General features: G+C 61.1%; 85 protein-coding genes, 3 tRNA genes and 1 rRNA gene. 64 read left to right on the top strand and 25 right to left on the bottom strand.

Annotated features, from left to right (window positions below; genetic code table 11):
* Position 1: 1 nt before the first annotated feature.
* Positions 2-117, top strand: a 5S ribosomal RNA gene (gene rrf / locus HOP53_RS21200).
* 100 nt (positions 118-217) lie between these two features.
* On the opposite strand, the gene hisC is transcribed toward rrf, so the two are convergent.
* Positions 218-1,273: a histidinol-phosphate transaminase gene (gene hisC / locus HOP53_RS21195; protein ID WP_234271847.1), complete on the bottom strand. Its 1,056-nt coding sequence runs from the start codon at positions 1,271-1,273 to the stop codon at positions 218-220.
* A 116-nt stretch (positions 1,274-1,389) separates the two neighbouring features.
* On the opposite strand from hisC, the gene HOP53_RS21190 reads away from it, so the two are divergent.
* The 5 genes from HOP53_RS21190 (at position 1,390) to mnmH (ending at position 6,533) form a co-directional block, all read left to right on the top strand.
* A complete protein-coding gene (locus HOP53_RS21190) occupies positions 1,390-2,286 on the top strand; it encodes an AEC family transporter (protein WP_234271846.1) in 897 nt (298 codons plus the stop codon).
* A gap of 114 nt (positions 2,287-2,400) precedes the next feature.
* On the top strand, positions 2,401-2,847 hold the full coding sequence (locus HOP53_RS21185) for a copper resistance protein NlpE N-terminal domain-containing protein (RefSeq protein ID WP_010627422.1): 447 nt from the start codon (positions 2,401-2,403) through the stop codon (positions 2,845-2,847).
* Between the two features lie 99 nt (positions 2,848-2,946).
* Complete coding sequence (radA, locus tag HOP53_RS21180) at positions 2,947-4,320, top strand: DNA repair protein RadA (protein WP_234271845.1); 1,374 nt, start codon at positions 2,947-2,949, stop codon at positions 4,318-4,320.
* Positions 4,321-4,374: 54 nt separating this feature from the next.
* A complete protein-coding gene (selD, locus tag HOP53_RS21175; protein ID WP_010627424.1) occupies positions 4,375-5,412 on the top strand; it encodes a selenide, water dikinase SelD in 1,038 nt (345 codons plus the stop codon).
* Entirely contained in the window at positions 5,409-6,533 is a 1,125-nt protein-coding gene (gene mnmH, locus HOP53_RS21170) for a tRNA 2-selenouridine(34) synthase MnmH (RefSeq protein WP_234271844.1), read from the top strand. The genes selD and mnmH overlap by 4 nt, the downstream gene beginning before the upstream one ends.
* 6 nt (positions 6,534-6,539) lie before the next feature.
* Here mnmH and HOP53_RS21165 read toward each other — a convergent pair whose 3' ends face one another.
* Positions 6,540-7,235, bottom strand: a complete 696-nt coding sequence (locus HOP53_RS21165; protein WP_234271843.1) for a type 1 glutamine amidotransferase — start codon at positions 7,233-7,235, stop codon at positions 6,540-6,542.
* A 48-nt stretch (positions 7,236-7,283) separates the two neighbouring features.
* Here HOP53_RS21165 and HOP53_RS21160 point away from each other — a divergent pair, with 48 nt between their 5' ends.
* Entirely contained in the window at positions 7,284-7,577 is a 294-nt protein-coding gene (locus HOP53_RS21160) for an MGMT family protein (protein ID WP_234271842.1), read from the top strand.
* A 51-nt stretch (positions 7,578-7,628) separates the two neighbouring features.
* Positions 7,629-8,219 (top strand): YjaG family protein, encoded by a 591-nt coding sequence (locus HOP53_RS21155; protein WP_234271841.1) that lies wholly within the window; start codon positions 7,629-7,631, stop codon positions 8,217-8,219.
* Between the two features lie 40 nt (positions 8,220-8,259).
* Here the strand turns inward: HOP53_RS21155 and HOP53_RS21150 are convergent, their stop codons facing one another.
* From HOP53_RS21150 to hisB, 5 genes are all read right to left on the bottom strand, one after another.
* Positions 8,260-8,796: a hypothetical protein gene (locus HOP53_RS21150; protein WP_234271840.1), complete on the bottom strand. Its 537-nt coding sequence runs from the start codon at positions 8,794-8,796 to the stop codon at positions 8,260-8,262.
* Between the two features lie 20 nt (positions 8,797-8,816).
* Positions 8,817-9,590, bottom strand: a complete 774-nt coding sequence (hisF, locus tag HOP53_RS21145; RefSeq protein WP_234271839.1) for an imidazole glycerol phosphate synthase subunit HisF — start codon at positions 9,588-9,590, stop codon at positions 8,817-8,819.
* Position 9,591: 1 nt separating this feature from the next.
* Entirely contained in the window at positions 9,592-10,344 is a 753-nt protein-coding gene (gene hisA, locus HOP53_RS21140) for a 1-(5-phosphoribosyl)-5-[(5-phosphoribosylamino)methylideneamino]imidazole-4-carboxamide isomerase (RefSeq protein WP_234271838.1), read from the bottom strand.
* Between the two features lie 146 nt (positions 10,345-10,490).
* Positions 10,491-11,132 carry an imidazole glycerol phosphate synthase subunit HisH gene (gene hisH / locus HOP53_RS21135; RefSeq protein ID WP_234271837.1) on the bottom strand — a complete coding sequence of 214 codons (642 nt, stop codon included), beginning with the start codon at positions 11,130-11,132 and terminating at the stop codon, positions 10,491-10,493.
* Positions 11,133-11,162: 30 nt separating this feature from the next.
* Positions 11,163-11,756 carry an imidazoleglycerol-phosphate dehydratase HisB gene (hisB, locus tag HOP53_RS21130; RefSeq protein WP_234271836.1) on the bottom strand — a complete coding sequence of 198 codons (594 nt, stop codon included), beginning with the start codon at positions 11,754-11,756 and terminating at the stop codon, positions 11,163-11,165.
* A 183-nt stretch (positions 11,757-11,939) separates the two neighbouring features.
* Between hisB and HOP53_RS21125 the strand changes: the two genes are divergently transcribed.
* The 39 genes from HOP53_RS21125 (at position 11,940) to HOP53_RS20930 (ending at position 46,823) form a co-directional block, all read left to right on the top strand.
* On the top strand, positions 11,940-12,377 hold the full coding sequence (locus HOP53_RS21125) for an acetyl-CoA sensor PanZ family protein (RefSeq protein WP_234271835.1): 438 nt from the start codon (positions 11,940-11,942) through the stop codon (positions 12,375-12,377).
* Between the two features lie 14 nt (positions 12,378-12,391).
* Positions 12,392-14,740, top strand: coding sequence for an AsmA family protein (locus HOP53_RS21120; RefSeq protein ID WP_234271834.1), 2,349 nt, complete (start codon positions 12,392-12,394; stop codon positions 14,738-14,740).
* 86 nt (positions 14,741-14,826) lie between these two features.
* Positions 14,827-15,918, top strand: coding sequence for an A/G-specific adenine glycosylase (gene mutY, locus HOP53_RS21115; RefSeq protein ID WP_234271833.1), 1,092 nt, complete (start codon positions 14,827-14,829; stop codon positions 15,916-15,918).
* Positions 15,919-15,950: 32 nt separating this feature from the next.
* The gene (locus HOP53_RS21110) at positions 15,951-16,223 is read left to right on the top strand and encodes an oxidative damage protection protein (RefSeq protein WP_234271832.1); all 273 of its coding nucleotides are present in this window, start codon (positions 15,951-15,953) and stop codon (positions 16,221-16,223) included.
* 91 nt (positions 16,224-16,314) lie between these two features.
* Positions 16,315-16,390, top strand: a tRNA-Phe gene (locus HOP53_RS21105).
* Between the two features lie 6 nt (positions 16,391-16,396).
* Positions 16,397-16,471: transfer RNA gene (locus HOP53_RS21100), tRNA-Gln, on the top strand.
* A 45-nt stretch (positions 16,472-16,516) separates the two neighbouring features.
* Positions 16,517-16,592, top strand: a tRNA-Thr gene (locus HOP53_RS21095).
* A 79-nt stretch (positions 16,593-16,671) separates the two neighbouring features.
* Positions 16,672-17,535 (top strand): ParA family protein, encoded by an 864-nt coding sequence (locus tag HOP53_RS21090; protein ID WP_234271831.1) that lies wholly within the window; start codon positions 16,672-16,674, stop codon positions 17,533-17,535.
* Positions 17,522-18,925, top strand: coding sequence for a replicative DNA helicase (gene dnaB / locus HOP53_RS21085; protein WP_234271830.1), 1,404 nt, complete (start codon positions 17,522-17,524; stop codon positions 18,923-18,925). Before HOP53_RS21090 ends, dnaB begins: the two co-directional genes overlap by 14 nt.
* Positions 18,922-19,107 (top strand): hypothetical protein, encoded by a 186-nt coding sequence (locus HOP53_RS21080; protein WP_234271829.1) that lies wholly within the window; start codon positions 18,922-18,924, stop codon positions 19,105-19,107. The genes dnaB and HOP53_RS21080 overlap by 4 nt, the downstream gene beginning before the upstream one ends.
* Entirely contained in the window at positions 19,104-19,913 is an 810-nt protein-coding gene (locus tag HOP53_RS21075) for a hypothetical protein (RefSeq protein ID WP_234271828.1), read from the top strand. Before HOP53_RS21080 ends, HOP53_RS21075 begins: the two co-directional genes overlap by 4 nt.
* Positions 19,910-20,248, top strand: a complete 339-nt coding sequence (locus tag HOP53_RS21070; RefSeq protein WP_234271827.1) for a hypothetical protein — start codon at positions 19,910-19,912, stop codon at positions 20,246-20,248. Before HOP53_RS21075 ends, HOP53_RS21070 begins: the two co-directional genes overlap by 4 nt.
* Positions 20,245-20,724 carry a hypothetical protein gene (locus HOP53_RS21065; RefSeq protein ID WP_234271826.1) on the top strand — a complete coding sequence of 160 codons (480 nt, stop codon included), beginning with the start codon at positions 20,245-20,247 and terminating at the stop codon, positions 20,722-20,724. The genes HOP53_RS21070 and HOP53_RS21065 overlap by 4 nt, the downstream gene beginning before the upstream one ends.
* Positions 20,725-20,949: 225 nt before the next feature.
* A complete protein-coding gene (locus HOP53_RS21055) occupies positions 20,950-21,630 on the top strand; it encodes a DUF2786 domain-containing protein (RefSeq protein ID WP_234271824.1) in 681 nt (226 codons plus the stop codon).
* A gap of 66 nt (positions 21,631-21,696) precedes the next feature.
* The gene (locus tag HOP53_RS21050; protein WP_234271823.1) at positions 21,697-23,646 is read left to right on the top strand and encodes a ParB family protein; all 1,950 of its coding nucleotides are present in this window, start codon (positions 21,697-21,699) and stop codon (positions 23,644-23,646) included.
* Positions 23,643-24,269, top strand: a complete 627-nt coding sequence (locus HOP53_RS21045; RefSeq protein ID WP_234271822.1) for a DUF2857 domain-containing protein — start codon at positions 23,643-23,645, stop codon at positions 24,267-24,269. Before HOP53_RS21050 ends, HOP53_RS21045 begins: the two co-directional genes overlap by 4 nt.
* Positions 24,254-25,606 carry an STY4528 family pathogenicity island replication protein gene (locus HOP53_RS21040; RefSeq protein WP_234271821.1) on the top strand — a complete coding sequence of 451 codons (1,353 nt, stop codon included), beginning with the start codon at positions 24,254-24,256 and terminating at the stop codon, positions 25,604-25,606. Before HOP53_RS21045 ends, HOP53_RS21040 begins: the two co-directional genes overlap by 16 nt.
* A 111-nt stretch (positions 25,607-25,717) precedes the next feature.
* A complete protein-coding gene (locus HOP53_RS21035; protein WP_234271820.1) occupies positions 25,718-26,488 on the top strand; it encodes a PFL_4669 family integrating conjugative element protein in 771 nt (256 codons plus the stop codon).
* Between the two features lie 403 nt (positions 26,489-26,891).
* Entirely contained in the window at positions 26,892-27,389 is a 498-nt protein-coding gene (locus tag HOP53_RS21030) for a DUF3158 family protein (RefSeq protein WP_234271819.1), read from the top strand.
* A gap of 101 nt (positions 27,390-27,490) precedes the next feature.
* Positions 27,491-27,946: a single-stranded DNA-binding protein gene (locus tag HOP53_RS21025; protein ID WP_267955453.1), complete on the top strand. Its 456-nt coding sequence runs from the start codon at positions 27,491-27,493 to the stop codon at positions 27,944-27,946.
* Positions 27,858-28,520: a hypothetical protein gene (locus HOP53_RS21020; RefSeq protein ID WP_234271852.1), complete on the top strand. Its 663-nt coding sequence runs from the start codon at positions 27,858-27,860 to the stop codon at positions 28,518-28,520. The genes HOP53_RS21025 and HOP53_RS21020 overlap by 89 nt, the downstream gene beginning before the upstream one ends.
* 621 nt (positions 28,521-29,141) lie before the next feature.
* Positions 29,142-31,154 (top strand): DNA topoisomerase III, encoded by a 2,013-nt coding sequence (locus HOP53_RS21015; RefSeq protein ID WP_234271818.1) that lies wholly within the window; start codon positions 29,142-29,144, stop codon positions 31,152-31,154.
* A 725-nt stretch (positions 31,155-31,879) separates the two neighbouring features.
* Entirely contained in the window at positions 31,880-32,539 is a 660-nt protein-coding gene (pilL2, locus tag HOP53_RS21010; protein WP_234271817.1) for a PFGI-1 class ICE element type IV pilus protein PilL2, read from the top strand.
* Positions 32,532-33,347, top strand: a complete 816-nt coding sequence (locus tag HOP53_RS21005) for a hypothetical protein (RefSeq protein ID WP_234271816.1) — start codon at positions 32,532-32,534, stop codon at positions 33,345-33,347. Before pilL2 ends, HOP53_RS21005 begins: the two co-directional genes overlap by 8 nt.
* A gap of 20 nt (positions 33,348-33,367) precedes the next feature.
* Positions 33,368-34,108 (top strand): TIGR03759 family integrating conjugative element protein, encoded by a 741-nt coding sequence (locus HOP53_RS21000; RefSeq protein ID WP_234271815.1) that lies wholly within the window; start codon positions 33,368-33,370, stop codon positions 34,106-34,108.
* A gap of 14 nt (positions 34,109-34,122) precedes the next feature.
* Positions 34,123-34,902, top strand: coding sequence for a lysozyme family protein (locus HOP53_RS20995; RefSeq protein ID WP_234271814.1), 780 nt, complete (start codon positions 34,123-34,125; stop codon positions 34,900-34,902).
* Between the two features lie 15 nt (positions 34,903-34,917).
* Positions 34,918-35,484 (top strand): integrating conjugative element protein, encoded by a 567-nt coding sequence (locus HOP53_RS20990; RefSeq protein ID WP_234271813.1) that lies wholly within the window; start codon positions 34,918-34,920, stop codon positions 35,482-35,484.
* A 9-nt stretch (positions 35,485-35,493) separates the two neighbouring features.
* Positions 35,494-36,042: a hypothetical protein gene (locus HOP53_RS20985; protein ID WP_234271812.1), complete on the top strand. Its 549-nt coding sequence runs from the start codon at positions 35,494-35,496 to the stop codon at positions 36,040-36,042.
* Positions 36,039-38,231 (top strand): type IV conjugative transfer system coupling protein TraD, encoded by a 2,193-nt coding sequence (traD, locus tag HOP53_RS20980; protein ID WP_234271811.1) that lies wholly within the window; start codon positions 36,039-36,041, stop codon positions 38,229-38,231. The genes HOP53_RS20985 and traD overlap by 4 nt, the downstream gene beginning before the upstream one ends.
* 51 nt (positions 38,232-38,282) lie before the next feature.
* The gene (locus HOP53_RS20975; RefSeq protein ID WP_234271810.1) at positions 38,283-38,981 is read left to right on the top strand and encodes a TIGR03747 family integrating conjugative element membrane protein; all 699 of its coding nucleotides are present in this window, start codon (positions 38,283-38,285) and stop codon (positions 38,979-38,981) included.
* A gap of 146 nt (positions 38,982-39,127) precedes the next feature.
* Positions 39,128-39,472 (top strand): integrative conjugative element protein, RAQPRD family, encoded by a 345-nt coding sequence (locus HOP53_RS20970; RefSeq protein ID WP_234271809.1) that lies wholly within the window; start codon positions 39,128-39,130, stop codon positions 39,470-39,472.
* Entirely contained in the window at positions 39,472-39,696 is a 225-nt protein-coding gene (locus tag HOP53_RS20965) for a TIGR03758 family integrating conjugative element protein (protein ID WP_234271808.1), read from the top strand. The genes HOP53_RS20970 and HOP53_RS20965 overlap by 1 nt, the downstream gene beginning before the upstream one ends.
* Before the next feature lie 45 nt (positions 39,697-39,741).
* Entirely contained in the window at positions 39,742-40,110 is a 369-nt protein-coding gene (locus HOP53_RS20960) for a TIGR03745 family integrating conjugative element membrane protein (RefSeq protein ID WP_234271807.1), read from the top strand.
* An 11-nt stretch (positions 40,111-40,121) separates the two neighbouring features.
* Entirely contained in the window at positions 40,122-40,499 is a 378-nt protein-coding gene (locus HOP53_RS20955) for a TIGR03750 family conjugal transfer protein (RefSeq protein ID WP_234271806.1), read from the top strand.
* On the top strand, positions 40,499-41,146 hold the full coding sequence (locus tag HOP53_RS20950; RefSeq protein WP_234271805.1) for a PFL_4703 family integrating conjugative element protein: 648 nt from the start codon (positions 40,499-40,501) through the stop codon (positions 41,144-41,146). Before HOP53_RS20955 ends, HOP53_RS20950 begins: the two co-directional genes overlap by 1 nt.
* Entirely contained in the window at positions 41,143-41,976 is an 834-nt protein-coding gene (locus HOP53_RS20945) for a TIGR03749 family integrating conjugative element protein (protein WP_234271804.1), read from the top strand. Before HOP53_RS20950 ends, HOP53_RS20945 begins: the two co-directional genes overlap by 4 nt.
* Positions 41,973-43,424 carry a TIGR03752 family integrating conjugative element protein gene (locus HOP53_RS20940; protein WP_234271803.1) on the top strand — a complete coding sequence of 484 codons (1,452 nt, stop codon included), beginning with the start codon at positions 41,973-41,975 and terminating at the stop codon, positions 43,422-43,424. Before HOP53_RS20945 ends, HOP53_RS20940 begins: the two co-directional genes overlap by 4 nt.
* Positions 43,387-43,911: a TIGR03751 family conjugal transfer lipoprotein gene (locus HOP53_RS20935; protein ID WP_479688674.1), complete on the top strand. Its 525-nt coding sequence runs from the start codon at positions 43,387-43,389 to the stop codon at positions 43,909-43,911. The genes HOP53_RS20940 and HOP53_RS20935 overlap by 38 nt, the downstream gene beginning before the upstream one ends.
* The gene (locus HOP53_RS20930) at positions 43,908-46,823 is read left to right on the top strand and encodes a conjugative transfer ATPase (RefSeq protein ID WP_234271802.1); all 2,916 of its coding nucleotides are present in this window, start codon (positions 43,908-43,910) and stop codon (positions 46,821-46,823) included. Before HOP53_RS20935 ends, HOP53_RS20930 begins: the two co-directional genes overlap by 4 nt.
* A 119-nt stretch (positions 46,824-46,942) precedes the next feature.
* Here the strand turns inward: HOP53_RS20930 and HOP53_RS20925 are convergent, their stop codons facing one another.
* A complete protein-coding gene (locus HOP53_RS20925; RefSeq protein ID WP_234271801.1) occupies positions 46,943-48,028 on the bottom strand; it encodes a helix-hairpin-helix domain-containing protein in 1,086 nt (361 codons plus the stop codon).
* A gap of 169 nt (positions 48,029-48,197) precedes the next feature.
* Here HOP53_RS20925 and HOP53_RS20920 point away from each other — a divergent pair, with 169 nt between their 5' ends.
* Genes HOP53_RS20920 through HOP53_RS20900 form a run of 5 tightly spaced genes read left to right on the top strand, consistent with a single transcriptional unit; the run spans position 48,198 to position 52,999 of the window.
* Positions 48,198-48,680 (top strand): TIGR03757 family integrating conjugative element protein, encoded by a 483-nt coding sequence (locus HOP53_RS20920; RefSeq protein WP_234271800.1) that lies wholly within the window; start codon positions 48,198-48,200, stop codon positions 48,678-48,680.
* On the top strand, positions 48,677-49,639 hold the full coding sequence (locus tag HOP53_RS20915; RefSeq protein ID WP_234271799.1) for a TIGR03756 family integrating conjugative element protein: 963 nt from the start codon (positions 48,677-48,679) through the stop codon (positions 49,637-49,639). Before HOP53_RS20920 ends, HOP53_RS20915 begins: the two co-directional genes overlap by 4 nt.
* 14 nt (positions 49,640-49,653) lie before the next feature.
* Positions 49,654-51,081: an integrating conjugative element protein gene (locus HOP53_RS20910; protein WP_234271798.1), complete on the top strand. Its 1,428-nt coding sequence runs from the start codon at positions 49,654-49,656 to the stop codon at positions 51,079-51,081.
* Positions 51,078-51,458 (top strand): hypothetical protein, encoded by a 381-nt coding sequence (locus HOP53_RS20905; RefSeq protein WP_234271797.1) that lies wholly within the window; start codon positions 51,078-51,080, stop codon positions 51,456-51,458. The genes HOP53_RS20910 and HOP53_RS20905 overlap by 4 nt, the downstream gene beginning before the upstream one ends.
* Positions 51,458-52,999 carry a conjugal transfer protein TraG N-terminal domain-containing protein gene (locus HOP53_RS20900; protein WP_234271796.1) on the top strand — a complete coding sequence of 514 codons (1,542 nt, stop codon included), beginning with the start codon at positions 51,458-51,460 and terminating at the stop codon, positions 52,997-52,999. The genes HOP53_RS20905 and HOP53_RS20900 overlap by 1 nt, the downstream gene beginning before the upstream one ends.
* Positions 53,000-53,036: 37 nt before the next feature.
* Here the strand turns inward: HOP53_RS20900 and HOP53_RS20895 are convergent, their stop codons facing one another.
* The 3 genes from HOP53_RS20895 to HOP53_RS20885 all read right to left on the bottom strand — a co-directional run bounded on the left by HOP53_RS20895 (position 53,037) and on the right by HOP53_RS20885 (position 54,571).
* Positions 53,037-53,342, bottom strand: a complete 306-nt coding sequence (locus tag HOP53_RS20895) for a hypothetical protein (protein ID WP_234271795.1) — start codon at positions 53,340-53,342, stop codon at positions 53,037-53,039.
* Between the two features lie 189 nt (positions 53,343-53,531).
* Positions 53,532-54,293 (bottom strand): hypothetical protein, encoded by a 762-nt coding sequence (locus HOP53_RS20890; protein ID WP_234271794.1) that lies wholly within the window; start codon positions 54,291-54,293, stop codon positions 53,532-53,534.
* A gap of 2 nt (positions 54,294-54,295) precedes the next feature.
* A complete protein-coding gene (locus tag HOP53_RS20885) occupies positions 54,296-54,571 on the bottom strand; it encodes an HU family DNA-binding protein (protein ID WP_234271793.1) in 276 nt (91 codons plus the stop codon).
* Positions 54,572-55,048: 477 nt separating this feature from the next.
* On the opposite strand from HOP53_RS20885, the gene HOP53_RS20880 reads away from it, so the two are divergent.
* From HOP53_RS20880 to HOP53_RS20870, 3 genes are all read left to right on the top strand, one after another.
* The gene (locus HOP53_RS20880) at positions 55,049-55,363 is read left to right on the top strand and encodes an XRE family transcriptional regulator (RefSeq protein WP_234271792.1); all 315 of its coding nucleotides are present in this window, start codon (positions 55,049-55,051) and stop codon (positions 55,361-55,363) included.
* Positions 55,356-56,522, top strand: a complete 1,167-nt coding sequence (locus HOP53_RS20875; protein ID WP_234271791.1) for a DNA cytosine methyltransferase — start codon at positions 55,356-55,358, stop codon at positions 56,520-56,522. The genes HOP53_RS20880 and HOP53_RS20875 overlap by 8 nt, the downstream gene beginning before the upstream one ends.
* A gap of 64 nt (positions 56,523-56,586) precedes the next feature.
* Positions 56,587-57,366: a GIY-YIG nuclease family protein gene (locus HOP53_RS20870; RefSeq protein ID WP_234271790.1), complete on the top strand. Its 780-nt coding sequence runs from the start codon at positions 56,587-56,589 to the stop codon at positions 57,364-57,366.
* Here the strand turns inward: HOP53_RS20870 and HOP53_RS20865 are convergent.
* The 8 genes from HOP53_RS20865 to HOP53_RS20835 all read right to left on the bottom strand — a co-directional run bounded on the left by HOP53_RS20865 (position 57,363) and on the right by HOP53_RS20835 (position 66,722).
* Positions 57,363-57,782 (bottom strand): very short patch repair endonuclease, encoded by a 420-nt coding sequence (locus HOP53_RS20865; RefSeq protein WP_234271789.1) that lies wholly within the window; start codon positions 57,780-57,782, stop codon positions 57,363-57,365. The genes HOP53_RS20870 and HOP53_RS20865 overlap by 4 nt on opposite strands.
* A 114-nt stretch (positions 57,783-57,896) precedes the next feature.
* Positions 57,897-58,178 carry a hypothetical protein gene (locus HOP53_RS20860; RefSeq protein ID WP_234271788.1) on the bottom strand — a complete coding sequence of 94 codons (282 nt, stop codon included), beginning with the start codon at positions 58,176-58,178 and terminating at the stop codon, positions 57,897-57,899.
* 685 nt (positions 58,179-58,863) lie between these two features.
* Positions 58,864-60,144, bottom strand: a complete 1,281-nt coding sequence (locus HOP53_RS20855) for a Y-family DNA polymerase (RefSeq protein WP_234271787.1) — start codon at positions 60,142-60,144, stop codon at positions 58,864-58,866.
* Entirely contained in the window at positions 60,141-60,587 is a 447-nt protein-coding gene (locus tag HOP53_RS20850; protein WP_234271786.1) for a LexA family protein, read from the bottom strand. The genes HOP53_RS20855 and HOP53_RS20850 overlap by 4 nt, the downstream gene beginning before the upstream one ends.
* Positions 60,584-60,775, bottom strand: coding sequence for a DUF1654 domain-containing protein (locus HOP53_RS21745; RefSeq protein ID WP_422677632.1), 192 nt, complete (start codon positions 60,773-60,775; stop codon positions 60,584-60,586). The genes HOP53_RS20850 and HOP53_RS21745 overlap by 4 nt, the downstream gene beginning before the upstream one ends.
* A gap of 365 nt (positions 60,776-61,140) precedes the next feature.
* Complete coding sequence (locus HOP53_RS20845; protein ID WP_234271785.1) at positions 61,141-61,305, bottom strand: hypothetical protein; 165 nt, start codon at positions 61,303-61,305, stop codon at positions 61,141-61,143.
* Between the two features lie 382 nt (positions 61,306-61,687).
* Positions 61,688-62,491 carry a hypothetical protein gene (locus HOP53_RS20840; RefSeq protein ID WP_234271784.1) on the bottom strand — a complete coding sequence of 268 codons (804 nt, stop codon included), beginning with the start codon at positions 62,489-62,491 and terminating at the stop codon, positions 61,688-61,690.
* 463 nt (positions 62,492-62,954) lie between these two features.
* Positions 62,955-66,722: a hypothetical protein gene (locus HOP53_RS20835; RefSeq protein WP_234271783.1), complete on the bottom strand. Its 3,768-nt coding sequence runs from the start codon at positions 66,720-66,722 to the stop codon at positions 62,955-62,957.
* Between the two features lie 635 nt (positions 66,723-67,357).
* Between HOP53_RS20835 and HOP53_RS20830 the strand changes: the two genes are divergently transcribed.
* From HOP53_RS20830 to HOP53_RS20800, 7 genes are all read left to right on the top strand, one after another.
* Complete coding sequence (locus HOP53_RS20830) at positions 67,358-67,882, top strand: STY4534 family ICE replication protein (protein ID WP_234271782.1); 525 nt, start codon at positions 67,358-67,360, stop codon at positions 67,880-67,882.
* A 96-nt stretch (positions 67,883-67,978) separates the two neighbouring features.
* On the top strand, positions 67,979-68,353 hold the full coding sequence (locus HOP53_RS20825) for a hypothetical protein (protein ID WP_234271781.1): 375 nt from the start codon (positions 67,979-67,981) through the stop codon (positions 68,351-68,353).
* 81 nt (positions 68,354-68,434) lie between these two features.
* A complete protein-coding gene (gene radC / locus HOP53_RS20820) occupies positions 68,435-68,977 on the top strand; it encodes a RadC family protein (protein ID WP_422677631.1) in 543 nt (180 codons plus the stop codon).
* A 297-nt stretch (positions 68,978-69,274) separates the two neighbouring features.
* Positions 69,275-71,122, top strand: a complete 1,848-nt coding sequence (gene mobH, locus HOP53_RS20815) for a MobH family relaxase (RefSeq protein ID WP_234271780.1) — start codon at positions 69,275-69,277, stop codon at positions 71,120-71,122.
* Position 71,123: 1 nt separating this feature from the next.
* Positions 71,124-72,158 carry a tyrosine-type recombinase/integrase gene (locus tag HOP53_RS20810; RefSeq protein ID WP_234271778.1) on the top strand — a complete coding sequence of 345 codons (1,035 nt, stop codon included), beginning with the start codon at positions 71,124-71,126 and terminating at the stop codon, positions 72,156-72,158.
* Between the two features lie 394 nt (positions 72,159-72,552).
* Positions 72,553-73,545 carry an ectoine hydroxylase gene (thpD, locus tag HOP53_RS20805; RefSeq protein WP_234271777.1) on the top strand — a complete coding sequence of 331 codons (993 nt, stop codon included), beginning with the start codon at positions 72,553-72,555 and terminating at the stop codon, positions 73,543-73,545.
* A 110-nt stretch (positions 73,546-73,655) separates the two neighbouring features.
* Entirely contained in the window at positions 73,656-74,321 is a 666-nt protein-coding gene (locus HOP53_RS20800; protein ID WP_234271776.1) for a fumarylacetoacetate hydrolase family protein, read from the top strand.
* Positions 74,322-74,425: 104 nt separating this feature from the next.
* Here HOP53_RS20800 and speA read toward each other — a convergent pair whose 3' ends face one another.
* The 3 genes from speA to HOP53_RS20785 form a co-directional block, all read right to left on the bottom strand.
* Positions 74,426-76,348 (bottom strand): biosynthetic arginine decarboxylase, encoded by a 1,923-nt coding sequence (gene speA, locus HOP53_RS20795; protein WP_234271775.1) that lies wholly within the window; start codon positions 76,346-76,348, stop codon positions 74,426-74,428.
* The gene (locus HOP53_RS20790) at positions 76,345-77,307 is read right to left on the bottom strand and encodes a homoserine kinase (RefSeq protein ID WP_234271774.1); all 963 of its coding nucleotides are present in this window, start codon (positions 77,305-77,307) and stop codon (positions 76,345-76,347) included. Before HOP53_RS20790 ends, speA begins: the two co-directional genes overlap by 4 nt.
* 109 nt (positions 77,308-77,416) lie before the next feature.
* Positions 77,417-77,707 (bottom strand): DUF2782 domain-containing protein, encoded by a 291-nt coding sequence (locus tag HOP53_RS20785; protein WP_234271773.1) that lies wholly within the window; start codon positions 77,705-77,707, stop codon positions 77,417-77,419.
* A gap of 186 nt (positions 77,708-77,893) precedes the next feature.
* Between HOP53_RS20785 and polA the strand changes: the two genes are divergently transcribed.
* The gene (polA, locus tag HOP53_RS20780; protein ID WP_234271772.1) at positions 77,894-80,677 is read left to right on the top strand and encodes a DNA polymerase I; all 2,784 of its coding nucleotides are present in this window, start codon (positions 77,894-77,896) and stop codon (positions 80,675-80,677) included.
* Positions 80,678-80,743: 66 nt separating this feature from the next.
* On the opposite strand, the gene HOP53_RS20775 is transcribed toward polA, so the two are convergent.
* On the bottom strand, positions 80,744-81,772 hold the full coding sequence (locus HOP53_RS20775; protein ID WP_234271771.1) for a Fe(3+) ABC transporter substrate-binding protein: 1,029 nt from the start codon (positions 81,770-81,772) through the stop codon (positions 80,744-80,746).
* 271 nt (positions 81,773-82,043) lie between these two features.
* On the opposite strand from HOP53_RS20775, the gene HOP53_RS20770 reads away from it, so the two are divergent.
* A complete protein-coding gene (locus HOP53_RS20770) occupies positions 82,044-83,141 on the top strand; it encodes an ABC transporter ATP-binding protein (protein WP_234271770.1) in 1,098 nt (365 codons plus the stop codon).
* On the opposite strand, the gene HOP53_RS20765 is transcribed toward HOP53_RS20770, so the two are convergent.
* Both HOP53_RS20765 and HOP53_RS20760 read right to left on the bottom strand, forming a co-directional pair.
* Positions 83,127-84,758: an ABC transporter permease gene (locus HOP53_RS20765; protein ID WP_234271848.1), complete on the bottom strand. Its 1,632-nt coding sequence runs from the start codon at positions 84,756-84,758 to the stop codon at positions 83,127-83,129. The two genes, HOP53_RS20770 and HOP53_RS20765, sit on opposite strands and share 15 nt — an antisense overlap.
* Before the next feature lie 202 nt (positions 84,759-84,960).
* A partial coding sequence (locus HOP53_RS20760) for a TRAP transporter large permease subunit (protein WP_234271769.1) occupies positions 84,961-85,247 on the bottom strand: 287 nt, incomplete at its 5' end.

Below are 85,247 nucleotides of genomic sequence, written 5' to 3'. Positions count from 1 at the left end.
GCCTGACGACCATAGCGAGTGGGAACCACCTGATCCCATGCCGAACTCAGCAGTGAAACCGCTCAGCGCCGATGGTAGTGTGGGGCCTCCCCATGCGAGAGTAGGTCATCGTCAGGCACTTAATTCCAAAAACCCCGAGTACGAAAGTGCTCGGGGTTTTTCTTTATTTGTCGATTCGCTACGCGAAGCGGGCGCCTGGCGGCGCCCGTGGGGTGGCTCAGCGGCAGAGCAGCTCGAAGGCTTCGATCAGGCTGTCCATTTCGTCATCGGTGCCGATCGAGATGCGCAGGAAGTCGCGCAGGGCTTCGGTGTTGAAGTGGCGCACCAGAATGCCCCGTTCACGCAGGCCGACGAAGAGCTGCGCGGCGTCGTGCTCGGGATGACGAGTGAGGACGAAGTTGGCCTGGGAGGGCAGGACCTCGAAGCCCAGGTCGCCGAGGCGCCTGGCGGTGCGCTCGCGGGTGGTGACGACGCGCTCACGGCAGGCATCGAAATGCTCCCGGTCCTCGAGCGAGGCGATGGCAAGCGCGCTTGCCAGGCTGTCGACGGGATAGGAGTTGAAAGAGTCCTTGACCCGTACCAGCCCTTCTATCAGCTCGCTTGAGCCGATGGCGTAGCCCAGGCGCAGGCCGGCCAGGCTGCGGGACTTGGAGAAGGTGCCGGTGACCAGCAGATTGGGGAAGTGCTCGATCAGAGGCACCACGCTTTCGCCACCGAAGTCGACATAGGCTTCGTCGACCAGCACGACCTGATCGGTCAGGCGCTGGAGCAGGCCGGCAATGGCATCGCGCGAATGCCCATGAGCCGTAGGGGCGTTGGGGTTGGCGAAGATGGCGCCGCCGCTGTCGGCAGTGAAGGCGTCGAGATCGACCCGCCACTGCTCGTCCAGGGGCAGGCTGCGCCGCTCGATACCGTACAGCTTGCAGTAGACCGGGTAGAAGCTGTAGGTGATGTCGGGCATCTCGAGCGGACGCTCGTGACAGAAGAAGGCCTGAAAGGCCAGGGCCAGCACTTCATCGGAGCCGTTGCCGACGAATACCTGCTCCACCGCGACGCCATGTTCGCGAGCAAGCGCCTGACGCAGGGCGAGAGACTGCGGGTCGGGGTAGAGGCGCAGATGATCGACGGGGTAATCGCGTAGCGCCGCCTCGACGCCGGGCGCCGGCGGGTAGGGGTTCTCGTTGGTGTTCAGCTTTATCAGCTTCTCGCGCGGCTGCTCGCCCGGTACGTAGGGCGTCAGCTCGCATACCGCCGGGCTCCAGAACTGGCTCATGATGTCTCGTTTCTCATAGGGACGGAACTTTAGGCCAATGTTGACCGCTGCGGCCTGACCGCGCAAGCCGACAGCATGCTAGCCTAGGCGCTTTCGTCTGGATCCTGGAACCCCTAATGACCGCCCAGATCATCGCCACTCTGCTGCCGGTTTTCCTGATTGCCGGTTGTGGCACGCTGTATGGCCGCTTCCGCACGCCTGACATTCGTAGCCTCAATACGCTCAACATGGAGATCTTCGTTCCCATGCTGGTGTTTGCCGTGCTGGCCGACGGCCAGGCGCCGCTGGAGGAGTACGCCGGCCTGGCGTTGGCGGCTGCGGTGGTGGTGTTGGGCTCGGGGGGGGTGCTGTGGCCGCTGGTCAAGCTGCTCAGGCTCGAGCCCAAGACCTTCTTGCCGCCGATGATGTTCAACAATTCCGGCAATATGGGGGTGCCGCTGCTGGTGCTGGCCTTCGGTGAGGCGGCGCTGCCCGCCGCGGTGGTGGTGTTCATCGTTGAGATGCTGCTGCACTTCTCGGTAGGCCTCTACATGCTCAGCCCACGCACGCCGCTGTGGCGGCTGCTGCGCATGCCCATCGTACTGGCCAGTCTGGCGGGGCTAGGGGTGAACCTGGGCGGGGTGCCGCTGCCGGGCTGGCTGCTCGAGGCGCTGCACATGCTGGGCGGCGTGTGTATTCCGCTGATGCTGTTCGCGCTCGGGGTACGCATGCTCGACATTGACTTTCGCGACTGGAAGACCGGCATGCTGGGGGCGGTGTTGTGTCCGCTCTCCGGCCTGATCCTGGCGCTGCCCATGATCCTGTGGCTGGAGTTGACGGGCCTGCAGGCGGCGGTACTGTGGGTGTTTGCGGCGCTGCCGCCGGCGGTGCTCAACTATCTGGTCGCCGAGCAGTATCGACAGGAACCGCAAAAGGTCGCCTCGCTGGTGCTGATCGGCAACCTGGGCAGTCTGGTGGTAATGCCTATCGTGCTGGCACTGGTGTTCATGCATGTCTATCCAGGAGCGGCGTGAGCCGTGGCTTCAGTCGAAAAGCCGAGACTGTCTGCGAGCGCTCTTAAGGGTTATGCTGTCACATATGATGACACACCCTACAAGGCGACAAACCCATAGGTTAGGAGTGAGCAAATGCAAGTAAGGACCCTGCTGGCTGGCTCGGCCATGCTGGCCTTCCTGGCCGGTTGTGCAGCCCCTGCGGTTGACGATCGTGCCGACGTGGCAATGGACGATGCCGTGGCATATCAAGGAACGCTGCCCTGCCGCAACTGCGCGGGCATCGACCTGACGGTGAACCTGCGTGGCAGCGAACAGGCGTCACTGGAGGAAAGAACCTTCGACCTGCGCGCCAGCTATCGCGAACACCCCCAGGATCCGCCCGATGAAGAGTATGCCGGCAACTGGGAAGTGCTCAGTGGCACCGCGGTCGACCCCGATGCCACCGTCTATGAGCTGACACCGGATGGCGAAGGCCAGATCTATTACTTCCTGCGTGTCGATGACCAGACCCTGGAACTGATCGACCCTCAGCGTCGTCGCTTCCAGAACAACGAAGCCCTGCAACTGCAGCGCATGTAAGTTCGCGTTGCGGGCATCAGCGAAGGCGGCCTGCGGGCCGCCTTCGCGCGTCTGATACGTCCAGCGGCCCAGGGGGTCGAAGAGCGGGGAGAGGCCCACATGGCCAAAGCGAAGAGCGCCTTCGTCTGTACCGAGTGCGGTGCGGAGTACCGTAAGTGGCAGGGTCAGTGTTCCAGCTGCCTGGAGTGGAACACCCTCAGCGAGGTACGCCTGGCAGCCGCCCGCCCGGGAGCCGCCACCGGTGGTGCTGGGCGCACGGGCTACGCCGGCGGTCTGTCGAAGGAGGTGGTCGATCTCGGCAGCGTCGATCTCACCGAGGTGCCGCGGCTCTCCTCTACCTTCGGCGAGTTCGATCGGGTGCTGGGCGGCGGTCTGGTGCCGGGCTCGGCCGTGCTGCTGGGTGGGCACCCCGGCGCCGGCAAGTCGACCCTGCTGCTGCAGACCGCCTGCAAGCTGGCTCAGCAGCGCAGGGTGCTCTACGTCACCGGCGAAGAGTCGCTCTCCCAGGTGGCGATGCGCGCCCACCGTCTGCAGTTGCCTACCCAAGGGCTGAAGATGCTGGCCGAGACCAGTGTCGAGACGGTGCTGGCGGTGGCCGAGCGCGAGCGCCCCGAGATCCTGGTAATCGACTCGATCCAGACCATGCACCTGGAGGATATCGCCTCGGCGCCCGGCGGCGTGGCCCAGGTGCGCGAGTCCGCCGCGGTGCTCACCCGCTTCGCCAAACAGTCCAACACCGTACTGCTGCTGGTGGGGCACGTGACCAAGGACGGTACCCTGGCCGGGCCCAAGGTGCTGGAGCACATGATCGACGCCTCGCTGCTGCTGGAGGGCGGTGCCGATTCGCGCTTCCGCACCCTGCGCGGGCAGAAGAACCGCTTCGGCGCGGTCAACGAGCTGGGGGTGTTCGCCATGCTCGAACACGGCCTCAAGGAGGTGAAGAATCCCAGCGCCATCTTCCTCTCCCGCAGCGAGGAGCAGGCCGCCGGCAGCCTGGTGATGGTGGTGTGGGAGGGCACGCGGCCGCTGCTGGTGGAGGTGCAGGCGCTGCTCGACGAGTCGGCGCTGGGCAACCCGCGGCGAGTCGCGGTGGGGCTCGACCAGAATCGCCTGGCCATGCTGCTGGCGGTGCTGCATCGTCATGGCGGGCTGTTCACCGGCGACCAGGACGTCTTCCTCAACGTGGTCGGCGGGGTCAAGGTGCTGGAAACCAGCGCCGACCTGGCGGTGCTGCTCGCCGTGGTGTCGAGCCTGCAGAATCGCTCCCTGCCGCGCGAGCTGGTGGCCTTCGGCGAGGTGGGGCTTTCCGGCGAGATTCGCCCCGTGCCCAGCGGCCAGGAGCGCATCGTGGAGGCGGCCAAGCACGGCTTCACCCGCGCCATCGTGCCGCGGGCCAATGCGCCCAAGCGCGCCCCGGAGGGGATGGAGGTAGTGGCCGTGGACAAGCTGGCCGATGCCCTCGAGGCGCTGTGAGGCAAGCATGCTCCGCTGCGGTAGAATGGGAAATGAACTGCCAAGGAGAACGAGATGAGCGCGATTCGACTGACTCAGTACAGCCACGGCGCCGGCTGTGGTTGCAAGATTGCCCCCGACGTACTCGACGGCATCCTGGCCAAGGCCGGACCGGGGGCAACCCATTCGCGTCTGATCGTAGGCAATCAGGGCCGCGAGGATGCGGCCGTCTATGACCTCGGCGATGGCCGCGGCATGATCGCCACCACCGACTTCTTCATGCCCATCGTCGACGACCCCTTCGACTTCGGCCGTATCGCTGCCACCAACGCCATCAGCGACGTCTATGCGATGGGCGGCAAGCCGGTCATGGCGCTGGGTATCCTCGGCTGGCCGCTGGACAAGCTGGGGCCGGAGATCGCCGGTGACGTGGTGGCCGGCGCCCAGGGCGTCTGCCGCGAGCTCGGGCTGGCACTGGCCGGCGGACACTCCATCGACTCGCCGGAGCCGATCTTCGGCCTGGCGGTCAACGGTCTGGTCGATCTCGAACACCTGAAGCTCAACAAGGGTGCCCAGGTGGGCGACCTGTTATACCTGACCAAGCCGCTGGGCGTGGGGTTTCTCACCACCGCCGAGAAGCAGGGGCTGTTGGAATCGGGCCATCAGAACCTGGCTCGGGAGACCATGCTGCAGCCCAACCATATCGGCATGGCGCTGGCCCGGGTGAAGGGGGTGAACGCCATGACCGACGTCACCGGGTTCGGCCTGGCCGGTCATCTCACCGAGGTGTGCCAGGCCAGCGGCGTGGCGGCGCGCATCGACTTCCGACGTTTGCCTCGGCTGGCCGAGGCCGAGGCCTATCGTCGCCGTGGCGCGGTGCCTGGCGGCACCCTGCGCAATCGTAAGGCGCTGGGTGCGGCGCTCAAGGAGATGGACGAGCCGCACTGGCAGTGGCTGTGCGACCCGCAGACCTCCGGCGGCCTGCTGATTTCCGTGCACCCCTCCTGGCAGGACGATGTCGAGCGCATCGGGCGTGAGCACGGTATCGAGCTGGTGCCCTTCGGCGAGGTGGCCAAGGCCGAAGGAGAGGCCTTGATCGAGGTGCTGGGGTGAGGGAGCTACCGCTGATCGAAGCCGATCTCTCTCTGTTGTGCCAGGGCGTGCCGCTGATCGACGTGCGGGCACCGGTAGAGTTCGCTCAGGGCGGGTTGCCCGGGGCGATCAACCTGCCGCTGATGGACGACGAGGAGCGGCGCCTGGTCGGCATCGAGTACAAGCAGAGTGGCCAGCAGGCCGCCATCGAGCTGGGCCAGCGGTTGGTCAGCGGGGGTATACGTCAGGCACGCATCGCGGCCTGGCAGCGCACGGTCGAGGCCCATCCCGAGGCGATCATCTATTGCTATCGCGGTGGGCTGCGTTCGCAGATCGCGCAGCAGTGGCTGGCCGAGGCCGGTGTAGAGCGGCCACGTATCCGTGGTGGCTGGAAGGCGATGCGTCAGGCGCTGTGTGTGCGTATCGATGCCGCGGCGGCCCAGCCGCTACTGGTGGTGGGCGGGCTCACCGGCTGCGCCAAGACGGCGCTGGTGCAGCAGCTGGATAACGGGCTCGACCTCGAGGGCTGCGCCCGCCACAAGGGCTCGGCCTTTGGCCGTCATCCCTTGCCGGCGCCCAGTCAGATCGACTTCGAGCATGCCATGGGGCTACGCCTGCTGGCGCTTCCCGGGCCGCTGGTGGTGGAGGACGAATCTCGCCATATCGGCACGGCCAACGTGCCGCTCACCTTCTGGCGGGCGATGGAGAGTGCTCCCAGGGTGCGGGTGGAGATGCCCCTGGATTGGCGCCTGGCGCAGATTCACAAGGATTACATCGACGATCTGTGGGCGATCTACCGTCAGCAGTTCGGCGAGTGGCTGGGCTGGGCGCTGATGCGCAAGCAGCTCTCCAGCGCGCTGGCCCGGCTGCAAAAGCGCCTGGGCCATGCCCGACTGGCGCGCCTGCAGCGGCTGCAGCAGCTTGCCTTCCGCGAGCACGAGCGCGGCAACCGCCAGGCGCACGAGGCCTGGCTGGCGCCGCTGCTCACCGAATACTACGACCCCATGTACCGCTACCAGTTGGAGAAGCGCAATGCCGAGCGCTTCTTGCATGTCGGCGACTGGGACAGCTGCCTGGCGGCGGCGCAAGCCTGGTCGCAGGAGCGCTCGCGGCAGCTCGATTCGCAGCCGCAGCCGGCGTGAGATGCCTTACGCCGGGGCGCTGCGCATCCACTGGCTGAGCAGGCGGTCTAGCAGCGGCGCCAGGCGGTCGAAGCGCCGGTCGTCGGCGAGAATGGCCTCGTCGGGCTGGGCATGAGGGCTGGCTTCGCTGCCTTCCGGTCTTTCCCCTTCGGCAAGCAGGGCGTCGACCCCGGCGCGCGTGACCTCCAGGTGGCAGAGCAGGCCCAGCGCTCGTCCGGCGTCCCAGGCGAAGCCCTGCACCGGGCTGCCGGAACTGCCGCCTAGCGGCAGCGCCTCGTCGGGCAGGGCGAAGACGTCGCGATGCCACATGAAGGCGGTAAAGCGCTCCGGCAGGTCGAAGGGGCTCTCGGGGGCCAGGGTTACCTCGTGCCAGCCCACCTCGGCGAAGGTGCCGCGGCCCACCGTGGCGCCGAGTTCGGTAGCCATCATTCGGGCGCCCAGGCCGATGCCGAGCAGCGGCTTGTTGCCATCCAGCGCGCGGGCGATCAGCTTGCGCTCGCGCTTGAGCCAGGGGTGCTGGGCATCGTCGAGAACATGCATCGGGCCGTCGAGCAGTATCAGCGCATCGCCATCGGCGAGGCTGGGCGGGGTCTCGCCGTCGTAGAGATGGAAAACGGTGTGGCTGTGCCCCATGCTGGACAGCCAGTCGGCGATGCGGCCCGGACCATGGTACGGGCTGTGTTGAAGCAGGTGCAGGTGCATGGAATCCTCGCCGTTGAAGGGTGACACGAAGCAGGGAGCGAAGCGTACATGAAACCAGCGCTGCGGGAACAGATTCTGACCGTCATGGCCGCCATACCGCCAGGGCGGGTGACCACCTACGGTCGCATCGCCGCCATGACCGAGGGCGGTACGCCACGACTCGTCGCCCGGGCGCTGCGTGAGCTTCCCGACGACCACGGACTGCCGTGGTTCCGTGTGATCACCGCATCGCGCCGGGTGGCCGAGCATCCCGGCGCCATCGAACAGCGCCAGCGACTGGTCGCCGAGGGCGTGCTCTTCGATAGCCGGGGACGTGTGCCGCCCGAGGTCATGTGGCCGTGAGCCGTGCGCATCCCATCCTTTCTTCTGACCTTCGAATCACGAGGAGAATCCATGAGCCAGCCAAAAGGGGGCTTTCATGAGCGACTGCAGGCACTCTCGCCGCGTCAGCAACAGGCCTTCATGGCGGCGCTGTGCGAGCGGATGCTGCCCAACTATTCGCTCTATGCCCAGATGACGGGGGGCGGCAATCCGGCCGGCCTGCGTGTGATGCTCGATCTGGTGTGGGAGCAACTTGCTGTACGCGAGGCGCGAATCGATTTCGAGCGCCAGGCTGAGAAACTGGTCGAGCTCGAGCCGCCGGAGGGCGACGACAGCTTTGGTGCCCGGCGCGCGGTGGAGGTGGTCGTGGCGATCTCCTCGCTGTTCGATACGCTGCGAGGCGACTCCCCCGAAGCCGTGCTCGAGGTCAGTCGCATCTCCAAGGGCGGCGTGCGCGCCTTCGTCGAGCTGACCGAAGGAGAGGAGGACGCCAGCAAACTGGCCAAGCTGGTACGTGAGCACCCACTCATGGCCGACGAGAACGACTTTCAAGACGCGGTGCTGGAGGCGGCGGAAGGCCCGCTCGAGCGTGACTCGCTCAAGGCGTTACGCCAGCTGGGGCGCAACGACGGCGTGAGCAATCTCGGGCTGGCGCTGGAGTGATGGGAGGGCGAAGCGGGCGTCGGCGCCCGTTTCGTCCGGCCTAGAAGCGAATGCCGCCTATGATCATCGCCCCGGCGGTGCCGAACACAATCAGGTCGGTCTCGAAGCGTCCCCACTGCACGCCCAGGCTGGGCAGGGCGGCCGGGGCGGTGCCGTAGCGGTTGAACGGAATGTTGTCCTGGTATTCGCCGCGGTAGCCGTGCAGTAGCCCGGCGGTGAGCTTGGCGCGCACCGTGACGTTGTCACTAGGCTGCCAGAAGGGGAACTCGCGGCCGGCATAGAGGTAGATGGCTTCCTGGTCGAAGGAGTTGAGGAAGCGGGCGCCACCCACCAGCCAGCGCTGCGAATTGTGCAGCTCGAGGCTGATCAGTTCCTGGGTATTGTTGTGGTCGGGCTGGGGGTTGAAGTGGCGCGTGTAGAGACTGGTCTGGACCAGCACGTGGTCCACTTCGAGCAGCGGTGGCCAGATCGGCTGATGCTCCGCGGCCAGAGCGGCCGGCGCCGTCAGCAGCGCCAAGAGCGGAGCCAGGGCAAGCCTCCTGATGGCCTGACAGCAACTCTTCCATGAATACCGCACGCTCGCGCTCCTTGTTCGCCTCACAAACGCATCTCGATACCGCGCTCGGCCATGTAGCGCTTGGCCTCCGGAATGGTGTACTCGCCAAAGTGGAAGATGCTGGCGGCCAGTACTGCATCGGCGCCGCCCTCTATCACGCCGTCCACCAGATGGTCGAGGTTGCCGACGCCGCCGGAGGCGATCACCGGCACCGTCACGGCGTCGCTGATGGCCCGGGTCACGCCCAGGTCGAAGCCGGCCTTTGTGCCGTCGCGGTCCATGCTGGTCAGCAGCAGTTCGCCAGCGCCGTATTCCACCATCTTTTTCGCCCACTCCACGGCGTCCAGCCCGGTGGGGCGGCGCCCGCCATGAGTGAAGATTTCCCAGCGCGGCGTTTCGCCCTCAGCCGAGACCCGCTTGGCGTCGATGGCTACCACGATGCACTGGCTGCCGAAGCGCTCGGCGGCCTCGCGCACGAAGTCGGGGTTGGTCACCGCCGCGGTATTGATCGAGACCTTGTCGGCACCGGCATTGAGCATGGTGCGGATGTCGTCGCAGGTGCGGATGCCGCCGCCCACGGTCAGCGGGATGAACACCTCGCCGGCGATGCGTTCGACCATTTCCACCGTGGTATCGCGGTCCTCGTGGCTGGCCGTGATGTCGAGGAAGGTGATCTCGTCGGCACCCTGCAGGTTGTAGCGCTGGGCGATTTCCACCGGGTCGCCGGCGTCGCGGATACCGATGAAGTTGACGCCCTTGACCACGCGGCCGGCGTCGACGTCGAGACAGGGAATGATACGCTTGGCCAGGCCCATGTCAGCCTCCCGCTCGGTTGCCGGTGAGTTCGTCGCACAGTTGTTGACCTGCGGCGACGTCCAGAGTGCCTTCGTAGATGGCGCGGCCGGTGATGGCGCCGAGAATGCCCGGCTCGCCCGCAGCGACCAGCGCGCGCAGGTCGTCGAGGTTGGTCACCCCGCCGGAGGCGATTACCGGCAGGCCGCCCTCTCGGGCAAGCGCCACGGTGGCCACGACGTTGACGCCGTTCATCATGCCGTCACGGGCGATGTCGGTGTAGACGATGCTGGACACGCCGTCGTCGGCGAAGCGCTTGGCCAGGTCCACTGCCTTGACCTGGGAGACCTCGGCCCAGCCGTCGGTGGCGACGAAGCCGTCACGGGCATCCAGGCCGACGATCACGTGACCGGGGAAGGCGCGGCACATCTCGCCGACGAAATCCGGCTCCTTGACCGCCTTGGTGCCGATGATGACGTAGGAGACCCCGGCGGCCAGGTAGTGCTCGATGGTCTCGGCGCTGCGGATGCCGCCACCGATCTGAATGGGCAGCGAGGGCCAGCGCCGGGCGATGGCGGTCACCGCCTCGCCGTTGACCGGTTTGCCCTCGAAGGCGCCGTTGAGATCGACCAGGTGCAGGCGGCGGGCGCCGGCCTCGACCCAGCGCGCCGCCATGGCCACCGGGTCGTCGCCGTAGGTGGTGGCGTCGTCCATCCGGCCCTGCTTGAGGCGGACGCACTTGCCGTCCTTGAGATCGATGGCGGGAATTACCAGCATGTCATGTCCTCTCGGGTGCGCGTGCGCACCGGGTTGTCATCGCGGCTCGGCCTGGGCGCGGCTCACGGTGCCTAGCTGACCAGGCGCGGTTCAGGGCGCCCAGTTGACCAGGCGCGGTTTAGGGCGCCCAGTTGACCAGGCGCGGTTTAGGGCGCCCAGTTGACAAAGTTTTCCAGCAGCTTGAGCCCGGCCCGGGAACTCTTCTCCGGGTGGAACTGCACGGCAAAAGTGGCATCTCGACCGATGGCCACGTGTGCCTCGATGCGGCCGTAGCGGGTGGTGCCGAGCACGCAGGCGTCGTCCTCTGCCGCCACGTAGTAGCTGTGCACGAAGTAGAAATGCTCGTCCTGGTCGATGCCTTGCCACAGCGGATGCTCGTGATGCTGATGCACCAGGTTCCAGCCCATGTGGGGCACCTTGAGGCGTTGGCCGCGCTCGTCGACCATGTCGACGGGAAACCGCTTCACCTCACCCGAGAGAAAGCCCAGGCAGGGGATGCCGCCGCTCTCCTCGCTGTGATCGAGCAGCATCTGCTGACCGACGCAGATCCCCAGCAGCGGCTTGCTCTGATTGGCCAGCAGCTCCTGTACCAGGCCGCGCAGCTCAGTGCGCTCGAGCTCGCCCATGCAGTCACGGATCGCCCCCTGACCGGGCAGCACCAGGCGGGTGGCGCCCTGGATGCGCCGTGGGTCGCGGGTGATGACCACGTGCTCGTGGGTCACATGTTCGAGCGCCTTGGCAACCGAATGTAGATTGCCCATTCCGTAATCGATGACGGCAATGGTCATGAAGGCTCCTCTCAGGTTCGGTCGTCAGCGTTACAGGCAGCCCTTGGTGGACGGCATCTGGCCGGCCATGCGCGGGTCCGGCTCCACGGCCATGCGCAGGGCGCGGCCGAAGGCCTTGAAGATGGTCTCCGCCTGATGGTGGGCATTGAAGCCCTTCAGGTTGTCGATATGCAGAGTGACCCGGGCATGATTGACGAAGCCCTGGAAGAACTCCCAGAACAGCTGGGTATCTAGGCGGCCGATGCTGGCGCGGGTGAACTCGACGTCCATGAACAGCCCGGGGCGACCGGAGAAGTCTACCACGACTCGCGACAGTGCCTCGTCCAGCGGCACGTAGGCGTGGCCATAGCGATGGATGCCGCGCTTGTCGCCAATGGCCTGGTCGAAGGCTTGGCCGAGGGTGATGCCGAGATCCTCGACGGTGTGATGATCGTCGATGTGCAGATCGCCCACCGCCTTGATGTCGAGGTCGATCAGACCGTGGCGAGCCACCTGATCGAGCATGTGATCGAGGAAGGGGACGCCGGTCTCGCAGTTCAGCCGGCCCTCGCCATCGAGGTTCACGGTCACCGTGATCTGGGTTTCCTTGGTGTCACGGGTTACCGTGGCGATTCGCTCGGACATGTCGGGTCTCTCTCGCGCTCTGGCGCGTCGCATGGTGTGGGCCCGGCGTGCCTTTGTGCGGCTTCCGGGCGGCAAGCGGCTGGGCTTGCCGTCATGGGCCGTCCATTATAGAGAATCGCCCCCCCCATCCGCTACAATGCGCCCATCACAGCGGCGGCCCGAGCCGCGGCCAGGGAGACCGCCATGCCGGTAACGCTTCACCTCGTCGACAGCAGCGTCTGGGGCTCGGACCGCCAGGTGCAGCTCGATCTACAGCGAATCTATACCGACGCGCCGGCCGAACGGCTCAGCGTGCCGGTGGATACCTTCATTCGCGAACATCTCGAGGCCGGCCATTTCTTCGGCTGCGCCCGCTTCAATGACCGGCTGTTGGGCGCCGTGGCGGTGATCACCGACGAGCAGGCGTGGTGGCTGTCGGAGCTGTGCGTGCGCAAGGCCACCCGGCGGCGCGGGGTCGGTTCGCGACTCCTCGCCCTGGTCAGCGATGCGGCGCGTGGCGAGGGTCGCGAGCTGCGTGCGCCATCATCGCGACTGCCCGTCGCCGACCAACTGTTGCTCAACCGTCTGGGGTATCGCTTGCATGCCACCGGCGACTATTACGAATTGGCCCCACCGCTGTAAGGAGGCGGTAACACATGAAGCGATTGTTACAGACGCTGCTGGCCGCCATCGGCGTTCTCGGGGTAGTGGTGGTGGCTGCCGTGGTCTACGTCACGACCTTTCTCGACCCGGAAGACTTCAAGCCGCGGCTGATCGAGGTGGTGCGTGAGCAGAGCGGCCTCGAGCTGACGCTGGATGGACCGCTCACCTGGTCGTTCTATCCGCGCCTCGGCGTGAGCGTGGAGCAGGCGGAAGGCCGACTTCCGGAGCAGAGCCACGACGAACCGCCGTTCGTGGCATTCGCTCATGGTGAGGTCAGTCTCGCCTTCGCTCCGCTGCTGCGCGGCGAGATCGCCATCGAAGGCTTGACGCTGGAAGGCATGCAGCTGCGCCTGGTGCGCGACGAAGAGGGGCGCGGCAACTGGGAAACCCTGCTGCAGCGGCTCGATGAGCGCCGTGAAGGTGCCGAATCGGCACTGGCGCCGGCCACTGCCGGACCTAGTTTCGAGGGCAGCAATCTGGCCGTGGCGCTCAATATCGCCAGCGTCCAGGTGCGCAACGGCGCGGCGATCTATCGCGACCTGGCCGCCGGCTCGGAGTGGCTGGTCGACGAGATCAACGTCTCCGGCACCAACGTCAATCCCCAGCGCGCCTTCCCGCTCAAGTCCTCCTTCCAGGTCAGGTCGTATCCTGCATTGGATTGGCGGGAGCTGGAGCGTAGCCCAGCGCTGGCGAGCGAGGTCTCGCTGGAAGGGCGGATGCGCCTCGCTCTCGCCGAGCGCCGTTACGTGCTCGAAGGCATGCGGCTGACCACCCTGAGCCGGCTGGCGGGCGCCGAGCACCGGCAGCAGCTCGATCTGAGCGGTCAGCAGCTCGTGCTCGACCTGTCTCAGCAGCGCCTGCAGCTCCAGGAGGGCCGTCTCGACGCCGGGCTGCGGCACCCCACGCTGGGCGAGCGCGCGCTGCCCTTGTCGCTGACCATGGCGCTGGATGCCGACCTGGCGGAGAACACCGCTCAGTTGCGCGATCTGCAGCTCACCGGCCCCGACGATCTGCGCCTTAGCGGGCACCTCAACCTGGCGGGCCTCGACCAGTCGCCCAGCTACAGCGGCCAGGTCAGCCTGGCACCCTTCTCGCTGCGGCCGTGGCTCGAGCGCATGAACCAGCTGCCGGCCATGGCCAATCCTCAGGCGCTCTCCGACGTGGCATTGACCAGCCCCGTGCGTGGCAATCTCGAGCGCCTCGAGCTGCCGGGGCTGACCCTGGTGCTGGATGGCAGCACCTTCACCGGACGTTTGGCCGCGGGACTCACGGGGCAACTGCTGGACTTCGAGCTGCAGGGTGATCGCCTCAACCTGGATGGCTACCTGCCGCCTGCCGAACCCACGGGGCAGAGTGCCTCCCGTTCCGGCCTGCTGGGGATCCGCAAGGCCCACGCCGACGACACCGCCACGCTGATTCCCGCCGAGTGGCTGGCCCAGTTGACCCTGAACGGGGCGCTCGATCTGGCGCAGTTGCGTCTCTCCGGGCTCGACTTCACCGAAGTGTCGCTGGCCCTGGCGGGTGCCGATGGCCAGCAGCGTCTCGAGCGCTTCAGCTCAGTGTTCTACGACGGCGAGCTGAGCGCCAGCGGCGGGCTCGACCTCAGGCGTGAGCCGATCCTGTGGCAGCTGCGTCCGTCGCTGTCGCGGGTGCGTCTGGCGCCGCTGCTCGAGGCGCTGTCCGACGACGACTCCCCGGCACCGTTGCGCGGCCGGCTGACCCTCGGCGGCGAACTCGAGACCCGCGCCAACACCTGGCCGGCGCTCAAGCGCAATCTCAACGGGCGTCTGGAGGGTCGCATCGATGAAGGGGCCGTGCTCGACGTCAACGTGTCTCAGGAGCTGTGCTCGCTGGCCGCCATGGTCGAAGGCCGCGAGACCACCCGGGACTGGAGTGCCGATACGCGCTTCGACCGCGCCGAAGCCCGCCTGCGCATCTCGGATGGAGTCGTGCAGAGCGACGATATCCTGATGACGATTCCAGGCATCGACATGCGCGGGACGGGCGAGCTGGATCTGACCAGCGAGCGCTTCGACCTGCGCGCCGCCGCGCGCTTCGTCGACGGTGCCGATGCCGCCTGTCCGGTCAACCCGCGCCTGGAGCGCGTGCCGCTGCCGGTGCGCTGCAGCGGCGAGCTTTCCGGCGACAGCGGTGATTGGTGCAGCTTCGACCGTGAGGCCTTCCAGGTCACCCTGGCCGAGCTGCTGCGCGACGAAGTGTCCGGTCGCGCCAGAGAAGAGCTGGAGCGTCGCCTGGAGCGGCCGCTGGAGCGTCTCGAAGAACGTCTCGGCGAAGAGGGCGGTCGGGAACTTCGTGACGCCTTGCGTGGTCTGTTGAACTGACGACCCAAAGCCAGTCCCTGCGCCGACTCCCAGTCGGCGCTTTTTTTCGCATGCATTTTTTCGACAGGCATCTTTGAGGTTGGTCCATGAGCGAAATGCCTACACCGGTGCTTGAGCCTGCAGTCTTCCAACAGCGTCTGCTGGCGTGGTACGACCGCGCCGGCCGCCATGACCTGCCCTGGCAGCGCCAGCGCACGCCCTACCGCGTGTGGGTCTCCGAGATCATGCTGCAGCAGACCCAGGTCACCACGGTGATCCCTTACTTCGAGCGCTTCATGGCGCGCTTCCCCACTCTCGAGGCACTGGCCGAGGCCACCCAGGACGAAGTACTGCACCTGTGGACCGGGCTTGGCTACTATGCCCGCGGTCGCAACCTGCACAAGGCGGCCCGCCAGGTCGTGGCCGAGCACGGCGGCGAGCTGCCGGTAGCGAGCCTCGAGGCCATGGCGGAGCTGCCCGGCATCGGCCGCTCCACCGCGGGCGCGATCATCGCCCAGAGCACCGGTCAGCGCGCCGTGATCCTCGACGGCAACGTCAAGCGCAGCCTGGCCCGGCTGCACGCGGTGGCGGGCTGGCCGGGGCGGCCGGCGGTGGAACGCGAGCTGTGGGCACTGGCCGAGCACTACGCGCCGGAGCGGCGCGTGGCCGACTACACCCAGGCGGTGATGGACCTCGGCGCCACCCTGTGCCGGCGCGGCACCCCCGAATGCTCGCGCTGCCCGTTCGCCGACGTTTGCGTGGCCCATGCCCGCGGCGAGGAGCGCCGTTTCCCCGAGTCGAAGCCGAAAAAGGCGCTGCCGACCCGTACCACGCTGATGCTGGTGCTGCGCGACCCCGAAGGACGGGTGCTGCTCGAACAGCGCCCTGCCAGCGGGCTGTGGGGTGGGCTATGGGGGCTGCCTCAGTTCGACGACCTGGCCGCGTTGCGGGGCTGGCTCGACATGCACGCCCCGGGGGCTGCCATCGACCCGGCCTGGCCGGCCTTCAGCCACACCTTCAGTCACTTCCGCCTCGACATCACCCCGCAGCCGGCGCGGATCGGCAGGCTGGATGCGGTGGGCGAGGCACGATGCTGGTACGATCCAGGCAACCCCGAGCGCATCGGCCTGGCGGCGCCGGTCAAGGCGCTGCTGGCCTCGCTGGCACCGTTCGCTCTGGCCGCCCCCGCGGGGCCCTGAACACTGCCACTACCAACAGCAAGGAGACCGCCATGAGCCGCACCGTGTTCTGTCGCAAGTATCAACAGGAGCTCGAGGCACTGCCCTTTCCGCCGCTGCCGGGCAAGAAGGGCCAGGAGATTCAGGCCAGCGTGTCGAAGCAGGCCTGGGAGGAGTGGCAGGCGCTGCAGACCCGGCTGATCAACGAGAAACACCTCAACATGCTCGACCCCGAGGCGCGGGCCTATCTCAACGAGCAGATGGCGCGCTTTCTCGACAACCGCGAAACCGACCAGGCGGAAGGCTACGTGCCGCCCGAGCGCTAGGCGTATGGCTTTGAAACGACGGCAGCATCTGCATGAAACGAAAGGCTTGACGCTGCCGATCTGATCTTGTTTAATACGCACCGTTGGCAGCGGCCAGATAGCTCAGTCGGTAGAGCAGGGGATTGAAAATCCCCGTGTCGGCGGTTCGATTCCGTCTCTGGCCACCAAACTGCTGGGGTATCGCCAAGTGGTAAGGCACCGGTTTTTGGTATCGGCATTCCCAGGTTCGAATCCTGGTACCCCAGCCACGCCAACCCTTTTCCGACTCTGCAGTTCGCACGCGTCGGTCCCGAGCCGGCATAGCTCAGTTGGTAGAGCAACTGACTTGTAATCAGTAGGTCCCGGGTTCGACTCCTGGTGCCGGCACCACGATCGGGATGTCATCAAGCGAATTGCCAAGCCTTAGGCGTGTGTGTTCACCGTTCATTCTACGGAACGGGGATTTCACATGCGTATCCTCTCGGTGCTCTCTACCAAAGGTGGCGTCGGTAAGACGACCACTACCGCCAACCTTGGCGGCCTTTTGGCTGATGCGGGATTCAGAGTCCTGCTCATCGATGCTGACAGCCAGCCATCCCTCTCCAGCTACTTCCAACTCCAGCATAAAGCCCCTGGCGGATTCTATGAGCTGATCGCGCTCAGCGAGACCCAGCCAGATCGCGTCATCTCTCGAACCGTGATTGATGGGCTCGATATTGTCGTCTCAAACGATTACCAGAGCCAGCTGCCACAGTTGCTTCTCAATGCCCCGGATGGGCGCTTCCGGCTCTCTCACTTGCTCCGTCACGGCCCTCTGGCCGATTACGACGTCATCCTGATCGATACACAGGGGGCGCGCTCGATCACGCTCGAAGCTGCGGTACTGGCTTCTGATCATGCCCTCTCGCCGATCACAGCAGATCTGCTGTCCGCCCGGGAGTTCGTACGCGGTACCATTGGGATGTACGACGATCTCGAAACCCTTTCGCAGTACAGCTCCCTAGCTGTTCCGCCACTCTCCCTACTGCTCAATCGACTAGACGAGACCCGCAACTCGCAGGATCTCGCCATTAGCCTGCGCAGCATGTACGCCAGGGATGGCCGCGTCAGAGTCATGGATAGTGCCTTTCGCCTGCTGGCGGCCTTCAAAATGGCTGGCGCCGCCGGTGAGCCGATCCATCGCTACGAGCCGGTTAAGCCGTACAAGCGAGTGACACCCGCTGGCGCTGACTTGATCAAGGCCATGGCCAAAGAGCTCAACCCGGCTTGGATCGATGCGATCGATGCGATGCCAGAATACAGCCGGGGAGGGCATGGTCATGAGCACCATTGACCCTCAACTGGCCCCAAACTATGAAGCACTCGCCATCGGTCTGTTGCCACCACATAGCATAGAAGCCGAGCAGTCCTTGCTGGGTGCTCTGATGCTAGACAATTCCAAGTGGGACGATGTGGCTGACCGTATGACGAGTGCCATGTTCTATCGCCCCACCCATGGCATGGTCTACCAGGCCATGCAGCGCCTGTCAGCCCAGGGCGTCCCGCTGGATGTGGTCACTATCTCGGAAGCCCTCGAGGAGCAACACCAACTGGAGCGCGTGGGTGGTCTCGCGTATCTCGCCGAGATTGCCCGCCATACGGCCTCAACTGCCAATGTTGAAGCCTATGCCAACATCATTCGCGACCGTTACCAGCTTCGGAGGCTCTCAAACACCTGCACCGAGTTAAACCGGCAGGCGCTCAACCCCGAGGGACGTGCTGCGGAGACCATCATTGAGGAAGCCGAACGTGAACTGTTCCGCATTGTCGAGGATCGGCCCCACGAGCTGAGCAGCGTCAATGACATGCTTAGCAAGGCGATCGATGTCATCGATGCGGCATGCCAAGCCAAGGGCGGCATTACTGGCGTTCCTTCTGGGTACGCAGATCTCGATGACATGACGGCCGGTTGGCAACCCGGCGACCTGATTGTGATCGCTGGAAGGCCCGCCATGGGCAAGACCACCATGGGCCTCTGTCTGGTCGAGAACGCCTTGTTTTCGGCCGCTACCGCAGCCCAGGGCCCGGTGTTTGTCTTCTCGTTGGAGATGCCCCAGGAGCAGTTGATGCTGCGACTGTTAGCCAGCGCGGGGAGAGTCTCCATGCAGAAGATGCGCAAAGGCGAACTCGAGGAGGAGGACTGGCCGAAACTCTCCGCCGCTGCTGCCCGAATCAAAGGACTGGATGGACGGCTGTTTATTGATGACGAGTCGGGCATCTCTGCATCTGCGCTCAAGGCTCGGGCACGTCGCATGGCACGGCGCTACGGCCAGCCATCGCTGATTCTGATCGACTACCTTCAGTTGCTCCACGAGTCTGGCAGCGAGAACCGCAACCTCGAGATCGCAGAGATCAGCCGGATCCTGAAGGAGCTGGCCAAGGAGTTGCGCGTTCCAGTCATCGTGCTTTCGCAGCTGAATCGGTCCCTCGAGACCCGTACCAACAAGCGCCCCATCATGGCCGACCTGCGTGACAGCGGTGCCGTCGAGCAGGATGCGGATGTGGTGGGGTTTGTCTATCGCGATGAGGTGTACCACCCGGACAACCCAGAAAACCACGGACTTGCCGAATTGATCATTGGCAAGCAGCGACAGGGGCCGATTGGCACAGTTCATCTGACATTCCTAGGCGAGTGCACTCGGTTCGAATCACTGGAGTGGAAACATCAGGAGGTGACGGTATGAGCTCCCAGCGTCTGCCCGATATCAGCCAACTCACCTTTTTGCTTGCTCTGGCACAGACCATGCCGCCTCGCTCGCAAGACAAGATGCATCCGGCCCAGTTACCACCGCTGTTGGTGGAGCGCGCCCGGCAAGAGGCACGGAACCTGCTGGGCATCGATGTCACTACGGAGGGCCGGGAATGAAAACTGTAACCCTCAACGCCCCCAGCACTGTGTATTTCCATTGGGCCGAGTCGGACGATCGTTTGCGGCATGACTTTTTACTGATCGTCGATGGCTGGGAGGTCGCACTCAGCTACGCCGTGGTTTGGCTGGATGATGAGGCACTTGGAAAGGCCATAGAGCTGGAACAGCTTGCGCCTGGCGACAGCACCGGATGGTATGTGCTGGATGATTGTGGCGATGTTTGCCAAGAGCTGGAGCCGCTTGAAGAGTGTGGCCCCTTGGGCCGGCTAGTTTGCCAGGAAATCAGCGATAAATTGCATGCCTTGAGCGAGATCGGCGAACCACCCTCGAAGCCACTCCAGGAGATCTATCTGGAAGGCGAACTCTTTCAGGGTCTACGCCGGTTTCGTGCTGAAGACTCCTGTCATGGCGTGCTGATCAACCCTGTACTACCCGATGCCTTCGACGATACCCCGAATGACGACCGTCTGCAGGGCGACATCGAGAATTGGTGGGGGCGACCCTTCATCATCACCCACACCCTGGATATGCGCCTCGAAAGCTATGAGAGCTATTTGTCCAGAGCCCGGCGAGGCGGTTGGACACCGGACATGAGCGCCGAAGAGTGGGCCGACAATCAGGCACGGGTGCGTCAGCGGTGGTTTGAGCGCTTTCCCAGTGGCACTGCCTATACCGTACGTTGCCTAGATGGTGGTGCCTGGGATCGCTCCACATGGTGGGGCGATGCCGACAACCTAGATGCGGCACTGGAGATTGCCAAGACCGGTCCGCGTTGGAAACACCAGGGAGGGCTTCTCAAATGACCTTGATCGAAACCGTTCTGGGAGCCGAACCGATCGTCTACATGGACTGGTCGCGTCCCCTATTGCTGCGGTCCCTAGGGCTTGATGCCCAAGTTCGCACCGCCAGCCCTTTTGATTCCCCTGTGGCGGATCGCTATGAGGCGGGGGATCTCGACGGTACGGAATCTCCCGAGCTGTATGGCATGGCATCCCCCAAGGGATATCGCCTGCTGGCCAGTGGCCCATCCGAGGATGGCGAGTGGATCTGGGCTATATACGTGCGTCCCATTACTCGTCTCGGCAAGCGGTTCCTGGAAGAAATCAGCGAGGCGGATTACCGGGAGGTGGCCGCATGAAGCCTCAGAATTTTGCACTGGATCGTGAGCAGCACGAGCACGCGTCGAGTGCCAACCTTCGCCAATTGGAAGCGCAGGCAGCCAGACAGAGGTCCGCAGAGCGTGCGTTGCATACGATCACTCGACAGCTCGGTATCACCTTGGAGCCAGATGACAAGGGGCATTACGACGCGGCAACCCTTCAGGCCCAGGTGGTGGATGTCTTGGAGCGTCGCCAGGTAGATCCGGTTCTCGATGCCACACCGCGCCCCTCGATCTTGATAGAGGCCGGGCTGCCGTTTCCGCTTAACGAGCTTGCACAGCTGGAAGATGTTCTGGCCGAACGCCGAGCTCAGTACCACCAGTTGGAGCGGGAATGCCAAGCATTGCTAGCCAGGAAGCAGCAGTTGGTCTTGTCGCTCCAAGGGCAGTTGGATCTCTTCCGCGACCAGGTACACCGGGGAGAGCAACTGCTCAAGGAGGTGCGCCATGGTTAGGTCATTGCGCGGAGCCAAGCGTGGCATTGAGCGCGTCGTGAGCTATGCCGTGGCACACGACTGGACCGTCGAGCGTACTCGGGGTGGCCACGTAAAGCTCAGCAAGCCTGGATGCTCCCCGGTATTCACTAGCTTCACGCCCAGCGATGGTAAGCGCTCTGCGTTGAATGCCATGGCCCAGCTTCGCCGGGCTCAGCGCCGGTTGGATGCACAAGGAGGTGCTCAGTGATTCCCGATCGCGTTATGCGCAAGATCCAGCGTTGCCTCGCACTCTCCCAGAGTGGCAACGCCAATGAGGCCGGGATCGCTCTGCGACAGGCCCAAGCGCTGATGGCCGCCCACGGAGTCAGCCACAAGGAGTTAGCGATTGCCGATTTCGATGTGGCCTTCGTGGATACCCGCTCTGGCAAGACTCCGCCGCGCTACCTCGAGGCTCTGGCACAGTTGGTTAACTCTGCTTTCGGTACTACCACCGTCTACAGCTGGCGGGGGTGGAGGGGGGCCTTTGAGTTCCTGGGGCCTCGGGATGCGGTTCAGGTCGCCACCTATGCCTTCGAGGTCCTCCAGCGTCAGCTGATTCGCGATCGCCGCAGCTTCCTTGCCACCCAGAGCAAGAGACTCAAGCGGACAACCAAGATCCGCCGCGGGGATGCGTTCGCGGAAGCCTGGGTGCTCGGTGCTAAGAATCTTGTGTCCCCTATGTCCATGACCGACGAGGTGCGAGCACTGCACCGGGAGTATGCGCAGCGCCGCTATGGAGAACTCAAGAAGCTGACGACACGGGAGCGACAACCGCTCCGGCATCATGACGAGACGGCCCTGGATGCCGGATACGCCGCAGGCCAGGCCGCACGGCTCTCCCCAGGGGTGGCGACAACGCATCGGAAGGAGTTGACCCATGGCTAAGCTGATGCGCCTCCATGATCGGCCGTTTCCGGGTACTGATGTTGCCTCTCAAGGAGGAGACCGCTCATGAGTAAGAAACACCCTTCACAAGACGAATTGTTGGTGAAACTGCAGATGCCGGGCCCCACCCTCAACACTCAGCCGGTGAATTCGCTGGGGGCGCCCATGGTCGAGCTGGGCATCCAGGTGACGCTCGACAAGCTGCGTGCCTACGACCGCAATCCGAGGAAGCTCCGCAACCCGAAGTACGACGAGATCAAGGAGTCGATCCGTGCCGTCGGTCTGAAGAACCCGCCGGTGATCACCCAGCGCCCCGGTGACGACAAGTACATGATCTCCGATGGTGGCAACACTAGGTTGCAGATCCTTCAGGAGCTCTACGAAGAGACCGGTGACAAGCGGTTCTATGAGTTCTACTGCATCTATCGCCCCTGGATCTCCGAAGCAGCGGCACTGGCCGGCCATCTTTCCGAGAACGAAACCCGCGGAGACCTGACCTGGATCGAGAAGTCGCTCGGGGTGCAGGCTCTGAAGGAACAACTGGAAGCGGAGGCGGGTGAGACACTCCCCCAGCGGGAGCTGGCACGCCGTGCAAAAGTATTGGGCTTTGCCCTGGACCAGAGCCATATCAGCCGCATGCTCCACACCGTTGAGCATATCTGGCCGACGCTGCCGATGACCCTGGAAAGCGGCATGGGACAGCCTCAGATCAAGCAACTGATCGCCTATCGTGAGGCCAGCTTGCTGATCTGGCAGCGCTGCGATGCCAAGCCGGAGGACGACTTTGGCCCTGCCTGGCATGAGACCCTGGCGTACTTCGATCATGAGGGGCAGACGGTGTTGCCCTGGTCACTGGTCGAGGATCGCCTCTTGGGCATGCTTTCCGACGAGACCGGCGCCCACCTGAGCCCGATCGAGCATGCGCTGCAAACCATTCTGGAGTACCGCAAGCGTCGCTGGTCACTTGAAGAGCATGCCGAACAGGTTTGGGGGCCGCTGGATGCCGAGATGGAACGGCTACGCAATCCCGATGCACCGCCCCTTGACTACCAACCTGCGTCACTGACCAAGAATAGCCAGGGAGGCAAGGCCTCATCCTTATCCAATGGTGCGGGCGACCCGCTATCTCTGGTCCAGGGCAAGACTGGCGAGCCAGCATATGCCAAGGAGGCGCCCGGTCTTTTACCTACTTCCAGGGAATCCATGGAGACCAATGCTGGATCCAACAGGCAGGACTCCAAGCAAGAAGCTTTGCGGCGTGAGCAGGCGGTGTTGTGGCGCGAACTTGAACGCTTGCAGGAAGAGAGTGCGTTGCTTCAGCGTGCCCCCATCGCATCTACTTCCCATACGGAATCGGATAGTGATCTTGATCTCGATGGCCTGATGCCGCCTGCATCGGATGAAAATCTTGAAGAGCAGTGGACTGAGGAAGCGCGTCAACAGCGCCTCGATGCTCTCACGGTGACGCCGCATCGCGAGGCGGACAGCCATCGTCGCATGCGCGAGATGATGGCTCGCGAGCATGGTGGTGAGCCCATTGACTTCGAGAATAATGCACTGCGCTCGATACCCCTCATGGCTGGTGGCCCGATGCACCCTGTCACCGACATTTGGGCGATCGAAGCTCACTTCCAGGGCACTCGGGAGCTGCGCTTGGAGATCAGCCTCTTCGCCCAGTACCTCGGACGCTGGGCAGGCATCAACATGCCCGGAGACCAGTATAAGCCCATCATTCCCACTCACGAGGCTGGCGAAGGCCTGGGTTACACCTTGGAGCCGCTCAATGAAGAGCAAGCCCAGAACCGGCGTGCACAGTGGGTATGGCAGTTTCTGGCCGGACTGATTGGTGAGCCGCTGCATCCCATGTATCCCACCGATGTGGGTTTGATTGGTGAGCTGCTCGGCACTGTCTCCGATGACGAGGGTATGCCCGACGAGATCCTGGTTCGTGTCTTCCGCATGGTGCGGCTGATGCGAGTCCTCAAGGAACAGTTGAGGGAGGGGAGTGCATCATGAGCTCGAGAACATTGAATCACGCATTGCTGAACCAGGCCCTGGGGTATGTGCGGGAGGGGAATATGCGGCGAGCGAGGTCACTCGGTTTCAACGACGATGAGCTTCGCGAGCTGCGCAGGATGTCTGCGACAGAATTGGATGCGCTGGCAAGCGAAGGGGCGGTCATCTGTCGGCTTGCAGTAGACCATTCGATGCTGATGGCCAGGATTTACCGACTGACTCAGGACCAGGATCGCGAGATGCAAATCGATCGTTGTCTGGAGTTGGGGGCAAGCGTCCAGATGATGGCCGACTTTTTCGGGCTCACCGGTAACGACTGCTCGACGCGACGAGCTCTACTGGGGCTCGAGTCACGGCAAGGCCGCCTGGCACAGCCTCCAGAAGAGGCAGAGCATGCTGCTTGGCATCGTTGGCAGGCGATCTGTCCTCACCCTAGTGATCCGCAGCGTGCATCGTTAGATCTTCAGGGCATGATGACGTTGGCGGAAGAAACACGACTTCCCCTGGCGGTCATCTGGCACTTGGTTAAGAACTGGGCAGCGCCGGATCAGCCCAGAAGCGAGATACCACAAGATGAGCAGGAGGAGGATGCGGCAGGAGGGCCAACATGGGTCGCAATGTAGCTGATGTTGAGGTCCTGGTCGGCCGTGCTGCATCCGCCATCACGCAACGCCGAGGCAATACTGCCTCGGCGTTGGCGGATCAAGCTGAGGATCAAGGAGCCGATGGTCTTCTCTTCTTGGGCAACCCTCATGAGACGGTGCCAAGGGCGCTTTTGATCGATAAACGCCTAGGGGCGGTGGATGTACTGGGTTGGCAGGTCATTCACATGCTAGCCAATTCGGATAGAACCACGGCGTTTCCCACCTACGATCAGCTACAGCCGCTATTGAGGAGCGGCGTCGGAAGCCAGGCGTCCCGTGGCACGGTCGCCCGGGTGATGGCGGTGCTTCGATTGACCCGCTGGATGAGCCTCTGTCATCGCTCACGTAACGAGTCCAATGGCCGGGTCATCGGTAACGTTTATGCGCTGCACGATGAGCCCGTATCTCCCACCGAAGCCAGCATGCTCGACAGAGAGTATTTCGCCTTCGTTGAACAGAGTTGTCGTCACAAGAATCGGGCAGTGCGTGATGTGGCATTGCTGATTCGATCCGAGCTCGAGGATGAGGGCGCGCTGATACCTGATTCGCCCGGGAAAGCACGAAAGCCCGTTCCATCGCCGATAGCACGCCTGAATCAGCGGGCGCGGAGGTTCGAGGAGATGCAGCCCAGTTCTCAGAGCGAACTAAGGCGGTTCAGTAGTGACAATCCCCAGTTCTCGGTGCGAACCAAGTCTGAAATCAATGGATTAGCTGCTAGTTCTCAGAGCGAACTCAGAGAAAGGCACGAGAGAACCGTTCCGAGTTCTCAGAGCGAACTAAGCCTAAAATCAAAAAGTTATCGCTTAGTTCCCCTGGCGAACTCTGCCCTTACTACAGTACGTAGTAGTAATCATTACTTACGTACTGGTAAGGAGGGCCGTTCACAGGACATGGCGTACTCACGTCAGCTGTTCTGGTCGGACCTCCTGGAGCTTCAACCCGGAGATCGGGACACCATCATCGACGCGATGTCGGTCCTGCCTGTTGAACTTCAGCAGGCCGTGCTGGACGAGACGGCAGGGAAGGTGGCATCGGGTAAAAGCGACAACCCGCGCGGCCTGCTCTATGGACTGATCAAGCGGGCGACCGCAGGTGAATTTCGTGTCACGCAGCATGCCCAGCAGCAGGCGGAGCGTCGTGGCGAGCGCTATGTTCAGGACACCTTCAGACATCCCACCGGGCCAGGGCCGCTATCACTTGGGCCTTTCGCATCGCACACACCTGATGAGCCTGCGAGTGAGGCGGCCAAAGGCCAGAAGGTTGATGGACAGGCTGCGCGCCAGGAGTTACTGGCCAGCCTGGGAATTCGGAGATGATCACGGGCAGCCAGGGCAAAGAAATGCCTTTGGTGAATTTATGAATTCTGCTGGCCCATCACAGCACGATCGGGTGAGAGTTTTGGCACCCCTACGGACAGTGAGGCCAGTATGGCAGCAGATACCAGCTCGATGGGCGCCCTGCGCTCCAAGATCAATCTCAGCCTTCACACCTATCATGCCACCAAAGCGTGGTGGGGCCGTAATGCCGAAAGCGGGAAGCCACCTATCATCGGGATGCGACAGTTTCTGTTTCTGGCCGGCGCCGTGCAGCGTAACGTGACCCGTGATGACCCATATGCTGATTACTGGATGCTGCTCATCGATGAGAAACTGGCGGATGTTAGGGCCAAGCTGGATGCGGCCATGGCCGATGCTGAAGCTCTGCTCGAGCAGATCCCGAGCGAATTGGCTATTGAAGAGAACGTTAACCAGCAGCCGTTCACTACCCCGGTCTATACCGGGGGGCAGCAAGGCTGGTTGGCCCTGCGCCTGCTGATCGATTTCGACCGTCTGGCCCGCAATATTCTCTTGGCCACACATGTGGCGCTGATGACTCGGAAGGATTCCATCCGGTTTCTTGATGCAGTGAACCATGAGATCCGCAGTCTATGCGCCTTCCCGCAGCGCTACCCAGGTTATAGCGGTGTTACTCGCGATGACTTTGCCGCCAACAATGCCAAGGCGCGTGAGGCACGAGAGAAGTTCGGGGAGCTTCCCGACGATGTTCTCAAGGGAACCCGTCGCAGCCCGTATGCCCCTGAAATCCAGAAGCCGCACCAAACCGCTGCCACGCCAGGACCTGCGACTGAGTCGGAGGACAAATCTCTGGACGTGGCCGAACCTACCGAGGGCGAAGAACCTGCCAATGGGGGATGGTAGTGCCATCAAGCCAACTTAGGATTGGCTGGTTTGGGGGGCGATGGTAGCGCCAACGCCCAGGAAAGCCTCGGGGGTGATGGTAGTACCATCAAGCCAACTTAGGATTGGTTGGCTTGGGGAGTGTTGGTGGTGCCAGCGCCCAGGAAAGCCTCGGGGGTGATGGTAGTACCATCAAGCCAACTTAGGATTGGCTGGTTTGGGGGGTGATGGTAGCGCCAACGCCCAGGAAAGCCTCGGGGGTGATGGTAGTACCATCAAGCCAACTTAGGATTGGCTGGTTTGGGGAGTGTTGGTGGTGCCAGCGCCTGGACGATGAGGTACTGGGGGAATAATTGACAACATGGGAGCCCGTTCAGGGAAGCCGGGCCAGATTCGACGACTGAACGACACAGGAATCACAGACATGGCACTTGACCCTGCCGCACCACATCGCCTTCAGAACCCCGCACCAGATGGCTACGGTGGCTTTTCACCAAATCCCTACGCAAAGGGGTTTTTAAAACCCTTTTATAAGGGTAAGGGAGGGGTGCTCCGTTTACGGGATGAGCTGGAGCAGGAGGCTGATGCGTTGGCTCAGGAGGGGACGAACCTTGAGCAGGAATACAACTCAGGATTGCTGTTCAAGCTTGGAATCTCGATTCGCCTGCATGGCGATCGTGGGAAGCGAGCTCCCTACCTGCGTTGGCGGGACCGGAGGGCGTCAAAAATGGGGAGTGCCTTCTGGGAAGGTGCCATGGCTCGGAAGGACATCACGGAGGCGATGCGACAGAAGCTCTATGACCTGGAGGTAAAGCGCATTCTATTCAATGCCAGGGCTGGAGCAATCAATGCAGAGCTGAAGCAGTTGCGCTCTGTGATAGCGAACTTCGAGCGTGCTGAGCAGGTGATGAACGGCCAATAGTGCCCAGCTGAAATACAGTCGGGTGCGCTTAACATTTTCTCTGGGCCAGGGGGGCACCAGAAGCGACAGTGGCTTCTCAAGTCCTCTACAGAGAGTTTGTGATGAGTACGCGATTTATCGGTGAGGGGAATGTTGGCTCGGATCCCACCCTTAAAATGTTCCCCGGTAATGGTAACCAGCCCCCACGAGGTGTTCTTCGACTCAACGTCCGATTCGATAACCCGGTACCCACTGATGAAGGTTTGGTGGACCGTGGTGGGTTCTGGGCCAACGTGGAAATCTGGGGGCGTGACGTGGATCAGTGGGCCTCGCTTTATCAGCGGGGCCAGCGGATTCTGGTCATGGGCCAGATGGTACAGGACACCTGGAAGGATGAAAGCGGCCAAGATCGGTCAGCTTTCAAAGTGACGGGGGCTCGGGTCGGCATCTTGCCCTACCGCGTTGCGCGGGTAGAGATGGAGCCTGGGTATGGCCAGGACCAACACCAGCCACATCAGCAGAGCCGCTACGAACAACCTGCGGACATGGACACCGGAGGGCATGATGACACTGCATAAGCTACGTGCTCTGGTGGGGGCTGGTGTGGTAGCGGTTGCTATCTCTGGATGCACCACATCTGACCACCTCTACTCGCAGGGGCGGTGCCTGACCTGCGTCAACAATCCCATTACTGGTGAGCCGATCAACTACGAACCGCAGCGGGAGCCTAGCGCACAGGTGGCTGTGGCAGAGAATCAAGGTGGGACGAGGGCTACTGCAAGGGATGGTAGTCGTGGGCGCTTCGGCATCGAGACAGATTTGGACGTTGATCTGGTCTACGCCAGGCTGCGGCAGGAATTTGGCTTCCGTTCTCATGACGATTTCAACCCGGGGTATCGGCAACATCGACTCGCTATGATGGATAGCGCCTGGCACTTCAATGCCACTCCTGGGACTTTCTATGAGCTGAGCGATTACACCGATCAGTCCCTGGGTGGAGTGCAACACAGCATCGTGCTCAAAGCGAAGATTCAGCGCAGTGGCGGTGGCTCGCATGTCATCTTCGAGTTTGCTCCCTCGGGGAATGACCGCTTCTCTAGCGATCTCATGGCGGCGGCCCTGCGGCAGAGGGCTGAGGCTGTGCTGCGGTGACGATCTATTGCCTTGTTCCACAGCGTGCGAGTGAAGGGCATGTCCTCAACGAGCGCCGTCCCGGGTACCCGGCCAAGGAGGTCGGGTACCTGCGTTTGGCATGTCTGCCTGTGTATGAAGGTGAGGGCTGGATTGTGCGGGATATCGTTCACGGACATGTTTTCCAGGGCGTTACACCCGAGCAAGCCCTGGAAGCTTTCGATAAGGGGAGGGTGCGGATAGGCTATTGTGTTCGTGAAGGAACACAGGGAGGAGGGTGATTGATACGGGAAGAGGAGATCATGGCAAAAGATCTGAGTAGTGAGCGTGTTGGCATTCAGTCCGCAGCTAGGTTGCTTGGGGTGAGGGTATCCGAGCTCAAGGGCGCGCTGCGGCAGGGCACGGACTTGAAGGGACATCCACCACCTCAGCCTATTATCAGAGGGGCTGGCTCAACTGGCACCCAAATGCTATTCCGTCTCAGCGATGTCATGGCAGCTGCCGAGAAGATCGGTAAGGGATGATACGTCCTCAGAGGCGATGCCACCGCAGGAGAAACCATTAAATTCAGCGTTATGGTTTGCCCTTCTTCATGATCTGAGATAACCGAATGCTTCTCCCATGATGTGATGGGAGAAGATGATGCGAGTATTCCTTTGCGAGAAGCCGTCCCAGGCTCGAGACATTGCCAAGGTGCTGGGAGCCGGTCAGAAGAGTGACGGCTGCCTGCAAGGCAACGGCACAGTGGTGACTTGGGGCTTCGGGCATCTGCTCGAGCAGGCTCCACCAGAGTCATACGATCCAGCGCTGAAGCGCTGGGCTCTGGAGACACTGCCGATCCTGCCGCAGTCCTGGAAGTTGGAGATCAAGAAGGACGGTCGCAAGCAGTTCGGCGTGATTCGTAAGCTGCTGCGCGAGGCCACCGAGGTGGTGGTTGCTACCGATGCCGATCGCGAGGGTGAGACCATCGCCCGCGAGATCCTGGACTACTGCGGCTACCGGGGGCAGGTGACCCGGCTGTGGCTATCGGCGTTGGACGATGCTTCGATCCGCAAGGCGCTGGCCGACATTCGGCCGGGTGACTCGACCTATCCCCTCTATCTGGCCGGGCTCGGTCGCAGCCGTGCCGACTGGCTGGTGGGAATGAATTTGACCCGCGCCTATACCGTGATTGCTCGTCAACAGGGCCATGACGGCGTGTTGTCGGTGGGGCGGGTGCAGACGCCGACCCTGAGACTGGTGGTCGACCGGGATCGTGAGATCGCCAACTTCGTGCCCAAGCCCTTCTGGGAGGTTGTGGGGCTGTTTCAGGCCCAGGGCGGTGTCTTCAAAGCGAAGTGGAAACCGCGTGACGAGTCGCTGCTCGATGAGGCGGGCCGCTGTATCAGCGAGACTGCCGCCCGGGCACTGGTGCAGCGTGCTTCGGGCGGCCAAGGCCGGATCACCCAAATTGAGACAGCGCGCAAGAAGGAAGCACCGCCGCTGGCAATGGACCTGGCGACACTACAGCAGGAGGGGTCACGGCGCTTCGGTTATGGGGCGCAGCAGGTATTGGACATCGCTCAGACGCTCTATGAGACCCATAAGGCCACCACTTACCCCAGGACTGACTGCCGCTACCTGCCGGTCTCGATGCTGGATGAAGCTGAGGTGGTGGTGACGGCGCTTCTGCAATCGGATCCGGAGCTTGCTTCTCTTCGTGATCGCCTGGATCTGACGCGCAAGAGCCGCATCTGGAACGACAGCAAGATCACTGCTCACCATGGGATCATTCCCACGACCTCACGTTGCGATCTCTCGAGGATGAGCGAGCCCGACCGCAACCTCTACGATCTAATTCGTCGCCACTACCTTGCCCAGTTCCTGCCGCCCCACGAGTACGACCAGACCGATGTGGTGGTGAAGTTGGAGGGACAGGATTTCGTGGCCAACGGGCGCCAGGTTCGGGTCGATGGGTGGCGGGAGCTGTTCTCGAATGGGAAGGACTGCGATGAGGGTGATGCAGGTGGCAACAAGGAGGACGACGGTGCCCAGGCCTTGCCGGTGCTGGCCCAGGGGGAGGTGTGCGGGGTGTCGTCCTTGGATGTGCTGACCAAGCAGACCACGCCGCCCAAGCCATTCACCGAGGGAACGCTTATCGCGGCGATGAAGAACGTCGCCCGGTTCGAGCAGGATGAGAAGCTCAAGGCGCTACTCAGGGAGACAGCCGGGATCGGCACCGAGGCGACCCGGGCGGGCATCATCGACACGCTGCTCAAGCGGGGCTTCCTGCAGCGCAAGGGACGTGCTCTAGTGTCGACCCCAACGGGGCAACAGCTGATCGGCGCACTGCCGACGCTTTTGACCGCCCCGGGGATGACGGCATTGTGGGAGCAGTCTCTGGACGAGATCGCTGAACGCCGCTTGAGCCTAGAGGAGTTCATGGATCGCCAGGCCATCCTAATCGGCAAACTGGTTCAGCACGCGGCAGGAGTGCCAATGACACTGCCACAGCAACCCACCCAGAAGTGTCCGGAATGCGGGTCGCCCATGCGGAAGCGTAAGGGTGAGAAGGGGCCCTTCTGGGGCTGCACACGCTACCCAGACTGCAAGGGGATCGTGAATATCGTCCAGCGCCGTGGGAGGCAAAAAGGAAGTGGGACGCGAGGCAAATAGGGGTGATAGAGGAGAGGCCGGTTGGCCCTCTGGTCGCCATATCTTGTTGAAAGTCCGTGGTACTGACGTTGTCGCTGTGTTGACCGCCACGATGAGGATGCCATAATGACGGCGTACCCCGTTGGTCACTGTCGGTCATCAGTGACGCCCTTTGAGTCCGAGAGGCTCACGTCCCGAAGTTTCCCAAGCCTCACGAGAGGAAACGCCCTCACCCTCACTCAAGACCTAGGTGAGAACCAGTTGGCGCTGGAGGGTTTGAGGCATTGTCCACTTCGGCCGACCTGGTGTGTTGGCCACCCCATACCTTTCGCCAGTCCGGCCAGCGAATCTCCTCTCGTGGGTGATTCGCTGGCCGGATTGTCGTTGGCTTCACCTAGGCGGTGCCCGCCGCTTAACCAATGGGATCCCTTTGTGCGGGAGAGGCCGTGCATAGTCGCAGTTAGCGATTGCCGATCGTATGCCACCATCGGATCGGGTGTGAGTTGGATCAGTTCATGGCTTGGAGGGACATGACTGACACGCACATTGTGGCCTGCTATTTCGATCTACCCTTTCCGGCAGGTAGACGTTTCTTCGCTTCATTCACCATATTCCAGGCCGGGTGCTCCAATGGAGCACTCCGGTTTGTGAAATGTCCTTTGTTCCAACTTAACATTCCCTGTCGACCCACCCATCCCCTAACGGCACCGTGAACCTCATTCCGATCAGAGCTTCGCGAGGCCGACATGATTGTTTCCTTTCCCCGTCTTTTGACCTCTGGTCTGGTCTTGGCACTGTTGGCTGGATGTGCGCAGCATCCTGACCGGGCCGGTACCGAGACCCGGGCAGTGGATGCAGCCTCACCCCTCGAGATATCACCTCTCAAAGAGCCCCAGACAGTGACACGAGAGCGTCGCGTAGTGACCGGGCCTAACCCGCCTCAGCGTGGAATCGTTATCCCTGATGTCTATGAGGACGATCTGATTCCGGTCGAAGTGTTGCGCACTGGGCGTTACCAGTTGGTAACCACGCGAGCGCCATTGGGGCAACGTCATTTGCTCGAGCAAGTCGTGAATGTTCAGGTTCCGCCGAGTGTCTCGACCACCGTGGGTGATGGGATCCGCTATACCCTGCAACACACTGGCTTCACCCTGTGCGAGCCGATCCATGTCCACCAGCGGTGGCTGTTCAGCCGTCCGCTTCCCGCCACTCATTACCGTCTGGGGCCGATGCCGCTGCGCGAGGCTCTGCAGGTGCTAGCCGGCGATGCCTGGGAACTGGAAGCGGATCCGGTCAGGCGTCAGGTCTGCTACGAGCAGCGCGATATCCGCACTGTGGAGACCGCCGAGACGATTGCGCCCGTCGCCGCTACTGGAACGGTATCCGTGGAGGTGCGCGATGAGTGATCTCACCTCGAAGCCATGTGAGGAGCCGATGACATCTTCAGAGACGCCGTCGTTGTTCGCGGAGCCGGAGGATCATGAGAATCCGTCGCCTCGCAAGCCCCTGCTCAAGCGTCTTCTGCTCGTGGTGAGTGCCTCAGTCGTGCTGTTGATGGTGTTTGCCGGTGCTTTGGCTGTCTTCGGTGGTGGAGAGCGTGGCGGCGAGGATCCTCTCCAGGAGCTGAGACTGGACCTGGCCGGCACACAGGCGGATGTGCTGCTCATCGAGGAACGTCTGCAGGTACTCGCCTCAATGGAGGAACGCATCGGCGCCTTGGCTGAGATAACGCAGCTCCTCGAGGACAGCGATACCGAACTTCGTCAGCGGGTTCAGCAGTTGGTTGGGGGAGATAGCCCTGACGCACGCATAGATGCCCTAGAGGAGGGTGTTGGACGATTCATGTCTCAGATCGAAGTCAGAATCGAGGCCCTCTCGGAGCGACTGGATACAGAACTTGAGAAGACTGAGGCCGCTGTAGAGGCGGCCAAGCAAGAAGCAGAGGAGGCTCGGAAAGCTCAGGCAGCCCGTCAATCATCCCCCGTCCAATCTGCAGCACCACCGCGACCGCCGTTCCGTATCTCTGGAGTCGAGCATCGCGGTGGACGGCCCTACCTGAGCATCGCGACTGGCAGTGGTCCGGTGAACTCACTGGGACAAGTGCGGCTGCTGGGAGAGCGTGAAGCCCAGGGGGATTGGCAACTTGTATCGATCGGAGGAGTGACTGCGGAATTCAATTACCGCGGTCGGTCCGTGACGGTGCCGCTGCCTTAGGGAGAGGGGGAGAAGCAAGCATGAAGCAGGAATCAACTCTGAGACTGTGGTGGACGAGAGGCCTAACCCTTGGCTTGGGCCTCACGGCAGCGGCTGGCACTGCCTTGGCCCAGCAGGCGGTGACTGAGGCATCGCTTGAGGTGGAAGCGTCGAGTGTTCGCGAAACTCTGCGTGCCGAAGCTCGCGAATGGGGCCTGACCGATCAGGAGTGGGAGCGCTACGAGACATTGATGGAAGGCTCCCGTGGTATCTGGTCGCCGGATCTCGATCCGCTGACGGCACTTGGTGTCGAGGCTCGCAGCGACCAGGAGCGACGGCGCTATGCTGAGTTGTTGGTGGAGGTGGAGAAGGCCCGAGTCGAGAGCGAGCTAGCCTTCCAGCGAGCCTATGACGAGGCCTGGCAACGGCTCTATCCCAACGAATTGCCGGTCGATTCCTTCCTGACGTCGGCACAGGGCCAGGTCGGCGTCTTCCCGGCCACGGCCAACCAGTCACAAGCTTCCCGCCTGAGTCTCCATGTAGCAGCACGGGATTGCGCCGAGTGTGACGCCACAGTGGCTCAGTTGCTCGATAGCGGCGTACCCATGGATGTGTTCGTCATCGATTCCGAGGGTGATGATGGCGTCATCAGACAATGGGCACGGGAGCGTTCGATCCCCGTCTCTCGGGTCCAGGCCCGTGAGATCACTCTCAACCATGGGCAGATCGATGCCTCACTGGGGGTGACCCAGGAGAGCGTGCCCCAGATCTTCAGCAGGTAGGCCGGGAGTTGCCCATGTGTACGCGACGCTCCCTCACCCTGTTCGTGTCTTGGGCGGTTTCGCTTTGGCTCTGGTTGATGAGTGCCAGTTCAGTGGCTGGTACAGATGTGCCCAGGGCTTATGTGTTGGCTGCGCAGAGTCATGGGGTGCCGCCTGAGGTCCTCTATGCTGTGGCAACCACCGAATCTGCTGTCACGCTCGAGCATGGGCGGCGGCCGTGGCCCTGGACGCTGAATGTGGCCGGGAGAGGTTACTACTTTGCCACGCGAGACGAGGCCTGTGAGGCTCTGACCCGTTCACTCTTCGAGACCACTGTCATCGATGTGGGGATCGCACAGCTCAACTATCGCTGGCAACCCCAGCTCTTCGGGGCTGGGACCCGCTTTGTCGATCCGTGTGACGCCCTGGATCCCTACGCCAATCTTGATGAGGCCGCGAGGCTGTTGCGTTCGCACTTCGATGCCAGCGGAGACTGGCTAGTAGCTGCGGGAAGGTATCACCGCCCTGCCGGCGGAGCGCCTGCGGCCCGCTACCGCCGTGAGGTAGCGGCCAATCTGGCTCGACTGGAGTACCAGCCCGATCAGGTGCTGACGACGGCAACTACCCAATTCTCCACGGTGGAGGAACTACAAGTCCCTTCCGTGACAGCGCCCCAAAGCAATCCAACTCGCGTTCATGTGCCCGCCGAAGTGCCGATTACCATCGATCGTTCCCTGGTCTGGGTGGTCCCCATGGAGCCGGTGTCATGGATCGATCCGGAGGTTCGATGGGATCGTCTCGTGGCGGCACACTAGCATAAGGAATCTCGTATGAATCGAGTCCTAATCTCTGTTGTCGGACTGGCCGCAGTCGCCCTGCAGCCGGTGCTGGCTCAATCGTTACCTGAGCAATCGGGAGATCTTGCGGCCGATCTTCTCCCCCCACTAACGGTGGTGGCTGACCATGGTGGTGAGCCCGCTCGCCCCTACTACGTGGCCATCGGCATGGCTGGGGTGTCAGAGGAGCAGGGTTATGTGCCCGATGCGGGGGCTCCGGTGCCTATCAGCGAGCGGGACATGTTGCCGGTGGTGAGCGAGCGGATGTCGCCGGGGCTAGTCCAGGCCCGCTCGCTGGATTTGCCTGCCGGTACGACGCCTTTCTTTCTGGTTGGTGATGATGACCTGTCCGAGGCCTGGCTGGCGGAGCGCGGGGAGTTCCTACGTGAGCTTAACGCTGTGGGGTTGGTGGTCCAGGTGCAAGACCTGGAGGGGCTGGAACAGCTGAGGGTCTTGGCACAGGGGCTCGAGATGCGGCCGGTCTCAGGGGATGACCTGGCTGGGCGTCTGGGACTTTCCCATTATCCGGCTCTGATTACTGCCACCGGCATCGAGCAGTGAGGGACATAGATGCTTCCTGACACTGCTTTCGACGATCTGAATGTACCTAAGCTCAGCCCTGTGCCTGCCGATGCAGATTCGCATCAACTTCGACTCTTCGCTTCTCGTCTGCTCAGGATCAGTGCTCTCACCTCACTTCGACTTGGTAGGCCTCTGGAAGCTGAACGGGTTGTCTCCCAGGTCGGGTGCCTTGAGGCGTTGGACAACCTGTTCCTGGAATTGGCCAATGAGGAGCTCCCGCCCGAGGCATGGGAACAGATAGCGACAATCCAGGCCGGCTTCGGTGAGCATGCTCTTCCCCGTGTGTACCAGGGGCGGGATCCGCGCCTGTGTGCCCTGGTGGTCTTTCTTCAGTCATCCCATTGCCAGGATGCTGAGTTGATGCGCTTGCTCAACGGCTTTACCAAGGCAAGTCGATGCGATGACCACCTCTACCGCACCACTTTGGCCAGCCTGGGGGGCGATGGAGCGCTCACCGATCTGGCTATCCATGTACTCGAACATCTTGAATCGAACAGACCCGTTGAAGTCACCCATAGCGAAGAGAGTGAGCCATGAAGCAAGTGCATCCTCTTGAGTCACTCCTTCGGCCGGCGGTGGAGCTCAACACGGCTGTGGTGTGTATCGCTTGCGCGGTGCTGTGCCTGTTCGCTCCCTGGGCTCTGGCATTAACGCCCAGCGTGGGGATCGGCATGGCGGCCGGGTTCGGGGCTTTCGGGCTGTGGCGGGCTCGGCAGGGGTGGATCGTGTTGCGTTACCGCCGAAATATGCGTCGCCTGCCGCGCTTCGCCCTTCGCAGTGATCAAATCCCCGTCAGCAAACGCAACCTGTGGCTGGGTAAGGGCTTCAAGTGGGAGGCCAGGCATACTCAGCGCTTGCACGAGAGCCAACAGCCGGATACCGAGCAATATGTCAGGCCATCGCGAATCTACCGCTTGGCTCGAACGTTGGAGAATCGCCTGGAGCGTGTTCGGTCGCTGTACATCGTGATTCGACTGCTGAGCGCAGATAGCGCGCTCAACCCTGTCCGTCCACTTCCGCCGGTGGGAGGGATTCCCGCTCTGCATGCCGTGGAATGGCGGGAGATTGATGTCTACCTGCCCTTGGGGGAGCGAGTCGGTCATACCTTGGTGGAGGGAACCACCCGGGTCGGCAAGACACGTCTGGCCGAGGTGATGATTACCCAGGACATCCATCGAGAGACGCATGATGTGGTGATCTGCTTCGATCCCAAGGGGGATGCGGACTTGATGATCCGTATGTACATCGAAGCGCTGCGGGCTGGGCGGGGTGATGAGTTCTATGTCTTCCACCTTGGCTATACGGGTATCAGCGCCCGCTACAACGCAGTGGGTAGGTTCGGCCGCATCTCCGAGGTGGCCACTCGTATTGCCGGCCAGCTTTCCGGCGAGGGTAACAGCGCGGCATTCCGCGAGTTTGCCTGGCGGTTCGTCAACATAGTGTCCCGAGCCCGGCATGCCTTGGGCCAGCGGCCTTCCTATGAGCAAATCCTCGCCGACGTGGTGAACATTGATGCCCTGCTCATCGAGTACGCCCAGCAAACGCTGACCAAGCATCACCCCAACGCTTGGGAGACGATCAGCGAGATCGAGGGCAAGCTCAACGACAAGAACATCCCTATGGCGATGAAAGGCCGCGACAAGCGAGTGGTGGCCATTGAGCAGTACCTGCAGCAGGTCAAGGTACGCGACTCCGTCCTTGAGGGTCTGAGGTCGGCTGTGCGCTACGACAAGACCTACTTCGACAAGATTGTGGCCTCGCTTCTGCCTCTGCTGGAGAAGCTGACTACCGGGCGTATCGCCGAGCTTCTGTCGCCCGACTATCAGGACTTGGAGGACCCGCGACCGATCTTCGATTGGCAGCAGATCATTCGTAAGCGCGGCATCGTCTATGTCGGGCTCGATGCCCTCTCCGACTTCGAGGTTGCCCAGGCGGTGGGCAACAGCATGTTTGCCGACCTGGTGTCGGTGGCGGGCCATATTTACAAGCATGGTGTCGACGATGGGCTGCCCAAAGTCTCTGGTCACAAGTCCGGCAAGGTGTCGATCAACCTTCACTGCGACGAATTCAATGAGCTGATGGGTGATGAGTTCATCCCGCTGATCAACAAGGGTGGCGGCGCTGGTATTCAGGTGACGGCCTACACCCAAACCATGAGTGACATCGAGGCGCGCATTGGGAGCGCTGCCAAGGCTGGTCAGGTCATCGGTAACTTCAACAACCTGGTCATGCTTCGTGTGCGGGAGGAGCGCACCGCCCGGTTGCTGACCGATCAGCTGCGCCGTGTCAACGTGGCGACCCGCATGCAGGTGTCCATGGCGGGGGACAACTCGGACGTGGACAGCGCCGTCGATTTCACTAGTTCTGGCGGTGACCGGATTAGCGCCGTTCCGGTGCCCATGCTCGAGCCGGCGGATGTGGTGAGCTTGCCGAAGGGGCAGGCCTTTGCCCTGCTCGAGGGCGGGCAGCTATGGAAGATCCGCATGCCGCTGCCATTACCCGACAAGGGAAAGAACATACCCAAAGGCATTCAGGACATTGCTGAAGGCATGCGCTCGCGGTACAGCACTGGCGAAAGATGGTGGGAAGAGGTCATGCCGGCGCCAATCAGGTTTGAACCCCCGGCCGAGTTTCGGGAAGGAACTCGCCAGGCAATCTATCAAGCCCCAAGTGCCGTGGTCATGGCGGGGGAGCAAGATGAGGGGGCTTCGTCGTGGAGCAATTGACGATTATCAGCTGGTCGATGAATCAGAAGCCGGTGAAAGCGGGAGCGTCTCATGGCGACCAGGACAGCTGAGCAGACTCAGCAGCGCCGTGCAGGGCTCTTTTCGCGATCGCTGGGAATCCCCATGCGGCTTCTGGGCATTCTGCTGGTGTCATTGATGTGCTCGATCATCATCGAGTGGGCGGGCATCTACTGGCATTGGTGGGAGCAACCGGGAGCAGAGCATGCGAGGTCGACGATGATGCGCGAGATGAGCTGGCTAGACACTGAGTTTTCTCGCTCACTGGTACTGTCTCGCCCGGTAGAGTCGGCGACTTGGTTCATCGGCCAGGCATACCACTGGCTATTCGTGTGGACGGGAATTTCTACCTTCCTTGAGGCGAATGCTGACGTAGGGGGCTGGGTCGGTACCCTACATGAATATCTGCAGGCAGCTATCTACGTCACGCTGATGACGCTGACCCGGGTGGTTATCCTGGTCCTGACGTCGCCACTGTTCGCCCTGGCGGGGCTCGTTGGCTTCGTCGATGGCCTGGTTCGTCGCGACTTGCGCCGCTTCGGCGCGGGACGCGAATCTGCATTTATCTACCATCATGCGAAGCGGGCTGTCGGTCCGATTTTCGTGGTGGGCTGGATCATCTATCTAAGTGTTCCCTTTGCGATCCACCCCAACGTATTTCTCTTACCCTGTGCGGCACTGTTCGGGTTGATGATCAGTATCGCCAGCGGCAGCTTCAAAAAGTATCTCTAGGTTGCTTTCTCCCTGAGACCCTTGACGCTCTGCGGGGCGTCTTTTTTATGGCCGGAATACCTCACTTCATTGCTTAACATTTATGGCTGAACTGGTTGCCAGTTCCCCTGACGATGCTCATATCTATTCATCGCAGGGCCGAGCCAATGTTATCCCGTTCTCGCCTATGTCTTGCCACAACTTCCAGCGTGCTTGCTTTAGCACTTACAGCGCCTTTATCCGCCATGGGCGAGGTGCACGACGAGATCTTGCGACGTGACTTAGCCGTAGTGCAGGAACAACTGCAGCAGATCGGGATTGTGGTTGAGCGCTTGGAAGCCCGGCAGGCCAATGCCGACCCAGCAACTCACCGCAACTATCTCGACACCCGGCAACTCCGTGCTGACCTCGAAAGCATCATTGACGGCATCGACGAATACCTGGCCCCACCTCGCTTACCGCCACGACAGCCATTGCCTCTCTCCGGTGATTACCTCGGGGAGGCTCGCTGATGGATAGCGCCGAGGCCTTCGAAGCAGCTGCGGGGTTCGACACCAACACGATCTTCCTTGTCCTGGCTGCGGCGGGTTGCGTGGCGGCCATCCTGTGGGCGGCATGGGCACTCATCTCGACGTACCGCGGCTGGGCAAAAGGCAACGTCGATGGGGACGTGATGAGCTTTGCTGCCGTGCGCCTGCTACTGCTCATCCTGATTTTCATCTGGCTGTTCGTGTGAACGGCTGGCAACGCAGCAACGACGTGTAACCAAAGGAGTCACTAGATGAAAGACGCAATTCTCTCTCGCTCGGCACGTATGGCCAAGAGCTTCACTACGGCCATAGCAGCGCTAGTTCTGCCTGCCACTGCCCTGGCTCAGCAAGGGTTGCCGGAGCTTGAAGCGCCCTCTCAAGGGGGTGGGGGCTTCATGTCGATGGCGCAGGGCTATCTCTACGATGGCGCCATCCTCTTGGGCTTAGTGCTGGCTGTGGTGGCAATCATGGTTGTGGGATCTGCCTCTGTGGCCTCCTTTAAGGAAGCGCGAGAGCGGGAGACCTGGAGTAAGTTCGCCGTCACCGTTCTGGTGGGTGTCGTGCTGATCCTCGCCATCATCTGGCTGGCGACAGAAGCCGCGCCGATCCTGTCTCAGTAAGAGTAGGCATCATGACGAACATTGCCTTCATCCCGAAGCGATTGAACGAGCCGCCGGTGGTGTTTCGCGGCATGACGGGGCGTGAAGTTGTCCTGATGGCTGCCTTCGGATTCGCCACGGGGCTGCCGGTAGGCATCGTGGTTGCCTGGCTGTTGGGGATTGTCGCCATGGTGCCTACTGTGGCATTCGCCACTGCTGGGGGAGCGATCTGGTTCGGTGGGACGATTATGCGCCGGCTTCGCCGGGGTCGCTCCACCACCTGGCTCTATCGCAATCTTCATTGGCAGTTGGCGAGTGCCGGCTTTCCTCTTGGGGAGGGCGCGGCACTCATCACAAGCTCGACCGTTTATCGGATCCGGCGTGATAGGCCTCTGAAGGGAGGCCGCTGATGAGCCGATATCGCCATGCATTGTCTGCCCGTGACGCTCATATTCTGACCTTGCGCGGGATTCTTGTGGTCCTGGTGATCGCCTGTGGTGCCTTGTGGTGGGGCTGGAAAACCGCTCCCCAGGACCTGACTATCCACAATCCCCCTGACCTGCGAAGCGGCAGCACCCGAGCCTGGTGGGAGGTCCCACCCTCAAGCGTTTATGCCTTCAGCTGGTATGTCTGGCAGCAGCTTAACCGTTGGCCAAAAAACGGCGAGACGGATTATCGGCGAAACCTGTATGCCTACCAGCACTTCCTAACGCCGTCATGCCAGATTGAGCTCAATCGTCAATACGAGCGACGGCGTGAACGCAACGAGCTCACTAATCGTGTACGGGGTATCTACGAGATCCCCGGTCGGGGCTACCGTCCCGAGTCCGTTGAGATCCTGAGCCGTGACTCGTGGGTGGTGACCCTCGATCTGGCAATCGATGAGCGGTACGCCGGTACGCCTGTTCGAGACGTGTACATCCGCTACCCCTTGCGAGTCGTTCGTGCCGATGTCGATCCCGCCAACAATCCTTGGGGCCTGAAGATCGATTGCTTCGATGGTGTGCCGCAGCGCCTGGAGGTACCTACCCCCAGCCGGGAAGGAGATGACGCATGAGCCTGATTCGTCGTGGGACGCTGCTTGTGGCCGGGGTGCTGATGGCTCTGCCTGCCTGGGGGGTGGAGATTATGGAGTGGAATCGTCGACCGCTGTCCATCCCGTTGCCCACGGGCAGTGAGAGGATCGTGGTGCTGGATCGCAACGTCCGGGTCGGGCTGCCGGCGGCGATTGCCGATCCCGACATCCTGCGGGTACAGAGCACCGGTGGGGTGCTCTACCTGCTGGCTCACGAGGATTTCGATACCCAGCGGGTGCAGCTTCAGGACGTCGAGAGCGGCGAGATCCTGCTGGTTGACCTGTCGGCCCGGCAAGGAGCGAGCGATGAAGATATCCGCATCGTTGAGGCGCGGCCACCGACCGAGGCGAAAGACGATGAGCGCTCGACGGGCAGCCGTGAAGCCAATCCCGGGCCCCGTTCACCGACGCCAGTTGCGCTGACTCGTCACGCGGCTCAGTCCCTCTATTCGCCGCTGCGTACCATAGAGCCTCTGCCCGGCGTACGGCGGGTGCCGATGCGTCTGCCAGAGTCGTTACCGACCTTGCTGCCATCTTTGCCGGTGATCGCAACCCCTCTCGCAGCATGGGCTCTAGACGGTTATACGGTGACAGCCGTACGCCTTACCAACCAGGATCGCCGTCGTGCTTTCGAGCTTGATCCACGTTGGCTCCAGGGAGACCTGTACAGCGCCACGTTCATGCATCCGAGTATCGGTCCCAAGGGTAGCGCGGAGGACACCACTGCGGTGTTCATCGTGACCCGTGGCGGAAGTCTCGCCCAGGCAATCCTTCTGCGCCCCGATACCGGTGAGGAGGGGGATGACGCATGAAGAGTAATGGATTGCTGAAGATCCTGGTGCCTATGCTGGTTGTCGTGGTGATCATGGTGATGATGAGAGCTTGCAGCGGGGGAGGGGGCAGCCGAGAAGCGAGCGATGCTAAGGCCGATCCCACCCTTGAACTGACCCAGGATGAGCTGCTGGCACTAGGTGTCGAGGGGGATACCCCCCAGGACACCGTAGCCACCCTGGTGGGCCAGGTTCAGTCGATGCGTGACGACCTGGAACGCTCACGGGCCGAGAGCGAAGCGCTACGCCAACAAAATGAACGTCTCGGCGAGCAGGCGCGAAACGTCGATCAACAGATCGAGTCGGCTCTGCGAGCCGAGCGGCAGCGACAGGAGACCGCAGCGCGTCAGAGAGGGCGAGAGGACCAGAGTATGCTGAGTACTCTGCAACAGCAGCTCAATCAGCTGCAACGTCGCGTCGAGAGCCGAGGCGAACAGAACGACCTTCCCATCGGTCTTGGCCTTGAGGGTGGGGGATCTCCCTCAAGGGATTCTGAAGGTGGCGGCGCAGCTGCATCAGGTTTGGCCTGGATCGAGCCGATGGATGCCCTGGAGGGTTCCCGCCGTGGCAGCTCTGAGGAGGCGCTGAATTTCCCCACGTCTTTCGGCGAGGCCGCGGGTACCGCCAAGAGTGTCGGGCAGCGCACGGCCAGCGCGGTGGAGAGTCGTGTGACGGGTCAGCCCGATGCTTCCACCGTTGAGCCCGTCTATACCGTGCCGGAGAACGCCACGCTGATGGGCTCGCTGGCCATGACCGCGCTCATCGGGCGTGTGCCCGTGGATGGCACGGTTACAGATCCATATCCATTCAAAATCGTCGTCGGCAAAGACAACTTGACCGCCAATGGCATCGAGTTGCCCGAGGTCCAGTCGGCGATCATGAGTGGCACCGCGACTGGAGACTGGACACTGTCGTGTGTCCGCGGCGACGTGCATTCGGTGACCTTCGTATTCGAGGACGGTACCGTCCGCACCTTGCCGACGCCCGAGGATGTGAACAGTGGATCGGGTGATTCCCGGACCAAGATTGGCTGGATCTCGGATGGGTTTGGTATCCCCTGCGTCAGTGGTGAACGCAGCAGTAATGCCAAGCAATACCTGGGCACCCAGTCCCTACTCACCGCTGCTGGTGCCGGCGTGGCTTCGCTACTCAGTGATGACGGTGACATTGTCTCGACGATGAACACGGATGGCTCCGTCTCTACCGCCATGAGTGGCAATCAGGCCGTCAATCAGATCATGGCATCCGGGGTCAACGATATGTCGCGCTGGGTCAACCGGCTGTATGGGGAAGCATTCGCCGCAGTCTTCGTACCACCCGGTAAAGAGGTGGCCATTCATATCGACCGCGAATTGCATATCGACTACGAAACCCAGGGCAGGAGGGTGCACTATGGGCGTGACCAATCGCTCCGCTATGAAATGCCGTAAGCGGCTATCGAAGGCAATGGTGCTTGCCGTCGGGGTCGTGGGGTTGGGCCTGCTGTCCGGCTGTGCGACGTCCAAGGACGAGATGTGGCAGCACGATGGGGTGTCGATGCAAGAACTGTGGCGCCAGGGTGGTGCCGGCGGCGGGGGCGACAGCCTCAGCCAACGCGGGCTGCTCGATGCCCGTGGCGAGTTGCGCCGGGCCCTCAGCGATGGAGAGTTGTTGGATCAGCGGCTTGCCTACACCCGAGACGCCACCAACGAGATCTACAGCCAGTTCACGCGGCTGCCCAACCCCGACCTGGTCATGTATGTCTTCCCGCATCTGGCCGGTGCTGAGGTCCCAATCCCGGGTTATTCCACGGTGTTCTCCCTCTATACGCGACCGCAATACGCCATGCCAGGGGAGACGTCTCGTCCTCGGGCTCCCGAGCCCGAGCGCCGGCCTGGCCTGGTAACGCTCGAGCGTTCGGGGGATGGCGGACAATGAGCGTTTTTGATCGCATGATGAGTCGACTCTTCCCACCCACGGGTGCGGGGGGAGAACAAGGGGCTCTCTCAGAAGCTTCCGATCAGGCGGAGGGAGTTCCTGCACAAGTTCAGGTGCTGGTGACCGATGAGCGAGGTCGACCTCTCTCGTTGCCGCGAGGCAAGCCGATTACCGAGGAATCCTTGCGTTTGGCTTACCGCCGGGCGCCGAGCTTTGCATCGCGCCTGCCTTGGGTCGAGTACCTGCCAACGTCTGGGTGTTTCCTACTCGAGGACGGGGTGTCGGTGGGGGTGGTGGCCGAGGTCATCCCGGTCCCAACGGAGGGGCGCTCCTCCGAGGCCTTGGAGGAGGTGCGCGATACGATAACCGCCGCGCTCCAGGACAGTCTTCCGGAGAATGATCACCACCCCTGGGTAGTTCAGTTTTATGGCCGGGACGATACCGATCCTCGTCAGGATCTCGAACGGCTACGCGCTTATGCCCGTCCCGGCCTGCTGGATACCGAGTATACCCAAGCGTGGTTAGCCAGCATGGAGGCACATCTCCGTGCGATCGCCAAGCCTGGCGGGCTTTTCGAGGACGACCAGGTAACCCAGACGCAGTGGCGAGGACAGACTCGCCGCACACGCCTGGTGCTGTATCGCCGGATAGGCAACAGCAGGGCCCGGCTTGGCGAACGTCAGTCAGCTCGCGATCTCCACCCGGAGGATGCCGTCAACCACACCTATGATCGTCTAGAGTCTGCACTCAGGTCCGCTGGGCTGGAGTTGCGCCGATATGACGGCCGCGACTTCCATCGCTGGATGATGCAGCGCTTCAATCCACGGCCGCGCTACTCGCCTGATGATCCACAGCGCTTCTACGATGTCTTCGACTACCCGGAGGATGGAGAGCGGCTACCCCAGTACGACCTGGCCGAGGGGATGCTGGCGAGCTCCCCGTTCGGCGATGTCGAGAAGGGTGTGTGGTTCTTCGATGACATGCCCCATGCCGTGGTACCCGTGGAAGAGCTGCGTCACGCGCCCAAGGTCGGACATATCACTGGCGAGGTGACCAGGGGCAATGGCCGTGGTGGGAGTTCGGTCTCCAATGCTCTGATGGATCTGCTGCCGGAGGGGACTGAATACTGCCTGACTATGGTGGCCATGCCCCAGGAGCCTCTTGAGGATCACATCAATCGGCTGCGAGAGAAGGCGGTTGGTGACAGCGTGGTGGCTGAGAGGGTCCGGCGCGATTGCGATCAAGTGAGAGGCTTCCTGGGTGAGGATCACAAGCTGTACCAGTCGTCGCTGGTGTTTTACGTGCACGGCGAGGATGACCGGCAGCTGCAGCATCGCCTGATGCAGCTGACGACTCAATTGATCAACGCCAACCTCAAGCCGGTGGACCCCGAGGACGAGGTGGCGTCACTGAATAGCTACCTGCGCTGGCTACCTATGGCCTTTGATCCGGAGCTGGATCGCAGCCGCTGGTACACCCAGATCAACTTCGTGCAGCACATCGCTAACCTGGCACCTTTGTATGGCCGGGCCAGGGGTACCGGCAACCCAGGAATCAGCTTCTTCAATCGTGGTGGTGGTACCTTCAGCTTCGATCCCTTGAATCGCGCCGACCGTGCGGCCAATGCCCATATGTTCTTCTTTGGCCCGACCGGAGCGGGTAAATCCGCCACGCTGAATTCGGTCACCAGCCAGGTCATGGCGCTGCACCGGCCACGGCTGTTTATCATTGAGGTCGGCAATTCCTTCGGCTTGCTCGCGGATTATTTCCAGCGCAAGGGCTTGAAGGTCAACAAGGTTCGCTTAGCCCCGGGATGTGGGGCCAGGCTCCCGCCCTTCACTGAAGCCCACCGCCTGCTGGACGCTGAGATGGAGGCGGCACGCCGCCTGCGCGATGCTGAGGATCACAACCCCTACGAGTCGGCTTCAGTGGAGTCTCTTGTTGAGGCGGTTGATGAGCAGGATGATGATGAGCGGGACCTGATTGGCGAAATGGAGATTGCGGCTCGCCTGATGATCACCGGAGGTGAGCCCAAGGAGGAGGCGCAGTTCCGACGCTCAGACCGGCGTATGGTGCGTGATGCGATCTATCGTGCGGCCCGCGCTTCCCATGCCGAGGGAAGGCAGTGCCGTACCGAGGACGTGCGCCGTGCTTTCCGCGACATCTCGGAGGACCAAGGGATCCCTGAACAGTCGCGGGAGCGTGCTTACGACATGGGGGAAGCGTTGGGCCTATTCACCGACGGCTTTGATGGCGAGGTGTTCAACTCGGTAGGAGACCCTTGGCCAGAGTGCGATGTGACAATCATCGACCTGGCCCACTATGCGCGCGAAGGATATGAGGCCCAATTGGCCCTGGCGGTGATCTCAATCACCAACATGATCGCGAACATGGCCGAGCGAGACCAATATTCGGGTCGGCCTATCGTCCAAGTGATCGATGAGAGCCACATTCTCACCGTAAACCCGTTACTGTCGCCCTTTCTGGTGAAAGTCGGGAAAATGGGGCGGAAGCTGTCGCACTGGCTTTGGTTTGCGACCCAGAATCTGGATGATTTCCCCGATGCGGCGGCGAAGCTGCTGAATATGGTCGAGTGGTGGGTCTGTCTGACCATGCCCAAGGATGAGATCGACAAGGTTTCTCGCTTCAAGGAGCTTACGCCGGCGCAACGTCAACTGATGCAGTCGGCCACCAAAGCCAACCATAAGTACACCGAGGGGGTGGTGCTGGGCGGGCGTCTTGAGGCGCTGTTTAGGGTAGTGCCGCCGAGTCTATACCTCGCCTTGGCGGGTACTGAGGGTGACGAGAAGGCCGAGCGGGACCGGGTGATGCGAGAGCTTAACTGCTCCGAGCTTGACGCGGCAATTGAGATCGCCAGGAGGCTGGATGAGGCCAGGGGGATTGGCTCATGACCCAACGGCACCTTTAGAAGGTTCAAGTGGCATAGTCGCGGTACCAAGCTCCTCGGCTTTAACGCAGGATTACGGCAATTGTCAGCTCTGGTCGTGAGGCCGCTGGGGCCTTGTTACCATCAATGCCCGGGCGCGATGCCTTCACACAACATTTTGCTCGTCAATATCTCTTCCAGCCTGTTATCACCGATTCCAGAAATCCTCACCAGCTGCTCAGGGTGCTCCCAGGGTCGTCCTTCGATGATGGCGTCAGCCCTTGTCGGGCCGATATGGGGGATCTCCAGCAGTGCCTCACTCGTCGCGGAGTTAAGATCGATGCAATAGGGGGAATCGTTGGCCGCTGAGAGTGCATCCAGGTTCTGGGAAGAAAATGGACGCAGTACGAGCTCTGCGCTGCCGAGCGCTACGTAGACCGGAGCATGGTCGGAGATGACGTCCCGGGCCCTGACATGATCAATGCCGAACACCTGTGGGAATGTCAGGATGCCACGCTGGCCGATCTCGAGCTTACCCTCAATCTTCCAGATGTTGTCGTAGAGGTTGGCAAACCTGCCATCCACTGGGCTCAGCGTCGTGGCGCCCTGGGTGATGGCAGGTATTGCCCCCATCGCCCTCAGCGGCTCCCAGCCAGCGTGGTGTGGAGCCAGGTTGAAGTCCCCCATGAGCAGACGGGGGGTGCCCTCGTAAACCTCACCAAGCCATTCCCAGTAGTTTGCCAGGGCCTGGATCTCGGGAAGCCTGTCGCCAACGCTATTGCCGTAGAGAATATGGACGTTGCCCACGGCGAACTCTTGTCCGGTGCGAAGGCTCCGGAACCGCGCCGAGTACGGCTCCCGGGCAAAGGCATCCCGGTCATCGATGTAGACGACTGCCCCGTCCAGATACTCCACGGCGCTGTCGCGCCACAGGAAGGCGTAGTGCTCACGATAGCTACCTCGACCCAGGGCATGACTGGCCATTGATGACCAGGATTCGCCCGAGGCGGTTTCAACCTCTCGTTCGAGCTGTTCCAGCGCTTGCTCGTTCATCAGCTCCTGGATGGCCAGGAAGTCGAAGTGGCCAGCAATATGGGCCACCTTGTCAAACCGCTTGTCATTGTTCCAGCCAAGGTTCTGGATGTTCCAGCTACCCAGCAGGACGTCGGCTACGGCTAAACCTGGCAGGAGCAGCAGCACCATAGCAAGAAGGTGTGTGAGGCGGTGCATGACGGTCTTGTCTCGTTGTTTGGATAGTGGCCATAGGGAAGAGCGAACTGTGCATTACGTCAAGGGGACAGTGGGCAAACCCTAGATACGGAATTAATGTTTTCTACTGAGCCAGCTCCAGTACACAGGTATTCCTGTGACAGTCCATCGATTGTCTGGAGTGGCATCCATGCAGAGACATCTCCACATTTACCGCCGCTGGCTGGCCCTCCTAGCAGTCAGTGCGTCCGTCCTGGCCCCTATTACCGGGCTGGGACAGGGCATCTCCCTTGCCCTGGAACCTGCCCCGCAATTCAGCGACACCGTTGAGGTGTTCACCATCGCCGGCATCCCAGTGACCAATGTGCCACCTGGCACAGCAGTCATTGAGCTCGATGCGCCGGCTCGTCTCGATGCCGAGCTGTCGGAAGGGCTGCCGGCCGATCTGTCCGCGGCAGAGGCGGTCATGCGCGATCGGATGCAGTCCCCGGAATGGAATGACGCCATACGACGCTATGGCGAGCTGCATGTCGGTGTGGCTCGGGCCTGGATGCTGAGGGTGGAGAAGGTGCCCGCAGTGGTCGTGGATGGTGAATTCGTAGTCTATGGCCAACCTGACGTCTCCGCAGCAGTCGCCGAGATTCTCGATACTCGAGGGGAGGTGACACGATGACAATCCGAGTCTCTCGCTTGAGGTGGGCCTTGCTGGTCGGGCTATTGAGCCTGGGAGGAGTGCTCGTTTCACAGCCGACCAAGGCGATTACCACCCCGATGATAGTGCAATCCGCGCTGTCAACGGAGTGCCTGGACTATCGCGTTGTTGGCATATGCGTATGGCTGCGTTGCACCGCATTCGGGTGCAGTATCCGCACGTCGCTCAAGGTCCGTCACTACATCCCTGAGCTGGTGGTCTCCAGCTATGAGAACACCGGGGAAAACCCCTGGACCGAAATCGCGATGGTCTCGCCGCCGCTGGGTAATGCCATGGGCGGCGGTCAGAGTACTTCGGATGCTGAGCCGAATTTCCACGAGCATCTGCGTTTCAAGAATGTCGACGCCATTGGCCATCCCGGCACAGAACTCTTCAACCATTTCGCCAGTGCCTTGGGTTTCACCTGCTCTGGAGCGGCACAGCCGTTCCAGCCGTACTTTGTCTCCACACTCGATGCTTTTGCATGGCGTTCGGGCATTCCTGAATCGGCCTATCCCGAGGCACTGATCCCTGGACGTCGAGAGCTGGGCCAGATGGGAGCGGACCTATGGGGGAATATCTACCCCCGTAGCGGGTTCATCACTCAGGTGCACGATTACAAGGCAGCGGCGCTCATGGCGCAGCGATCGGCCGACATCGTGACCCGGACGGGGCAGCCTCACGTCTACCAGCCGCTGGTTAGCCGGGCCAGGGACGGCCATTGGCCGCCAGGGCCTGTCGTGGAGGGGAATTCAAACCACAAGTGGCAGCACCTGTCACCGAAGCTAAGCCAATCGTGCGTCGTTTGGCCTGACCGCGGTGCCGGTGATACCTACGCCGACCGGTTGGATAGTGGGGGCGATTATGTCTTCGCGTTGTGGCAGCGCTACCGCTGCTGCCAACGCCGCGGACAGACCCTGCTATCTCATACCGGCTCATAGGGAGGGAGACCCACATGAAGCGGCTCTTCTTGCGTTCCATACTGCCTATGGCGGCGGTGATGGTCGTGGCGGTTGGTGATGATGCTGTTGCTCAGTCCGCCGACAACCTCTACTACCAGATTGGTGGTGCGTCACCATTCTCGATCTCGGCTGGCAGGGGCTACAACCCCTATGCCAGAGGGATTGGAGTGCGCTGGAACATGAATGCCACATGCGGGAACTTCGATATCGGAGCTACCGTCAGCAACCAACTCAATGGTGTGACCGATGGCTTTCAGAACCTCATGGGCCAGGTTGTTCAAAATGCCCAGGGTGCTGTGGCATCTCTTCCAGCCATGATTATCCAGCGCGCTAACCCCGGGCTTTACGACCTGCTGAGTAACGGCGTGCTCCAAGGACGCGCCGACTTCAATTCCGCGAAACTCTCATGCGAGAACATGTCCGAGCGCTTGGCTGACATGGCGATGGGACAGGGACTCTTTGATAGGGCTCAGGCCGAGAGTTGGAAGGATTCCGCTCAATCCACCAACGATGTAGTCGCCGCACAACGGCAAGTTGAGCAGACCGGGGGCGACAACGGCTTTACCTGGGTGGGTGGTGAGAAGCGCGGTGGGCGCAACCAGCCACCCATGAGGGTCATCGAGGATACTGCTCGAGCGGGTTACAACCTACTGCATGGGCGCAGCAATACCACGAGCAACGAGCCTGTCGCCGGCGGCGGCGGGGGATGGGGCTCGGTTACCACCAATGATGGTAATTGGATCGGTGGTGGAGGGAACGGCGGGAGTGGCGGCGGAGAGTGTTTCGGTGGCATGTGTACTGTCTGGGGCAGTCCTGCCGAGGCAGCCGAGTGGACCCGTACCGTTGTTGGCGAGGACGAGCTCCAGACGTGTGATGGCTGTGAGGTGCATCAGGCCCAAGCTGGTACAGGCTTGATGCGTGAGCTCGAGAGTGAGCAACAGGAAGTGTACGAAAGGTTGGTTGCTCTGGTGGCCGGCAACGAACCACCTTCTCCCGAGAACCTGCGGGCCGTATCCGCAGGTGAAGGCTTGGTCGTCTCTCGTGGGGTGATCGAGTCTCTGCGGACCGATCCCGAGGCGCAGCTTCTTACGCACCGCTTGGCGAGTGAGATGGCGCTGGCGCGCACGTTGACCAAGGCTCTATGGGCTAGGCGTGCGCTGCTCGCTGGCGCTAGTGATCCAGGTATCGCTGGCAATGACGAGGGAATGTCAGCGCTGGATCGGCGACTTGCGTCCTTGGATCGTGATATCGACACCCTTCAATCAGAAATGGAGGTCCGTCGCGCCTTGGCAGCCAGTGCTGCCGGCACCGCTCTGGAGCGGGCATCTAACCGTGCGGCGTCCTCCAGTCGGAGTGAGACGACACGGCCTGGCGGGATCCTGGATAGCCGCGGCCGCCCGACGAATGGAGAGGGCGAATGAGCCGCTCACGTCACGCATGGTACGACCCCAGGAGATGGCCACCACTGGTCGTGTTCGTGTTCGTCTTGCTGGTCGTGTACATGCTCAGCGGGTTGATTGCGTCAATTGGGCTGCGCATGGCCGGCAGTTTGCGGGCGTGGCAGTCAGTCATGGATAGTGCCGCCCCCTTACTACTGGGGTGGCGAGTAGTGCTCTATGGGGCGATCACCTGGCTTTGGCTCCACCGTTGGAAACCCCGTGTCATGACCCGCATCGCAAACGACAAGGATGGCGGGTTGATGGCCCGCCACAAACTCAAGCGCCTTGAGTTCGCGTCTGCTGGTTTCATTTTGGTGCTCGAGCTAATCAGCGTCACCAAGTGGCTGGGAGGAATCTGATGGAAGGCATGCTTACTGCGCCATTGGTGGCCTTTGATTATTTCTCCAACGCGATGCTCATGCTCGGCTGGTTGGTGAACAATGCAATCTGGAGCGTCATGAATGGTACTGGGCTTGCTGCGGTGCCGTTCATCGCTCTGATCGCTTCGGAATGGTACAGGGCAAGGCAGGAAGGTGATGAGGCAGGGTCTAAGGGGGTCCTTACCATCAATCGTATTGAGACGCGGCTCTACGCCATGGCCCTTATCTTCCTGTTCACCTGTCAGCCGCTCCTGCAACTGCAGCTAACTACGTCCGACTTGGATGCGCGACGCAGCCAGGAATGTGGAACTCGGCAGTTTGCGAGCGGGCAATGGGGTGAATCGACGCTCAACACGATCGATGGCCAAATCCCACGAATTCCTGTCTGGTGGGCCTTTGTCCATGCGGTGTCCCACGGCATGACCGGGGCCGCCATCGCCGCTATTCCATGCAGCACAGACTATCATTCGATCCGCACCGAGCTTGACCTAAACAGTATTGAGGATTCGGTCCTGCAGCGGGAAGTTGGAGAGTTCCAACTGGCTTGCTTTGGCCCCGCACGCAATCGGCTCTACCAGCAGACTGGGAGCGTCGATAGCAGCCGTGCCCAGGATGTCGATTGGATTGGTAGTCGCTATTTCCAAGACACACCTGGCTACTACGACAGTTTCTACGCCAACCGGCCGGTGTCTGGCTTCCCTTACGATGCCAACCGCGACATGTCACGACCGAATACGGGGCCTGGTCAACCAGGCTATCCAACGTGCCGGGAGTGGTGGTCAACCGCTGATGTCGGCCTTCGTGCGAGATTGTACGACCAGGTCGATCCAAGGTTCTGGGACAGCTTCCGCAGTGTGTTCACTAGCAACGAAGCTCAGGACTATGTGATCCGTCGGTTGGTAAGCCCCAGATCCGGAGCGGCGAATGGAAACCTGGATCAGACCGTTGTGGGCTATCGTGATCTTGGCGGGGATGGAAACTGGGATTGGATCTTTCAGACCCTCACCACTGCCGGTGGCGCTGTAGGGGGCGCTACCGCCATGCTGCCGATGGCAGCGGGGATGGACATGGTTAAGCAGTCCCTGCCGATGGTGCAGGCGATCCTAATCATGGCCATGGTGATCTGCCTACCGTTCATCCTGGTGATCTCTGGCTACTCCTACAAGGCAGCGGGCATGGCAACCTTTGGTCTGTTCGCCACCTGGTTCCTGACATTCTGGTGGGAACTGGCTCGATGGATCGATTCCAGAGCTATCGACCTACTCTATAGCAGCGATGCGGCCAAGATCAGCTGGCTGGCAGCAGTCAACAATGCTTATGACTGGCTTGTGCTGCAGTTCGTTCAGGCGATGATGTTCTTGGTGCTGCCGGCGATTTGGATGGGTGTGCTGGGCTGGGCAGGAATACGCGCTGGACAGGCCGTAGGCAGCAGCCTTGATACCGGCAGTAAGAAGTCTCAAGCGGCTGGTGAGCAAGGGGGGAGACAAACGCAGTCAAAGGCGACTGGTGGAAAAGTATAACGAGGCGATGGAGAGATAGGGCCAGAGTTTTCTGGCCTTATTCATCGTCATCTACTCGGAAGGGCCCATGGTAGTAACCGGGGCCATCAATACCGTTTCGGCAACTCCACCCTTCCCACTCTTCATCCACTTCCTCTTTTGAGGCAGCATCTGGCGGGGGGGATGCCAGCGTCTTCGATGCCCCTGCAACTGCCGCCCCGGCGGCGGCACCAAGCGTCCACAGCAGCCCCTTGGACCCAGTGTCGCGATTCCCAAACAATAGAGCAGAGGTGAAGGCAGCAGAACCTTTGAGTAACCGCTTGGTGGACTGAAGGGTGTCGTTCTGATTGTTCCCGTTGGCCATGGCATCCTCCCATGGTGTTCTCAATGGCGTCCCCAGTGAGCGTAAGAGTGCAAAGGGGTTTGCAAAGAGCGTAGCACGGTTCACGCGGGGGGACGAGGTGGCTGACACTATATGTGGTGATTAGTCAACTCAGATCTACTACCAGATCTTGTGTTATCCCCCGGCGTGACCTGCACCTGGCGGGTTCAACTACGTTATTCGTTCGATCCAACGCTTCAGTGTCCATCTCACTGGCCTCGAGACGGCAAACTCCCAGTCCCTGCGAATCTCCTGCAGGTTCTTTTCGCGCGCCTTGAGCTCCCAGCGTTGGTCCCGGATCTGTCCCAATGCCTTGGCCAGGAACCGCTCCAGGGGGATCTCCTGGATGTTTTGCTGCCAGCGGTCGACGGTATTAAGCTCCCGCACCTTCATGGGTTGCGAGACGCCCGCCTCGTGTTCGCTCGTCTCGTAGTCGAACCGTATACCGAACTGCTCGTAGAAGCGATTCCGTCGCTTTCGGTTGTCAGCCGAGGCCTGTCCTGCAAGCAACTTGATCTGACAGACTTCAGCCTCGGGCCACTGCTGTGCCCAGGCGATGATCTCATTCTGCAGGTAGGTTCCCAGCTTGTGGCCCGCTAGCCAACTTGGATCGACAACGACATAGCCGCCCTCATGGACGGAGGTGCTGGACAGCCTAACCAACTCTTCATTGCTTCCCCAGTCACGGTGGTAACAGGCGCTGAACTCGCCACCCTCTACGTGATGCAAAGTCGGGTCTTCATGGATGACCTGGTACGTCAGCGAAATCGAGGCCTCGCAAACCTTCCCCTCGTACCTTTCAGCCTTCTCGGTTCGCTCAACCAGAAGAAAGACGGGACCCTGATCTTTCCGGCCGACCTCGAGCACTTGAATGGAGGGTTTGGCTGGCCGGCGAGCACCCCATTCGATATCTAGGGACGGAATCAGGCTCATGTTCAGGCATTCACGGCTTTCTTGAGGGTCTGCCCAGCTTTGAATGCTGGGGAGGTCGTCGCTGGAATCTCGATATCAGCCCCTGTTTGCGGGTTACGCCCGGTCCACCCGGCACGCTGACGGGCTTCGAACGTCTGGAATCCTGGCAGGGTCACCTTATCCCCTTGCGACAGGGTGTCCGTAACGGTAGCGATGAACGCGTTGAGACAGCGGTTGGCTTGAGCATGCGACAGGTCCGCGAAGGCCGCAACCTGCTTTACAAGATCCTTCTTGTTCATGAAACACGACTCACCATAGATGACCTGGGCTCCCGGACGGTATCAGCGGTACCTGTAGGTTACAGAGTCAGTCACTCTTGTGGCAATCGCGAGGGCACCCCTGGAAGGCGCTGATGAAGGAATGGGAAACCCAGAGGGAAAGGGGAAAAGGCCCAAAGGGGGTAATGGAATGGGTAGGACAAGGGGAAGGGGCTTACCCGAGAAAGACGGGGTTGTGCGGGGTACCACAAAGGCTGAAAGGACAAAGGGCTGCTCCCGTCCATATCCCTCGTGCTGCTGCTGCCCGAAATTGGTGCATCCATGAACCACATTCTTAACGAACGTGACTCGATTCAGTCGCCATCGCTCTCATGAACCCTTCCTTGAGGATCCCTTCGTCACCCATCGGTTACCTAGCTTCATGAGTGATGTACATAAATTTATGTGTAAAACACATTTTTTTGTGTGCATACTTCCGGTTTCTGTTATGGTATTTTCATGACCTATCAAGAGTTCCTGCGGCAACTCGGCAAGGCGGGACTCACGGTGAAGGAGTTCAGCGAGCTGGTTGGAATGAACCGCAATTCAGTCTCCAACTACGCTGGGCGGACCTCGGTTCCGACCCATCTGGCGGTCATTTCAAAGCTGATGGGCGAGATGGCGGAGCAGGGCATCGACTTCAGAAAGACACTCGCGGGGCTGGAAGCAGTCCCGAAGAAGCCAAGAGGCGCAAGCAGGAACCGCCGTTTGGCCGAAATGCAAGACAGAGGTGATGGAACAGTGAGCAGGACGAAAGGTGATCAGGATGAGTAGCATCGAGCTTTTCGCCGGGGCTGGTGGCCTCGCGATGGGCATGGCCCGCGCAGGGTTCCAACACTCAGCAGTGGTTGAGTGGGACGACGATGCCTGTCAGACCATCCGAGAGAACCGGACCCACTACGATTCTCATGGAGAGGATTTCGTTCTCTTCGAGGGTGACGCAAGGCAATTCGACCTGACACCGTACGCCGGAAGGGTGGAAGTTATCTCAGGCGGCCCGCCGTGTCAGCCGTTCTCCTTGGGCGGCAAGCACAGAGGCAACCTAGATGAGCGGGACATGTTCCCCACAGCGGTGCAAGCCGTCCACAAGACGATGCCTCGCGCCTTCATCTTCGAGAACGTCAAAGGGTTGCTCCGTCAGAGCTTCGCCAGCTACTTCGAGTACACGTATCTCCAGCTCAGCCATCCCGAGGTAGTGAAGCGTCAGGGCGAGTCCTGGGAAGAACACCTTGCCCGCCTCGAAGGCCTCCACACGTCTGGCAAGCAGCCGACCTACAATGTCGTCTTCCGGCTCTTGAACGCTGCCGACTACGGCGTTCCCCAGAAGCGTGAACGGGTGTTCCTCGTCGGCTTCCGCTCAGACCTGGGCATTGAGTGGTCATTTCCAGAGCCCACTCACTCCGATGTGGAGCTGCTCCGCGCAAAGTGGGTCACCGGGGAGTATTGGGAGCGTCATCGAATCGCCAAAAAGAACCGCCCAGCGATTCCGGAGAGGATGAGGAACCGCATCAAGCGCCTCGCCACAGAGGAACGAGAGGTTACCAACCGTTTGCCTTGGATGACCGTGAGGGATGCTATCAGCGACCTTCCCGACCCCGAGAAGCCATCTCTCTTCACGATTCCAAACCATGTGTTTACCCCTGGGGCCAGGATCTACAAGGGCCACACCGGGAGCCCATACGACGAGCCCTCGAAGACTCTCAAGGCTGGTGCGCATGGCGTGCCAGGCGGAGAGAACATGCTAGTCCGCGATGATGGCTCCGTGCGGTACTTCACCGTCCGTGAGGCCGCAAGGCTCCAGACCTTCCCAGACGAGTACATCTTCCACGGCGCCTGGGGCGAGACCATGCGCCAGCTTGGTAATGCCGTCCCAGTGAAGCTCGCTGAGGTTGTGGCCAACTCAGTCGCCAAGGTGCTGCATGAGGTGAACTGACCCAAGCCGGTTTCAAAAACGTAAAGGGAGTGGCATAGTTACCTTTTTTCTAGAGAGGTTGTCTATGCCATCGCGCGGTTATATCGAAGAGTTAGAGTTCGATCTCCCTACCAAACTCCTAGAAGAATTGGTGAAGCTTTTTGATGAAATGACAGAGGGTCCCCTCGACACCTCCACCATATCGTCTAGCGTAAAAGAAGAGCAGGGTGTTTACCAATTGTTCAAGGATGGTGAGCTTGTCTATATCGGCAAAACTGACTCTGATGCTGGCCTAAAAAGGCGCTTGCTACGTCACTCTAAGAAAATCCAGTCTCGCAATAATCTAGATGTCGAACAAGTTGGCTTCAAAGCAATACGCGTCTACGTTTTCACAGCCATGGACTTGGAAGGCTTGCTTATCAAGCACTACAGAGAAAAAGGCATTCGCCCAGGTTGGCAACATAGCGGATTCGGCTCAAATGATCCAGGCAGAGAACGTGACTCTACAGAAGTTAAGGACGATAGCTTCGACGCCCTATACCCAATTAACTTAGATGAAGTGGTAATCCTGGAGTCTGATAGTAATACAATGAAAGTGGCAGACCTTTTGACACAGATGAAGAATCAGCTTCATTACAACATTCGATTCCAGACCGAGCCGCCCAGGAGCAGAAATCCACACCCAGAACTGAAAGAAAAGGAAGTAACTGTCGACTCGCTTGAAGGAACCACTTTCCAGTACCTCCAAAGAGCAAAGCGGGCACTTGGAGATAGCTGGAGAATTATGACCCTGCCTGGCTATGTTATCATATATAAAAATGATAGAAGGAAGATTCCATCTGGTACAATAGTGGAAGCGGACTAGCCCTTCACTTCATCCAAAAACTCCGAAATTTTTAACAGCAAGCTATTGGGGCTCTTCAATTCACATTCCCAAATGACGAGCACGGCCCAGCCCATCTCTTGTAGGCGCTCCTCGTTCCTCTTGTCCCTCTCTCGGTTGGCTTCAAGCTTGGGCAGCCAGAAATCCAACCGGGACTTCGGTAGTCTAGCCAGAGGGCACCCCTCATGGCGATGCCAAAAGCAGCCATGCACGAAGATGACCTTCCTGCGCCCCTTGAACACCAAGTCAGGTTTCCCTGGCAGCTTCTTTCCGTGTAAGCGATACCGATAGCCCGCCCCATGGACGAGTCGCCTTACCGTCATCTCAGGGCCGGTGTCCTTGTTCCGCACCTTGCCCATAATTTTGCTGCGAGTCTCTCGATCAACTGAGTCGACCATAGAAGCTCCAGCTGTCGGCGACAGAAGCGGCCGGCGCCTCAAGCGCCAGCCACAGGGTAGCTTCTGCTGATACTTTGAAGCTAAGCACGCCTGTCCGGCAGCCCTTCCGACAGCTCAATAATCCTCGTGATCGTAGCTCATTATGGCGTCGTTGGCCTCAAGATCGCCTTCGACCACCTCCAGTCGGATATCATCAAGCCAAAAGTCGCCAAAAACCGCGTTTCCATCCTCAACACTGAGAGTCACCTCGATATCGTTTTCGAGATCCTTGAAGAGGAAGCTGGCATCTGTTTCTCCACCATCCTCCCATGAAAAGGCCTCACCCTCGAGGTTAAATGTATGTTCCGGCTGCCCCGGCACCTGCAAGGTAATTGTGCCCTTTAGCCCTGGATTCATGCTCTGCCTCCTTACCCTGGGGCATGACGCGCCCCGTTGAAGGTTAGCGCACGCACTGCCGCGCCCCTGCTCGCCGGCTCTCGCTTGTAGGCTCTTTGAGCACCGGCCCTTACGCTAAGGTTGCCATGTCACGATCTTTTCGACACCTCTCTACCGTGCATAGGCACAGACACCCACTTGCTCAATTTAGCAGACCACCCGGGAAAGGAAGCCACTGTCTTATCCCCTGGCGCTCAACCACGCCGGCATCGGCTAGTCGACCTTCGCAGCCGACAAGCCCTGGCCACTGCTTGAGATCAAGCGCCATTTCATGGCGGGACGCAAGACGACCGGCAGTGAGCCCAGCCGGAGCAGACGGTGGAGCTAGGGGATGACCGAGGTTGTGGATGGTGGCTACAGGTGAGACGGACACCATGCAATGCCCCCCCCTTATCAGCACCAGTCAACGCGAGCACGGTGCTGGCAGCCAGTGATGGAGCGAAGAGAAACAACGGGTGGGGATAAGCTGTGGACAATCTATGTTCAGCAACAAGAAATTGAAAAACAGGGTCCTTCAAGTGGACAAAAAGCTTTTGGAGCCAAAGCTCGTGACCCTGCCCTAGCATCAGTTTGTTCTCGAGCACGGTTTGTGTACTGGTAGCGAGTTTGCTAGTGCTCGGCCCGGCCGCACGGCCGGGCTCGCTTGTTAAAGCGCCCTTGCCGCAGGCAGCTCATCCCAGCGCGTCGAGTAGCGCTGAGTGAGGTTAGCACAGCGCAGATGCCACGCCGCTCCTGGGCTGGGGGTGCCCAATTTAATCGTTCCACGGCCCATCCTGCTGTTCAGTTCATCCATCACGCTCATTAGTTTGGCGCTGCGCTGCCGTTCGGCGTCGGTTTGGGGCGTATCCAGCAGCGAGAGCTGCTGCCGATCAGCGTCGATCAGGTCCAGCAGCATCACGCCACCTTTCTGATACAAATAGCCTTTGCGGTAGATCCGCTTCAAGGCCTGGCCGGCAGTGTGCAAGATTTCGCGGCTGTCGGCCGTGGGGCAGGGCAGTTCGAGCACCAGGCTCGGTGAGTACTGTTGCAAATCCTCGCGGAACGGATTGGTCTTCAGAAACACCAGCACTGCCTTGGCCAATCCATTCTGCCGGCGCAGTTTCTCGGCGCCACGCTGGCCGTGCTGTCGGATCGCCTCGCGTATCTCGTTGATGTCGTCGGTGAGTTTGCCGAAGCTGCGGCTGGTCATGATGCGCTGGCGGGCTTCGTCGAAGTCGTTCATTTCGATGCAGGACACGCCGCGCAGCTCCAGGGCGGTGCGCTCCAAGGTGACCGAGAAGCGGCGGCGGATCTCCTTCGGGTTCGCCTGGGCAAGGTCCCAGGCGCTTTTGATGCCCATCACGGCCAGGCGCTCGACGAGCCGGCGGCCGACGCCCCAGACGTCGCCCAGCTCGATCTTCTTCAGCAATACCTGGGTTTCCCTGCTGTTGGGCTGCAGCACACATACGCCCTGGTAGGTGGCGATCTTCTTGGCCGCACGGTTCGCCAGTTTTGCGAGTGTTCGCGTGGGCGCGACACCGACGCAGACCGGAATGCCAGTGAACTGACGCACCTTGTGGTGCAGCTGCCGGGCGTGCTCGAGTAGCTGCGCCGACTCGAAACCGTCGAACCTGACGAACATCTCGTCAATGCTGTAGGGCTCGACGCCTGCGGAGAACTCCTGGAGCACCTCTTGCACACGGGCAGACATGTCACCGTACAACTCATAGTTCGAGGACAGTAGGTGGATCTGCCTGCGGCGTACCAGGTGCTGAAGCTCAAATGCGGGCGTGCCCATTTTGACACCGAGGGCTTTGAGTTCCGTAGAAAGTGCGATGACGCAGCCATCATTGTTAGACATCACGCCCACAGGCAGCCCGCGTAGCCGCGGCTGAAAGACACGCTCGCAGCTGACGTAGAACGAATTGCAGTCCACTAGGCCGATCATACGGCGTACTCGTGAATCACAGAGCGGACAACGCCCCAGACCTGACAGTCGAGGTTCTCGAGGGGGATCGGGGCATAGCGAGGGTTGCCCGAGCACAGACAAGGCTGGCCACTGCGTATCTCGTAGCGCTTGACCGTGATCTCGCCGTCCACGAGCGCAACCAGGATATGGCCCGGCCGAGGATCGATGGAGCGATCGACCACCAACAAGTCGCCACCTTGGATACCCAGCTTGATCATTGAATCTCCGATCACCGCCAGGAAGAAGGTGGCGGCCGGGCGCTTTACGAATCGCTCGTTGAGGTCAAGCGTTCGTCCCTCATAGTCCTGTGCCGGTGATGGGAAGCCCGAGAGACCGGCACGGCCAAGGACCAGCGGGTACGGCAAGGCAAGTGCCGGTGCAGCATCAACGGCACGACCTAGGATTTGCAATTGGACGGTCATAGCGTCGTCCTTGCCCGCCACTCCACAAGGGCGCTTCCGTCGGACTGACGTGTCACCGTGGCTGCGCCACCCTGCGTAATCGACGTCAGGGTTTTCTCCCATTCCACAGCGCTCTCGCCGGGCTGCCGTTCAAGTATGAGATGCTTCGATCTAGCTGGAGGTGTCACCGCCTTGGGTTTCTTGGCCATGATGGGTCTCCTGTTTTCCCGATACTGATATTTATACAGCATTGCCGGGAAGATTCGCCAGCGGTGTAAGTCATATCGTACAAAACTGATGGAAAAACGCTTACAGAAATCCACCTGACGGGAGTGAGCCCAGATGCCACGCTGAGTGATGTGTCAGGGATCGATGCGCAACGGGATGGGCCCGGCCGAGGAGCGGCCGGGCCTTTTGCGTGTCTGGGCGGCTGCTGGCGCGGGATACTCAACGGCTGGGGCTGGGATCCGTTAGACAATCGCCGATTTGTCAGACAGTGAGGGGCGTAGTGCGCTGATGCGGAAGGGAAACGGCGATGGTGCAGCTCTACCATTGAGCTACACCCTCGAGTGCGTCAAGGCTTGGGATTTTGCAGACGCTCTATGATGCGGTCCTTGGCTCTGATCTCGTTTTGCAGATCAACAATTTCCTGCTTAAGCCTCTTGTTGTTTTCGCTCCATGCGTACCAGATCGGTGGCATGATGAAGAGAAGTAGAATAGCCCAGGCAAGCAAATCCATGCGCAAGATCCCCTATGGTTCCGAGTTCATCCGCGAGGCTTGGCCGATGTGGCCACACCTAGAGCAACGGTATGCAACATTGGTAGATCCATCCAGGCCACGGCCGCGCTCGAACTCGGAGAGATGGCTTTCATCGCGCACGGTTTCGGAAGCGCCACATGGACACGTAATGGTGATCTCATCGGGGCTTTCGACGATATTGAACATGGCAGTCCCTCCCGACTGGCAGATCCCAATCATGCCGCAAAATCTCGCCGGAGCGCCAGTAGCCACATTAGCTTAGAACTGTATACGCTTCCAGTTGTAAGGGTGGGTGTCGCTTGTGCGGCAAAGGTTAGGCGAGCGCAGGCATCCAGTTTTGTTGATAGACTTCGAGCAGCTTCTACTTGCTGACACGAAGCCTCTGCCTCAGGCGCTTTACGTATGGGCCGTCCACCATGTCTTCAGGACTAAGATCCAATGCACAATTTGCTATAGTGGCAAGTGTATTGTCAGTCAGCCGAAAGGCTGTAGGAAGAAGCCCATGGATGCTTTCTTGATGCTCCTCAATACCTGCAAACAAAGCTTTGAAAAAGTCAGCTAATGATGATCTTGCTCCTGTAGTGGCAGCAGCAGTGAGGGGGTCAGTGGCTTCGATGGTAGCCTGTTCAGCATCATCAGCTAAAGCTTCTAGAAAACCTGGCAAGGTCGGCCAATATTTAAGATCGTATTGATAGCGAAGCCGATCAAGTGATTCTGAAACATAGCTTTCAAAGAGATAATTCTCTTCACCCGCATTGGCTACTGGGTCCAGAATGTGGACGAATGTGCCGCTTGTGAAGCCGGAAGAGTTATGAAGTTCGGATCGGATCTCAAGGAGCGATGCCAGCTCGTAAGCCATATCTGCAACCTTTTTATTGAGAGTCACTAGCTCGGCGCGAGCCCGCCGTGCCGCAGCGATCTGCTCCGGATTCCAGAACGCAGCCGTGCTCAAAATAATCCCTAAGAATAGCTTAATAGAGCGGGAATTTTGGTGCAATTTAATGTAAATCTCATCATAGGCTTCTCTCAGCTCAACACTGCGGGCGAGCAGCCGTTCCGCGACTGCAGTTTCACTTGGATAGATGCCCTCTTCGGTATTGTATCGCTTTTCCTCAATCAAGATGAGCTCGCAAATATCACTTGGACTAGGCTGACGTTGCTTCATATGACATTTCTCGGGTGACTGTACCTGATCGAAATATATGGCAAAAGAGTAGCTGCGTCGGCACCTGAAGGAACGTTTTTGGGAAGCTTACAGGTACCTGATAGCCTTTTGGCAACTGGGCACATGACGCCTGGCTGCTAAAAAATCGAGCGGCGGCCTGTAGCCGATAGGTGTGTTTGTGATCGATTACCAAGCCCACCTGGCGCAACAGCGAATGCAGCAGTAAGCATCTTTAGCCGGGATAGCAGGTTTCCAAGCCATGCAGTTGAGCCCAAAAACGGCTCCTCGTCACGCGCTCAACCTCACTGATCTCACCAGACCCAGTGCCGGTTGGCTTCTCACTGGCCGGTCACCAGGAGCTTAATAGACGCAGCTTCTAACAAAGCTGTGAAAAAACTTTCTTTCAACGCTATCTGCATCGCCCTATCATTCCATGGGAATTAAGGGCATGTGAGTCCGACGCCTACCTTTTTAGCGATTCCGTATCTTCCCATACTGCCTCCGTGCGGTATCCCTCAGCCAATCGACCAAGCAGAGCCGAGGTGTGTGGATGGGTTACCGCAAGCGTGCGCTGCCATGCCTCGTATTGTGCCGCTAGCTCTCTTTCTTGTTCGCCGCCATCACTTGGTGACCGCAACGTAACACCTCGCAGATTCCGCTTCCCAACCACGAATCCATCCGCTAGCGCCTCGGAGCTATAGAATTCAAGAGCATCACGCACGGACTCGTGGGGCCAGACACCATCCGTGCCGAGTGGCGAACTTGCTAGAGCTTTTCCGAGGAGGTCGTCAACGATGTCGGTGTAACGTTTTTCCGCAGCCAGCTTACGCACCCGTTCGATGATACTCGCAAGCTCTTTGGCCGACGGAATCTCGTGTGACGAAGTGCCTGCGAATGGTTTCCACTCGTTCAGAATACGCGATGCCTGTGTCGCCGCTGCACGTTCGCCCTCTGAGGGCTCTGGCCGTCCCTCACGGGATTCGCCTTCTGGAATGTAGATGAGCGCAATGAGTTCCAGTAGCAGTTTGGGGTCGGAAATCAGTCGCTCGTAGATGACGAGTTCATGCTGTGCCTGACGTTCCAAGACCCCAAAATAGATCCACTCCAGATGCATCAGCTCGCTGACTTCAAGGCGTCTAGAATCTGCGAGCGCCTTGATGAGACGGGCAATGTCGTACGCGATACGCTGGCCGTGAGCAGGGTTAGCATTCGCCTCCGCGACTCCAGCATTGAGCACTTCGACGATGAGCCGCACGTCACCGGTGCCTGCTAGCCAGTCGTTTTTGACATTCGCTGCTAGGAGATCAATTGCCGCTAAGGCCCGACCTACCGATAGGAGATTCCTTGCCACCTGCTCAGCTTCGCTCGGTTGGTCGAAAAGGTGAATGTGGACTTCCTTCCAGTACAACTCGCGGCAGATCGGGCCAGCAGCCTCGACTGCATCCCAGACCACCGGACATGCTGGAAGCCCTTGAAGCATTGTTGCCACAGCTTGTTCGGTTATGAAGTCCTGGCTTTCCTTCGAACTCCATCGGGCCATGAATCTTACGGGTTCGGTTTCGTAACGTGCATTGGAAAAACCGCGTGCGAGTTCCCGCTCTCTCTCGTCCGCGCTCGTGGCACAGCTCCGGAGTAAGGCATTCTCGATTGCTTCAGCACGAGAACTGTGCCCGAGGCAGTAGCCGAGCAAGCGATGGTTTTCAAAACGAGGCATCGCAGCAATCAGAACATTCAAGTCTAAGCTCGCGAGTATTTCTGAGGCTGAAGCCTGTGCCTCCTTGCTCTTCTCCCGCTCTTCACGCCAATCCAGCGCAACATCAGTCGGCCGCTCGACGTGGAAGTCGAAAAGCCAAGCCAGCTGACTGATCGGGTCATCGGGGGTGAGTCTCGCGTACAATGACTCCAGACGATCGAGGAGTTCTCTCGAATACACCCATTCGACGGCTTCCTTCGCGCTGAACTGGTTGTGGTGATGCAAGAGCTTGCGGAGCATCGTCCAGAACAAGAACCGATCATCACCCTGGATCTCAGGGAGGAGTTCTTCGGCTCCACGCAACACGTGCTCTTTGAGAGGCGGCATAAAAGAATTCAGGGAGGATACTAAGAAGTACCATCGCTCAGGGTTTTTGTCGGCGAGCTCAACCAGCCGCTCCGAGATGTCCTTGATCTCAGCCCAGTAATCCGCGATGAGTACCGGCCTGCGTTCTTTTTCTGGTGACCACGAACGCAGCTTGGGCCGAGCGGTCGGAGTGCTTATACTCGTCTGGTCGGGCATCAGCGATTTTCCGAGTTCCCATCCGACTTCCGGAAAACGCTGTGTGATCAGCATGAAGAGGCGCTTGCGATCAGGAGCCGTGGTGCTGCATTGGGGCTGCCAAGGCAGAAGAATTTCTGTTAGAGAATGAAGGGGGCGGTTGCTCCAGCGACCACCTGGATCATGTTCGGCAAGCGACGCGAGGGCGAGTACTGCACGACCGACATGTTCCGGCGCCCAGGCAAGAAGTTCCAAGGCACGCAGGAGATCTGCATGAAGGCAGGCGCCGTGCTCGCCTTCTTCCTCGAATAAATCTAATACCTGAGGTTGCTCCTGCGCCAAATCAGCTTCTAGTGCGGTTAAAAACTGAACAGGAGCCGCTTCGGCGAGCTCTCGCAGCTCACCATGAATCCGACGCCAGAAGCCGGGTTCACTGCGCTTCTCAAATAGCCGACGGCAGGCGGCATCAACCCAGCTCTGAGCTCGTCGCCCAGCGTAACAAGCTGCATCGTCTCGTCCGAGCGAAGCGGCATGCAGTAATCCGCGCGAAAGACCACTGCGCAGGTGGCTCGAGTGCGCACGGCGTTTGCCGTGCATATTGGCCATCCAACGCTCCTCGGGTGCAAGGTCGAAACGCGGATCAGGCTCTAGTAGAACGTCTTGTGCAGACTGCAGGAATACCTCAAGTTGACGCGTAGTCAGTGCTGGCTCCAGCAGCTTCCATGCAGTCGGCCGCGCATAAGCCTTCCACACCGACCCGGCACGACTGATCAACGGCGACGGACCAGACTGGAAAGGTATTATCGCGCGAACGAACTGTTCGTATGGGATACCGGTAACTGCCGAAACTATCTCGTTGTCAGTCTCGTGCGACTCATCCCATTCTCCAATGAGAATCGCTGCAGCTACTGTTACTCCTACCGCAGGGACTGCCCACTCCGGCATAGCTGGAGCGACGGCAAGCAACCTGTGTCGCACGCGCTCAAAGTACCCGCCTGCTTCCCGGCACAACTCATAAGCGTCATTGTGAGTTAGTCCCTGCTTGGCGAAATACTCGATAAGCGCAGAAATGGGCTGTGCGCCCAGCTCTATAGCATTCTCTCCCCCCGTGCTGAAGCTTGCGCATACTTTCACGAAATGATGTTGGGTGACGGTACTTGGAAGTTCGCCGGATGCAACAACGAGCAATGGGTGATCCGAAACTGCGATGGAGCGAAGACCGGCGCTCGAATCGACCCAGATCGCGCGCGACCAGAGAGCGTCACGCTCGTGCTCGGGTAATGACCCGATGCATGCGCCGACAAAAGCGGCGGCCTCGACGGCAGTCGTCGCCGACATCTCAATTACGAGCGGTGGGCCTTGCAAGAGAGCGAGCAACTTTGTCCGCTCAGCATCACGCCCGATGAGAAGCCCTGGCAGGTCGAGCGCGGGCTTGGTGGCGGCCCTGAAAGCGTCACATACCGCTTCCAGTGCATGTGCATCAGCTGGCAGAGCTCCCACCACTGGCGCAAGCCACGCTGCGACTGCTGGCGACATTTCTAGCCACTGCACGAGACTTTCCGCGTCGAAAGCTAAGACATCCTTCCAGTTACCTTCCGCACGTTTCTCTTCCACCCAGGCGTCCCTGCCAGGCCAGCGACGTGGCGTTGCAAAGACGAAGGTCGCCTGACGTGGATCGACGTCGAGCGGATTTTGGGTGCGCTTGTTGTAATCGTCGTTAGCTTTAGCACGCGGATCGTGTCCCGTGCCGAGTTCCCAGACCGAAAAGCCGGATACGACAAAAGGAGAGGCATCTTCCGCAAGAACCTGCCCATCCCACCCGCCCAGTCGCACTGCTTCCTCAGCCGGAAAGTCGACCCGCTTGAGCCCTCGCGCTGTCGCGTGCACCAGAAGCCGAACGAGCCGCGGAAACTCAGGTGCTGCCGTAATGCGCGACGCCCAGCGGTCAAGGTCATCTGCTCGAATTAGCCCGATCATGTTATTTGTTCTCATCTGCTTCGTGAGCGGCTCTAATTAACGCTCATTCTGTTCAACAGCACTTAGATTCCACGCCTCATCATTGAGGCAACGTGCTGGCAGCAGGAGCCGTGTCGGCCGCAAGGGGCTATCGACTGCTACCGCCCGGCGGGTCCCGTGAGGGGCGCGTCCTTGATGGGCGAGCAGCTTGGGTCGCAGATGACTTCCATAGCAAGTCCGCCGTGTCACATACAATAACACTCAGGCTACTAAAATTTGCTCAGTCCTGCCCAATCCAATTTGAGTCTTTTTTCATGTGGTACCGACGATTGTGCACCACTCACAATCTGTACCGTGATGGGAGATTTCCCTGTGGCTATCAATACAGCTACGCTTGGCCACCCTTGACACTCCGCCCGGCTTCGCTAGCATAGAGACTGCATATGCTGTCGATGGCAGCCCGGTGGTCTCGACCGGCTCCAACCGAGACACCTACCCAAGTCCGCTACGCATCCTGTAAGCGGTCGCCGCAGCATGCGGTCGGATGCTCCTACACCCCCGGCCTCTTGGCCATATACCCACCATGGGAATTGCCTTCCCATGTGGGATTGGTGTTTCCCGTGGATTCGTTCGTCTGAACCCCAAGGAGAAACACCATGACTACTCAAAAAGTTGCCAACAGCTTCTTCGATCTTCATATCACTGGCCTGGGCTACCTCAATCGAATCAGGGAGGTGACCCCGAAGCGCGGTGACGCCTTCTGGGCTTGTGACATCGCGGCCCTAAATGGCCCAACAGATGATGTCAGTTACACGCGCTTCGACTGCCGCGTCAGCGGTCGAGAAGCAGAGAAGCTCGTAAAACGCTGCCAGCAGGCAGTGGATATGAAGCGCAAGGTTCTGATTGGCTTCAAGCTCGGCGACCTCTGGACGGATACCTTTATATACTCAAGGGGAGAGAAAGCCGGCCAGACAGGTGTCAGCTTGAAGGCGCGCCTGCTCTTCATAAGTTGGATCAAGATCGACGCCGAGATGGTTTATCAGGCACCTCGGCACGATGAGCAAGGCGTCGATAACGATAGCCCTGCTGGCACAGCTGAGCAGCCTGAAGCAAGCAATGGCTATGCCGCTACTCACCCAGGAGAAGCGGCCGGTTCGTTCGACTCGCCTGCCATGCACTGATCTGAGCTATTTAAGCTCTGATAACCCAACCCAGCCGGGGAGAACCTCTCCCCCCGGGGTGGGGTTCTCCTTGTCACTTGATCAAGGAGAAACACCATGCGCACCTTTGATATGACGATGCTTGCAGAGGACTCTGGCTTCACAGGCCAGGTCCGTCTGAGTAATAACCTGATCTGCGACAGCATGTTCGCTAGCGAAGAATGTGTCGATCGTTTCGGTGTGCGGGCGGTAGGGCGCCTTGAGTTGATGCTCAAGGATGCAGCTCGCCAACTAAGCCAGTATCCCAAGGGAACCCAGGCGGCGCGGTTGACCCATTACCGCATCCCACCAGGCGGAAGCGAGTGTGAGCCTCTTGCCCTGGAAATCGAAGCCATCGTCGTCCAGGGCGACAGTGAGCATGGTGAATACCTTCTGCTCGCCCAGCTCGACGAGCTAAACCACGCCAAGGTGCTGCTGAGCGCTGTCGCGTAACTCCTCTTTACCACCCACCCTGACCGGGACCTCACTCCCGTCAGGGGGTGGGGTCTTGGTCATGCTCAAGAGAACAGGGACATGATGCATTCCAATCTTGCAATCTCTCTTCAGGAAAGCTCGGCATACACCTCTCAGCAGGAGCCCCTGCTATTTGTACGTGATAGTGATGGCAGATATCTGGCGGCTCCGGATGATCACATCATTGAGGTGGCCCGACTGGCGGTGGAGCGCTCCGTCTCCAGAGGCGCGAAGCTCACCACGCCCAATCGGGTGCGGGAATTTCTGTGGCTCAAGCTGGCAGGCTACGACCATGAGGTCTTCGGCGCCATCTTCCTTGACACTCAGCACCGTGTGATCGAATTCAGCGAACTGTTCCACGGTACGCTTGACTCCGCCTCGGTTTATCCAAGGGAGGTGGTGAAAGCGGCGCTGCGCCACAACGCAGGTGCGGTGATATTCACCCACAACCATCCCAGCGGGGAGCCCGATCCCAGCGATGCAGACCGACGTATCACTCAGCGTCTACAAGAGGCGCTTGGTCTGATTGAGGTGCGAGTTCTTGACCACATCGTTGTTGGAGGGGCGGAATCGGTGTCCTTCGCTGAGCGGGGCTATCTCTGATTCTTCTGGCGCTCCTTCTCGATACTTTCGGATGTTCTCTCAGCCCTCCTTTCTTGCGAAAGGAGGGCTTTTTATCTTGAACTAGCATCAAGGAGTTTGGGGCTTATTGGCTTAGTTCACGCATTTCTCTGGCTCTGTCAATAGTGTGGCATTTCCACACAGGAGCAAGACTTCCGGACCCAGCGGCAGCTGGCAGCAATAGGAGAATGATCGGACTTCGGCATTAGCATTCTCCCTTCCGCAGAGCAGTAGGACATCGTCAGATAGGGGTGAACGACCGGCTGACGAGAGCCACTGATGCTTAATCGACTGTTTTCACGAAAGAAAAATGACCTACAGGACCAGCAAGGGGATGGCTGGTTGATGCCCCGCTCAGGGGGTGAACTCCTCAGAACACCCTACCGGCAGGAGGTGATCAAGTCGCTGTGGGACCTGACGTCGTTAACGCGCCCGGTCTTCGTCGAATACCTGCAGCGCCCGCTGGAACGCTATGCCGAGCTCGTCCAGCAGCTGCCGGCCTCTGAGAACCATCACCATGCCTATGCCGGCGGCATGCTCGATCACGGCCTCGAGGTGATGAACTACGCACTGCGGATCCGCCAGCAGCACCTGCTGCCTCCCGGTGCAGCTCCAGAAGACCAGCTGGCTTCTGGTGAACGCTGGACGATCGCCGTGGCCTACGGGGCGCTGCTGCACGACGCTGCTAAGGTGTTGGTTGATTTAGATATTTGTTTAGAAGGTGGGAGAATCTGGCGACTATGGCAGGGTAGGATTCCAGGGCCTTATCGCGTGCAATATCGGAAGGGGCGCGATTACCAACTGCACCAGGTCACCAACGGCCTGTTGTGTGAGCCGATTCTCGGTAGCCAGGTGCTGGGTTGGCTGTACGAGGACCCAGTAGTGTTCAGCCAGCTCATGTATACCATCACGGGGTACGGAGCAGAGTCGGGCATCATCGGTGAGATCGTTGCTCAGGCGGATCGTGCAAGTGTCGCAAGTGCCCTTGGCGGTGATCCTGCTAAGGCACTTAAGGCACCTGTCGAGTCGCTGCAGCGCAAGCTGGTGGATGCACTCAGGTATCTGGTGAAAGAGCAACTGGTACTGAACACCCCCCGAGCTCCGGCGTACTTGACCGAAGACGCCTTGTGGGTTGTGGCGCCCAGCGTGCCTAATCAGCTCAAGGCGTGCTTATTGCAGCATGGAGTGCCAGGGGTGCCTTCAAAGACCACTCGCATGTATGACGAAATGCAAGCTCATGGCCTCATTCTTGAAGCCAACGACGGAAAGTCGGTGTGGAGAGGAGAAGTAAGCATTGGAGAGTGGAAAGCCACTCTCAGTTTTCTTAGGGTCCCGCCAGAGGTGATATGGGGGCCGGGGGAGACTCGTCCTTCCACACTAGCTGGTTCATTGGTGGTGATAGGTACAGAGGCTAAGTCGGAAGCGAGGTCATCCATCACGGAAGTTCATGTAAAAGAACAGGCAGCAGAAACTATTGATGATGCCATTCCACCGGTTTCCAGCTCTAAGGGTGACGCTGACTCGTCGCTGCCTTGCGGAGAAGAACAGGGCGCTACCGCATATCTAGTAGGGGAGCCCACAGCTAAGTGTAAGCCAAATCCTTCATCGACTGTCGTGGATGTCGACGAAATGATATCGCTGATTTCTGGCAAGGAGAAGGGTGAAAATCTGACAGATAGGAATGAAGAAGTTGGGTATCATGTTGAGATTTTGCATGATGAGAAATCGACAGGAACAACTGAGGCGGTTGGCACAGAGGACTATGGGGAGCGGTTCCTACAGTGGTTGAAAGAAGGGATTGAATCGCACCAAATTGTTATCAATCATACAAAGGCGCTAGTGCATGTTGTTGATGATGCTTATTTTTTAGTGAGCCCAGGAATCTTTAAGCGATTTTGCACTCTTGCTTATGGCTCAGAAAAACCTTGGAATAAGGTGCAGCAACGATTTCAGAACCTCGGTCTTCACCAGAAGCCATCCGGCGATCGAAACATTGTTGAAGTAGAGGTTAGAGGTCCTAACAGAAAAGGGAATGTTCTGAAGGGCTACATGCTGAAACCGGATTGCGGTCTCACGCCCCACTTACAGAACAATGTATTTCTTTCGTTGAAAGGTGAGGCGGAGTAGCATGCGCGACTTGACGTTTCCGGAAGTGATGCAAGAGATGTTCACTGAGCGGTGGTTGTCTCCCAAGACTCAAACCTCATATGCTGGGCCAATAGCTCTCTTTCGGCGTCATATCGGCATGGAAGTCCTACCATCCGAGGTAAGCCGTAAGGATGTGCTGATGTGGCGTTCGGCTATCGTAACGTCTCCTCGCAACCCGTCAGGAATTGAAGAGAGCTCATGGAACAACTATGCCCGCCATTTGAAGGCATTTTATAGATTTGGGATATCGCATGAGCTCATTCCTATCGTCAGTTCTCCGTTCGAGAATGTCTTCCTCAGGGAGAAAAAACGTGGCCACAAGACGTTGCGTGAAACCGACATCGTCTATGCTCGTGAGGCACTCGAGATTTGCCGTCGCTACGAAGTGGTCAGGTGCGAGCCAGCACCGCTTCACCCAGCATGGTTCTGGCAGGTCGTTGTAGAAACATTTTATCACACTGGAATTCGCCTGAATCAGCTACTGAATATGACGCCTAACGATATCCACTTAAAGAGGCGTCGGTTGATCGCCTCAGCCGAGGGCGCGAAGAACAAGAGTGAAGCCGTCCTGCCGATTACTGAGGACTTGTATCCTTATCTCGCCAAGCTGATGACTGCAGCACATGCAGCAGGCTTCAAGCGTCATGATCAACTTTTCAATGTCAATCGATTCAGCCTGCGTCACCGGCGGGAGACCATGAACGTGTGGCAGGTAGAGGGATTCTTCAACCGGCTGTCACGGTACTGCGGCAACCGTGTTACCCCCCATAGGTTTCGGCACTCACTCGCTACAGACCTGATGCGAAGCCCTGGTCGGGATATCTTCCTTACCCAGCAGGTATGCGGGCATACGGACATTCGCTCAACGATAGGCTATGTCGCCCCGGACCTTGCCACCCTGCGCAGATACCTAGAGCAGCGGCATGCTGCAAGCCACCTTGATGATGCCAACGGGATGCCAGATAGGGGTTCACCCCGTCAGGGGTTACCAGCCCCTGTAGGCAGGTCAAATTAGCCTGCCGAGCTTGACATGATGCTGTTGCTGGTATTGACTGTTATACGCCAACTGGTGAACAGAACCACCCTAAGGTCTTGATTCCCAGTCTTGATGATCGTCTGGTTTGTCAGTTGTTACCGGCCAGCATCAGAGCAACTGACTTGTAATCAGTAGGTCCCGGGTTCGACTCCTGGTGCCGGCACCATCCGAAACGGATGAAGAATCGGGACAAGCAGCGACTGGCAGACACCAGAAACCGCCCATCGAGGCGGTTTTTTCGTTGCGCTTGAAAGCCCGCTCCATCGCCACCACATCACTGCTGCAAGGTCCTGCCGGGACCTCCCGCCACGGCTGCACGCCGTTGCACGAGCTGGGACTGAAAACTGATCACGGATACACAGGAGGTGATTGGATGACAGTGCACACTTCGTCCAACCGTAAGCTGAAGCAGACCACCGACTACGCCGTCACCGATACCATGACGGCACCGCTTCGCAGCGCCGCGAAGCGGGTGCAGGATGCCTATCCCACCCGGCTGAACAAGCCGCTCGACACCCTCTGGGTGGAGCGCCGCGAGGGCGTGGTGCGCGGCAGCGCCGACGAGGGGCCGCTGAGTCGGGCGCAGCTCGACGAGTTCGAACGCAAGGGCTTTCTTTTCGAGCCCAATTTCATCAGCGGGGAGGAGCTCGATGAGCTGCGTCGGGAGCTGGATGCCCTGCTCAGCCGCGACGACTTCCGCGGCCGCGACTTCAGTATCACCGAACCCGACAGTCAGGAGATCCGCTCGCTGTTCGCGGTGCATTTCCTGTCGCAGCGCTTCGCCAGACTGGCCCACGACGAGCGCCTCGTCGGGCGGGTGCGTCAGATCCTCGGCGGCGAGGCCTACGTGCACCAGTCGCGTATCAACTACAAGCCGGGCTTCGAGGGCAAGGGCTTCAGCTGGCACTCCGACTTCGAGACCTGGCACGCCGAGGACGGCATGCCGGCGATGCACGCGGTGAGCGCTTCCATCGTGCTGACCGACAACCATGAGTTCAACGGCCCGCTGATGCTGATCCCGGGCTCGCACAAGGTGTTCGTGCCGTGCCTGGGCGAGACCCCGGACGATCATCACCGTCAGTCGTTGAAGCGCCAGGAGTTCGGTGTGCCGGGCCGCGAGGCGCTGCGCGAGCTGGTCGCCCGCCACGGCATCGAGGCGCCCAAGGGCGCGGCCGGGGGCCTGCTGCTGTTCGACTGCAACACCCTGCACGGCTCCAACGCCAACATGTCGCCGGACCCGCGCAGTAACGTATTCTTCGTCTACAACCGGCGCGACAACGCCTGCGTCGAGCCTTTTGCCGCCCGTCGTCGTCGGCCGAGCTTCCTGGCACATGGGCTGGACGAGCTGTGGACGCCCCAGGACTGACGCCTATCGTTTCGATAGCGTCATCAGGGTGGAACGGAGCGCATGGTGCGGTAGACTGTGAGGCTTGTCGTTGAGAAGCGGCACGCATAACGAGAAGGAGAAGACCCGCCATGCGCTTTGTTCCCCGTTTTACCGATGGCCAGGAGTTTCCCCATTCGCTGGGCAAGATCGTATGCATTGGCCGCAACTATGCCGATCACGCCAAGGAGCTGGACAACCCGATACCCACCGAGCCGCTGTTGTTCATCAAGCCGGCCACCAGTGCGGTGAGCCTCGACGAGCCCCTCGATCCGCCTTTCTCTCGTGGCGAAGTGCACTACGAGGCGGAGCTGGCACTGCTGATCGGCGAGACGCTGTCCCATGCCACCGCCGATGAGGCCGAGCGTGCCATCGTCGGCATCGGCCTGGCGCTGGATCTGACCCTGCGCGACGTGCAGACCCGCCTGAAGGAGAAGGGCCACCCCTGGGAGATCGCCAAGTCGTTCGACGGTGCCTGTCCGCTGTCGGCCTTCCTGCCGCTCAGCCGTGCGCCGAACTGGAATGCGCTGACCTTCGAGCTGGAGATCGACGGCGAGCTGCGTCAGCACGGCGAGGGTTCCGACATGCTGTTCCCAGTGCCTACGCTGGTGGCCGAGATGAGCCGTCACTTCACCCTTGAGCCGGGCGACGTGGTCATCACCGGCACCCCCGAAGGCGTCGGCGAGCTGCCGCGCGGCGCCAAGCTGCGTATGACCCTCACCGGCGGCCTCGAGGTCACGGCTCAGGTCGTCGAGTAAGGCCCGCCCCGACCGGTACTCAGGTTCCAAACGACGACGCCCGGCGGTCTGGCCGCGGGGCGTCGGTCGTTTGCGCTCGAGTGGCGCCGGCAGGGTTGAACAACCTACTCGAGATAGGTATAGCCCTGCAGGCCGGCGGAGAGGTCGTCGAGGAAGTGCTCCTGCTCCTCTGCCGGCAGCCCGCTGTCGGCCAACTGGCCGGCCAGGCGGTCGCGCAGCACCTTGGCATCGAAGTTGACGTAGGCCAGCACGTCGGAGACGCGGTCGCCCTGCTGGGCGTGGCTCAGCACCCACTCGCCGTTCTCGTCCAAGGCGGCGTCGACGGAGTCGGTGTCGCCGAACAGATTGTGCAGGTCGCCGAGGATCTCCTGGTAGGCACCGACCAGGAAGAAGCCTAGCAGGCGCTCCTCGTCGTCACGCCACTCGGGCAGCGGCAGTGTCGTCTCCACCCCCTGGCCGTCGACGTAGCCATCGATGCGGCCGTCGCTGTCGCAGGTGATGTCCTGGATCACGCCGCGGCGACTGGGCTCGCGGTTGAGCCCGGTCAGCGGCAGCACCGGGAAGATCTGATCGATGCCCCACACGTCGGGCACCGACTGGAACAGCGAGAAGTTGACGAACAGCTTGTCGGCAAGCTTCTCGGCCAGTTCGTCGATGATCTCGCGGTGGGCGCGGTTGCGGCTGTCGAGTCGTTCGCGCAGGCGCGCGCAGGCGGCGAAATAGACCCCTTCGGCCTCGGCGCGCACGGTGATGTCGGCCAGCCCCATGAGGAAGCGGTCGTGCATTTCGCTCATCGCCTGCAGCAGGTCGTGCCATGCCTCGACTAGCTCGCGCGGCTCCACCGAGCCGTTGAGCAGATCGTGCACGCGCCACAGCTCGTCGAGCTGAGGGTCATCCTCGGCCAGTCGTTCGGGCGCCTCGTCATTGACCCGCTCCTCGCCGATCACATTGGTGATCAGCACCGCGTGGTGGGCGGTGAGGGCGCGGCCCGATTCGCTGATCAGGTGAGGATGGGGGATCTCCGCCTCGTTGCAGGCCTGGGCGAAGGCGCTGACTACGTTGCGTGCATACTCGCGCATGGAGTAGTTGATCGAGCAGAAGCTGCGCGAACGGGTGCCTTCGTAGTCGATGCCCAGGCCGCCGCCGACATCGACGGTGTCGATCGGTGCGCCCAGCGCCAGCAGGCTCTGGTAGAAGCGCGCGCACTCGCGCAGACCGACCTGGATGTCGCGGATATTGGCGATCTGCGAGCCCAGGTGGAAGTGCACCAGCTGCAGGCTGCCGAGCGAGTCGGCTTCGCGCAGGCGCTCCACCACCGCCAGCATCTGGGCGGCGGTGAGGCCGAACTTGGATTTCTCGCCGCCGGTGTCCTGCCACTTGCCCATGCCCACCGAGGCCAGGCGCGCGCGCAGGCCGATGCGCGGGGTGACGCCGAGGCGTTCGGCCTCCTCCAGGATCAGCGGCAGCTCGGAGAACTTCTCCACCACCAGGTAGACCCGATGGCCGAGCTTCTCGCCCATCAATGCCAGGCGGATGTACTCGCGATCCTTGTAGCCGTTGCACACGATCAGCGAGGGGCCGTCGGCGGAGAGCGCCAGCACGGCGAGCAGTTCCGGCTTGCTGCCGGCCTCGAGGCCGACCCGGCCGTGGCCGCGCTCGCGGGTGGCCAGTATCTCCTCGACCACGCGCCGCTGCTGGTTGACCTTGATCGGATAGACGGCAGTGTAGCCGCCTTGATACTCCTCCTCGCGCATGGCCAGGTCGAAGGCTTCGCACAGCTGCTCGACACGGTCGTGCAGGATGTCGCTGAAGCGGACCAGCACCGGCAGGCGCAGGTCGGCCTCGCGCAGTTGGTCCACCAGCGGTGCCAGCGGCAGGGCGGGGCCTTCGGCCTCGCTGCCGAGAGGGCGCACCAGGGCATGACCGTTGTCGTCGACGTCGAAGTATCCGCTGCCCCACTGGTCGATGTTCCAGGTGCGGCGCGCGCGCTGGGCGGGACCGGAGGCTGCTCCCATGGATAGGCTCATGTATCGCTCGCTTCAGGCAGGGGCAGAGCGCCGTGGTTCAGGCGTGCCGTGAGAATGGTATGGAACTGCGCCGGGTCGTGGGGCGTCAGGTCGTGGGCCGGCGGATCGACGTAGACCACCAGCAGACGTGACAGCCAGTAGCGCAGCGCGGTCATGCGCAGCATCGTCGGCCACACCTCGCGCTCGGCGGCGGTGAGGGGACGGCGAGTCTGATAGGCGCTGATGATGGCGTCGTGGCGGGCGCGGTCCAGGCGGCCATCGGGGCCTGAGGCCCAGTCGTTGATGACGATGGCCAGGTCGAACAGCAGATCGCCCGTGCAGCCGTTGTAGAAATCGATGATGCCGCCGAGGCTGTCGCCCTCGAACAGGGTGTTGTCGCGGAACAGATCGCCGTGCAGCGCCCCATGGGGCAGTTCGGGGGCATCGCCGAACACGCCCTGGTAGATCTCCACCTCGTCCTTCATCAGGGTCTGATCCTCGGGCGAGAGGTAGACCAGCACCTTGTGGTGCATGGCCGTCAGCCAGTTGAGGTCGCGTGGGTTGGGTCGATGGCCGGGAAAGTGCTGGGATACCGTGTGCATACGCCCCAGCGCGTCGCCCAGGGCGCGGCACTGGGTCAAATTGGGCGACATCGGGTGACGGCCGGGCAGGCGCGGAAACAGCAGCGAAGGCTTGCCGGCCAGGCTGTGCAGGGCAACCCCTTCGCGGTCGTGGACTGGGCCCGGCACCGGCAGGCGATGCTCGTCCAGATAGTCGAGCAGCTCGACGAAGAACGGCAGCTCCTCATGCTCGCCCTGCTCGAACAGGGTCAGCACCAGCTCGTGGCGGTCGGTGGTGACGAAGAAGGTACTGTTCTCGGTACCGCCGGCGACACCCGCCAGGGACACCAACTCGCCGACATCGAAACGCCTGAGAAACTCTGCGACCTGTGCGTCGCTCAACGGGGTGAATACGGCCATGTGTCTCTCGCCCAGGTTGCCAAGCCGCCTATTGTAGCGTCTTGGCACTGTGATGCACGTCTGCTGGACAGGTTCCGACATTCACCCGGTGAAAGGATTGGTTCGGCTGCTAGAAGCGACGCAGCACCCACTGCGGTACGGCGATGCGGTCGCCCTCCTGGCGCTCGAAGTTGCCGTCGCCGTCGTGGTCGACCAGGAAGTAGCTGGGGCCCCGGCTGGGGCGGATCTCGATGGCGTAGAGCTGGCCGTTCACCCGGTATTCGCGAATGGTCTGATCCGCTTCCTGGCGAATGGTGATGTCGGGTTCGAGGTTGGCGGACTGGGCCAGGCTCGGCGTAGCCGCTGCCAGACCGAGGCCGAGGGAAAGCAGTGCAACCGCCAGGAAACGAAGAGCGTTCATGTTGGCCTCCGAAAGACCGCTTGCGACAGTCGTTGCCATCGAGGTGACTAACCTATCGAATGGCTAACCCTAGTGTATGACGTTGGACAGCACGATCCCAACGATGGCGGCAAAAGCGACGCGCAATGCGTATCATGGCTGATCAGGATCACATTTTCTTGCACAGACTCAACGGATGCCCGATACATGGCCGACACGCCCATCGTTCTCGTCGACGGTTCGTCCTATCTCTACCGCGCTTTCCACGCCCTGCCGCCGCTGACCACCTCCACGGGCCAGCCCACCGGTGCCGTCAAGGGCGTGCTCAACATGCTCAAGCGGCTGATCAAGGATTACCCGGACAGCCCCATGGCGGTGGTCTTCGACGCCAAGGGCAAGACCTTTCGCGATGAGCTGTTCGAGCAGTACAAGGCCCAGCGCCCGCCGATGCCCGACGACCTGCGCAGTCAGGTGGAGCCGCTCTACGAGTGCGTTCGCGCCCTCGGCCTGCCGCTGCTGTGCATCGAAGGCGTCGAGGCCGACGACGTCATCGGCACCCTGGCCCGACTCGCTACCGAGGCCGGCCGCGATGCGGTGATATCTACCGGCGACAAGGACATGGCGCAGCTGGTGAACTCGCACATCACCCTGGTCAACACCATGAAGGACGAGACCCTCGACGAGGCCGGGGTCGAGGCCAAGTTCGGCCTGCCGCCGGCGCTGATCATCGACTTCCTGGCACTGATGGGCGACAAGGTCGACAACATCCCCGGGGTGCCGGGGGTGGGCGAGAAGACCGCTTTGGGATTGCTGCAGGGCATGGGCGGTGGCCTCGATGCCATCTATGCCGACCTGGATCGGGTCAAGACTCTCGATTTTCGCGGGGCCAAGACGTTGCCCAAGAAGCTCGAAGAGCATCGCGAAATGGCCTATCTCTCCTACCAACTGGCCACCATCAAGACCGACTGCGAGCTGCCGGTGGGCCTCGACGATCTCGACATCGCCCACCCCGACCGTGAAGCGCTAAAGCGGCTCTATACCGAACTCGAGTTCAAGGCCTGGCTCTCCGAACTGCTTTCCGGCAAGGACGAAGGGGTGGACGACGTCCAGCGTGGCGCCGGGGTCGCCGGCACCGCCGCGGCGGACAACCTCGACCCGGAAGCGCCGCCGGCCAGCGTGACGGCGTGCAAGAATCACCTGATCCTGACCCAGGCCGAGCTCGACGAGTGGCTGGCGCGGCTGGGCCAATGCGAGGCCTTCTGCTTCGATCTCGAGACCAACAGCCTCAACTACATGGACGCCGAGATCGTCGGTGTGGGGCTGGCGCTGGAGCCCGGCGAGGCGGCCTACGTGCCGCTGGCACACGATTACCTCGACGTGCCCGAGCAGCTCGACCGCGCCGCGGTGCTCGCCGCGCTCAAGCCGCTGCTGGAGGACCCCTGCCGCGGCAAGATCGGCCAGAACCTCAAGTACGACATCTCGGTGCTGGCCAACTACGACATCCAGGTGCGCGGACCGCTCACCGACACCATGCTCGAGTCCTACGTGCTCAACTCCACCGCCACCCGACACGACATGGATTCGCTGGCGCTGAAGTACCTAGGCCAGAAGACGGTGAGCTTCGAGGAGATCGCCGGCAAAGGTGCCAAGCAGCTCACCTTCAACCAGATCGACTTCGAGCAGGCCGTGCCCTACGCCTGCGAGGACGTCGACGTGACCCTGCGCCTGCACTGCGAACTGAGGCCGCGCATCGAGGCCGAGGGGCGCCTGGCCGAGGTGCTGGACACCATCGAGCGGCCGCTGATCCCGGTGCTGTCACGCATCGAGCGCACCGGGGTGGCGATCGACGCCGCGCGCCTGCATGCCCAGAGCCAGGAACTCGAAGCGCGCATTGCCGAGCTCGAAACCCGCGCCTTCGAGCTGGCCGGGCGCGAGTTCAACCTCGGTTCGCCCAAGCAGCTCGGCGAGATCCTGTTCGAGGAGCAGAAGATCCCGGTGCTCAAGAAGACGCCCAAGGGCGCGCCCTCCACCGCCGAGGCCGTGCTCGAGGAGCTGGCGCTGGACTACCCGCTGCCCAAGGTGATCATGGAGCATCGCGGCCTGGCCAAGCTCAAGTCGACCTATACCGACAAGCTGCCGCGGCTGGTCAACAAGCGCACCGGGCGGCTGCACACCAGCTACCATCAGGCGGTCGCCGCTACCGGCCGGCTCTCCTCGAGCGACCCCAATCTACAGAACATCCCCATCCGCACCGAGGAAGGGCGCAAGATCCGCCAGGCCTTCATCGCCCGGCCCGGCTACCGCATCGTCGCCGCCGATTACTCGCAGATCGAGCTGCGCATCATGGCGCATCTCTCCGAGGATCAGGGGCTGCTCACCGCCTTCGCCGAGGGGCGCGACATCCACACCGCCACCGCCGCCGAGGTATTCGGCGTGGCGCTGGGGAAGGTCTCGGGCGAGCAGCGCCGCAGCGCCAAGGCGATCAACTTCGGGCTGATCTACGGCATGAGCGCTTGGGGGCTTTCCAAGCAGCTGCGCATCGAGCGCAGCCAGGCGCAGACTTACATCGATCGCTACTTCGACCGCTACCCTGGCGTGGCCCGCTACATGGAGCGCATCCGTGCCCAGGCCGCAGAGGATGGCTTCGTCGAGACCGTGTTCGGACGGCGGCTCTATCTGCCCGAGATCCGCGCCCAGAACCACGCCCGACGCCAGGCCGCCGAGCGCACCGCGATCAACGCGCCGATGCAGGGCACCGCGGCGGACATCATCAAGCGCGCCATGATCGAGGTCGACGCCTGGCTGCAGGAGAGCGCCTTCGACGCCTGCATGGTCATGCAGGTCCACGACGAGCTGGTGTTCGAGGTCGGCGAAGGGCAGGTCGACGAGTTCATCGGCGAGGTGAAGGCGCGTATGCAGGCCGCCGCCGAGCTCAGCGTGCCGCTGATCGTCGAGGCGGAGAGTGGGGTGAATTGGGACGAAGCCCACTGAGGCCAGCTTCTCACAGCAACCGAAAGGCCCGTGGCATCCGCCACGGGCCTTTCGGTTCAGCCCTTCTTACCGCCAGCCGACGCGATCGAAGATCCTAATCGCTTCCGGGTTGTTCTCACCCAGCACGCTGATGTTCAGGTCGTCCTTGTGCAGCTCGCCCCAGGACTTCAGCGTCTCGTCCATGTTCACACCGTCGACGACCGGGTACTCGAAGTTGCCGGCGGCGAAGATCTCCTGGGCGGTATCGGAGGAGAGGAACTCGAGGAAGCGAATGGCGTTCTCGCGGTTCGGCGAGGTGGCCACGACGCCGGCGCCGCCGACGTTGACGTGAATGCCGCGGTCGTCCTGGTTGGGGAACAGGATGCCGACGCTCTCGGCAACGTTACGGTCGGCTTCGCTGTCGGAGTTGAGCAGGCGCACGTAGTAGTAGTGGTTGGCCACGGCCAGGTCGCACTCGCCGGCGGCGACGGCGCGGATCTGGTCGGTGTCGCCACCCTCGGGCTGGCGCGCCAGGTTGTTGACGATGCCCTGGGCCCAGGCCTCGGCTTCTTCAGCGCCGTGATGGTCGATCATCGCCGCCAGCAGCGACTGGTTGTAGATGTTGTTGGACGAGCGAATGCACACCTCGCCCTCCCAGCGCGGATCGGTCAGATCCTCGTAGGAAGTGATCTCGCTGGGGTCGACGTTCGCCGGGTTGTAGAAGATCGCCCGTACGCGTTGACTGAAGCCGAACCACTTGCCTTCGGGGTGGCGCATGGAATCCGGCAGGCGCTCGGCAAGCACGTCGGACTCGATGGCCTGGAAGATGCCCTCCTGCTCGGCGCGCCACAGACGGCCGGCATCCACGGTGATCATCACGTCGGCGGGGCTGGCGATGCCCTCACGCTTGATGCGGTCGATGAGCTGGTCGGAGTCGCCCTCCAGCAGGTTGACCTTGATACCGGTCTCGTCGGTGAAGGCCTGATAGAGCTGCTCGTCGACGTCGTAATGACGCGCCGAGTAGAGGTTGACCTCATCTGCTGCTACCGTGGTGGCAAAGGCCGAGCCGGCCAGCATGGCGGCAAGCGGAGCGACGAGACGTTTGGCTTGGGACATGATTCACCTCGAGGGACGAACGATCAGGTTGCTTGAGTACTAATGATAATACGTTGCATTACGTTGATCGCTATTGAAGCGTTTTCCGTTGATGCCGTCAAGCGACCCTTGAGCCACGAGACGAAGGAGAGCTGACCGGGAGCAAGGAACGATGGAAAAATTGACAAATGCGAGTAGATTTCAAACGTATCTACTAGACATTTCGGGTACGATGAGCCCTATACCTTCACTTGACCAAGTCGCCTGACCTATGACTAGCCAATCGAAGCCAATGGAAGTCGGCCACGCCCCCTACCGACAGCCTACTGCGCTGACCATGGAGGCGGTGCAACACACTTTCGACGGTCTGGCCGCCGTGCGCGGCGTCGATCTCGTCGTGGAGCCCGGTGAAGTCGTCTGTCTGCTGGGGCCCTCGGGATGCGGCAAGACCACGCTGCTGCGCATCGCCGCCGGCCTCGAGGTTCTGCAGCAGGGGCGCGTGACGCTCAACGACGGCGAGATAGCGGTGCCCAAGGGCAAGCACGTGCCGCCGGAGAAACGCAACGTCGGCCTGGCCTTCCAGGACTCGGCGCTGTTTCCCCATCTCACGGTGCTGGAGAACGTGACCTTCGGGCTCAAGGGCGAGCCACCGCGCCAGCGTCGCGAGCGTGCGCTTGGCCTGCTCGAACAGCTGGGCATGGCCGCTTACGCCGAATCCTATCCGCACATGCTCTCCGGCGGTCAGCAGCAGCGTGTGGCGCTGGCGCGTGCTCTGGCGCCTTCACCGCAGCTGATGCTGCTCGACGAGCCTTTCTCCAGTCTCGACGCGCGCCTGCGTGACCGCATCCGCGACGATACCCTGCACGTGCTCAAGAAGGTCGGCGCGGCCACCCTGTTGGTGACCCACGACCCCGAGGAGGCCATGTTCATGGCCGATCGTATTGCGCTGATGCGCGACGGTCGCATCGTCCAGGTGGGAACGCCGCGGGAGCTCTACTGTGCGCCCTGCGATCCTTTCGTGGTGGCGTTCTTCGGTGAGGTGAACGAGCTGCAGGGCGAAGTGCGCGGCGGCCGCGTGATGACTCCGGTAGGGCCGGTGGAAGCCGGCTGGCTGCCCGAAGGGAGCCAGGCCCAGGTGATGATTCGCCCCGAGGCGCTGCGCATCACCGAGCACTTCGAGCCGGCCCCGGAACACCGCTACAGCCATGTAATCATGGCCAAGCTGCTGGGTCGCAGCAGCCTGCTGCATATCTGCGCCCACGGCGAGGACGGCAGCGAAGCCCACCTGCACGCCCGGGTTCCCGGCGTCTTCCTGCCCGCCGAAGGGCAGCGGGTGGACATCCATCTCGACCTGTCGCAGGTCTTCGTCTTTCCCTCAACGCTTGCCTGAGCCGGGGCGCGAGCGGCGCATGGCCATGCTCAACAGCACTACCGGAATGATGCCGACGGCCACAATCGCCAGAGAGGCGGTCGAGGCCTCGGCCAGCCTCTCGTCCGAGGCCAGGCTGTAGGCCCGCACCGCCAGGGTGTCGAAGTTGAAAGGGCGCAGGATGATGGTGGCCGGCAGCTCCTTCATGATGTCCACGAACACCAGAATGCCCGCCGCGAACAGACTGCCGCGCATGATCGGGGTGTGAACCCGCTTGAGTGTGCCGGCCGGCGTCTGGCCGAGGGTGCGTGAGGCGGCATCCATGCTCGGTGTCACCTTGCCCAGGCTCGCCTCCACGGTGTTGAACGAGACCGCCAGGAAGCGCACCACGTAGGCGTAGATCAGGATGAACGCCGTGCCGCTGAAGATCAGGCCGACGATCATGCCGTAGTGGGCGTGCAGCCAGGTGTTGACGCTCTTGTCGAGCCAGGCGAAGGGAATCAGGATGCCCACCGCGATCACCGAGCCGGGGATGGCATAGCCCATCGAAGCGATGCGCGTGGCGATGCGCGTCAGTGGGCTGTCGTGCAGGCGCACGCCGTAGCTGAGTATCACCGCCAGCCCCACCGCGATCAACGAGGCGATCACCGCCAGCTTCAAGCTGTTCCAGGCAAAGCCGAGGAAGCGCGTGCCCCACAGGGCGTCGCCCGTGGTGATGGCCATCTGCGCCAGCAGGCCGCTGGGAATGAGAAAGCCAATCAGCACCGGCAGCGCGCAGGCGGCGAAGGCCGCCGCGGCACGCCAGCCGTGCAGGCGGTACTCGGGCAGCTGCTGGTAGCGATTGGTGGTGTGGAAATACTGGCGTTTGCCCCGCGACCAGCGCTCCAGCAGGATCAGCAGGAACACGAACAGCAGCAGGCAGGCGGCCAACTGGGCGGCAGCCACTTGTTCGCCGAGGCCGAACCAGGTGCGATAAATGCCGGTGGTGAAAGTGTCGACGCCGAAGAACTGCACCGCGCCGAACTCGTTCAGGGTCTCCATCAACACCAGCGAGACGCCGCCGACGATGGCCGGGCGCGCCAGCGGTACGGCCACGGTGGCGAACAGGTTCCACGGGCCGCGCCCCAGGGTCCGGCCGACGTCGAGTACGCACACCGACTGCTCGAGGAAAGCGGCCCGGGCCAGCAGGTAGACGTAGGGATAGAGCACCAGCGTGATCAGCGTAGCGGCGCCGCCCAGCGAGCGAATGTTGGGAAAGTAGTAGTCGCCGCGGCCCCACTCGAACACCTCGCGCAGCCAGGTCTGCAAGGGGCCGGCATACTGCAGGAAATCGGTATAGGCGTAGGCGATCACGTAGGTGGGCACGGCCAGCGGCAGCAGCAGCGCCCATTCGAAGATCCGCCGCCCCGGGAAGCGGCACATCACCACCAGCCAGGCGGTACCGGTACCGATGATCATGGTGCCCAGGCCCACCGTGACGGTGAGATAGAGGGTATTGCCCACGTAACGTCCCAGCACCGTGCTGGCCAAATGCTGCCAGACCCCCTCGGTGGGCATCACGATGTGGGCCAGCACCACCATCACCGGCAGGGCGACGACGAAGGCAACGCTGAGGATCAGGAGTGTCCAGGGGCTCATGCGACGAGTGATCGAGGCAAGCCCGGTAGCGGTGGAACGGAACAAGCGGAGCTCCTTGGCTGGCTGGCTCGGCAGCGCGGTAATGCGAGGCGGTCACGATTGGAAATGATATCAGTTGTCGCATGCCCCTGCAGCTGACCGATGTCAATGAAAAGCGCCCGCATCCTGGGATGCGGGCGCCAAGGTCAGGCAGGTTGGCGGTTCAATAACCGAGCATGAGCGACGGCAGGCCCGTCACCAGCACCGGGAAGAAAGCCATCAGCACACAGGCCAGTACGATCAGCGCCACGAACGGCACCACTGCCTTGTACAGGTCGACGATCTCGACCCCCTTGGGTGCCACCCCCTTCAAGTAGAACAAGGCATAGCCGAACGGTGGGGTGAGGAACGAGGTCTGCAGCACCACCGCCACCATCACCACGAACCACAGCACGTCCACGCCCATCTGATTGACGATCGGTAGCATGATCGGGAAGCTCAGCAGCACGA

The organism is Billgrantia ethanolica, from assembly GCF_021404305.1.
Lineage (GTDB): Bacteria > Pseudomonadota > Gammaproteobacteria > Pseudomonadales > Halomonadaceae > Halomonas > Halomonas ethanolica.
This window is presented reverse-complemented; position numbering and strand designations above follow the sequence as displayed.

Coding starts and splice junctions, on each gene's coding strand:
- hisC (WP_234271847.1), bottom strand. CDS start 1,273: ATGAGCCAGTTCTGGAGCCCGGCGGTATGCGAGCTGACGCCCTACGTA.
- HOP53_RS21190 (WP_234271846.1), top strand. CDS start 1,390: ATGACCGCCCAGATCATCGCCACTCTGCTGCCGGTTTTCCTGATTGCC.
- HOP53_RS21185 (WP_010627422.1), top strand. CDS start 2,401: ATGCAAGTAAGGACCCTGCTGGCTGGCTCGGCCATGCTGGCCTTCCTG.
- radA (WP_234271845.1), top strand. CDS start 2,947: ATGGCCAAAGCGAAGAGCGCCTTCGTCTGTACCGAGTGCGGTGCGGAG.
- selD (WP_010627424.1), top strand. CDS start 4,375: ATGAGCGCGATTCGACTGACTCAGTACAGCCACGGCGCCGGCTGTGGT.
- HOP53_RS21165 (WP_234271843.1), bottom strand. CDS start 7,235: ATGCACCTGCACCTGCTTCAACACAGCCCGTACCATGGTCCGGGCCGC.
- HOP53_RS21160 (WP_234271842.1), top strand. CDS start 7,284: ATGAAACCAGCGCTGCGGGAACAGATTCTGACCGTCATGGCCGCCATA.
- HOP53_RS21155 (WP_234271841.1), top strand. CDS start 7,629: ATGAGCCAGCCAAAAGGGGGCTTTCATGAGCGACTGCAGGCACTCTCG.
- hisF (WP_234271839.1), bottom strand. CDS start 9,590: ATGGGCCTGGCCAAGCGTATCATTCCCTGTCTCGACGTCGACGCCGGC.
- hisA (WP_234271838.1), bottom strand. CDS start 10,344: ATGCTGGTAATTCCCGCCATCGATCTCAAGGACGGCAAGTGCGTCCGC.
- hisH (WP_234271837.1), bottom strand. CDS start 11,132: ATGACCATTGCCGTCATCGATTACGGAATGGGCAATCTACATTCGGTT.
- hisB (WP_234271836.1), bottom strand. CDS start 11,756: ATGTCCGAGCGAATCGCCACGGTAACCCGTGACACCAAGGAAACCCAG.
- HOP53_RS21125 (WP_234271835.1), top strand. CDS start 11,940: ATGCCGGTAACGCTTCACCTCGTCGACAGCAGCGTCTGGGGCTCGGAC.
- HOP53_RS21120 (WP_234271834.1), top strand. CDS start 12,392: ATGAAGCGATTGTTACAGACGCTGCTGGCCGCCATCGGCGTTCTCGGG.
- mutY (WP_234271833.1), top strand. CDS start 14,827: ATGAGCGAAATGCCTACACCGGTGCTTGAGCCTGCAGTCTTCCAACAG.
- HOP53_RS21110 (WP_234271832.1), top strand. CDS start 15,951: ATGAGCCGCACCGTGTTCTGTCGCAAGTATCAACAGGAGCTCGAGGCA.
- HOP53_RS21090 (WP_234271831.1), top strand. CDS start 16,672: ATGCGTATCCTCTCGGTGCTCTCTACCAAAGGTGGCGTCGGTAAGACG.
- dnaB (WP_234271830.1), top strand. CDS start 17,522: ATGAGCACCATTGACCCTCAACTGGCCCCAAACTATGAAGCACTCGCC.
- HOP53_RS21080 (WP_234271829.1), top strand. CDS start 18,922: ATGAGCTCCCAGCGTCTGCCCGATATCAGCCAACTCACCTTTTTGCTT.
- HOP53_RS21075 (WP_234271828.1), top strand. CDS start 19,104: ATGAAAACTGTAACCCTCAACGCCCCCAGCACTGTGTATTTCCATTGG.
- HOP53_RS21070 (WP_234271827.1), top strand. CDS start 19,910: ATGACCTTGATCGAAACCGTTCTGGGAGCCGAACCGATCGTCTACATG.
- HOP53_RS21065 (WP_234271826.1), top strand. CDS start 20,245: ATGAAGCCTCAGAATTTTGCACTGGATCGTGAGCAGCACGAGCACGCG.
- HOP53_RS21050 (WP_234271823.1), top strand. CDS start 21,697: ATGAGTAAGAAACACCCTTCACAAGACGAATTGTTGGTGAAACTGCAG.
- HOP53_RS21045 (WP_234271822.1), top strand. CDS start 23,643: ATGAGCTCGAGAACATTGAATCACGCATTGCTGAACCAGGCCCTGGGG.
- HOP53_RS21040 (WP_234271821.1), top strand. CDS start 24,254: ATGGGTCGCAATGTAGCTGATGTTGAGGTCCTGGTCGGCCGTGCTGCA.
- HOP53_RS21035 (WP_234271820.1), top strand. CDS start 25,718: ATGGCAGCAGATACCAGCTCGATGGGCGCCCTGCGCTCCAAGATCAAT.
- HOP53_RS21030 (WP_234271819.1), top strand. CDS start 26,892: ATGGCACTTGACCCTGCCGCACCACATCGCCTTCAGAACCCCGCACCA.
- HOP53_RS21025 (WP_267955453.1), top strand. CDS start 27,491: ATGAGTACGCGATTTATCGGTGAGGGGAATGTTGGCTCGGATCCCACC.
- HOP53_RS21020 (WP_234271852.1), top strand. CDS start 27,858: ATGGCCAGGACCAACACCAGCCACATCAGCAGAGCCGCTACGAACAAC.
- HOP53_RS21015 (WP_234271818.1), top strand. CDS start 29,142: ATGCGAGTATTCCTTTGCGAGAAGCCGTCCCAGGCTCGAGACATTGCC.
- pilL2 (WP_234271817.1), top strand. CDS start 31,880: ATGATTGTTTCCTTTCCCCGTCTTTTGACCTCTGGTCTGGTCTTGGCA.
- HOP53_RS21005 (WP_234271816.1), top strand. CDS start 32,532: ATGAGTGATCTCACCTCGAAGCCATGTGAGGAGCCGATGACATCTTCA.
- HOP53_RS21000 (WP_234271815.1), top strand. CDS start 33,368: ATGAAGCAGGAATCAACTCTGAGACTGTGGTGGACGAGAGGCCTAACC.
- HOP53_RS20995 (WP_234271814.1), top strand. CDS start 34,123: ATGTGTACGCGACGCTCCCTCACCCTGTTCGTGTCTTGGGCGGTTTCG.
- HOP53_RS20990 (WP_234271813.1), top strand. CDS start 34,918: ATGAATCGAGTCCTAATCTCTGTTGTCGGACTGGCCGCAGTCGCCCTG.
- HOP53_RS20985 (WP_234271812.1), top strand. CDS start 35,494: ATGCTTCCTGACACTGCTTTCGACGATCTGAATGTACCTAAGCTCAGC.
- traD (WP_234271811.1), top strand. CDS start 36,039: ATGAAGCAAGTGCATCCTCTTGAGTCACTCCTTCGGCCGGCGGTGGAG.
- HOP53_RS20975 (WP_234271810.1), top strand. CDS start 38,283: ATGGCGACCAGGACAGCTGAGCAGACTCAGCAGCGCCGTGCAGGGCTC.
- HOP53_RS20970 (WP_234271809.1), top strand. CDS start 39,128: ATGTTATCCCGTTCTCGCCTATGTCTTGCCACAACTTCCAGCGTGCTT.
- HOP53_RS20965 (WP_234271808.1), top strand. CDS start 39,472: ATGGATAGCGCCGAGGCCTTCGAAGCAGCTGCGGGGTTCGACACCAAC.
- HOP53_RS20960 (WP_234271807.1), top strand. CDS start 39,742: ATGAAAGACGCAATTCTCTCTCGCTCGGCACGTATGGCCAAGAGCTTC.
- HOP53_RS20955 (WP_234271806.1), top strand. CDS start 40,122: ATGACGAACATTGCCTTCATCCCGAAGCGATTGAACGAGCCGCCGGTG.
- HOP53_RS20950 (WP_234271805.1), top strand. CDS start 40,499: ATGAGCCGATATCGCCATGCATTGTCTGCCCGTGACGCTCATATTCTG.
- HOP53_RS20945 (WP_234271804.1), top strand. CDS start 41,143: ATGAGCCTGATTCGTCGTGGGACGCTGCTTGTGGCCGGGGTGCTGATG.
- HOP53_RS20940 (WP_234271803.1), top strand. CDS start 41,973: ATGAAGAGTAATGGATTGCTGAAGATCCTGGTGCCTATGCTGGTTGTC.
- HOP53_RS20935 (WP_479688674.1), top strand. CDS start 43,387: ATGGGCGTGACCAATCGCTCCGCTATGAAATGCCGTAAGCGGCTATCG.
- HOP53_RS20930 (WP_234271802.1), top strand. CDS start 43,908: ATGAGCGTTTTTGATCGCATGATGAGTCGACTCTTCCCACCCACGGGT.
- HOP53_RS20925 (WP_234271801.1), bottom strand. CDS start 48,028: ATGCACCGCCTCACACACCTTCTTGCTATGGTGCTGCTGCTCCTGCCA.
- HOP53_RS20920 (WP_234271800.1), top strand. CDS start 48,198: ATGCAGAGACATCTCCACATTTACCGCCGCTGGCTGGCCCTCCTAGCA.
- HOP53_RS20915 (WP_234271799.1), top strand. CDS start 48,677: ATGACAATCCGAGTCTCTCGCTTGAGGTGGGCCTTGCTGGTCGGGCTA.
- HOP53_RS20910 (WP_234271798.1), top strand. CDS start 49,654: ATGAAGCGGCTCTTCTTGCGTTCCATACTGCCTATGGCGGCGGTGATG.
- HOP53_RS20905 (WP_234271797.1), top strand. CDS start 51,078: ATGAGCCGCTCACGTCACGCATGGTACGACCCCAGGAGATGGCCACCA.
- HOP53_RS20900 (WP_234271796.1), top strand. CDS start 51,458: ATGGAAGGCATGCTTACTGCGCCATTGGTGGCCTTTGATTATTTCTCC.
- HOP53_RS20895 (WP_234271795.1), bottom strand. CDS start 53,342: ATGGCCAACGGGAACAATCAGAACGACACCCTTCAGTCCACCAAGCGG.
- HOP53_RS20890 (WP_234271794.1), bottom strand. CDS start 54,293: ATGAGCCTGATTCCGTCCCTAGATATCGAATGGGGTGCTCGCCGGCCA.
- HOP53_RS20885 (WP_234271793.1), bottom strand. CDS start 54,571: ATGAACAAGAAGGATCTTGTAAAGCAGGTTGCGGCCTTCGCGGACCTG.
- HOP53_RS20880 (WP_234271792.1), top strand. CDS start 55,049: ATGACCTATCAAGAGTTCCTGCGGCAACTCGGCAAGGCGGGACTCACG.
- HOP53_RS20875 (WP_234271791.1), top strand. CDS start 55,356: ATGAGTAGCATCGAGCTTTTCGCCGGGGCTGGTGGCCTCGCGATGGGC.
- HOP53_RS20870 (WP_234271790.1), top strand. CDS start 56,587: ATGCCATCGCGCGGTTATATCGAAGAGTTAGAGTTCGATCTCCCTACC.
- HOP53_RS20865 (WP_234271789.1), bottom strand. CDS start 57,782: ATGGTCGACTCAGTTGATCGAGAGACTCGCAGCAAAATTATGGGCAAG.
- HOP53_RS20860 (WP_234271788.1), bottom strand. CDS start 58,178: ATGAATCCAGGGCTAAAGGGCACAATTACCTTGCAGGTGCCGGGGCAG.
- HOP53_RS20855 (WP_234271787.1), bottom strand. CDS start 60,144: ATGATCGGCCTAGTGGACTGCAATTCGTTCTACGTCAGCTGCGAGCGT.
- HOP53_RS20850 (WP_234271786.1), bottom strand. CDS start 60,587: ATGACCGTCCAATTGCAAATCCTAGGTCGTGCCGTTGATGCTGCACCG.
- HOP53_RS21745 (WP_422677632.1), bottom strand. CDS start 60,775: ATGGCCAAGAAACCCAAGGCGGTGACACCTCCAGCTAGATCGAAGCAT.
- HOP53_RS20845 (WP_234271785.1), bottom strand. CDS start 61,305: ATGGATTTGCTTGCCTGGGCTATTCTACTTCTCTTCATCATGCCACCG.
- HOP53_RS20840 (WP_234271784.1), bottom strand. CDS start 62,491: ATGAAGCAACGTCAGCCTAGTCCAAGTGATATTTGCGAGCTCATCTTG.
- HOP53_RS20835 (WP_234271783.1), bottom strand. CDS start 66,722: ATGATCGGGCTAATTCGAGCAGATGACCTTGACCGCTGGGCGTCGCGC.
- HOP53_RS20830 (WP_234271782.1), top strand. CDS start 67,358: ATGACTACTCAAAAAGTTGCCAACAGCTTCTTCGATCTTCATATCACT.
- HOP53_RS20825 (WP_234271781.1), top strand. CDS start 67,979: ATGCGCACCTTTGATATGACGATGCTTGCAGAGGACTCTGGCTTCACA.
- radC (WP_422677631.1), top strand. CDS start 68,435: ATGATGCATTCCAATCTTGCAATCTCTCTTCAGGAAAGCTCGGCATAC.
- mobH (WP_234271780.1), top strand. CDS start 69,275: ATGCTTAATCGACTGTTTTCACGAAAGAAAAATGACCTACAGGACCAG.
- HOP53_RS20810 (WP_234271778.1), top strand. CDS start 71,124: ATGCGCGACTTGACGTTTCCGGAAGTGATGCAAGAGATGTTCACTGAG.
- thpD (WP_234271777.1), top strand. CDS start 72,553: ATGACAGTGCACACTTCGTCCAACCGTAAGCTGAAGCAGACCACCGAC.
- HOP53_RS20800 (WP_234271776.1), top strand. CDS start 73,656: ATGCGCTTTGTTCCCCGTTTTACCGATGGCCAGGAGTTTCCCCATTCG.
- speA (WP_234271775.1), bottom strand. CDS start 76,348: ATGAGCCTATCCATGGGAGCAGCCTCCGGTCCCGCCCAGCGCGCGCGC.
- HOP53_RS20790 (WP_234271774.1), bottom strand. CDS start 77,307: ATGGCCGTATTCACCCCGTTGAGCGACGCACAGGTCGCAGAGTTTCTC.
- HOP53_RS20785 (WP_234271773.1), bottom strand. CDS start 77,707: ATGAACGCTCTTCGTTTCCTGGCGGTTGCACTGCTTTCCCTCGGCCTC.
- polA (WP_234271772.1), top strand. CDS start 77,894: ATGGCCGACACGCCCATCGTTCTCGTCGACGGTTCGTCCTATCTCTAC.
- HOP53_RS20775 (WP_234271771.1), bottom strand. CDS start 81,772: ATGTCCCAAGCCAAACGTCTCGTCGCTCCGCTTGCCGCCATGCTGGCC.
- HOP53_RS20770 (WP_234271770.1), top strand. CDS start 82,044: ATGGAAGTCGGCCACGCCCCCTACCGACAGCCTACTGCGCTGACCATG.
- HOP53_RS20765 (WP_234271848.1), bottom strand. CDS start 84,758: ATGAGCCCCTGGACACTCCTGATCCTCAGCGTTGCCTTCGTCGTCGCC.